At 70.9% G+C, this 113,951-nt stretch carries 101 protein-coding genes and 2 pseudogenes (2 of these 103 cut by a window edge); 60 read left to right on the forward strand and 43 right to left on the reverse strand.

Annotated features, from left to right (window positions below; all coding sequences use genetic code 11):
• Nucleotides 1–1,215, reverse strand: partial view of an RNA polymerase recycling motor ATPase HelR gene (helR, locus tag J2Y46_RS06550; RefSeq protein WP_310241174.1) — the 5' portion only. 960 nt of this gene lie to the left of the window's left edge; 1,215 of the gene's 2,175 nt are visible here — the first part of the coding sequence; it begins with the start codon at nt 1,213–1,215; its stop codon lies beyond the left edge, outside the window.
• A 335-nt stretch (nt 1,216–1,550) separates the two neighbouring features.
• Between helR and J2Y46_RS06555 the strand changes: the two genes are divergently transcribed.
• The 4 genes from J2Y46_RS06555 (at nt 1,551) to panB (ending at nt 6,635) form a co-directional block, all read left to right on the forward strand.
• Nucleotides 1,551–3,905, forward strand: a complete 2,355-nt coding sequence (locus J2Y46_RS06555) for an arylsulfatase (protein ID WP_310241175.1) — start codon at nt 1,551–1,553, stop codon at nt 3,903–3,905.
• 269 nt (nt 3,906–4,174) lie between these two features.
• A complete protein-coding gene (locus J2Y46_RS06560) occupies nt 4,175–4,912 on the forward strand; it encodes a DUF2520 domain-containing protein (protein ID WP_310241177.1) in 738 nt (245 codons plus the stop codon).
• Nucleotides 4,909–5,775: a pantoate--beta-alanine ligase gene (panC, locus tag J2Y46_RS06565; RefSeq protein WP_045301244.1), complete on the forward strand. Its 867-nt coding sequence runs from the start codon at nt 4,909–4,911 to the stop codon at nt 5,773–5,775. Before J2Y46_RS06560 ends, panC begins: the two co-directional genes overlap by 4 nt.
• Nucleotides 5,775–6,635, forward strand: coding sequence for a 3-methyl-2-oxobutanoate hydroxymethyltransferase (panB, locus tag J2Y46_RS06570; RefSeq protein WP_045301246.1), 861 nt, complete (start codon nt 5,775–5,777; stop codon nt 6,633–6,635). The genes panC and panB overlap by 1 nt, the downstream gene beginning before the upstream one ends.
• Before the next feature lie 32 nt (nt 6,636–6,667).
• Here panB and J2Y46_RS06575 read toward each other — a convergent pair whose 3' ends face one another.
• Nucleotides 6,668–7,675 (reverse strand): LacI family DNA-binding transcriptional regulator, encoded by a 1,008-nt coding sequence (locus J2Y46_RS06575; RefSeq protein WP_211255952.1) that lies wholly within the window; start codon nt 7,673–7,675, stop codon nt 6,668–6,670.
• A gap of 136 nt (nt 7,676–7,811) precedes the next feature.
• Between J2Y46_RS06575 and J2Y46_RS06580 the strand changes: the two genes are divergently transcribed.
• The 4 genes from J2Y46_RS06580 (at nt 7,812) to J2Y46_RS06595 (ending at nt 12,004) form a co-directional block, all read left to right on the forward strand.
• Entirely contained in the window at nt 7,812–9,122 is a 1,311-nt protein-coding gene (locus tag J2Y46_RS06580) for an extracellular solute-binding protein (RefSeq protein ID WP_310241182.1), read from the forward strand.
• A gap of 91 nt (nt 9,123–9,213) precedes the next feature.
• Entirely contained in the window at nt 9,214–10,329 is a 1,116-nt protein-coding gene (locus J2Y46_RS06585) for a Gfo/Idh/MocA family protein (protein ID WP_045301250.1), read from the forward strand.
• The gene (locus tag J2Y46_RS06590; RefSeq protein WP_310241184.1) at nt 10,326–11,240 is read left to right on the forward strand and encodes a PmoA family protein; all 915 of its coding nucleotides are present in this window, start codon (nt 10,326–10,328) and stop codon (nt 11,238–11,240) included. The genes J2Y46_RS06585 and J2Y46_RS06590 overlap by 4 nt, the downstream gene beginning before the upstream one ends.
• A gap of 23 nt (nt 11,241–11,263) precedes the next feature.
• Nucleotides 11,264–12,004, forward strand: a complete 741-nt coding sequence (locus J2Y46_RS06595; protein WP_045301255.1) for a cupin domain-containing protein — start codon at nt 11,264–11,266, stop codon at nt 12,002–12,004.
• A 16-nt stretch (nt 12,005–12,020) separates the two neighbouring features.
• Here the strand turns inward: J2Y46_RS06595 and J2Y46_RS06600 are convergent, their stop codons facing one another.
• Nucleotides 12,021–12,779 (reverse strand): GntR family transcriptional regulator, encoded by a 759-nt coding sequence (locus J2Y46_RS06600; protein ID WP_045301257.1) that lies wholly within the window; start codon nt 12,777–12,779, stop codon nt 12,021–12,023.
• A 174-nt stretch (nt 12,780–12,953) separates the two neighbouring features.
• On the opposite strand from J2Y46_RS06600, the gene iolC reads away from it, so the two are divergent.
• From iolC to J2Y46_RS06645, 9 genes and pseudogenes are all read left to right on the forward strand, one after another.
• A complete protein-coding gene (iolC, locus tag J2Y46_RS06605; protein ID WP_045301259.1) occupies nt 12,954–13,913 on the forward strand; it encodes a 5-dehydro-2-deoxygluconokinase in 960 nt (319 codons plus the stop codon).
• The gene (locus tag J2Y46_RS06610; RefSeq protein WP_045301261.1) at nt 13,910–14,806 is read left to right on the forward strand and encodes a class I fructose-bisphosphate aldolase; all 897 of its coding nucleotides are present in this window, start codon (nt 13,910–13,912) and stop codon (nt 14,804–14,806) included. Before iolC ends, J2Y46_RS06610 begins: the two co-directional genes overlap by 4 nt.
• A 19-nt stretch (nt 14,807–14,825) precedes the next feature.
• Complete coding sequence (locus tag J2Y46_RS06615; RefSeq protein ID WP_310241188.1) at nt 14,826–16,394, forward strand: CoA-acylating methylmalonate-semialdehyde dehydrogenase; 1,569 nt, start codon at nt 14,826–14,828, stop codon at nt 16,392–16,394.
• A gap of 81 nt (nt 16,395–16,475) precedes the next feature.
• Nucleotides 16,476–17,390, forward strand: coding sequence for a 5-deoxy-glucuronate isomerase (iolB, locus tag J2Y46_RS06620; RefSeq protein WP_045301265.1), 915 nt, complete (start codon nt 16,476–16,478; stop codon nt 17,388–17,390).
• Complete coding sequence (gene iolD / locus J2Y46_RS06625; protein ID WP_310241191.1) at nt 17,390–19,303, forward strand: 3D-(3,5/4)-trihydroxycyclohexane-1,2-dione acylhydrolase (decyclizing); 1,914 nt, start codon at nt 17,390–17,392, stop codon at nt 19,301–19,303. The genes iolB and iolD overlap by 1 nt, the downstream gene beginning before the upstream one ends.
• A gap of 43 nt (nt 19,304–19,346) precedes the next feature.
• Complete coding sequence (locus J2Y46_RS06630) at nt 19,347–20,297, forward strand: sugar phosphate isomerase/epimerase (protein ID WP_045301269.1); 951 nt, start codon at nt 19,347–19,349, stop codon at nt 20,295–20,297.
• Between the two features lie 21 nt (nt 20,298–20,318).
• A complete protein-coding gene (locus tag J2Y46_RS06635) occupies nt 20,319–21,332 on the forward strand; it encodes a Gfo/Idh/MocA family oxidoreductase (protein ID WP_310241192.1) in 1,014 nt (337 codons plus the stop codon).
• A gap of 26 nt (nt 21,333–21,358) precedes the next feature.
• A complete protein-coding gene (locus tag J2Y46_RS06640; RefSeq protein ID WP_045301273.1) occupies nt 21,359–22,225 on the forward strand; it encodes a sugar phosphate isomerase/epimerase in 867 nt (288 codons plus the stop codon).
• A 92-nt stretch (nt 22,226–22,317) separates the two neighbouring features.
• Nucleotides 22,318–22,905, forward strand: a pseudogene (locus J2Y46_RS06645) (sugar phosphate isomerase/epimerase family protein); the annotation flags it as partial.
• Nucleotides 22,906–23,020: 115 nt separating this feature from the next.
• On the opposite strand, the gene J2Y46_RS06650 reads toward J2Y46_RS06645, so the two are convergent.
• Nucleotides 23,021–24,463 carry a sugar porter family MFS transporter gene (locus J2Y46_RS06650; protein ID WP_045301275.1) on the reverse strand — a complete coding sequence of 481 codons (1,443 nt, stop codon included), beginning with the start codon at nt 24,461–24,463 and terminating at the stop codon, nt 23,021–23,023.
• Between the two features lie 172 nt (nt 24,464–24,635).
• On the opposite strand from J2Y46_RS06650, the gene J2Y46_RS06655 reads away from it, so the two are divergent.
• From J2Y46_RS06655 to J2Y46_RS06670, 4 genes are all read left to right on the forward strand, one after another.
• Nucleotides 24,636–25,052, forward strand: coding sequence for a tautomerase family protein (locus J2Y46_RS06655; RefSeq protein ID WP_045301277.1), 417 nt, complete (start codon nt 24,636–24,638; stop codon nt 25,050–25,052).
• An 11-nt stretch (nt 25,053–25,063) separates the two neighbouring features.
• The gene (locus J2Y46_RS06660; RefSeq protein ID WP_045301279.1) at nt 25,064–26,146 is read left to right on the forward strand and encodes a transaldolase family protein; all 1,083 of its coding nucleotides are present in this window, start codon (nt 25,064–25,066) and stop codon (nt 26,144–26,146) included.
• Between the two features lie 117 nt (nt 26,147–26,263).
• The gene (locus J2Y46_RS06665; protein WP_045301281.1) at nt 26,264–27,541 is read left to right on the forward strand and encodes an ATP-binding protein; all 1,278 of its coding nucleotides are present in this window, start codon (nt 26,264–26,266) and stop codon (nt 27,539–27,541) included.
• 220 nt (nt 27,542–27,761) lie between these two features.
• Nucleotides 27,762–28,622, forward strand: a complete 861-nt coding sequence (locus J2Y46_RS06670) for a cation-transporting ATPase (protein WP_310241196.1) — start codon at nt 27,762–27,764, stop codon at nt 28,620–28,622.
• Between the two features lie 96 nt (nt 28,623–28,718).
• On the opposite strand, the gene J2Y46_RS06675 is transcribed toward J2Y46_RS06670, so the two are convergent.
• On the reverse strand, nt 28,719–29,849 hold the full coding sequence (locus tag J2Y46_RS06675) for a Gfo/Idh/MocA family oxidoreductase (protein WP_310241198.1): 1,131 nt from the start codon (nt 29,847–29,849) through the stop codon (nt 28,719–28,721).
• A gap of 59 nt (nt 29,850–29,908) precedes the next feature.
• Between J2Y46_RS06675 and J2Y46_RS06680 the strand changes: the two genes are divergently transcribed.
• Both J2Y46_RS06680 and J2Y46_RS06685 read left to right on the forward strand, forming a co-directional pair.
• Nucleotides 29,909–30,535 carry a TetR/AcrR family transcriptional regulator gene (locus J2Y46_RS06680; RefSeq protein WP_310241199.1) on the forward strand — a complete coding sequence of 209 codons (627 nt, stop codon included), beginning with the start codon at nt 29,909–29,911 and terminating at the stop codon, nt 30,533–30,535.
• 13 nt (nt 30,536–30,548) lie between these two features.
• Nucleotides 30,549–31,604: an FUSC family protein gene (locus J2Y46_RS06685; RefSeq protein WP_310241201.1), complete on the forward strand. Its 1,056-nt coding sequence runs from the start codon at nt 30,549–30,551 to the stop codon at nt 31,602–31,604.
• Nucleotides 31,605–31,634: 30 nt separating this feature from the next.
• On the opposite strand, the gene J2Y46_RS06690 is transcribed toward J2Y46_RS06685, so the two are convergent.
• Together J2Y46_RS06690 and J2Y46_RS06695 are read right to left on the reverse strand one after the other, a co-directional pair.
• Entirely contained in the window at nt 31,635–32,387 is a 753-nt protein-coding gene (locus tag J2Y46_RS06690) for a membrane protein insertase YidC (protein ID WP_310241204.1), read from the reverse strand.
• Between the two features lie 85 nt (nt 32,388–32,472).
• Nucleotides 32,473–32,841, reverse strand: coding sequence for a DUF6412 domain-containing protein (locus J2Y46_RS06695; RefSeq protein ID WP_310241205.1), 369 nt, complete (start codon nt 32,839–32,841; stop codon nt 32,473–32,475).
• A 53-nt stretch (nt 32,842–32,894) separates the two neighbouring features.
• Between J2Y46_RS06695 and J2Y46_RS06700 the strand changes: the two genes are divergently transcribed.
• Nucleotides 32,895–35,036: a DEAD/DEAH box helicase gene (locus tag J2Y46_RS06700; RefSeq protein ID WP_310241207.1), complete on the forward strand. Its 2,142-nt coding sequence runs from the start codon at nt 32,895–32,897 to the stop codon at nt 35,034–35,036.
• Nucleotides 35,037–35,044: 8 nt separating this feature from the next.
• Here the strand turns inward: J2Y46_RS06700 and J2Y46_RS06705 are convergent, their stop codons facing one another.
• The gene (locus tag J2Y46_RS06705) at nt 35,045–35,629 is read right to left on the reverse strand and encodes a hypothetical protein (RefSeq protein WP_310241209.1); all 585 of its coding nucleotides are present in this window, start codon (nt 35,627–35,629) and stop codon (nt 35,045–35,047) included.
• A gap of 192 nt (nt 35,630–35,821) precedes the next feature.
• Between J2Y46_RS06705 and J2Y46_RS06710 the strand changes: the two genes are divergently transcribed.
• From J2Y46_RS06710 to J2Y46_RS06735, 6 genes are all read left to right on the forward strand, one after another.
• Nucleotides 35,822–36,682 (forward strand): sulfurtransferase, encoded by an 861-nt coding sequence (locus J2Y46_RS06710; protein WP_045301294.1) that lies wholly within the window; start codon nt 35,822–35,824, stop codon nt 36,680–36,682.
• Nucleotides 36,679–37,296 (forward strand): FMN reductase, encoded by a 618-nt coding sequence (msuE, locus tag J2Y46_RS06715; RefSeq protein ID WP_045301296.1) that lies wholly within the window; start codon nt 36,679–36,681, stop codon nt 37,294–37,296. The genes J2Y46_RS06710 and msuE overlap by 4 nt, the downstream gene beginning before the upstream one ends.
• A 159-nt stretch (nt 37,297–37,455) precedes the next feature.
• On the forward strand, nt 37,456–38,460 hold the full coding sequence (locus tag J2Y46_RS06720; protein ID WP_310241211.1) for a pyridoxal-phosphate dependent enzyme: 1,005 nt from the start codon (nt 37,456–37,458) through the stop codon (nt 38,458–38,460).
• The gene (locus J2Y46_RS06725; protein WP_045301299.1) at nt 38,457–39,617 is read left to right on the forward strand and encodes a cystathionine gamma-synthase; all 1,161 of its coding nucleotides are present in this window, start codon (nt 38,457–38,459) and stop codon (nt 39,615–39,617) included. Before J2Y46_RS06720 ends, J2Y46_RS06725 begins: the two co-directional genes overlap by 4 nt.
• Before the next feature lie 25 nt (nt 39,618–39,642).
• A complete protein-coding gene (locus J2Y46_RS06730; protein WP_310241214.1) occupies nt 39,643–41,688 on the forward strand; it encodes an NAD(P)-binding protein in 2,046 nt (681 codons plus the stop codon).
• 182 nt (nt 41,689–41,870) lie between these two features.
• Complete coding sequence (locus J2Y46_RS06735) at nt 41,871–43,436, forward strand: SLC13 family permease (protein ID WP_310241216.1); 1,566 nt, start codon at nt 41,871–41,873, stop codon at nt 43,434–43,436.
• A gap of 178 nt (nt 43,437–43,614) precedes the next feature.
• On the opposite strand, the gene J2Y46_RS06740 is transcribed toward J2Y46_RS06735, so the two are convergent.
• Nucleotides 43,615–44,646, reverse strand: a complete 1,032-nt coding sequence (locus tag J2Y46_RS06740) for an SDR family NAD(P)-dependent oxidoreductase (RefSeq protein ID WP_045301649.1) — start codon at nt 44,644–44,646, stop codon at nt 43,615–43,617.
• Between the two features lie 105 nt (nt 44,647–44,751).
• Here J2Y46_RS06740 and J2Y46_RS06745 point away from each other — a divergent pair, with 105 nt between their 5' ends.
• Together J2Y46_RS06745 and J2Y46_RS06750 are read left to right on the forward strand one after the other, a co-directional pair.
• Nucleotides 44,752–45,327 (forward strand): helix-turn-helix domain-containing protein, encoded by a 576-nt coding sequence (locus tag J2Y46_RS06745; protein WP_310241219.1) that lies wholly within the window; start codon nt 44,752–44,754, stop codon nt 45,325–45,327.
• A 41-nt stretch (nt 45,328–45,368) separates the two neighbouring features.
• Nucleotides 45,369–45,689 carry a hypothetical protein gene (locus tag J2Y46_RS06750; RefSeq protein ID WP_045301304.1) on the forward strand — a complete coding sequence of 107 codons (321 nt, stop codon included), beginning with the start codon at nt 45,369–45,371 and terminating at the stop codon, nt 45,687–45,689.
• A gap of 147 nt (nt 45,690–45,836) precedes the next feature.
• Here J2Y46_RS06750 and J2Y46_RS06755 read toward each other — a convergent pair.
• From J2Y46_RS06755 to J2Y46_RS06765, 3 genes and pseudogenes are all read right to left on the reverse strand, one after another.
• Nucleotides 45,837–46,145: pseudogene (locus J2Y46_RS06755) on the reverse strand (hypothetical protein); the annotation flags it as partial.
• A gap of 22 nt (nt 46,146–46,167) precedes the next feature.
• The gene (locus J2Y46_RS06760; RefSeq protein WP_045301306.1) at nt 46,168–47,589 is read right to left on the reverse strand and encodes an aspartate aminotransferase family protein; all 1,422 of its coding nucleotides are present in this window, start codon (nt 47,587–47,589) and stop codon (nt 46,168–46,170) included.
• A 106-nt stretch (nt 47,590–47,695) separates the two neighbouring features.
• The gene (locus J2Y46_RS06765) at nt 47,696–48,694 is read right to left on the reverse strand and encodes a LacI family DNA-binding transcriptional regulator (RefSeq protein WP_310241221.1); all 999 of its coding nucleotides are present in this window, start codon (nt 48,692–48,694) and stop codon (nt 47,696–47,698) included.
• A gap of 75 nt (nt 48,695–48,769) precedes the next feature.
• On the opposite strand from J2Y46_RS06765, the gene J2Y46_RS06770 reads away from it, so the two are divergent.
• From J2Y46_RS06770 to J2Y46_RS06780, 3 genes are read left to right on the forward strand one after another with little or no spacing between them, the layout of a single operon-like run.
• Complete coding sequence (locus J2Y46_RS06770; protein ID WP_045301311.1) at nt 48,770–49,984, forward strand: Gfo/Idh/MocA family protein; 1,215 nt, start codon at nt 48,770–48,772, stop codon at nt 49,982–49,984.
• Nucleotides 49,981–50,673, forward strand: coding sequence for a ThuA domain-containing protein (locus tag J2Y46_RS06775; protein WP_045301313.1), 693 nt, complete (start codon nt 49,981–49,983; stop codon nt 50,671–50,673). The genes J2Y46_RS06770 and J2Y46_RS06775 overlap by 4 nt, the downstream gene beginning before the upstream one ends.
• On the forward strand, nt 50,670–51,749 hold the full coding sequence (locus tag J2Y46_RS06780; RefSeq protein WP_310241222.1) for a Gfo/Idh/MocA family oxidoreductase: 1,080 nt from the start codon (nt 50,670–50,672) through the stop codon (nt 51,747–51,749). Before J2Y46_RS06775 ends, J2Y46_RS06780 begins: the two co-directional genes overlap by 4 nt.
• 194 nt (nt 51,750–51,943) lie before the next feature.
• On the opposite strand, the gene J2Y46_RS06785 is transcribed toward J2Y46_RS06780, so the two are convergent.
• Genes J2Y46_RS06785 through J2Y46_RS06800 form a run of 4 tightly spaced genes read right to left on the reverse strand, consistent with a single transcriptional unit; the run spans nt 51,944 to nt 57,430 of the window.
• Nucleotides 51,944–54,241: a glycoside hydrolase family 3 N-terminal domain-containing protein gene (locus J2Y46_RS06785; RefSeq protein ID WP_310241224.1), complete on the reverse strand. Its 2,298-nt coding sequence runs from the start codon at nt 54,239–54,241 to the stop codon at nt 51,944–51,946.
• Nucleotides 54,238–55,053, reverse strand: a complete 816-nt coding sequence (locus J2Y46_RS06790; RefSeq protein ID WP_310242321.1) for a carbohydrate ABC transporter permease — start codon at nt 55,051–55,053, stop codon at nt 54,238–54,240. Before J2Y46_RS06790 ends, J2Y46_RS06785 begins: the two co-directional genes overlap by 4 nt.
• A gap of 53 nt (nt 55,054–55,106) precedes the next feature.
• Nucleotides 55,107–56,132: a sugar ABC transporter permease gene (locus J2Y46_RS06795; protein ID WP_310241226.1), complete on the reverse strand. Its 1,026-nt coding sequence runs from the start codon at nt 56,130–56,132 to the stop codon at nt 55,107–55,109.
• 11 nt (nt 56,133–56,143) lie between these two features.
• Entirely contained in the window at nt 56,144–57,430 is a 1,287-nt protein-coding gene (locus J2Y46_RS06800; protein WP_045301321.1) for an ABC transporter substrate-binding protein, read from the reverse strand.
• A 172-nt stretch (nt 57,431–57,602) separates the two neighbouring features.
• On the opposite strand from J2Y46_RS06800, the gene J2Y46_RS06805 reads away from it, so the two are divergent.
• Entirely contained in the window at nt 57,603–58,598 is a 996-nt protein-coding gene (locus tag J2Y46_RS06805) for a LacI family DNA-binding transcriptional regulator (protein WP_045301322.1), read from the forward strand.
• 4 nt (nt 58,599–58,602) lie between these two features.
• On the opposite strand, the gene J2Y46_RS06810 is transcribed toward J2Y46_RS06805, so the two are convergent.
• Together J2Y46_RS06810 and J2Y46_RS06815 are read right to left on the reverse strand one after the other, a co-directional pair.
• Entirely contained in the window at nt 58,603–59,772 is a 1,170-nt protein-coding gene (locus tag J2Y46_RS06810) for an ROK family transcriptional regulator (RefSeq protein WP_045301324.1), read from the reverse strand.
• An 84-nt stretch (nt 59,773–59,856) separates the two neighbouring features.
• Nucleotides 59,857–60,180, reverse strand: a complete 324-nt coding sequence (locus tag J2Y46_RS06815; RefSeq protein WP_157005643.1) for a hypothetical protein — start codon at nt 60,178–60,180, stop codon at nt 59,857–59,859.
• Nucleotides 60,181–60,514: 334 nt separating this feature from the next.
• On the opposite strand from J2Y46_RS06815, the gene xylA reads away from it, so the two are divergent.
• The 7 genes from xylA (at nt 60,515) to J2Y46_RS06850 (ending at nt 68,519) form a co-directional block, all read left to right on the forward strand.
• Nucleotides 60,515–61,705, forward strand: a complete 1,191-nt coding sequence (xylA, locus tag J2Y46_RS06820) for a xylose isomerase (protein ID WP_045301326.1) — start codon at nt 60,515–60,517, stop codon at nt 61,703–61,705.
• A gap of 122 nt (nt 61,706–61,827) precedes the next feature.
• Nucleotides 61,828–63,132, forward strand: coding sequence for a xylulokinase (xylB, locus tag J2Y46_RS06825; protein ID WP_310241231.1), 1,305 nt, complete (start codon nt 61,828–61,830; stop codon nt 63,130–63,132).
• A 330-nt stretch (nt 63,133–63,462) separates the two neighbouring features.
• Nucleotides 63,463–63,834: a hypothetical protein gene (locus tag J2Y46_RS06830; protein WP_310241233.1), complete on the forward strand. Its 372-nt coding sequence runs from the start codon at nt 63,463–63,465 to the stop codon at nt 63,832–63,834.
• A complete protein-coding gene (locus J2Y46_RS06835) occupies nt 63,779–65,401 on the forward strand; it encodes a response regulator transcription factor (protein WP_310241236.1) in 1,623 nt (540 codons plus the stop codon). The genes J2Y46_RS06830 and J2Y46_RS06835 overlap by 56 nt, the downstream gene beginning before the upstream one ends.
• A 127-nt stretch (nt 65,402–65,528) precedes the next feature.
• On the forward strand, nt 65,529–66,623 hold the full coding sequence (locus tag J2Y46_RS06840; protein WP_310241238.1) for a class I SAM-dependent methyltransferase: 1,095 nt from the start codon (nt 65,529–65,531) through the stop codon (nt 66,621–66,623).
• 184 nt (nt 66,624–66,807) lie between these two features.
• Nucleotides 66,808–67,647, forward strand: a complete 840-nt coding sequence (locus J2Y46_RS06845; RefSeq protein ID WP_310241240.1) for a transposase — start codon at nt 66,808–66,810, stop codon at nt 67,645–67,647.
• 74 nt (nt 67,648–67,721) lie between these two features.
• A complete protein-coding gene (locus tag J2Y46_RS06850; protein ID WP_045301335.1) occupies nt 67,722–68,519 on the forward strand; it encodes a GTP pyrophosphokinase family protein in 798 nt (265 codons plus the stop codon).
• Nucleotides 68,520–68,571: 52 nt separating this feature from the next.
• On the opposite strand, the gene J2Y46_RS06855 is transcribed toward J2Y46_RS06850, so the two are convergent.
• The gene (locus J2Y46_RS06855) at nt 68,572–69,162 is read right to left on the reverse strand and encodes a TetR/AcrR family transcriptional regulator (RefSeq protein ID WP_045301336.1); all 591 of its coding nucleotides are present in this window, start codon (nt 69,160–69,162) and stop codon (nt 68,572–68,574) included.
• 64 nt (nt 69,163–69,226) lie between these two features.
• Here J2Y46_RS06855 and J2Y46_RS06860 point away from each other — a divergent pair, with 64 nt between their 5' ends.
• From J2Y46_RS06860 to J2Y46_RS06875, 4 genes are all read left to right on the forward strand, one after another.
• Complete coding sequence (locus J2Y46_RS06860; protein ID WP_310241242.1) at nt 69,227–70,357, forward strand: hypothetical protein; 1,131 nt, start codon at nt 69,227–69,229, stop codon at nt 70,355–70,357.
• Nucleotides 70,358–70,653: 296 nt separating this feature from the next.
• Nucleotides 70,654–71,856 carry a cation:proton antiporter gene (locus J2Y46_RS06865; protein ID WP_045301337.1) on the forward strand — a complete coding sequence of 401 codons (1,203 nt, stop codon included), beginning with the start codon at nt 70,654–70,656 and terminating at the stop codon, nt 71,854–71,856.
• Nucleotides 71,853–72,338: a hypothetical protein gene (locus J2Y46_RS06870; RefSeq protein WP_045301339.1), complete on the forward strand. Its 486-nt coding sequence runs from the start codon at nt 71,853–71,855 to the stop codon at nt 72,336–72,338. Before J2Y46_RS06865 ends, J2Y46_RS06870 begins: the two co-directional genes overlap by 4 nt.
• A 76-nt stretch (nt 72,339–72,414) precedes the next feature.
• The gene (locus J2Y46_RS06875) at nt 72,415–73,215 is read left to right on the forward strand and encodes a tryptophan-rich sensory protein (protein ID WP_045301341.1); all 801 of its coding nucleotides are present in this window, start codon (nt 72,415–72,417) and stop codon (nt 73,213–73,215) included.
• Here the strand turns inward: J2Y46_RS06875 and J2Y46_RS06880 are convergent, their stop codons facing one another.
• Nucleotides 73,216–73,959 carry a glutamine amidotransferase-related protein gene (locus J2Y46_RS06880; RefSeq protein WP_045301343.1) on the reverse strand — a complete coding sequence of 248 codons (744 nt, stop codon included), beginning with the start codon at nt 73,957–73,959 and terminating at the stop codon, nt 73,216–73,218. It abuts the gene before it with no gap.
• Between the two features lie 124 nt (nt 73,960–74,083).
• On the opposite strand from J2Y46_RS06880, the gene J2Y46_RS06885 reads away from it, so the two are divergent.
• The 4 genes from J2Y46_RS06885 (at nt 74,084) to J2Y46_RS06900 (ending at nt 79,555) form a co-directional block, all read left to right on the forward strand.
• The gene (locus tag J2Y46_RS06885) at nt 74,084–74,701 is read left to right on the forward strand and encodes an RNA polymerase sigma factor (protein ID WP_045301345.1); all 618 of its coding nucleotides are present in this window, start codon (nt 74,084–74,086) and stop codon (nt 74,699–74,701) included.
• On the forward strand, nt 74,691–75,158 hold the full coding sequence (locus J2Y46_RS06890) for a hypothetical protein (RefSeq protein WP_045301662.1): 468 nt from the start codon (nt 74,691–74,693) through the stop codon (nt 75,156–75,158). The genes J2Y46_RS06885 and J2Y46_RS06890 overlap by 11 nt, the downstream gene beginning before the upstream one ends.
• A 74-nt stretch (nt 75,159–75,232) precedes the next feature.
• On the forward strand, nt 75,233–77,005 hold the full coding sequence (locus J2Y46_RS06895) for a S8 family serine peptidase (RefSeq protein WP_310241248.1): 1,773 nt from the start codon (nt 75,233–75,235) through the stop codon (nt 77,003–77,005).
• A gap of 60 nt (nt 77,006–77,065) precedes the next feature.
• Entirely contained in the window at nt 77,066–79,555 is a 2,490-nt protein-coding gene (locus tag J2Y46_RS06900; protein WP_045301349.1) for a CHAT domain-containing protein, read from the forward strand.
• Between the two features lie 219 nt (nt 79,556–79,774).
• Here J2Y46_RS06900 and J2Y46_RS06905 read toward each other — a convergent pair whose 3' ends face one another.
• Nucleotides 79,775–80,533 (reverse strand): LysR substrate-binding domain-containing protein, encoded by a 759-nt coding sequence (locus J2Y46_RS06905; RefSeq protein WP_310241251.1) that lies wholly within the window; start codon nt 80,531–80,533, stop codon nt 79,775–79,777.
• Between the two features lie 35 nt (nt 80,534–80,568).
• Here J2Y46_RS06905 and J2Y46_RS06910 point away from each other — a divergent pair, with 35 nt between their 5' ends.
• Nucleotides 80,569–80,967 carry a DUF1304 domain-containing protein gene (locus J2Y46_RS06910; protein ID WP_211255954.1) on the forward strand — a complete coding sequence of 133 codons (399 nt, stop codon included), beginning with the start codon at nt 80,569–80,571 and terminating at the stop codon, nt 80,965–80,967.
• Nucleotides 80,968–80,988: 21 nt separating this feature from the next.
• Here J2Y46_RS06910 and J2Y46_RS06915 read toward each other — a convergent pair whose 3' ends face one another.
• From J2Y46_RS06915 to J2Y46_RS06930, 4 genes are all read right to left on the reverse strand, one after another.
• Entirely contained in the window at nt 80,989–81,555 is a 567-nt protein-coding gene (locus J2Y46_RS06915; RefSeq protein ID WP_052676888.1) for a thermonuclease family protein, read from the reverse strand.
• A 42-nt stretch (nt 81,556–81,597) separates the two neighbouring features.
• Nucleotides 81,598–82,005, reverse strand: a complete 408-nt coding sequence (locus J2Y46_RS06920) for a transferase (protein WP_045301351.1) — start codon at nt 82,003–82,005, stop codon at nt 81,598–81,600.
• A 145-nt stretch (nt 82,006–82,150) separates the two neighbouring features.
• Complete coding sequence (locus J2Y46_RS06925) at nt 82,151–83,560, reverse strand: aspartate aminotransferase family protein (RefSeq protein ID WP_310241255.1); 1,410 nt, start codon at nt 83,558–83,560, stop codon at nt 82,151–82,153.
• A gap of 28 nt (nt 83,561–83,588) precedes the next feature.
• Nucleotides 83,589–85,142, reverse strand: coding sequence for a CoA-acylating methylmalonate-semialdehyde dehydrogenase (locus J2Y46_RS06930; RefSeq protein WP_310241257.1), 1,554 nt, complete (start codon nt 85,140–85,142; stop codon nt 83,589–83,591).
• A 168-nt stretch (nt 85,143–85,310) separates the two neighbouring features.
• Between J2Y46_RS06930 and J2Y46_RS06935 the strand changes: the two genes are divergently transcribed.
• Nucleotides 85,311–86,894: a PucR family transcriptional regulator gene (locus J2Y46_RS06935; protein WP_045301670.1), complete on the forward strand. Its 1,584-nt coding sequence runs from the start codon at nt 85,311–85,313 to the stop codon at nt 86,892–86,894.
• Nucleotides 86,895–86,899: 5 nt separating this feature from the next.
• Here the strand turns inward: J2Y46_RS06935 and J2Y46_RS06940 are convergent, their stop codons facing one another.
• Together J2Y46_RS06940 and J2Y46_RS06945 are read right to left on the reverse strand one after the other, a co-directional pair.
• Entirely contained in the window at nt 86,900–87,313 is a 414-nt protein-coding gene (locus tag J2Y46_RS06940) for a type II toxin-antitoxin system VapC family toxin (protein WP_045301356.1), read from the reverse strand.
• Nucleotides 87,310–87,534, reverse strand: coding sequence for a FitA-like ribbon-helix-helix domain-containing protein (locus J2Y46_RS06945; RefSeq protein WP_045301358.1), 225 nt, complete (start codon nt 87,532–87,534; stop codon nt 87,310–87,312). The genes J2Y46_RS06940 and J2Y46_RS06945 overlap by 4 nt, the downstream gene beginning before the upstream one ends.
• Before the next feature lie 67 nt (nt 87,535–87,601).
• Between J2Y46_RS06945 and J2Y46_RS06950 the strand changes: the two genes are divergently transcribed.
• Nucleotides 87,602–87,952 (forward strand): DUF2695 domain-containing protein, encoded by a 351-nt coding sequence (locus J2Y46_RS06950; RefSeq protein WP_045301360.1) that lies wholly within the window; start codon nt 87,602–87,604, stop codon nt 87,950–87,952.
• Nucleotides 87,953–87,960: 8 nt separating this feature from the next.
• Here the strand turns inward: J2Y46_RS06950 and J2Y46_RS06955 are convergent, their stop codons facing one another.
• The 9 genes from J2Y46_RS06955 to J2Y46_RS06995 all read right to left on the reverse strand — a co-directional run bounded on the left by J2Y46_RS06955 (nt 87,961) and on the right by J2Y46_RS06995 (nt 100,670).
• The gene (locus J2Y46_RS06955) at nt 87,961–88,302 is read right to left on the reverse strand and encodes a cupin domain-containing protein (RefSeq protein WP_045301362.1); all 342 of its coding nucleotides are present in this window, start codon (nt 88,300–88,302) and stop codon (nt 87,961–87,963) included.
• Nucleotides 88,299–89,729: an FAD-dependent oxidoreductase gene (locus J2Y46_RS06960; RefSeq protein ID WP_310241263.1), complete on the reverse strand. Its 1,431-nt coding sequence runs from the start codon at nt 89,727–89,729 to the stop codon at nt 88,299–88,301. The genes J2Y46_RS06955 and J2Y46_RS06960 overlap by 4 nt, the downstream gene beginning before the upstream one ends.
• 112 nt (nt 89,730–89,841) lie before the next feature.
• Nucleotides 89,842–90,399: a cysteine hydrolase family protein gene (locus J2Y46_RS06965; RefSeq protein WP_045301366.1), complete on the reverse strand. Its 558-nt coding sequence runs from the start codon at nt 90,397–90,399 to the stop codon at nt 89,842–89,844.
• Between the two features lie 28 nt (nt 90,400–90,427).
• Nucleotides 90,428–91,348 carry an ABC transporter permease gene (locus J2Y46_RS06970; protein ID WP_310241265.1) on the reverse strand — a complete coding sequence of 307 codons (921 nt, stop codon included), beginning with the start codon at nt 91,346–91,348 and terminating at the stop codon, nt 90,428–90,430.
• Nucleotides 91,345–92,295, reverse strand: coding sequence for an ABC transporter permease (locus tag J2Y46_RS06975; protein WP_310241267.1), 951 nt, complete (start codon nt 92,293–92,295; stop codon nt 91,345–91,347). Before J2Y46_RS06975 ends, J2Y46_RS06970 begins: the two co-directional genes overlap by 4 nt.
• Nucleotides 92,288–93,472, reverse strand: a complete 1,185-nt coding sequence (locus J2Y46_RS06980) for a PotD/PotF family extracellular solute-binding protein (protein WP_045301370.1) — start codon at nt 93,470–93,472, stop codon at nt 92,288–92,290. Before J2Y46_RS06980 ends, J2Y46_RS06975 begins: the two co-directional genes overlap by 8 nt.
• A 110-nt stretch (nt 93,473–93,582) precedes the next feature.
• Entirely contained in the window at nt 93,583–94,788 is a 1,206-nt protein-coding gene (locus J2Y46_RS06985) for an ABC transporter ATP-binding protein (protein WP_310242322.1), read from the reverse strand.
• A gap of 307 nt (nt 94,789–95,095) precedes the next feature.
• Nucleotides 95,096–95,884 carry a DNA-formamidopyrimidine glycosylase family protein gene (locus J2Y46_RS06990; protein WP_045301674.1) on the reverse strand — a complete coding sequence of 263 codons (789 nt, stop codon included), beginning with the start codon at nt 95,882–95,884 and terminating at the stop codon, nt 95,096–95,098.
• Nucleotides 95,877–100,670, reverse strand: coding sequence for an ATP-dependent helicase (locus J2Y46_RS06995; protein WP_310241270.1), 4,794 nt, complete (start codon nt 100,668–100,670; stop codon nt 95,877–95,879). Before J2Y46_RS06995 ends, J2Y46_RS06990 begins: the two co-directional genes overlap by 8 nt.
• A gap of 111 nt (nt 100,671–100,781) precedes the next feature.
• Between J2Y46_RS06995 and J2Y46_RS07000 the strand changes: the two genes are divergently transcribed.
• The gene (locus J2Y46_RS07000; protein WP_310241272.1) at nt 100,782–101,246 is read left to right on the forward strand and encodes a hypothetical protein; all 465 of its coding nucleotides are present in this window, start codon (nt 100,782–100,784) and stop codon (nt 101,244–101,246) included.
• A 9-nt stretch (nt 101,247–101,255) separates the two neighbouring features.
• On the opposite strand, the gene J2Y46_RS07005 is transcribed toward J2Y46_RS07000, so the two are convergent.
• The 4 genes from J2Y46_RS07005 to J2Y46_RS07020 all read right to left on the reverse strand — a co-directional run bounded on the left by J2Y46_RS07005 (nt 101,256) and on the right by J2Y46_RS07020 (nt 104,458).
• Entirely contained in the window at nt 101,256–101,438 is a 183-nt protein-coding gene (locus tag J2Y46_RS07005) for a PspC domain-containing protein (RefSeq protein WP_045301378.1), read from the reverse strand.
• Nucleotides 101,439–101,477: 39 nt separating this feature from the next.
• Nucleotides 101,478–101,660, reverse strand: coding sequence for a PspC domain-containing protein (locus J2Y46_RS07010; protein WP_310241274.1), 183 nt, complete (start codon nt 101,658–101,660; stop codon nt 101,478–101,480).
• Nucleotides 101,661–101,839: 179 nt separating this feature from the next.
• A complete protein-coding gene (locus J2Y46_RS07015; protein WP_045301382.1) occupies nt 101,840–103,525 on the reverse strand; it encodes an ABC-F family ATP-binding cassette domain-containing protein in 1,686 nt (561 codons plus the stop codon).
• A 261-nt stretch (nt 103,526–103,786) separates the two neighbouring features.
• Nucleotides 103,787–104,458 (reverse strand): alpha/beta hydrolase-fold protein, encoded by a 672-nt coding sequence (locus tag J2Y46_RS07020; RefSeq protein ID WP_310241276.1) that lies wholly within the window; start codon nt 104,456–104,458, stop codon nt 103,787–103,789.
• Between the two features lie 88 nt (nt 104,459–104,546).
• Between J2Y46_RS07020 and J2Y46_RS07025 the strand changes: the two genes are divergently transcribed.
• The 3 genes from J2Y46_RS07025 (at nt 104,547) to J2Y46_RS07035 (ending at nt 108,968) form a co-directional block, all read left to right on the forward strand.
• Nucleotides 104,547–105,134 carry an NUDIX hydrolase family protein gene (locus J2Y46_RS07025; RefSeq protein WP_045301386.1) on the forward strand — a complete coding sequence of 196 codons (588 nt, stop codon included), beginning with the start codon at nt 104,547–104,549 and terminating at the stop codon, nt 105,132–105,134.
• Between the two features lie 64 nt (nt 105,135–105,198).
• Nucleotides 105,199–107,112, forward strand: coding sequence for a M3 family metallopeptidase (locus J2Y46_RS07030; protein ID WP_310241277.1), 1,914 nt, complete (start codon nt 105,199–105,201; stop codon nt 107,110–107,112).
• A 206-nt stretch (nt 107,113–107,318) separates the two neighbouring features.
• Nucleotides 107,319–108,968: a DivIVA domain-containing protein gene (locus J2Y46_RS07035; RefSeq protein WP_310241279.1), complete on the forward strand. Its 1,650-nt coding sequence runs from the start codon at nt 107,319–107,321 to the stop codon at nt 108,966–108,968.
• A 263-nt stretch (nt 108,969–109,231) separates the two neighbouring features.
• Here J2Y46_RS07035 and J2Y46_RS07040 read toward each other — a convergent pair whose 3' ends face one another.
• The 3 genes from J2Y46_RS07040 to J2Y46_RS07050 form a co-directional block, all read right to left on the reverse strand.
• A complete protein-coding gene (locus tag J2Y46_RS07040) occupies nt 109,232–110,302 on the reverse strand; it encodes a low specificity L-threonine aldolase (RefSeq protein ID WP_045301390.1) in 1,071 nt (356 codons plus the stop codon).
• 40 nt (nt 110,303–110,342) lie between these two features.
• Complete coding sequence (locus tag J2Y46_RS07045; RefSeq protein ID WP_310241282.1) at nt 110,343–111,056, reverse strand: SDR family oxidoreductase; 714 nt, start codon at nt 111,054–111,056, stop codon at nt 110,343–110,345.
• A gap of 74 nt (nt 111,057–111,130) precedes the next feature.
• Entirely contained in the window at nt 111,131–112,564 is a 1,434-nt protein-coding gene (locus J2Y46_RS07050; RefSeq protein ID WP_310241284.1) for a DUF6421 family protein, read from the reverse strand.
• A 108-nt stretch (nt 112,565–112,672) separates the two neighbouring features.
• Here J2Y46_RS07050 and J2Y46_RS07055 point away from each other — a divergent pair, with 108 nt between their 5' ends.
• Both J2Y46_RS07055 and J2Y46_RS07060 read left to right on the forward strand, forming a co-directional pair.
• Nucleotides 112,673–113,128, forward strand: coding sequence for an Lrp/AsnC family transcriptional regulator (locus J2Y46_RS07055; protein WP_084695713.1), 456 nt, complete (start codon nt 112,673–112,675; stop codon nt 113,126–113,128).
• Nucleotides 113,129–113,199: 71 nt separating this feature from the next.
• A protein-coding gene (locus J2Y46_RS07060) for a diacylglycerol kinase family protein (RefSeq protein WP_310241286.1) crosses the window boundary here: on the forward strand, nt 113,200–113,951 show its 5' portion. Its footprint extends 211 nt past the window's final position; 752 of the gene's 963 nt are visible here — the first part of the coding sequence; it begins with the start codon at nt 113,200–113,202; its stop codon lies off the right edge, out of view.

The following is a 113,951-nucleotide window of genomic DNA, read 5'->3' on the forward strand; positions in this document are numbered from 1 at the left end:
GCGGGTGAGCTGCTCGTTGCGGGCCAGCGCCCGCCGCATCTGGTGCAGCGGCACCTCTTCGCCGTCGACCTGGTCGGTGAGGATGTCGAGGACCGTCTCCCACACCTGATCGCGCGCCTCGTTGTGCGGCAGACCCTTCTCGGCTGACCCGAACGCCTCGGCCCAGTCCTGGGGACCGAGCCACAGCTCGGCCCACGGCGTCTCGACGACGAGGCTCTCGGTGGGAGGCTCCTCGTAGAGCCGCACGGCGGGCTCGATCGCGTCGATCATGCGGGCGTCGGCCTTCAGACGGGCGACCCGGGCGTCGGGCTCCGGACCGGCGCCTCCGCCCTCGGCCACGAGGTCACGCAGGGTGCACGTCTGCACGCTGTCCTCGCCGAGGCTCGGAAGCACGTCTTCGACGTAGGAGAGGTACGCAGGGCTCGGACCGACGAACAGCACGCCGCCGCGCCCCTCGCCGAGGTGGGGGTCGGAGTAGACGAGGTAGGCGGCGCGGTGCAGGGCCACGACGGTCTTGCCCGTTCCCGGGCCGCCGTCGACGACGAGCGCGCCGCGCGAGCCGGCGCGGATGATGGCGTCCTGGTCGGCCTGGATCGTGCCGAGCACATCGCGCATGCGGGGCGAACGGCTCGCTCCGAGGCTCGCGATGAAGGCGGACTGGTCGTCGAGCGCCGCATGGCGGGCGAGCCCTTCGGCGGTGAACACCTCGTCCCAGTAGTCCGTGATGCGGCCGCCCGTCCAGCGGTAGCGACGGCGGCTCACGAGGCCCGAGGGATGCGCGTGCGTGGCGGCGAAGAACGGCTCGGCGGCGGGTGTGCGCCAATCGACGAGGAGGCGTCGGCCCGCGGCATCCGTGAGCCCGAAGCGGCCGATGTAGACGGGCTCGGAGCCGTCGGCGGGGACCATGCGGCCGAGGCACGCGTCGACTCCGAAGCGGAGGAGCGCCCGCAGGCGGGCGGAGACCCGGTGGATCTCGATGTCGCGCTCTACCCCGGCCTGGCCGTGCCCGCCGGGGCGGCGGCGCAGCTCGTCGAGGCGCTCTTCCAGTCCCGAGATCGAGCGCTCGAGGGTGTCGGCGATCGCGGCGAAGTGGTGTTCGTCGCCGCCGATGAGCGCCGGGTCGGACTTGGCGGCGAGGCGCTCGGGAAGGTGGAAGGCGGTGGTGCCGGCGGACCGAGGGGACGTGGGGGAATCGCTGATCGGACGGGTGTTCACGGCATGGGCTCCTGGCGGCTTCGCGACGCGGAATCGGACGGAGTGAGTCGGAAGAGGAGGGCGGGGGAGCGTCGCGACCGACCAGTATGCGCCCTCGAGGGGCCCTTGCCGCAAGGCCCCCACCCCCGGATATCCTGGTAGTGGCAGGAAGGTCGCGCCTCTGCGTGCGCAGACCCCGCCCGTTCCCCGGCCACCCGCACCGCGTCACCCACTGTTCACCTCGCGGCGCGGTCTCACGCGATCCGAATGATGCGGCGCGTGCATCCCCGTCGATACTGTGACATCACCGGGGGGTGGCGCTCTCGCCCGCCCACTTCCGGGGACAGGAGACACGCATGACCGCTGATGACCGCCACTCCGTCGTGGGGACACCGCTCCCGCCCGCGCGAACGCTGCCGTTCCCGCCGAAGCCTTCAGGCAGCTACGCGGGGCGCACGCTCGCCGAATCGACCTACTCGCCGCTGCCGCCCGAGCGGCACCTGAACGACGACGCTCCCAACGTGCTCGTCATCCTCATCGACGACGCCGGGCCCGCGTTGCCGGCACCGCTGGGTGGCAGGGTGAACACCCCCACGCTCGAGCGGATCCGCGAAGGCGGCATCGGCTACAACCGCTTCCACACCACCGCCATGTGCTCGCCGACCCGTGCCGCGCTGCTCACGGGGCGCAACCACCACCGCGTCGGGGCCGGCCAGATCGCCGAGCTCGCAGCCGACTGGGACGGCTACTCCGGTCACATCCCGAAGAGCAGCGGGACCATGGCCGAGGTGCTGCGCAACTACGGCTATTCCACGGCGGCGTGGGGCAAGTGGCACAACACCCCCGCCGAGGAGACGACCAAGGCCGGCCCGTTCGAGAACTGGCCCACCGGCAACGGCTTCGAGTACTTCTACGGCTTCCTCGCCGGCGAGGCATCGCAGTACGAGCCCAACCTGGTGCGCAACACCACGTCGGTGCTCCCCCCGAAGTCGCCCGAGGAGGGCTACCACCTCAGCGAGGACATCGCCGACGACGCGATCTCGTGGCTCCGCGACCACAAGGCGCTCTCGCCCGACAAGCCGTTCTTCATGTACTGGGCCACCGGCGCCATCCATGGCCCGCACCACGTCCACAAGGAGTGGGCCGACAAGTACAAGGGCGTGTTCGATGACGGGTGGGATGCCTACCGCGAGGAAGCCCTCGCCGGCGCGAAGGCCGCGGGGTGGGTCCCGCAGGACGCCGCGCTGACGCCGCGCCCCGAGTCGCTGCAGGGCTGGGACGACATCCCCGACCACCAGAAGCCGTTCCAGGCGCGCCTCATGGAGGTGTGCGCCGGGTTCGGCGAGCACGCCGACGTGCAGGCGGGCCGCCTCGTCGACGAGCTCGAGCGCCTCGGGTACATCGAGAACACGATCGTCGTCTACATCTGGGGCGACAACGGCTCGTCGGGGGAGGGGCAGAACGGAACGATCAGCGAGCTGCTCGCGCAGAACATGATCCCGACGACGATCGACCAGCACATCGCTGCTCTCGAGGAGCTCGGAGGCCTCGACGCGCTCGGAACGCCGGCGACCGACAACCAGTATCACGCGGCGTGGGCGTGGGCCGGGTCGTCGCCGTACCAGGGCATGAAGCTGATGGCCTCGCACCTGGGCGGCACCCGCAATCCGATGTTCCTCCAGTGGCCGGCGCGCATCGCACACGACCCCGTACCGCGCACGCAGTTCCACCACGTGATCGACCTGGCTCCCACGATCTACGAGATCCTGGGGATCTCCCATCCCGACACCGTCAACGGCATCCCGCAGGACCCGATCGACGGCACGAGCTTCGCCTACTCGATCGACGACAAGACGGCAGACGGTCGCCACCGCGTGCAGTACTTCGAGATCATGGCCAGCCGGTCGATCTACGAGGACGGGTGGCTCGCATCGACGACCGGTCCGCGCCTGCCCTGGGTGCCCGGCATGCCTGCGGGCATCCAGACCTGGACGCCCGACGACGACCGGTGGGAGCTGTACAACCTCGACGAGGACTGGAGCCAGTCGCAGGACCTCGCCGGCCAGCATCCCGAGAAGCTCGCCGCATTGCGGGAGCTGTTCGCCATCGAGGCGGCCAAGAACAAGGTGCTCCCCATCGGCGGTGGACTGTGGATCGCACCGCTGCACCCCGAACTGCGCATCGCCCCGCCCTACACCGAGTGGGACTTCACGGGCGACACGTTCCGGGTGCCCGAGTTCTGCGCCCCCGCCCTCGGCAACAAGCCGAACGTCGTCACCATCGAGGTGACGGCCGGCGACCGGGCCAACGGCGTTCTCTACAAGCTCGGCGGCGCGGGCGGCGGCCTCACGGCGTACGTGATCGACGGCGTCCTGACGTACGAGTACAACCTCTTCCTCGTGCAGCGGACGACGATCGCGGCGGCCGAGCCGCTCGCCGCCGGCGACCACACGATCGAGATCGAGACGTCGTATGTCGTGCCGAAGCCCGGCGGGCCGCTCGGCGTCGTGCTGCGGGTCGACGGCACGGAGGTCGCCTCGGGCACGGTGCCGGTCAGCGCGCCGCTGCTGTTCTCGGCCAATGACTGCCTCGACGTCGGCCGCGCCTACGGCGGCGCGGTGTCGCGGGCGTACGCCGACAGGATGCCGTTCGCCTTCGACGGCGAGATCGGCCGCGTCCACGTCGCCTACAAGGTGCCTGCGCAGGCGTAGCGAGCGACCCGAGCGGCCCCGGACCCGCCGTGGTCTCGGGGCCGCTCTGTCGTGGCGAGACGGATGCCGCCGGGCCACTGCGGCGGGCCGGTTCGCGCTGTCCGAATCGGCATTCGCGCCCGTCGGGAGCAGCAGCGTCCGCCGGATTCGACCGCGCGAGCGCGGCGTGACAGGACGCGCGGTCGCCGCCCCGCGTTGCGCCGGGTATTTTTGAACCTGGTTCAGCCGTCCTGGACCGGATCCATGCGCCGTGACGGGAGACGACGACGATGCCGGACTCGCACCCCGTGCACGCGCTTGCCCGCGTCACGATCGTCGGCGACGGCCGGGTCGGTCGTGCGATCGCGTCGGCCCTCCGGGACCTGGGAGTCGATGTGCGGGGCCCGCTCGGCCGCGGTGCGACCGCCGACGACGCCGACCTCGTGCTGCTGGCCGTGCCCGATGCCGAGATCGCCGCCGCGGCGGCGCTCGTCGCACCGGGCCGCCTGGTCGGGCACTTCTCGGGCGCGACGACGCTCGAGCCGCTCGCGCCGCACGAGGCGCTCAGCATCCATCCCCTCACCACCGTCACCGGCGACACCTCGTTCGCGGGCGTCCCCGCGGCCCTCGCCGGCTCGACCTCGCAGGCCCTCGCCACCGCTCATGCGCTCGCCGACGCGCTCGGCATGGCACCGTTCGACGTGGCCGATGACGACCGCCCCGCATACCACGCGGCGGCGTCCATCGCGTCGAACTTCCTCGTGACGCTCGAGTCCTTCGCCGAGGACCTCGCCGCCACCGCGGGGGTCCCGCGGGAGGCGCTCGCCCCGCTCGTGCGCGCGACCGTCGTGAACTGGGAGGCCCACGGCGCCGCCGCCCTCACCGGTCCGATCGCCCGCGGCGATGAGGGGACCATCGCCCGTCAGCGCGCCGCGGTGGCCGACCGGCTTCCGGAGCGCGTCGACCTCTTCGACGCACTGGTCGCGGCGACGCGCGACCTCCGCACGCGACGGGAGGTGGGATCGTGATCGTCGTCCGCACCGTCTCCGACCTCCGCGCAGCTCTGCGTGGGCGTCGTGGAGGCAGCATCGGCCTCGTGCCCACCATGGGCGCCCTGCACGAGGGTCACGCGACCCTGCTGCGTGCCGCCCGCAGCGCCGACGACACCGTCGTCATGACGATCTTCGTGAACCCCGCGCAGTTCAACGAGCAGTCCGACCTCGCGGCCTATCCCCGCACCGAGGACGCCGACCTCGCTCTCGCCGAAGCCGAGGGGGTCGACGTCGTGTTCGCCCCCGATGCGTCCGAGGTGTACCCGGACGGCTTCGCGACCACGGTGAGCGTGTCGGGGCCGATCGCCGAGACCCTCGAGGGCGCGGAGCGCGGCCGCGCGCACTTCGACGGCGTCGCCACCGTCGTGACGAAGCTGCTGCTGGCCGCGCTCCCCGACCACGCGTACTTCGGCGCGAAGGATGCCCAGCAGGTCGCCGTCATCCGCCGCTTCGTCGCCGATCTCGGCATCCCGGTGACCCTCGTCGTCTGCCCCACGTCGCGCGACGCCGACGGCCTGGCCCGCTCCAGCCGCAACACCCGCCTCTCGCCCGACGAGCGCGCGCGGGCCCTCGCGATCCCCAGAGCGCTCACGGCGGTGACGGATGCTGCGGCCGCCGGTGTCCGTCGGTCCGACGCGCTGCGCGAGCGCGCGCTGGATGTCCTCGCCGAGGCCCTCATCCAGCTCGAGTACGTCGCGTTCGTCGATCCGGAGACCTTCGCCCCGGTCTCATCCGTGGATCGCCCGACGCTCGTCGCGATCGCCGCGCGCGTCGGCGCGACGCGCCTGATCGACAACGCGGTGATCCCGCCCGTTCCCCCCACCACCGGAGGTGCCTGATGCGCGCACAGGTGACACTGCAGCGGCTCGCCGAGATGAAGGCCCGCCGTGAGCCGATCGTCATGGTCACGGCCTACGACTACCCGAGCGCGAGGACGGCCGAGCAGGCCGAGGTCGACATGGTGCTCGTCGGCGACTCGGGCGCGCAGGTCGTGCTCGGGCACGACTCCACGGTCGCGGTCACGGTGGACGAGATGCTCGTGCTCGCCGGAGCCGTGCGCCGAGGAGTGCAGTCGGCGTTCGTCGTGGCAGATCTGCCGTTCGGTTCGACCGAGGTGTCGGACGAGCAGGCGGTCGCGACCGCGATCCGCTTCGTCAAGGAGGCCGGCGCCGACGCCGTCAAGCTCGAGGGCGGAGGCGAGGCTCGGCTCAGCCGCATCCGCGCGATCGCCGAGGCCGGCATCCCCGTCGTCGCGCACGTGGGCCTCACCCCGCAGACCGCCGTGGCGCTGGGAGGCCTGCGCGCCCAGGGCCGCACCGCCGAGTCCGCCGCGCGCCTGGTGCGCGAGGCCCTCGCCGTGCAGGACGCCGGTGCGAGCGTGCTCGTCATCGAGGCGGTGCCGGCCGACGTCGCCGCCGTCGTGCTGCCCGCGCTCGAGATCCCCGTCATCGGCATCGGCGCGGGACCCGCCGACGGCCAGGTGCTCGTGCTGCACGACCTGCTGGGCATCACCGAGGGCAAGACCGCGGCCTTCGTCAAGCGCTACGGCGCCATCGGCCCCGACATGGTCGCCGGCGTCGCGGCGTATGCGCGCGAGGTGCGCGGCGGCGTCTTCCCCGGGCCCGAGCACGGGTACTCCGCCACCGACGACGCGATCGCCGCGGCGCGCGCCGAGCTCGAATCCCGCAGCGCGGGCTGAACGGATGCCGCGGGCCGCGGCATCCGTCCGGGTCAGTCGGGTGCGGGCCCGGTGGACTCGCGCCAGATGACGCGATGGATCTGCTGGGCCTCGGTCGGCGCGCGCTCGCCGCGGAGGGCCGCGATGAGCCGGGTCATCGCGCGTGAGCCCAGCCCCTCGAGGTCGACCTCCACGCTCGTCAGCGCGGGACTCATCAGGCGACCGAGCTGCTGGTCGTCCCATCCGGTGACGCTGAGGTCGTCCGGCACGCGCCACCCGCGATCCATCGCCGCGCGGATCGCACCGGCGGCGACGAGGTCGTTCGCCGCCATCACGGCGGTCGCCCGGTCGCGTTCGGGAAGTCCGCGGACCGCGGCCATTCCCGATTCGGCCGACCAATCGCCCTCGATCACGCCGGTCGACTCGAGCCCGAGCGCTGCGATCGCCTCCAGATAGGTGTCGCGCCGGGCGCGCGCCGAGGCGAACTGGAGGTCGCCGGTGATGTGGAGGAACCGGCGGTGGCCGCGTTCGGCCAGGCCGCGGATCAGATCGACGAGGGCTGAGGCATCCGCCAGCTCGCCGATGCCGCGCATCTCGTCGTCGAAGTCGGCCGATGCGACGATCGGCGTCCCGCTGGAGGCCTGCAGTTCAAGCGAGGCGAGCACGGGGGCGAACGAGACGATGCCGTCGACCTGACCGGAATCGGCCAGCTCGGCCACGCGCTCCGTCCGCTCCCCGGCGCCCCCCTCGAGGGCCAGCACCTCGACCGCGTAGCCGGCGGCGTGCGCGGCCGCGCTCGCTCCGGCGAGCATGCGCGCCGGACTGTAGGCGAGGGTCGGCACGACCACGGCGAGCCGGCCGGTGCGGCGCGTGCGCATCGAGCGGGCGACGAGGTTCGGCCGGTAGTTCAACTGGTCGACGGCGGCCTGCACGCGCGCTTTGGTGGCGGGCTTCAGTCCATCGGGAGCGCGGAAGAAGCGCGAGACGGTCTGGTGCGAGACATCGGCGAGGCGGGCGACCTCCATGATCGTCGGCCGGCGGTGCGGTGCGGTGTCGGTCACGAGCGCCTCCTTCGACCTCTATGTTGACACAGATTGTGAACCTTCACTATTCTCACTTCTCAACCGAGTGATCGATCACTAAGTGAAGGTTCACCCGCAGCCTCCCTCACGCGACCAGCGTTTCGAAAGGACAAAGATGTTCACACGCACAAAGGCGAGCGCCGTCGGCGCCGCGGCGATCGTCGCCTTCGCCGCAGCACTGGCCGGCTGTGCCGGCTCCGCCCCCGGCGACGCGGCGGCCACCTACGATCCGGACGAGGAGGTGACCCTTGACTTCGCGTTCTGGGGGAACGACGTTCGGGCCGAGATGTACAACGAGGCCATCGCCGCGTTCAACGAGGAGTACCCGAACATCACGGTGAACTCCACCTTCCTCTCCTGGGACGAGTACTGGGAGAAGCGCCAGACCGAGGCCGCCGGCAAGAACCTCCCTGACGTGTTCCAGATGGACATGACCTACGTCCGCCAGTACTCCGACAACGGCCTGCTGCTGGATCTCACGCCCTACCTCGACGACATCATCGCCACCGACGGCTTCGACGAGAGCGTGCTCGACATCGCCACGATCAACGACACGATCGCGGGCATGCCGGTCTCGACGAACGCGATCGGGATGTTCGAGAACGTGGTTCTGACCGAGGAGGTCGGCGTCGAGCCGTTCGAGGGCGGCGACTGGGAGGCGTACGACGAGTGGCTGCACGAGGCCCGGGATGCCGCCGAGACCGCCGGCCTCGAGGTCTGGGGCGGTGCGGACCCGACCGGCTTCATCCAGCCGTTCGAGCTCGTCCTTCGGTCCGAGGGCAAGTCGGTCTTCACCGAGGAGGGGGAGGTCGGCTTCACCAAGGAGGACCTCGCCGACTTCTGGAGCCGTGGCGGCGAGTTGCGGGAAGACGCCGTCGTCACCCCGCAGCAGCGGATCCAGGAGGTCTCGCCCAAGGGCGCCTTCGACTCCGCCCAGGCGCTCACCGAGATCGTGTGGGACAACTTCGGCGCGCCCTACAAGGCGAACCTCGGCGACGCGTATCCCGACCTGAACCTCGTCGCGCCTCCGGTCACCGAAGAGGGCGCCAAGGACCTGTACAAGAAGGCCGGCATGCTGATCTCCGCTGCGGCGAGCACGGACCACCCCGAGGCTGCCGCCCTGTTCACCGACTTCCTGGTGAACAGCCCCGAGGTCGGCGCCATCTTCGGGACGAACCGTGGGATGCCGGCATCCCAGACCCAGCTCGAGGGCGTGGAGCTCGACGAGACCGCCCAGCAGATCATCGACTACGAGGAGTCGATCGCCGACCGCATCGGCGACGCCCCGCCGGTTCCGATCGTGGGCTACGGCTCGGTCGAAGCGAAGTTCAAGGCCCTCGGCCAGGAGCTCGGCTTCGGCACGATCACGGTGGACGAGGCGGTCGATCAGCTCTTCGCCGAGATCGACGTCATCGTCAATCAGTAGCGCACATGTCGTCGGGCGCGGTCCGAGATGTCCCGCGCCGCGCCCGCCGACACGCACCACCCCACCTACCCCCGAGAAGGAACCACAGGTCATGTCCTCACCCCGCCCACCCTTCCGCGTCGGCATCATCGGCACGGGCGGTATCGCCCACGCTCACGCCGACGCCCTGAACGCACTCTCACCGCGCGTCGAGATCGCCGGCGTGGTCGACCTCGACCGTGCGCGCGCCGAGGCGTTCGCCGATCGGTTCGGAGTCGACCGGGTCTTCGCCGACGCGGGCGACCTCTTCGCGAACGAGGAGCTCGATCTCGTGCACGTGTGCACGCCGCCGCAGACGCACGCGTCACTCGCGATCCAGGCGATGCGTGCGGGTGTCCCGTCGCTCGTCGAGAAGCCCACCGCGCTCACGCTCGGGGAGGTCGACGAGCTCGAGGCGGTGCATGCCGAGACCGGGGTGCCGGTGCTCACCGTGTTCCAGCACCGGTTCGGTGCCGCCGCTCGCCATCTCGGCGCCCTCGTCGACGGTGGCGAGCTCGGCCGGCCCCTCGTGGCCACGTGCGAGACGCTGTGGTACCGCGCGGACGAGTACTTCGACGTGCCGTGGCGCGGGCGGTGGGATGTCGAGGGCGGCGGTCCGACCATGGGCCACGGCATCCATCAATTCGATCTGCTGTTCGCGATCTTCGGCCGCTGGTCGCAGGTGAGCGCCTTCGCGGCACGGCAGCTGCGCCCGACCGACACCGAGGACGTGTCGATGGCACTGGTGCGCTTCGAGAACGACGCTCTTGCGACCGTCGTCAATTCGCTGGTCTCGCCGCATGAGACGTCGCGGCTGCGGTTCGACTTCGAGTTCGCGTCCGTCGAGGTGCGCCACCTGTACGGGTACACCAGCGAGGACTGGACCTTCACGCCGGCCCCGGGGCATGAGCACCTCGCGACCCGCTGGGCGGAGGGCCTGGACTCCGGCGGGATCAGCGGTCACCGCGATCAGATCGCCGCGATCCTCGACGCCTTCGAGGCGGGCGAGGCTCCGGGGGTCGGCCTCGCCGAGGCGCGGCGCACGCTCGAGTTCGCCGCGGCCACCTACGCGTCGGCATTCCGGGGCGTCGCGATCGCTGCCGGAGAGCTCTCCGGCGCAGACCCCTTCGTCCGATCGATGAGCGGCGGGATCGTGCCCTGGGCGCCCGTGAAGGAGGTGCTCGCATGAGCGCTCTGCGCATCACGCACGCCGTCGGCTCGTCCGTCACGGTCCGCGACGGCGATGTCGACCTGTTCACCTACGTCTACCAGCCCGACACGGTGGCGCTCGAGTCCCCGAAGCCGTACGTGCATCCGATCCGCACTCGCCGCGGCGATGTCGTGAGCCTGTTCCGCCCGCATGACCACGTGTGGCACAAGGGCATCGCCTGGGCGCTGCCGGTCGTGGGCGACGAGAACTTCTGGGGCGGACCGACGTACGTCCACGGGCAGTTCTACGTGCAGCTGCCGAACAACGGTGTGCAGCAGCACGAGGGGGAACTCGAGCTCGAGGCGGGCGACCGCGCAACGATCGCGCACGACCTGCGGTGGATCACCGAGGCCGGTGGCGTACTGTTCGCCGAGCAGCGCACGCTCACCGCCCTGATCGTGTCGGACGATGCCTGGGCGCTCACCTTCGACACGCGGCTGCGCAACGTGTCGGGCGCGCCGATCGCGATCGGATCTCCGACCACGCGTGGGCGAGAGAACGCCGGTTACGGCGGGCTGTTCTGGCGCGGACCCCGCTCGTTCACCGACGGGACCCTCGTGGCGCCCGGGATGTCCGGCTCGGGGGACGACGTCCGCGGTGCGCGTTTCGAGTGGATGGGCTTCGTCGGCCGCCACGACGACGTCGACGCCACGTCTCTCGTGCTCATGCTCGATGACAGTGCCAACCCGCATCATCCGCCGCAGTGGTTCGCGCGCTCCGAGGAGTTCGCGGCGCTGAACCCGGCGCCCTTCTTCAGCGAGGAGGTCGTCGTCGCTCCCGCCGAGACGGTACGGTTCCGGTACGCCGTCGGCATCGCCGATGGGGGAGCGGATGCTGCGGAGCCGCTCGCAGACGTGCTCCGAGGCATCCTCCAGCCGGTCCTCGTCTGAGTCGACAGGGAGAGGAGCTTCTCGTGACAGCCACTGCGCCCACGTTCCCCGGCGCCACCTCCGTGACCCTGCTCGACGTCTACGACGACCTCGCACCCGACGGGCTGCGCGGCGGCAGCCCCCACATGCATCTCGCTTCGACCGAGTGCTACGTGGTGATCGGCGGCCACGGCGAGCTGCACACGCTCGATCCCGGCGGACTGCGCGAGACCGAACTGAGCAAGGGCTCGGTGGTGTGGTTCACTCCCGGCACGATCCACCGTGCGGTGAACCACGGTGGCCTCGAGGTGCTCGTGGTCATGGGCAACGCGGGGCTCCCGGAGGCGGGTGACGCCGTGATGACCTTCCCGGCCGACATCGTCGCCGACGCCGAGCGGTATGCCGCAGCCGCGGCGCTCCCGGCTGAGCCGCTGGAGGCACGTGCCGAGGCGGCGGCGCGACGGCGCGATCTCGCGGTCGAGGGTTTCCTCGTCCTCCGCGACGCCGCGCAGGTCGGCGACCTCCGGCCCCTGCAGGCGTTCCACGCCGCCGCCGCCCGGCTGGTGCAGGGACGGGCCGCGGACTGGACCGGCATCGTCGAGCGCGGTCCTGCCGCGCAAGCCGTGCACAGCCTCGACGTCACCCGTGCGCTCGCCGCCGGCGATGCGGGGCACCTCTCGGCGGCTGCGGTCTCGCAGGCGCCGTCGCTCGGGGGTGAACGGGGATTCGGGATGTGCGGCCGGCTGCGCGCCTACGACGTGAGCGGCGACCTGGTGCCCCGCTGACCCCGTCGCCTGCTGCCTACTTCGCCACGAGGGTCGTCTGAAAGCTGTACATGTCGGGGCGATAGCAGTGGTGGCCGAACTCGACAGCGCGGCCGGACGCGTCGAACGCGACGCGCTCCATCGTGAGGACCGGGCCGCCCTTGTCGATGTCGAGCAGTCCCGGCTCGTCGCCATGGGCGCGGCGGGCGCCGATCTTCTGGTTGGCGACGCGGATGGTGACGCCCCGCGCGCGCATGATCTCGTAGAGACCCTTCTGCTGCAGCTGCTCGGTGGTGATGTCGGCGAACTCGATGGGGAGATAGTTCGTGAGCACGGCGACCGGCACTCCGTCGGTGGAGCGCTGCCGGCGGAGGTAGACGATGTCGGAGCCGACTGGAACCCGCAGCGCTTCGGCGGTGGCGGGATCGGCCGGCCGGGTGTCGTGCTCGAGCACGAGGGTGCCCGGCTCGTGCTGTGAGCTCTTGAGATCCTCGTAGAGGCTCGTGAGCTCGACCTGGCGGGTCACCTGTCCCTGCACGACCTGCGTGCCGATGCCGCGGCGGCGCACGAGGAGCCCCTTGTCGACGAGCTCCTCCATCGCGCGGCGGATCGTGGGCCGTGAAAGGCCTGCCCGCTGACCGATCGCGATCTCGTTCTCGAGCCGTGCGCCGGGGGGAATCTCACCGGATCGGATCGCCTGCTCGATGGCGGTGGACACCTGGAAATACAGCGGCACGGGGCCGGTGCGGTCCAATCCTGCGAGCAGATCGTCGATCCTGACCACGTCGTCTGCCATCAATCGCTCCAAGTCCCGACAGCATAATGTCCCGACAATGGTACATCGATCGAACTTTGTCAGCCGACGACACGCTTGGCGAGTGTTGCACAGACCCGAGCTTGTGCTATTGTCAGGACAAATGATCCACCGATGCGCAGCCCACGAGACGCGCAGAGAGTTGTACAGCGGAGTATGACCGAGAACACTTCTCCCCTCGATGTCCTGGCTTTCGGGCGTCTAGGCGTCGACATCTATCCGCTCCAGTCCGGAGTCGGGCTCGAAGAGGTGCAGACGTTCGGCAAGTTCCTCGGCGGTAGCGCAGCGAACGTCAGCGTCGCCGCCGCGCGGCACGGCCGCCGCGTCGCGCTGATCGCCGGCGTCGGCGACGACCCGTTCGGTCGCTACCTGCTCGCGGAGCTGGAGCGCCTGGGCGTAGACAACCGTTATGTGGGCGTGAACCCGACGCTGAAGACTCCCGTGACGTTCTGCGAGATCTTTCCGCCCGACGACTTCCCGCTGTACTTCTACCGCGAGCCGAAGGCGCCCGATCTCGACGTGGCGCCCGGCGACCTCGACCTGGCGGCCGTACGTTCGGCGCGCATCTTCTGGTTCACGGCGACCGGTCTCAGCCAGGAGCCCAGCCGGGCGGCCCATCACGCCGCGCTGCAGGCCCGCGCGGCGGGTCACACGATCTTCGATCTCGATTACCGTCCGATGTTCTGGGCGGACCCGGCCGAGGCGGGTGTTCAGGTGGCGCGCGCGCTCGAACACGCCACGGTCGCCGTCGGCAATCGCGAGGAGTGCGAGGTCGCCGTGGGCGAGACCGAGCCCTATCGCGCCGCAGACGCGCTCCTCGAACGCGGTGTCGAGCTCGCGATCGTGAAGCAGGGGCCGAAGGGCGTGCTCGCCAAAACCCGTGACGAGTCGGTCGTCGTGCCGCCGTACTGGGTCGACGTGGTGAACGGACTCGGCGCGGGTGACGCCTTCGGCGGCGCCCTGTGCCACGGGCTCCTCGCCGGGTGGGACCTCGAGCGCATCCTCCGCTTCGCGAACGTCGCCGGTGCGATCGTCGCGTCGCGCCTGGAGTGCTCGACCGCGATGCCCACCGAAGCCGAGGTTGCCGCGATCCTCGAGACGGGAGTCTCCCGATGACGCAGTTCCTCACCGCGGACGACTTCGCGCGCCTCCGCGACATCCGTGCCACTCAGCCGGCCATCATCGGCGCGGCGCTCGCGGACCGCCGCCGACGCGAGGTGCTCCGCGGCGACGGGCGCCTCTTCATTGTGGCCGCCGACCACCCCGCCCGCGGCGCTCTCGGGGTCGGGACCAACCCGATCGCGATGGCCGACCGGTACGAGCTGCTCGACCGCCTGGCGACGGCCCTCAGCCGTCCGGGGGTCGACGGGGTGCTCGGAACGCCCGACATCATCGACGACCTCGCCGCGCTCGGCCTGCTCGACGACAAGATCATCGTCGGGTCCATGAATCGCGGCGGTCTCCGCGGCGCGTGCTTCGAGATGGACGACCGCATGACCGCCTACGACGTGCCCACCATGCTCGCGTCCGGCATCGACTTCGCGAAGACCCTCGTGCGGGTCGACCTCGACGACCCCGGCACCGTCGCGACCCTGACCGCGATGACCGATGCGGTCACCCAGGCCTCCGCCGCGGGACTGCCGATCATGCTCGAGCCGTTCCTCAGCAACCGCGTCGACGGCCGCATCGTCAACGACCTGTCGACGGATGCCGTCATCCTGTCGATCGCGATCGCCTCCGGTCTCGGCGCCTCGAGCGCCTACACCTGGATGAAGCTGCCCGTCGTCGACGACATGGAACGGGTGATGGCCGCCACCACAATGCCGACGCTGCTGCTCGGCGGCGATGCCGGCGTCGACCCCGACGAGACCTTCGCCGCGTGGGAGGACGCGCTGTCGCTTCCCGGGGTCCGCGGGCTCACCGTGGGTCGCACTCTCCTCTACCCGCCCGACGACGATGTCGCTGCTGCCGTGGACATCGCGGCGGGCCTCGTCCACACCGACCTCTGACACTCACGAAGGAACTGCCATGAGCATCACTGACACCATTTCTGCGCAGACCGGCGTCGACGCCGACGTCCGCGTGATCTCGCACTGGATCGACGGTGCCGCGCGCCCGTCGCAGAGCGGGCGGACCGCCCCTGTCTACAACCCGGCCACCGGCGCCGTGCAGGCCGAGGTCGCCCTCGCCGACCAGACCGAGATCGACGAGGCGATCGCGTCCGCCAAAGCGGGCTACCAGGTGTGGAAGGGGTACTCGATCGCGAGGCGGCAGAGCGTGCTGTTCGCGTTCCGGGAGTTGCTGAACGCCCGGAAGCGGGAGTTGGCGGAGATCATCACCGCGGAGCACGGCAAGGTGCTCTCGGACGCGATGGGGGAGATCCTGCGCGGCCAGGAGGTCGTGGAGCTCGCGACCGGGTTCCCGCACCTGATCAAGGGCGCGTTCAGTGAGAACGCGTCGACCGGGATCGACGTGTACTCGTTGAAGCAGCCGCTGGGGGTGGTCGGGATCATCTCGCCGTTCAACTTCCCGGCGATGGTGCCGATGTGGTTCTTCCCGATCGCGATCGCCGCGGGCAACGCCGTGGTCCTCAAGCCCAGTGAGAAGGACCCGTCCGCGGCACTGTGGCTTGCCGAGCTGTGGAAGGAGGCCGGCCTCCCGGACGGGGTGTTCACGGTGCTGCAGGGCGACAAGCTCGCCGTGGACGGCCTGCTCACCTCCCCGGAGGTGGCCTCGATCAGCTTCGTCGGGTCCACCCCGATCGCGCAGTACATCTACGAGACCGCCAGCAGACACGGCAAGCGGGTGCAGGCGCTCGGCGGCGCGAAGAACCACATGCTCGTCCTTCCCGACGCGGACCTGGACCTGGTCGCCGACCAGGCTGTCAACGCCGGGTACGGTGCCGCCGGGGAACGCTGCATGGCCATCAGTGTGGTCCTCGCCGTCGAACCCGTCGCCGACGACCTGATCGCGAAGATCCAAGACCGCATCGCCAAGCTCCGCATCGGCAACGGTGCCGGGGTGGACGGGGTCGAGCCCGACATGGGCCCGCTGATCACCGGCATCCACCGCGACAAGGTCTCCTCCTATGTCGACATCGCCGAGGCGGACGGCGCGAAGATCGTGGTCGACGGCCGTGGCTTCCAGGTGGCCGGGCTTGAGGACGGGTTCTTCTTCGGCCCCACCCTGATCGACGACATCCCCACCACCAGCCGCGCGTATCAGGAGGAGATCTTCGGACCCGTCCTCTCCATCGTCCGGGTGAGCAGCTACGAGGAGGGACTGGAGCTGATCAACTCCGGCGAGTTCGGCAACGGCACCGCGATCTTCACCAACGACGGCGGCGCCGCCCGCCGGTTCCAGAACGAGGTCGAGGTCGGCATGATCGGCATCAACGTGCCCATCCCCGTCCCCGTCGCCTACCACTCCTTCGGCGGCTGGAAGAAGTCGCTGTTCGGCGACGCCAAGGCGTACGGCGTCCACGGGTTCGACTTCTTCACCCGCGAGAAGGCCATCACCAGCCGCTGGCTCGACCCCGCCACGCGCAGCCTTTCAGAAGCCCGCGGCATCAACCTCGGCTTCCCCCAGAACAACTGACCTCAGACCTGTCGGCCGCGAATCCGGGGGGACTCGCGGCCGCGGCATCCTTCCTCCACAATCGACCTACGAGAGCGCGACATGAGCACTTCGGACCAGCGCTGGTTCCGCCGCCGAGGCGAACTCGCCCGTGACGGGTGGGAGAGCGTCGTGGACGCCACCACCCCTGGGTGGGCCCACACCGGCATCCGCGTGGCGGATCTCACCGACGCCGACCACCTGACCCTCGACGACCGTGGTGTGGAGCGCATCCTCGTTCCGCTGGCGGGTTCGTTCCACGTCGTGCACCGGCACTTTCCCGGCGAGTGGGAGACCCGCCTGCACGGCCGTGCGTCGGTGTTCGACGGACCGACCGACGTGCTGTACCTCCCGGCGGGTTCGACGGCCGAGATCCGCGGCCGTGGCCGCGTCGCGGTCACCGAGGCGCCGACGACCGAGGCGCGCGAGTGGCAGTACATCCCCGCAGCGGACACCCCGATCGAGTTGCGAGGAGCGGGCCGCTCCAGCCGTCAGGTGCACAACTTCGGCACCCCGCAGACGCTCGACGCCGCCCGCCTGATCGTGTGCGAGGTCATCACGCCGGCCGAGAACTGGTCGTCATACCCGCCGCACAAGCACGACGAGCACGTTCCCGGCCACGAGTCGCGTCTCGAGGAGATCTACTACTTCGAGACCGCGCCGATCGTGGGATCGGATGCCGCGGCCGAGACCTCGTTCGGCATGTTCAGCACGTACTCGTCTCCGGCGGGCGAGATCGACATCAACGCGATGGTGCACTCGGGCGACATCGCGCTCGTGCCCTTCGGCTATCACGGTCCGGCCGTGGCCGCGCCCGGGTACGACCTGTACTACCTCAACGTCATGGCCGGCCCCGACCCCGAGCGGGAGTGGCTGATCAGCGACGACCCTGCGCACGCCTGGGTGCGCGACACCTGGACCGGGCAGAGCTTCGACGAGCGCCTGCCGTACACGAACGACAAGGAAGGCGACCGCTGATGGGTGCGACGAGACGGATGACGGTCAGCCAGGCGCTCGTGGAGTTCCTGGCGCACCAGTGGACCGTGGACGGCGACATCCGCGAGCGGACGGTCCCCGGCATGTTCGGCATCTTCGGTCATGGGAACGTGGCCGGGATCGGGCAGGCGCTGAAGCAGTTCAACGTCGAGAATCCCGACCTGATGCCGTACTACCAGGCGCGCAACGAGCAGGCGATGGTGCACCAGGCCGTCGGCTACGCGCGCATGCACCGCCGCCGTGGCACCTACGCGTCGGCCGCGTCGGTCGGCCCCGGCGCCGCGAATATGCTCACCGCCGCGGCCCTCGCCACGACCAATCGCCTGCCGGCGCTGCTGCTGCCGAGCGACACGTTCGCGACGCGCGTCGCCGACCCGGTGCTGCAGCAGCTCGAGCAGCCCTGGGACATCGGCCTCACCGTCAACGACGCGTTCCGCCCGCTGTCGAAGTTCTTCGACCGGGTGCAGCGCCCCGAGCAGCTGTACTCGATCGCGCTGGCCGCGATGCGCGTGCTCACCGACCCCGCCGAGACCGGCGCAGTCACCATCGCGCTCCCCGAAGACGTGCAGGCCGAGGCGCTCGACGTCCCCGTCGAGTTCCTGCAGGACCGCGAGTGGCACATCCGCCGCCCGCTGCCCGAGCGCGGCCCGCTGGCTCGGGCCGTCGCCGCCATCCGCGGCGCGAAGAACCCGGTCATCGTCGCGGGCGGCGGAGTCATCTACTCCGGCGCCGAGGACCAGCTCCGCGCGCTCGTCGAGGCGACCGGCATCCCGGTCGGCACGTCGCAGGCCGGCGGCGGCGCGTTGACCTGGGACCATCCGCAGAACCTGGGCGGCGTCGGTGCGACCGGCACGCTGGCAGCCAACCGCCTCGCGGCCGAAGCCGATGTGATCATCGGCATCGGCACCCGCTACAGCGACTTCACGACGGCCTCGCGGACGGCGTTCCAGAACCCGGACGTGGTGTTCGTCAACATCAACATCTCCTCCTTCGACGCGTACAAGCACGGCTCGCAGCTGCCCGTCGTCGCCGACGCGCGCGAGGCGCTCACGGAGCTCTCGATCGAGCTCGAGGGCTTCGAGATCAGCCGCGAATACACCGAGCGCATCGCCCGTGAGAAGGCCGAATGGGATGCCGCGGTCGACGCCGCGTTCGTCCCCTCCGGTCTCGCGCTCCCGGGTCAGCCGGAGATCATCGGCGCCGTGCAGTCCACCAGCGCCCCGGAGGACGTCATCGTCCAGGCGGCGGGGTCGCTTCCGGGTGACCTCCACAAGCTGTGGCGCGTGCGCGACCCGCTCGGCTATCACGTCGAGTACGCGTTCTCCTGCATGGGCTACGAGATCGCCGGGGGCCTCGGCGCCAAGCGCGGGTTGCTCGCCGACGGCGACGACCGCGACGTCATCGTGATGGTCGGCGACGGCTCGTACCTGATGCTCAACACCGAGCTCGTCACGGCGGTCGCCGAGGGCATCAAGCTGATCGTCGTGCTCATCCAGAACCACGGCTACGCGTCCATCGGGCACCTGTCGGAGACGGTCGGCTCGGAGCGCTTCGGCACCTGGTACCGCGAGTACGACGGCGAGGCACGCAACTTCCAGGGAGAGAAGATCCTCCCCGTCGACCTCGCGATGAACGCGCGCAGCTACGGCCTCGACGTCATCGAGATCGAGCCCGGCGCCTCGGCCATCGACGACCTCAAGGCGGCCGTTGCACAGGCCAAGGCATCCGAGAAGTCCACGTTCATCCACATCAACAGCGACCCGCTCATCTACGCGCCCGACGGCGCCGGCTGGTGGGACGTGCCCGTGCCCGAGGTATCGACCCTCGAATCCACGCAGCAGGCGCGCGAGGACTACCTCGAGCAGCAGGCCAACCAGAAGCCCCTCCTCGGCTGAGCCTGCCGAAGCCTGATCGAACCCCTCTCTCACGGAGACTGACATGACTGACACCATCCCCGCCGACTCCGACGTCGTCGTCCACCAGGGCGCTGGCCTGCGCATCGGCACCGCACCCGACTCGTGGGGCGTCTGGTTCCCGGACGACCCGAAGCAGGTGCCGTGGCAGCGCTTCCTCGACGAGGTCGTCGCCGCCGGCTACACCTGGATCGAGCTGGGCCCGTACGGCTACCTGCCGACTGATCCGCATCAGCTCGAGGACGAGCTCGGCTCGCGCGGCCTCAAGCTCTCGGCCGGCACAGTGTTCACGGGCTTCCACAAGGGCGACGACCAGTGGCAGCGCGCGTGGGACCAGGCTCTCGCCGTCGCCGGTCTCGCGTCGAAGCTCGGTGCCGAGCACCTCGTCGTGATCCCGGACCTGTGGCGCAGCGACGCCACGAGCGAGGTGCTCGAGTCGCGCACCCTGACCGACGAGCAGTGGAAGAAGCTCGCCGCTGGTCACGACCGCCTCGGCAAGGCGCTGCTCGAGGAGTTCGGCGTCAAGCAGCAGTTCCACTCGCACGCCGACAGCCACGTGGGCACCACGCGTGAGGTTGTCCGCTTCCTCGACGAGACCGACGAGCGCTACACGAACCTGTGCCTGGACACCGGCCACTTCGCGTACTACGGCGGCGACAACGTCAAGCTCATCCAGGAGCGCCCCGACCGCATCGGCTACCTGCACCTCAAGCAGGTCGACACGTCACTGCTGTTCGACGTGCTGAAGAACGACGTGCCGTTCGCGGATGCCGTCACCCAGGGCATCATGATCGAGCCGCCGCACGGCGTGCCCGACCTCGCCCCGATCATCGAGGCCGTCGCTGCGATCGACCCCGACATCTTCGCAATCGTCGAGCAGGACATGTACGGCTGCGACGTCGACTACCCGTTCCCCATCGCCAAGCGCACGCGCGAGCACATCTTCAGCTGCACGCACTTCGCCCGCACCCACTGATCGACCCTGGAGACGACAGACATGAGCAACGACCTCCGCATCGGCGTCGTCGGCGCCGGCCTCATGGGCGCCGACCACATCGCCCGTATCACGAACCGCATCGCCGGCGCCGTCGTCTCGGCCGTCGTCGAGCCCGACCAGGGCCGGGCCACCGCTGCCGCTGCGAACGCCCCCGGCGCACAGACGTTCGCCCGCATCGAGGACGCGATCGCGGCCGACGCCGTCGACGCCGTGCTCATCGCCGTCCCGGGGCAGTTCCACGCCCCGGTGCTGGTGCCGGCGCTCAAGGCGCGCCTGCCGATCCTCTGCGAGAAGCCGCTCACGCCCGACTCGACGAGCTCGTGGGAGATCCTCGAGCTCGAGCAGAAGCTCGACAAGCCGCACATCCAGGTCGGCTTCATGCGGCGCTTCGACCCCGAGTACGCGGCGCTGCGCGAGCTCATCACCTCCGGCGACAACGGCCACCTCGTCATGCTCCGCGCCGTGCACCGCAACCCGTCGGTCCCCGACTCGTACACACAGACGATGCTCATCACCGACTCCGTCGTGCACGAGTTCGACGTCGTGCCCTGGCTCGCCGGCTCCACGGTGAAGAGCGTCGAGGTGAAGTACCCGCGCCGCAACTCGCTGAGCCCCGAGCACCTGCGCGAGCCGATCCTCGTGCTCATGGAGCTCGAGAACGGCGTGCTGGTCGACGTCGAGATGAACGTCAGCGTGCAGTTCGGCTACCAGGTCGCCACCGAGGCGGTATTCGAGCGGGGCATCGCCCGCATCGGACAGCCCTCTGGCCTGGAGCAGTGGCGCGACGGCCGCCTCACCATCGCGGACCACGTGAGCTTCACCACGCGCTTCGCGACGGCGTACGACGAGCAGATCCAGCGCTGGGTGAACGCTGTCCGTGGCGGCTCGCTCGTCGACGGCCCCAACGCGTGGGACGGCTACCTCGTCGCCCTCGCGTGCGAGGCCGGTGTCAGGGCGCTCGACGGCGGGATCATCCCGGTCGAGTCGCCGGAACGTCCCGCCTTCTACGCCTGACCCCTCGCCACGCCTCAGGAGACACCATGGTTCGCATCGCGATCGACCCCACGCCGTTCCATCACGACTACGCGCTGCTCGACTTCCCCGACGTGGCCGCGCGTCTGGGCTACGAGTACCTGTCACTCACACCCCACGCCGACTTCGGGCCGTTCTTCCGGTACCCGAAGGCGGATGACGCGCTCGTTGCCGCGCTGAAGAAGCGCGCCGCCGACGCCGGCGTCACGATCCCGTCGCTGCTGCCGGTGCAGCGGATCTCGTGGCCTGAGGAGCAGCTGCGCCTCGCCGCGGTCCGCAACTTCCGCCGCATCATCGAACTCGCGGTGGAACTGGGCGTGCCGGTCATCAACACCGAGTTCTCGGGCCGTCCAGAGCGTGCGGAGGAGTCGGAGGACGCGTTCTACCGGTCGATGGAGGAACTCCTCCCGATCATCGAGCGCGAGGGCATCACGCTGAACATCGACCCGCACCCCGACGACTTCGTCGAGGACGGGCTCGAGGCATGGCGCGTGCTGCGCGGGCTCAACTCGAAGGCCGTCGGCTTCGTGTACGTCGCCTCGCACACGTTCCACATGGGCGACCGCGCGGCCACGCTGCTTCCCGAGCTCGGCGGTCGCCTCGGCACCGTGTACACGGCCGACACGTTCGATCACCGCCGCTCGCACGGACTGCGGTACATCTCGAACCCGCCCGGCAACGAGGCCCGCATCCACCAGCACCTGCGCATCGGCGACGGCGACGTCGACTGGGCGGAACTGTTCGGCACGCTCAAGCAGATCGGCTACCTCGACCGTGACGACGCCCTCATCGTCTCGAACGTGTTCGCCGAGGACGAGGCCGCCGACGAGGTCTCTCGCTTCCAGCTGCAGCGCCTGCGCGAACTCATCGGCTGAACCTCCGACGCGACGAACACCGACGACGCCTTCGCGCCGTCGGTGTTCGTCGTCTCTCCCTGAAAGGACCCTGCCCCGTGCTCAAGCTCTCGATGAACGTCGCGACGACGTTCCACGGCAACATCGTGAACGACATCCGCATCGCGAAGGAGGCCGGGTTCTCCGGCATCGAACTGCAGACTCCGAAGCCCTCTCGTTACCTCGACGCCGGGTTCACGCCCGAGTCGCTGCTGCCGCACCTCGAGGGACTCACGGTCACCGGTGTCGGCGCGGTGCTCGACGCCGAGCGCGACGGATCGGGGCGCGATGACTTCCTGGCCGAGATCGAGCGGCTCTCACACGTCGCCGCCGTGCTCGGCGCCCCGATCGTGCAGGTGTGCACCGGCCCGGTGAGCTGGGACGTCGTAAAGGACTTCCGCGCCGGCCGTCTCGCCGACGACGACCCGCGCTATCGCGGCACTCTCGGCAGCACGGATGCCGAAGCCCTCTCCGCCGTCGCTCGCAACGTGCGCGCCGCGGCCGACATCGCTGCCGACCACGGTGTCGGGCTCTTCCTCGAGCCCCTGGCGTGGTCGAACGTCAACCGGCTGTCGCAGGGTCTGCGGATCATCGAAGAGGCCGGCCGCGACAACGTCACGATGTGCGTCGACTTCTGGCACTTCTGGACGACGGGCGACACCCTCGAGGAGGTCGCCGCGCTGCCGCGGGAGGTCATCGGCATGGTGCACGTGTGTGACGGGCTGGACCTGGCGACGGCGCCCGCGGTGTCGCGAGGCGCCGTCGTCGTGGAGCGGGTCAGGCGCCGAGTCGCTCGCGCCGGGGGACGGTGCGGATCGCCTGGGTGCGGAAGTCCTCCTCGAGGCGCTCGAGCGAACGGCCCTTGGTCTCGGGGACGGCGCGCCACACGAAGAAGAACGAGAGGGCGTTGATCGCGGCGAAGACCAGGAAGGTCGGGGTGGAGCCGATCGCCTCGACGATCTGCGGGAAGACGAACGAGATGAAGGCGTTCACGGTCCACAGCACGAACACGGCCAGGCCCATCGCGAGGCCGCGGATCGCGAGTGGGAAGATCTCGCTGAGCATCAGCCACACGCCGGTGCCGATGAACGCCTGCACGAAGGCGACGAAGAGCATCATTCCCGCGAGGATCGTGTAGCTCGTGGCATCCGACTCGGGAAGCGTGAAAAGGAACGCGAGGAGCAGTTGCGAACCGACCACGCCGCCGAAGCCGATCATCAGCATGACGCGGCGGGGAACGAACCCGAGGAGCCAGATGCCGACGATCGTCATGACGACGCTCGTGACGCCCACGCCGATCGTCGCGATGAGCGCGGCCTGCTCGCCGAGACCGGAGGCGGTCAGGATGCTGGGCGCGTAGTAGTTGACCGTGTTGATGCCGGTGGCCTGCTGAACGGCCGCGAGGCCGAAGCCGATGTAGAGGAGGCGGCGCATCCAGCGGTTGTCGCGCAGCGCGTGCCACGCGTGCTTGCGGCTGTCGCCCTCGGCCTTGGCCGTCGCGACGATGTCGGCGACCTCGACCTCGACCTGTTCGGGGCTGCGGCTGAGGGTCAGCACCTGACGCGCCTCGTCGACGCGGCCGCGGGCACCGAACCATCGCGGTGACTCGGGCAGCAGGAACATGCCGATGAGCAGGACGACGGCCGGGATCGCCGCGACGCCGAGCATGATGCGCCAGACGTGCGCGTCCTCGATCGTGACGGCCAGCAGGGCGTTGATCGCGAAGGCCAGCATCTGGCCGGTCACGATCATGAGCTCGTTGATGGTGACCATGCGGCCGCGCCGCTCAGCGGGCGCCATCTCGGCGAGGTAGAGCGGGCACGCGACGGCCGCCGCCCCCACCCCGAAGCCGAGGATGATGCGCGCGGCGACCATCAGTGCGACGTTGGGCGCCAGGGCGCAGCCCAGAGCGCCGACGAGGAAGATGACGGCGCAGACGATGAGGCTGTTCTTGCGGCCGAGCCAGTCTGCGATCCGGCCGCCGAGCAGTGCACCGAACGCGGCGCCCGGGAACAGCAGCGAGCTGACGACCCAGGCCTCCTGCGCCGTCGTCATGGCGAGGTCGTCGCGCATGTAGAGCAATGCGCCGGAGATGACGCCGGTGTCGTAGCCGAAGAGCAGGCCGCCGAGGGTCGAGATGACCGTCAGCCGGATGAGGAAGCCCTTGCCGGCGGTACCGCCGACTCGGGCGGTGCGGGAGGGGGAGCTGGTATGCGACACGGGGACGCTCCTTTGCGTGAGTCGATCGTAGGCGGACACTGCCTGGCTGACTATTTGTCAGGACATACTGTCATAAGGATGAGGGATGTACAAGGCCGTGATCGAGATTGACGAGCGGGTCAAGAATATTGTAAGAATGTCAGGACAAAGTTATTCCTTTCAAGGAGACCTCATGCCTCTCGTTCGCATCGACCACAGCGACGCCCGCACCAACTCGGCCGAGATCGCCGGCGCCATCCACGACGCGATCGTCGCGGTCTACGGCATCCCGGTCCGCGACCGCTTCCAGGTGATCACCGCCCGCCCGGGCGCCACGATCGTCGCCGAGGACGCCGGCCTCGGCTTCGACCGGACCGACCCCGTGATCATCCAGATCTTCACGCAGCGCGGTCGCACCGACGAGACGAAGCAGGAACTGTACGCCGAGATCGCCACGCGCTTGGCCGCGGTGGGTGTCGACGGTGAGGACGTCTTCATCGGCTACGTCGAGAACGGCCCGCAGGACTGGTCGTTCGGCTTCGGCCGTGCCCAGTACATGACGGGCGAACTCGCCGTGCCGGCAGCCAAGCCCGCGGCCGTCCGGGTCTGAGGAGCGCGACGATGACTCTGGTGACGGATGCCCCGGCCCGCCCCTTCGCGCAGGCTGCCGAGCGGTTCCCGACCGTGCTGTGGAACGACTCGGCCGACCCCGAGGAGCTCCGCCGCTCGATCGCGCTCGGCGCGGTCGGAGCCACATGCAACCCGGTGATCGCGCTGACGGCGATCCGCAATCACCCCGACGTCTGGACGCCGCGCCTCCAGGAGCTCGCGGCCGAGCACCCGACCTGGGGCGAGTCCGAGCTCGGCTGGCAAGCCGTCAGGGAGCTCTCGATCGAGGCCGCACGCCAGCTCGAGCCGGCGTTCGCCGCGAGCGGCGGTCGTGACGGCCGCCTGTCGATCCAGACCGATCCCCGCCTGCACCGCGACGTCGACGCGCTCGTCGCGCAGGCCGTCGAGTTCTCGCAGCTGGCCGAGAACATCATCGTCAAGATCCCGGCGACCGCGACAGGCATCGCTGCGATGGAGGAGGCCGCATTCCGGGGCGTCAGCATCAACGCGACGCTGAGCTTCACCGTGCCGCAGGCTGTCGCCGTCGGCGAGGCGCTCGAGCGTGCACTGGACCGCCGCGGGGAGGCCGGGCTGCCCGAGCGGGAGTTCGGCCACGTCGTGACGATCATGGGCGGGCGCCTCGACGACTGGCTCAAGGCGTGGACGGCGAAGAACCGCATCCTCACGACGCCGGGCTCGCTCGACTGGGCCGGCGTCGCTGCGCTCAAGAAGGCGCACGCGGTGTTCCGGGAGCGCGGCTTCCGCAGCCGCATCCTGTCGGCGGCGTTCCGCAACCATCTGCAGTGGTCGGAGCTCGTCGGGGGAGACCTCGTGGTCTCGCCCCCCTTCGACTGGCAGCATCGCATCGACGCGAACGGCATCCCCGCCGAGGATCGCATCTCCGAACCCGTGCCGGCGGAGATCCTCGACGAGCTCACCTCTCTCAGCGAGTTCCGCCGCGCCCACGACGTCGACGGCATGCGTCCCGACGAGTTCGCCGACTTCGGCGCCGCCCGCAACACGCTGCGCCAGTTCCTCGACGCCGATGCGCAGCTCGACGCGCTGGTGCGCGACATCCTCGTCCCCGCGGCCTGAGATCCGTCCGGCCGGCGCCCGACAGTCCGTCCGGCCGGGCGCACTTAATACGACTGTCCGAGCCTTCCCCCGTGGGTAGCCTGAGGCGACCCACCTCGCACCGAAGGGAGTCCGGGCATGGCAGGCTGGCGCATCCGCGACTATCACGCCGACGACGTCGACGGCATCCTGCGGCTCTGGGAGCAGGTCACCGCGGAGGGTGTCGAGCCGGTCTACAGCCTCTCCGAAGTGCTGGCGTCGTGCGCGAAGGACCACGCGGTGGTCGCCGTCGTCGGCGAGCAGATCGTCGGTGCCGCGATCGGCCGTGCCGCGCACGCGCAGGGCTGGGTCGTCTTCCTCGCCACCGCGTCGCATGTGCGCGGCATGGGCATCGGCTCGTCGCTCCTCGCCGCGCTCGAGGCGCGCATGGCGCCGCAGGGCATCTCCAAGCTCTCCGCACTCATGCCGGCAGCTGAGACCAAGATGGGCGCATTCCTGCACCAGGGGTTCGCGCTCAAGCAGGACCTCCACTACTTCGAGCGGCACATCCCGGTGCAGCGGGAGGAGCTCAAGCGTCTCGCCGAGCTCGGCGGACGCGTACTGCCGCGCGGACTCTGGGACGCCGTGGGCGGGATGAACACCGAGAAGGAGCTGCTCGAGCGGCGAGTCGTCCTTCCGCTGGCGCAGTCCGAGCTCGCCGAGCGCTTCGGGGTCGTGCCACCGCGGGCGATCGTGCTGTTCGGTCCGCCCGGCACCGGCAAGACGACGTTCGCCAAGGCGATCGCCTCGCGCCTGGAGTGGTCGTTCGTCGAGGTGTTCCCGTCCCGCCTGGCCTCGCACCCGGGTGGACTCGCCGGCGCACTGCGCGAGACCTTCGCCACCATCGCCGAACTCGAGCACGCGGTGGTCTTCATCGACGAGGTCGAGGAGATCGCCTCGCACCGCCAGGGTGAGCCGCCGTCGCCCACACAGGGCGTCACGAACGAGCTGCTCAAGATCATCCCCGCCTTCCGCGAGCAGCCCGGACGCCTCCTGATCTGCGCGACGAATTTCATCAGGTCATTGGATGCCGCGTTCCTCCGCCACGGCCGCTTCGACTACGTGATCCCGATCGGCCTTCCCGACGAGCAGGCGCGCGATGCGATCTGGCGCCGGTACATCCCGGAGGCCGCCGTCGGGATCGACGTGCCGGAGCTGGTCGCCATGACCGACGGCTTCTCGCCTGCCGACATCGAGTTCGCCGCTCGCAAGGCATCGCAGTCCGCGCTCGAGAACGCCGTGGACTCGGGCGCCGACGAACCCGCGGGTCCGTTCATGGACGACTACACGGCCGCGATCGCCGGAACGCGTGCCACAGTGTCGGCGCGGGTCGCCGCCGACTTCCTGGAGGACATCGAGACGGTCGGCCGGCTGTAGGCGAATCGATCAATCAGCTGGGAGTGCCGGCGGCGGGATCGCTGACGGCCGGTAAGGCCGCGAGCTGACCTTAGGCTGGTTCGCACAAGGGGAGTACTCCCGCCAGCGGCACGCTCGTCACTACGGATCCAGCGCCGGATCCCGGGCTGCCGGCCTTTCGGGGCGGAGGAGACCTTGGCGTTCTTCATCACGCCACGTCTCCCATCCGGAAGGAAACCCCATGAGCTCGCTCAACCGTCTGTTCGGCCTCGCCGCCAAGGCCCTCGACTCCTCCGGCTCCGCGGGCGCCAAGCCCGGCGCCGGCGCGGACTGGCGCGCGATCGTGCGCGATGTCGCCGGAGCCGTCACCGGTGATCAGCGACCCGTTGCGACACCGCCCGCGAGCGCCGCGTCGCCGGTTCCGGCCGCCTCCGCGCCGACGACGCCGATCGGTCTCACCCCGCCTCCGGCGTCGCCCGCCGCCGGTGCGCCGCACGCGCCCGCGACCGCCGCCGACCGGGCGGCGATCGCCCGCTACGAGTACCTGCTGCAGACATCCGACCCTCACCAGGTCGAGGCCATCCACCGGGAGGCCTTCGCGCGGCTGACGCCCGAGCAGCGGGCGCAGGTGCAGGCCGGGATGCGCGCCGAGCTGCATTCGGCCGAGCAGCCGCGCTCCGCAGAGGCCCCCGACCTCGCGCGCGCCGCGGCGCGCACCGAGGCGGTGCGGCCCGGGGCGATGGCGGGCCTGCTCGCGCGGGTCGGCCGCGGCGGGCGCGGTGCCTCCGCCGCCGGCGGCATGGCGAGCGGCGCGGCACTTGCGGGTGCAGGAGGGGTGCTCGGCGCCGTCGCCGGAGCAGCTGTGGTGAGCACCGTCGCGGCCCCGCTCCTGGCGCAGGCGGCGACGCTGGGCGTCGACTTCGACACGATCGCCGGCGGTGTCGACCTCGACGCGATCGCAAGCGGTGTCGACTTCGGCGGCGCGGGCGACCTCGTCGCCGGAGCGTCCGACCAGCTCGCGGGCGCCGGCGAGGCGGTCACCGGCATCGGCGAGCAGATCTCGAACTTCGAGCTCCCGGGTCTCCGCGACCTGTTCGGCTGACACCCCGGGGATCGCGGATGCCGCGGCCCGCGGCATCCCTCATCCCCTGCACGAGCCCCCTGCCGAGCGGCAGGGGGTCATGTGAAGCGGGGCGCGTCAGAGCGTGGCGGCCAGCGGGTCGAAGTCCGCGGGGAGCGAGCCGACCTCGCCGAGGGTGCTCTCGACGGTCACGAAGCTGTGGGTCGCGGCCGCCTCCTCGATCGACAGCAGGGTGTCGAGCACGTGGTACCCGAACTCGCCGGTGGCGATGTGCGGGCGGCCGTCGCGGATCGAGCGGGCCATGTCGAGCAGGCCCAGACCGCGGCCGGTGAGCACGCCCTCCTGCGGCACCTGGATGATCTCCTGCTCCCTCACCGATACGTCGGTGAGTGGGCGCGTGATCGTGATGCTGCCGCCGAAGTAGTTCGGGTCGGGAATCACGATCGTGCCCTCGGTGCCGTTGACCTCGACGATGCCGTGGCGCTTCAGCGGCGAGTCGGTGCTGTACAGGCTCTGCGCCTGGCCGCCCCGCTCGAACTCCGTCAGCACCGACAGGGTCGACGGGATCTCGACCGGGAACTCCTGACCGGCGAGCTCGCCGACCTGCACCTTGCGGGTGGGAGAGCCCTGCAGGCCGAGGGCCGCGACCGACGCGACGGGGCCGAACACGTGCACGAGCGCCGACACGTAGTACGGGCCCATGTCGAGGAGCGGTCCGCCGCCCTTGGCGTACAGGAACGCGGGATTCGGGTGGAAGATCTCGGGGCCCTGCCACTGGAACGAGGTCGATGCGAACAGCGGACGGCCGATGTCGCCGCGCGCGATCGCACGCTTGGCCGTCTGCACGCCCGGGCCGAGCACGGTGTCGGGTGCGACCCCGACTCGCAGACCGGCAGCATCCGCCGCCGTGAGAAGCCGCTGGGACTCCTCGCGGTCGATGCCGATCGGCTTCTCCGTCCAGACGTGCTTGCCGGCCGCGATGATCGCCAGCGAGACCTCGACGTGCACCGCCGGGATCGTGAGATTCACGATGATGTCGACATCGGGGTCGTTCAGCACGAGCTCGATGCCGCCTGCGTGGGGCACGCCGTACTTCTCGGCCTGCGCCTTCGCGCGGTCCTCGAGGAGGTCGCCGATCGCGATGACGCGCACGTCGGGGAAGCGCGACAGGTGCGTCAGGTACTGGTCGCTGATGTTGCCGGCGCCGATGATGCCGACGCCGACGGCTCCGGAGGAAGACGTGGTCATCGGGAAAAGGTACCACGAAAACCTCCATGTGGAGGTTTTTCTTCGGTAGCATGGTCCGCATGGCCGAAGCGGAGCACCAGCCGACCCCGCGGGGGTCGTACGCGAAGGGCGTCGCACGTCGCCAGGAGATCCTCGACCGCGCGATCGAGGTGTTCGCCAAGCGCGGGTCCGACCGCACCAGCCTCCGCGCGATCGCGGAAGAGGTCGGTGTCACGCACGCCGCGCTCACGCACTACTTCGGGTCGCTCGAAGAGCTCCTGATCGCCGTGTACCGCGAGTCGGAGGCCCGGGACGAAGACTGGGAGCCGACTCCCCTCGATGTGACGCCCACCGAGCTCCTGCGTCGCTGGAGCGACGCGAACCACGAGGTGCAGGGCCTCGTCCAGCTCTACTCGTCGCTCGTCGCCTCCGCGCTGGAGGAGGGACACCCCGCCGCGCGTGAGTTCGCGACCGAGCGCTTCGCGCGCGTCCGCGCCGAGATCGCCGACCGCGTGCGGCACAACCAGGCGACGGGACGCATCCGCGCCGACGTGGACCCGATGGCGGTCGCCGCCCTTGTGATCGCGGCATCCGATGGTCTGCAGACCCAGTGGCTGCTCGACCCCGACGCCCCGCAGGAGGCGGCCCTCGCGCTCCTCGACCAGCTGCTGTCGGAGCCGGCGTCGGCCGGGCGCCCGACGGTCTGAGAGGGGAGGACGGGTGCCGCAGCACAACGCCGGGCGGCGTTTCGCGGCCGACCTGGGCCACGCGGTGGCGAGTCTGTTCCGCCTCGCGCCCGCACCGGCGCCGCGGTGGGCGATCGGTCTGCGCGCGGCGATCGCCATGGCGGTGCCGATCGCGCTGATGACGCTGCTCGGACGCGCCGACCTGGGGTTCCAGGCGGCCACGGGCGCGTTCGTCGCGCTGTACGGCACGCACCTCCAGGTCCGCGAGCGGGCGCGCGTCGTGCCTTTCGTCGCCGGCGGGCTGGGCGTGGCCGCGGTGCTCGGCGCCCTCGCGGGACCGTCGCCGGTCTGGACGCTGATCGGGCTCGCGGTCGTCGCGCTCGTCGCGGCCGTGGCGATGTTCGGCTTCGCCGTCGGTCCGCCCGGCCCGCTGTTCGTCGTGCTCGTCTACGGCCTGTCGGCGCACATCGTAGCGTCGGGAGCGGATGCCGCCACCTACGTCGTGGCGGTGGCCTGCGGCATCCTGTTCGCCTCGATCGTGTCACTCGCTCCGCTGGTCCTGGCGAGCCGCCGCCGCGTCGCCACGCGACCGCTGCGCGAGGTGCTGCCGGGACCGGCATGGCCGCCCGGGGAACGGATGCTCGTGATCCGCGTCGCACTCGTGACGGTGGTCGGGATCGCGGTGGGACTGTTCGTCGACCCCGATCGCGCCTACTGGATCGTCGGCGCAGCCATCGCGGTCGTGGGCGTCGCCGCCGACCGGCGGGCTGCTTTCAGCCGCGGGCTGCACCGCATGATCGGCACGATCCTCGGCGCCGGCGTCTACCTCCTGCTGGCGCCGCTGCCGATTCCGGCGCTGTGGCTCGCGCTGCTGCTCGGCGTGCTCCAGTTCACGATCGAGCTGTTCGTCGTGCGCAACTACGCCCTGGCCCTCGTCTTCATCACACCGCTGGTGCTGCTGCTCACGGGTGCCGCGACGGGGGCCGTCGACACCGTGGCGGTCGCGACCGAGCGCGTGATCGACACCCTCGCCGGCGCGGTGCTGGGCGCGGCGAGCGGCGTGCTGCACGCGCGCGACGAGCCCGCCTGATCGGGCGGCTGGCGAGCGGATGCCGGAGGCTCACGCCGTCGCGAGGGGATAGACCCTGCGCAGCACGAGCCGCTGCGCCAGCGTCCACGCGACGGTCGTCGCGAGGTAGAGCGCGGCGGCGAGCGGCACGAACAGGGCGAAGACCGCGGTCGTGAACTGCAGCGCTCCGGCGAGCCTCGCCATGCCGGCACCGGCCAGGGGCGCGGCATCCGGAGCCGTGTCGACCTGCGGACGGAACGCGCGCCGCGTGATCTCGGCGACCACGACGATGACGGCGAGGACGCCCGCGAACACGCCGACGGTCGCGGCGGAGGCCGTGCCCGCGGCGATCGCGCTCACGAGGCTCGTGCCGAGAGGCACGGTCAACAGCTCGTGGGCGAGCAGCGCGTTCGCGTGTCCGGCGATTGCGGTGTGGAGGAAGAGGGCGTAGACGATCGCCACGACCGGTGCCTGCGCAAGCATCGGCAGACAGCCCGCGAAGGGCGACGCCTTCTCGTCGGAGTACAGCTTCATCGTCTCGCGCTGGAGTCGCTCGGGGTTCTTCTTGTGACGGCGCTGCAGGTCTCGCAGCTTCGGCGCGAGGCGGCTGCGGGTCTGCTCGGCCTTCGCCTGCGCGATCCCCGCGGGCACGAGCGCTGCCCGCACCAGCACCGTGAGCACCACAACGGATGCCGCGGCCGCTGCGGAGCCGGCGAGAGGTTCGAGCAGCGCCGCGAGGCCCATGAGCAGGGAGTAGGCCGCGTCCAGGATCGCGGCGACAGGCGGGAAGGCGTAGAGGTCCATGGAGGTGTCCGTTCGTCGGGTGTCGATTCGTGGCGTGCGGCCACGAAGGCACCGGCGAGCGGTCCTCGGGGGAACGTGCGTCGGGCTACGCGGCCAGGGCCGCGGAACCCGGGGCGCGCGGACGGGAGTGTCCTGGAGCGTCGGGGTGGGACGCGGTGAGCCTGGTCGAATCGGCGATCGCGCGGTGCGGACCGGCCGCGGTCGCGATCATGCGCGCCGGGACGAGGAGGACGGCGATCGCGACGGCGAGGAGGGCCAGCGTCGCGATGACGGCGGCGGCGATCACCAGGGCTCCGGCCTCCGGCTGCGGCGCGGGAGCGAGCTCGAACAGCGAGCGGGCGGCTTCGCCGAGCAGCTCCGTGGCGGGGCGCAGGGTGGTCGCGAGGACCTCGACGACGAGGCGCAGCACGACGGCGATCGTCTCGAGCACGCGCACCTCCTCCGTCGCGGCCACGCTAGCACGGGGCCGGGAGGCCAGGTCGGGACGGTGGCACGGGTGTCAGGACCATGGGGCAGGGTGGGAGGGTGACAGCGACCACGACGACCCGCACCGAAGCCCTCGAGGTGCTGCGCACCCTCGTCGGACGCGACGACGCCGAATTCCACGACGGGCAGTTCGAGGCGATCGAGGCGCTCGTCGATGAACGCCGACGCGCGCTCGTCGTCCAGCGCACGGGGTGGGGGAAGTCGGCCGTGTACTTCGTCGCGACGCTGCTCCTGCGCCGTCGCGGCGCAGGACCCACCGTGCTCGTGTCGCCTCTGCTGGCCCTCATGCGGGATCAGATCGCCGCGGCCGCGCGCGCCGGGGTGCGGGCCGTGAAGATCGACTCGACGAATGCGCACGAGTGGGCCGACGTGCTCGCACGGCTCGACCGCGACGAGGTCGACGTGCTGCTCGTGTCGCCCGAACGCCTCAACAATCCTTCGTTCCGCGACGAGCAGCTGCCGCAGCTCGTCGCCCGCATCGGCCTGCTGGTCGTCGACGAGGCGCACTGCATCAGCGACTGGGGCCACGACTTCCGCCCGGACTACCGGCGCCTCCGGGACCTCATCGCACGCATGCCCGCGGGCGTGCCGGTGCTTGCGACCACCGCGACCGCCAACAGCCGCGTGGTGGCCGACGTCGCGGAGCAGCTCGATGCCGGTATGGCGGAATCGGATGCCTCGGCGCACGGCGTTCTCACGATCCGGGGTCCGCTCGCGCGGGCGTCGCTGCGGCTCGGCGTGCTGCGGCTGCCCAACTCGCCGAGCCGGCTCGCCTGGCTGATCAGCCACCTCGGCGACCTGCCAGGATCCGGCATCATCTACACCCTCACGGTGGCGGCGGCGAACGACACGGCACGGCTGCTGCGCGAGCACGGGTACGACGTGCGCGCCTACACCGGGCAGACCGACACCGACGAGCGCGAGGAGTCCGAGGCACTCCTGAAAGACAACCGGGTCAAGGCGCTCATGGCGACGAGTGCGCTCGGCATGGGGTTCGACAAGCCCGACCTCGGCTTCGTCGTGCACCTGGGGGCGCCGTCGTCGCCGGTGTCGTACTACCAGCAGGTCGGCCGTGCCGGCCGGGCCACCGACTCCGCGGACGTGCTGCTGCTGCCTGGAGTCGAGGACCGCGAGATCTGGCACTACTTCGCGACGGCATCCATGCCCGATCGCGAGCGCGCCGAACGCGTGCTCGCCGCGCTCGCCGGCGCGACGGGGCCGATGTCGACGCCCGCGCTCGAGGCCGTCGTCGATATCCGCCGCACGCCGCTCGAACTGCTGCTGAAGGTGCTCGACGTCGATGGCGCGGTCGGCCGCGTGCGCGGGGGCTGGATCGCGACCGGTCAACCCTGGACGTACGACGAGGAACGCTACCGCCGCATCGCGGCCGAGCGCGTGGCCGAGCAGCAGCACATGATCGAGTACGAAGAGACCTCCGGCTGTCGCATGGAGTTCCTGCAGCGCTCCCTCGACGACGACTCCGCGGCGCCCTGCGGGCGCTGCGACAACTGCGCCGGTGCGTGGTTCCCGACGGCGATCGCCTCTGCTGCGACGGATGCCGCCGCCACCGCCCTCGACCGCGTCGGCGTGCCGATCGAGCCGAGGCGGCAATGGCCGACGGGCGCCGACCGGCTCGGCGTGCCGGTGAAGGGTCGCATCGCCGCGGACGAGCAGGCCACGGAAGGGCGCGCGCTCGCGCGACTCACCGACCTCGGCTGGGGCGGCGCGCTGCGCGACCTGTTCGCGGCCGGAGCCGCGGATGCGCCCGTGCCCCAGAACGTGCTCGGCGCGTGCGTGCGCGTGCTCGCGGAATGGGGGTGGGAGACCCGCCCTGTCGCGGTGGTCGCGATGCCGTCCCGCACGAAGCCGCAGCTCGTCGACTCGCTCGCGCGCGGGATCGCCGAGATCGGCAGGCTGCCGTTCCTCGGGGCGCTCGACCTCGTCGACGGCGGGCCGACCGGACAGTCCGGCGGCAACAGCGCCTTCCGCGTCGCAGGGGTCTGGGGCCGGTTCTCCGCAGCCGGGCTCGGCGTCCCGCCCGGACCGGTGCTCCTCGTCGACGACCGCGTCGACAGCGGATGGACCCTCACCGTCGCGGCGCGCGAGCTCCGCCGCGCCGGCGCGACCGGCGTGCTTCCCCTCGCCCTCGCCCTGCGCGGCTGAGCCGGGGCCTACGTCCCGGTCGGCGGCTTCGGACGCGGTCGCCGCACGATGAGGTAGATCACAGCCGCCGCGACGAGCAGCACCACCAGCACGACCCACGGCACCCAGTTGATCGGCGCGGCGGCGTCGTCGCCCGCCTCGGCAGTGGGCGAAGGCGTCGCGGACGGGGTCGCCGTCGGGGTCGGGGTCGGCGTCGGAGTTGCCGTCGGCGTCGGCTCGGGGGTCGGCGTCGCCGTCGGCTCCGGCACCACGGTGGGCACCGGCACGGGCGTCGTGGGTTCGGCCGTGGGCCCCGGCACCACGGTGGGTTCGAGGGTGGGCTCGGGCGTCGGCTCCGGGGTGGGTGCGGGGGAACGCGTCGGGAGGACGCGCGTCGGCTCGGGTGTCGGCTCGACCGTCGGCTCCGGCGATGCCGTCCGGGTCGGCAGGTTCGTCGGCAGCCCGGTCGGCAGCGCGGTCGGAACGGGGATCCCGCCGTTGCCGCACCCGGCGAGGAGCGTGAGCCCCGCCGCGATGGCGAGTCCGGCCAGCAGCCGGGCCGCGCGCGACCGCCGCGGAGCCCGGGATCCACGTGTCGCGCGAGGGTGCGGCATCCGTTCCTCCATCGGTTCTGGCGGAATCGTACGGCCGCACGCGCGAGCCGACCCGGATTCGGCGCGAGACACACCGCGCCGCCGGCGCGATCGGCCCCGACACATGACTGCGTGTGACGCCCCGTGTCGTCGTGTCGCGGCGTGTGTCGTCACAACATCCCGCGCGGTCTGCGGCCGGGCGAGCATGACCTCATGCCTTCCCCGATCATCTCGCCGACAGAGCTCGCTGATCTCATCCGCAACGGAACCCCGCCGCGGATCCTCGACGTGCGCTGGCGGCTCGACCAGCCCGAGGGTCGGCCGGCGTACCTCGACGGGCACCTGCCCGGTGCGGTCTACGTCGACCTCGACCACGAACTGGCTCGCCGCGGCGATCCGCGCGAGGGACGCCACCCGCTGCCGCCGCGCGCGCAGCTCGAGGCCGCTGCTCGGCGGTGGGGCATCCGGGGCGGCGACACCGTCGTCGCGTACGACGACGTGCACTCGGTCGCCGCGGCACGCGCGTGGTGGGTGCTGACGCGATCCGGGCTCGCCGACGTGCGCGTGCTCGACGGCGGCCTGCGCGGCTGGCTCGCCGAGCGGCTTCCGCTCGAGACGGGCGACGTGCTGCCTCGACCGCCCGGGGACGTCGTGCTCGACGAGATCACCGAGGGCGTCGCCGACATCGACGGCGTGGAGGAATGGCCCGACCACGGCCTGCTCCTCGACGTGCGCGCACCCGAGCGGTACCGCGGCGACGCCGAGCCCCTCGATCCGGTCGGCGGGCACATCCCGGGCGCGGTCAACCTTCCGACGACGGTGCACCTCACCGCGGGCAAGTTCCGTTCGCCCGACGAGATCCGTGCCGAGTTCGCGGCCGCGGGCGTCGTCGACGGCGTCTCGGTCGCGGCGTACTGCGGCTCCGGCATCGCGGCGACCCACACGGCCCTCGCCGGCGCCCTCGCCGGCATCGACGTCGTGGTCTACCCCGGCTCGTGGAGCCAGTGGTCGCGTTCGCGCGGCAGGCTCGCGGCCGTCGGCCCCGCGCCGTCGCTGGACGTGGTGCCGGTATGACCGAGGTGCTGCGGGAAGCACCCGCCATCCAGACCATCGCCGACCGCCCGCTGCGGGTGGTCGGGGTGTCGGGCTCGCTCCACGAGCCGAGCCGCACCACCGCGCTCGTGCGCACGATCCTCGCGTCGGTCGCGCAGCGCATCCCGGCGCAGACGGAGCTCGTCGAGGTCGCCGCGCTGGGCGCGGGCTTCGCCGGTGCGCTGAAGCGCGAGGACGTCGCCCCCGAGGTCGAGACCGCGCTGCGGGCGATCGAGTCCGCCGACCTGCTCGTCGTGGCGAGCCCCGTGTACCGGGCCTCCTTCACGGGGCTGTTCAAGCACCTGTTCGACTTCGTCGGCCAATACGACCTCGTCGGGACGCCGGTGCTTCTGGCAGCCACCGGAGGCGGCGAGCGGCACGCGCTCATCATCGAGCATCAGCTGCGGCCGCTGTTCGGCTTCTTCCAGGCGCTGACCCTGCCGATCGGCGTCTACGCGTCGAACAGCGACTTCGTCGACTATGAGCTGACATCGCCCGAGGTGGCGCGCCGCGTCGTGCAGGCCGTCGACCGTTCCCTGCCTCTCGTCGAGCAGGCCGCGCTCGTGCGGCGATCGGAGTATGTCGCGACCTGGTGATCTGCTTGTTCTCGACGTGATGCCGCCCAGCGCATAGACTGGCGCCCGTGTTGACCTGTCGGTGTTGTCGCCCCTGCTGTTGAAGCTCCCGCTTCACGCAGACCTCAGCGACCCCGACAACTCTCCGTGCACCCGCGCGGCAACACTCCAGGACACAACGTGCGTTACGCCCAGAGCGTGGCCGACCTCGTCGGCGACACCCCCCTCGTCCAGCTGACCCGTGTCACCGACGGCATCGCCGCGACGGTGCTCGCGAAGGTCGAGTACTTCAACCCCGGCGGCTCCGCCAAGGACCGCATCGCCCGCCGCATCATCGACGCCGCCGAGCGTGACGGCCTGCTGGGGCCCGGCGGCACGATCGTCGAGCCCACGAGCGGCAACACCGGTGTCGGTCTCGCACTGGTCGCCGTGCAGCGCGGCTATCGGATGGTCTTCGTTGTCCCCGACAAGTTCGCCGGCGCCAAGGTCGACGTGCTCAAGGCCTATGGCGCCGAGGTCGTCGTGACCGAGACGAGCGTGCCGCCGGAGGACCCGCGCTCGTACTACAGCGTGGCCGACCGTCTCGTGCGCGAGATCCCCGGGGCGTTCAAGCCGAACCAGTTCGCGAATTCGAACGGGCCGCTCAGCCACTACGAGACCACCGGGCCCGAGATCTGGCGCGACACCGACGGACGCGTGACCCACTTCGTCGCGGGCATCGGCACCGGCGGCACGATCACGGGTACCGGCCGCTTTCTGCACGAGGTGTCGAACTCGGCGGTGCGGGTCGTCGGCGCCGACCCCGAGGGTTCGATCTACTCCGGGGGGCCGCTGCACGGCTATCTCGTCGAGGGCGTCGGCGAGGACTTCTGGCCCGAGAGCTACGACCCGTCGGTGCCCGACGAGATCCACCGCATCCCCGACGCCGAGTCCTTCGAGATGACGCGCCGGCTCGCCCGCGAGGAAGGCCTCCTCGTCGGGGGATCGAGCGGCATGGCGGTCGTCGCCGCCCTGCGCACCGCCCGGGATCTGCCGGCGGACGCCGTCGTCGTGGTGCTGCTGCCCGACCACGGCCGCGGCTATCTCAACCGGTTCTACGACGACGACTGGATGCGCGACCACGGCTTCGACGTCGGCCCGGGCCCCGCAGCATCCGTCACCCCCACCGAAGGAGCACCCGAATGACCGAGCCCACGAGCGACCGCGGCTTCGAGACCCGGGCGGTGCACGCCGGGCAGGCCTTCGACCCGACGACGGGTGCGGTGATCCCGCCGGTGCACTTCTCGACGACGTACGCGCAGGACGGCATCGGCGGCCTCCGCGAGGGGTACGAGTACGGACGCAGCGGCAACCCGACGCGCACGGCGCTCGAGACGCAACTCGCGGCCCTCGAAGGCGGTGCGCACGCGCTGTCGTTCGCCTCGGGCCTCGCCGCGGAGGACGCGCTGCTGCGCGCCGCGCTGAAGCCCGGCGACGAGGTGCTGCTCGGCAGCGACGTGTACGGCGGCACCTACCGCCTCATCGCGCGTGTGCTGGGCGGGTGGGGGATCGGGATCCGGGTCGTCGACATGAGCGACCTCGACGCCGTGCGGGCGGCGCTCGAGGAGCGGCCTGCCCGCATCGTGTGGGTCGAGACCCCCAGCAACCCGCTGCTGCGCATCACCGACATCGCAGGGCTCGCGAAGCTCGGGCACGACGCCGGTGCGCTCGTCGTCGTCGACAACACGTTCGCGTCGCCTGCGCTGCAGCAGCCGCTCGCGCTCGGCGCCGACGTCGTCGTGCACTCGACGACCAAGTACCTCGGCGGGCACTCCGACGTCGTCGGCGGCGCCCTCGTGCTGGGCGACGACGCGCTGTACGGCGAGGTGAAGTTCCTGCAGTTCGCGGTCGGCGCGGTCTCGGGCCCGCTCGATGCGTGGCTCACGACCCGCGGGATCAAGACGCTGGCCCTGCGCATGCAGCGGCACAGCGAGAACGCGCAGGAGATCGCCGAGTTCCTGTCCGGCCACGGAGCGATCGCGCGCGTCTACTACCCCGGTCTCGCGTCGCACCCGGGGCACGAGCTCGCCGCACGGCAGATGAGCCGGTTCGGCGGCATCGTCTCGGTGGCGCTCGCGGATGCCGCGGCCGCACGCCGCTTCGCCGAGTCGACCCGCCTCTTCCAGCTGGCCGAGTCGCTGGGCGGTGTCGAGTCGCTCATGAACTACCCCGACGAGATGACGCACGCGTCGGTGCGCGGCACCGAGCTCGCCGTCCCGCCGGAGGTCGTGCGCCTGTCGGTCGGCATCGAATCGGCACCGGATCTCCTCGCCGACCTCGACCAGGCCCTCTCGGCGCTCTGACGAAGGCGCACGTAGGCTCGGGGACATGACCGCGAGCCCCGGCATCCGTTCGTCCGTCCTCGGGGAACCGCTGCGGATCGGCAGTGTCACGGCGGCGAACCGGATCATGCAGACGGCGCATTCGAAGCAGTACTCCGACCGCGTCGAGTCCGACCGCGAGACCGCCTACTACGTGCGCCGCGCGCGGGGCGGGTGCGGGCTGTTCGTCGCCGGCAACCACTTCGTGCACCCCACCGGATCGATTCGCGGGTTCGAGGACGCGTACCGGCCCGAGGGCGTCGCGGCGTCGAGGAGCATGACGGATGCCGTGCACGAAGCCGGCGCGAAGATCTTCGTGCAGCTGAACCACCATGGGGCGCAGGCGCAGCCCGACGGGCCCGACGGCCCGCGGACCGTCTATGCGCCGTCGCGGCTCATCTCTCCGTCGACGGGCCACGCGACCCGGGCGATGGACCACGCCGACATCGCCTCGTTCGTCGAGAGCTGGGCACTGTCGGCCGAGCACGCGCGCGACGGCGGGTTCGACGGCGTCGAGATCCACATGGCCCACGGCTACCTGCTGCACCAGTTCCTCTCGCCGCTGTACAACGCCAGGCAGGACGAATACGGCGGCGACCTCGACGGCCGGACTCGATTCCCGCGCGAGGTGCTGCGAGCCGTGCGCGCGCGGGTGGGCGACGACTTCACCGTGGGCATCCGCATCGTCGCGAACGAGTTCCACGCTGACGGGATCGACGGGGCAGGCATGCGCGAAGTCATCGCGCGCCTCCGGCAGGAGGCCCGCATCGACTTCCTCGACCTCGCCGCCGGCGGCTACCACAACGTGCACTACGTCTTCCCGTCCTCACCCATGCCGTACGCCTGGCTGCGCGACGACGTCGCCGCCGTCAAGGCCGCGAACCCCGACGTGCCCGTCTTCGGCGTCGGCGCCGCCCGCTCGGTCGAGGAGGCCGAAGACGTCGTCGCCTCCGGCATCGCCGACATGGTCGCCCTCACGCGCGCGCAGATCGCCGACCCCGATCTCGGTCGCAAGCTCCTCGGACTCGCACCCGTCGACACGGGGGAGCGCGGCATCCGTCATTGCATCCGTCTGAATCAGGGCTGCCTCGGCCGCGGCAGCCGCGGACTCGCCATGTCGTGCACCGTGAATCCGCTCGCCGGTCGCGAACTCGAGCGCGGCGAACGGCCGCGCACGGCGTCGCCGCAGCGGTGGGTCGTCGTGGGCGGGGGCCCTTCGGGCATGCGCGCCGCCGTCGAGCTCGCGACCGATGGGCACGCGGTCACTCTGCTGGAGCGGACGCATCAGCTCGGCGGACAGCTGCGCCTCGCCCGGCGGGTTCCGGGGCGGGAGAGCGTGGGTCTGCTGGTCGACGATCTCGAGCGCGACCTCGGGGCCGCCGGCGTCGACGTGCGGCTCGGCGTCGAGGCGACGACCCAGACGCTGCGCGGACTCGGGGCCGCCGACGGCATCGTCGTCGCCACGGGCGCTGTCGCCCCGGCCACGACCTCGCTCTCGCTCGGCGGGGCGTACACCGGCGGATTCCCCGCCGAGGGCACGATCGACGCATTCGCCGCCGTGTCGGGGGCGCGCCTCGGCCGGCGGATCGCGGTGGTGGATGCCGACGGCACGGCGTACGCCGCCGGCATCGTGCTGACCCTGCTCGAACGGGTCGACGAGCTCGAGCTGATCACACCCTTCGAGACCGTGTTCCCGCACATCGGCGCCGGGTACGACCGGCCGCTGCTGCTCGAGCGCCTCGGCGCGCACGGCGGGTTCCGCCGGGTCGTCGCGCACCGCGTCGAGCGCCTCGAGCCGGGCGCCGTGACCGTGCGCGACACGCTCACCGGGGTCGCGGACGTGATCTCCGGCGTCGACGCCGTCGTCGCGGTCGAGCCGCGCGCGTCGGTCGGGGTCACCGGCCTCGCGACGGACACCGCGGCCGCAGCATCCGGATCCACTCGTGTCGTGGTGATCGGTGACGCGTTCGCGCCCCGCAGCATCGACGCCGGGATCTTCGAGGCCGTCGAGCTCGCCTACGACGTCGCCGGGCTCGCAACCCTCCGCGGCTGAGGTCCGCGCGCCCGGGGAGCAGCATCCGTCCCTTCCCGTTCGACAGGTCAACCGGGGTTCCGCAGGAGCCCTCCCTCGCAGACGCCCCTGTCGAGGCCCGGTTGACCTGTCGAAGCCGCCTTGGACACGGGCCCAGAGGCCCAACCCCAAACCGCCGGAGAAGCGGTGGCTACGCTGGGCGGGTGGACCCCGTCACCGCAACGCTCGTCATCCTCGTGCTCGCGGTGATCGCGTTCGTGAGCAACCGCGTGCCGATCGGCATCGTCGCGATCGGCGTCGCGCTGGCGCTCTTCTTCACCGGCGTGCTGACGCTCCCGCAGGCGCTCGCGGGCTTCGGCGACCCGACGGTGCTCTTCATCGCGGCGCTCTTCGTCGTGAGCGAGGCGCTCGACGCGACGGGCGTCACCGCGTGGGCGGGCCAGAAGGTCATCGGCCGCGCCGGCACGAAGCGGACGACCCTGCTGGTCGTGATCGCGCTGCTCGTGGCCGGACTCACCGCCCTCATCAGCATCAACGGGGCGGTCGCCGCACTGCTGCCGCTCGTGGTGGTCGTCGCCGCCCGCTCGGGCATCGCCTCGTCGAAGCTCCTCATGCCGCTCGCGTTCGCGGCATCCGCCGGGTCGCTGCTGCTGCTCACCGGCACGCCGGTCAACATCATCGTGTCGGAGTTCGCCGCGTCGGCGGGCGGACGCGAGTTCGGGTACTTCGAGTTCGCGCTGGTCGGCATCCCGGTCCTCCTCGGAACCGTCGCGATCCTCCTCGTCGGCGGCGGTCTCGTGCCAGATCGCAAGGGCGCCCTCATGCCGCTCGATCTCGTGCGGCATGCGCGTCTGCTCCGTCAGCAGTACTCGCTCACCCTCGACACCGGTATGCTGCTCGGCCCTGAAACCGGCATCACGGAGGTGGTCGTGGCCCCGCGGTCGCCGCTCATCGGCAAGCGCGTGTGCGCGGGCATGACCACTCCCGACGGCGACCTGGTGGTGCTCGCGGCGCGTCGCGGCGACGAGCACCTCAAGGGCACCGAGTTCGTCGTGCAGGCCGGGGATTCGCTGCTGCTGCAGGGTGCGTGGGACGATCTGTCGCGAAAGACGAGCCAGCCGGGCGTGCTCGCCGTTGACGACCCCGCGCAGCTGCGCCGGTCGGTCCCGCTCGGCAAGGGCGCGAAGCGCGCGATCGGCATCCTGCTGGCGATGATCCTGCTGCTCGCGACGGGCCTGGTCCCGCCCGCGGTGGCGGCGCTGCTGGCCGCGTGCGCTCTGGTCCTCACCCGCACGGTCACCGTGAAGCAGGCGTACCACTCGATCTCGTGGACCACCGTCGTGCTCATCGCCGGCATGATCCCGCTGTCGACGGCGTTCATCAGCACCGGCACGGCGGACCTCGTGGCGGACTGGATGCTGTCGTTCCTCGGCGACGCCGGGCCACACGTCGCCCTGCTCGCCCTGTGCGGGCTGACGGTGGTGCTGGGCCAGCTCATCAGCAACACCGCGACGGTGCTCATCGTCGCCCCCATCGCGATCTCGGTCGCGCAGTCGCTCGACCTCTCGGTTCAGCCGTTCATGATGGCGCTCACCGTCGCCGGTGCGGCCGCGTTCCTGACCCCGATCGCGACGCCCGCGAACCTCATGGTGATGGAGCCGGCCGGCTACCGCTTCGGCGACTACTGGAGGCTCGGCCTGCCGCTGGCGCTGTTCTTCCTCGTGGTGGCGGTCTGGTACGTGCCACTCGTCTGGCCGTTCCAGCCGTAGCGCCGCCCGCTCTGGCGCTTCGCTGCGGATCGTGGCGTCGGTGGCACCGCTCCGGCGACTCGCCAGAGAACACGGGCCGTCGGGTACGGGTGTCGGCGACTCGAAGGAGTGCCTGGGGCGACGCAGCGACGCCCTGGCGGACCGGAGGGTCGTGTCCGCCAGGGCGTCGCGGGTCGGGTCAGGCGGCCGACCAGCCGCCGTCGCTCGCGAGGTTCTGGCCGTTGACGTTGACGCCGTCATCGCTCAGCAGGAACGTGATCGATGCGGCGAGGCGGTCGGCGGCGACGGGCGGCGTCATGACCGCCATGCCGGCGCGCACGCGGTCGGCGCCGAGCGGCGAGTTGAACTTCGCCTCGATGTTGGTGATCACCGCACCGGGCGCGACCGCGTTCACGCGGATGCCGCTCGGGCCGTACATGAATGCGCTCGACTTGGTGAGGCCCACGACCGCGTGCTTCGACGCGGTGTAGGCGGCACCGGCGGAGGAACCGCGAAGGGATGCCTCGGACGAGGTGTTCACGATCGAGCCGCCGCCCTGCGCGAGCATGGCCGGGATGACTGCGCGCATCAGCTTCATCGTGCCCGTGACGTTCACGCGGAAGACGCGATCCCAGACCGCGTCGGTGACGTCGCCGACCGGGGTCATGTCGTCCATGATGCCGGCGATGTTCGCGAGGGCGTCGATCCGGTCGCCGGCCGCCTCGATGATGCGGGCCACGCCCTCGTCGTCGGTGATGTCGGCCGTGAGGGCCACGACGTCGGCACCGGTGTGCGCCGCGACGAACTCGTCGAGACGATCCTGGCTGACGTCGACGGCGATCACGCGACCGCCCTCGCGCGCGACGCGCGATGCGGTGGCGCGGCCGATGCCGGAGCCGGCGCCGGTGACGATGACCGTCTGGCCGGTGAAGCGGCCGGCGGTGACCTTCTCGGCCCACTCGGACTTCGGGGTCTCGGCGGCGGCGTCGGATTCCGCGGGGACGCCGTCGGGGTTGACCTGCGCGACGAGCGCGTCGAGGGCGGCCTGCGGGAAGGCACCGCCGCTCATCGCGACGAGGTTGCTGATCGGGAGGCCGGCGATGGGTGCGAGAGCCTCCGCGGTCTGGCCGCCCTGGGCGAGCAGGCCCCGCAGTGCGGCGCCGCCGGCGGGGTCGTCGAGCCAGGTCTGGATGGTGGATGCTCCGGTCAGGGGAGCGGTGATGGTGCTCATGTTCTGTCCCTTCTTCATGCAGTTCAGCGGGGCTGCGGGTCCGGGGATGAGGATCCTTCGGGGCGGCTCCTACCGGACAACTGTGTCCGGTACTAGGCTACACCCGTGCCGAGCACCGCATCCCCCCGTGCGCTCCCTCGCCAGAACCGAGGCCCCGCCGCAGCCGCCGACAACCGCAAGGCGTTGATCGCTGCTGCCCGCGAGGTCTACGCCGAAGGAGGGCTTCAAGCCCCCTTCAGTGCCGTCGCCAAGCGCGCCGGAGTCGGGCAAGGAAGCCTGTACCGTCATTTCCCCGACCGCACCGCCCTCGCCGTCGCCGTCTTCGAGGACAACGTGCGCGACCTCGAGGAGTACACCGCGCCGCCCGATCGAACGATCGACGATCTGCTCGATCGCGTGGTCGATCAGGCGGTCGTGTCGACGGCGTTCATCGAGCTGATCACCGCAGATCTCTCCGACCGCCGGGTCGCGTCGCTGGGTGCGCGATTCCAGGCGCTCGTGGAGCGTCTCGTCGCGCGTGACCGGGCCACCGGGCGCATCGGATCGCATATCGAGACCGAGGACGTGACCCTTGCGACCGGGATGCTGGCGACCGAGCTCGCCCGCGCCGATCCCGCGCTGCGGCCGGCTGTCGCGCGCCGGGCGCGAGGGCTGTTCGCGGCGGCATTCGCGCCGCGCTGATCGGGCATCGCGCCGCGGTGATCCGGCACTAGGCTCCTGGCATGGGCCGGTTCATCTACGACACCAACGCCAACTCGGTCGACATCGACGACCGAACGCTGGCGCATCTTCGCATCGTGATGATGAACAAGCTGCGCCGCTCCGAGCCGTTCATGTTCGACGTCGAGATCGGTGACGGCAGCGGCCGGAGAAGCTTCTGGATCCACCCTTCGGTGCCGATCCAGTTCCACTTCTTCGGCAGCCGTCAGCCGCGCATCAACCGCACCTGGATCGAGCAGCTGATGCTTGCGGCGAGTGGGCCGTCAGGCCTCACGATCCTGCCAGAGCCCGCGGAGGACGAGACACCGCCGGCGGAGGGCTGAGCCCTACCCGTCCCCGTCTGGGTCGTCGGCGTCGTCGGGGGTCACTTCCGTGCCGCCGACGGTGAGGCGCTCGACGTCGAGGTGATCGACGTCCACGTTGCCGAGCGTCACGTCGGGGGCGCCTTCCGCACCCTGCAGCACGTCGACCGGGCCGGTGTCGAAGTGCTCGGCGACGAGCATGATGCCACCGGTCGAGCTGGCCGAGTTCGCGAGCTCCTCGATCCAGGCTCGACTGAGCTCGGTGGGCTCGGGGTCGTCGAAGACGAATCGCAGCGGGATCGACGGGTGGATCCAGATCGTGCTGCGACCGCGCGGCTGGTCGTCGGGATGCCTCCACGACACCGTGAAGCTCTCATCGCGCCGGAGCTTTGTCGCGATCACGACCTTCAGGTGCGCGAGTGCGCGGTCCTCGATGTGGATCGGCATCGCGCCGCCGCCGTAGTAGATCGTGCCCACGCGCCTACCATAGCCCCCGTCGTCAGAGTCGCGTCCACGCCTCTGTGAGGACGCTGCGGAGGATCTGCTCGATCTCGTCGAACTCCTTCGGCCCGATCGTCAGGGGCGGGGCGAGCTGGATGACCGGGTCGCCGCGGTCGTCGGCGCGGCAGTAGAGCCCGGCGTCGAACAGCGCCTTCGACAGGAACCCGCGCAGCAGCCGCTCGGACTCGTCGTCGTCGAAGGTCTCCTTCGTCGCCTTGTCCTTCACCAGCTCGATGCCGAAGAAGTACCCGTCGCCGCGCACATCGCCGACGATCGGCAGATCGGTGAGCTTCTCGAGGGTCGAGCGGAACAGCGGCGAGTTCTCGCGCACGTGCTCGTTGAGGCCCTCCTCCTCGAAGATGTCGAGGTTCTCGAGCGCGACGGCGGCCGAGACCGGGTGACCTCCGAAGGTGTAGCCGTGGTAGAACGCGCGGTCGCCGTGGGCGAACGGCTCGTAGATCCTGTCGCTCACGATGGTGGCGCCGATCGGCGAGTAGCCGCTGGTCATGGCCTTGGCGCACGTGATCATGTCGGGGACGTAGCCGTAGGCGTCGCACGCGAACATGTGGCCGATGCGGCCGAAGGCGCAGATCACCTCGTCCGACACGAGCAGCACGTCGTACTTGTCGCAGATCTGGCGCACCCGCTGGAAGTATCCGGGAGGCGGCGGGAAGCAGCCGCCGGAGTTCTGCACGGGCTCGAGGAAGACGGCGGCGACGGTGTCGGGCCCTTCGAAGAGGATCATCTCCTCGATGCGGTCGGCGGCCCAGACGCCGAACTCCTCGAGGCTGCCGGACGGCGCACCCATGTCGTCGGCTCGGTAGAAGTTGGTGTTGGGCACGCGGAAGCCGCCCGGGGTCACCGGCTCGAACATCGACTTCATGGCCGGGATGCCGGTGATCGCGAGCGCACCCTGGGGCGTGCCGTGATAGGCCACCGAGCGCGAGATCACCTTGTGCTTGGTCGGCTGACCCTGGATCTTCCAGTAGTACTTGGCGAGCTTGAACGCGGTCTCGACGGCCTCGCCGCCGCCGGTGGAGAAGAACACCTTGTTGAGGTCGCCGGGCGCGTAGTCGGCGAGGCGGTCGGCGAGCTCGATCGCGGCGGGGTGCGCGTACGACCAGATCGGGAAGAAGGCGAGCTGCTCGGCCTGCTTCGCTGCGACCTCGGCGAGGCGCTTGCGGCCGTGGCCCGCGGCGACGACGAACAGGCCGGCGAGGCCGTCGATGTACTGCTTGCCCCGCGAGTCCCAGATGTGGTGGCCTTCGCCCTTGACGATGATCGGGACCCCCGGTCCGTCGGTCATCACCGACTGGCGGGCGAAGTGCATCCACAGGTGGTCCTTGGCCATCTGCTGCAGCTCCGCTTCACTCCTCGCGGGGCGGTTGGTGCGGGCCTGGGATTCGGTCGTGATCGACATGTGGAGCCTTCCGTCAGACTGGTCCCACGCTACTCGCGTGCCCCGTGCGCCGACATGCGACGTTTCGTCCGGTTCGGATGCCGCGGCCACCGGTCCGTCCGGATCGTCAGGTCGAGCCGCGCTCGATGAGCTGCGTGGGCAGGACGATCGGCGACGGCGGCAGGGGAGCGCCGGCCGCAGCCTGGGCGAGGGCGGTCACGGCGGCCGCGGCCATCTCGCGGATCGGCTGACGCACCGTCGTGAGGGGCGGTGTCAGCCACCGCGCCCCGCGCAGGTCGTCGAAACCCACGACGAGGACGTCGTCGGGGATGCGGCGCCCGGTCGCCGCGGCCGCGGCGTACACGCCGGCCGCCATTTCGTCGGTGCAGGCGAAGACGCCCAGCCGTTCGCCGGCATGCAGGCCGTGCAACAGGGGGAGTGCCGCCTCGCGCGCCGCCGCGCCGCCCCAGTCCGCCTGCACCGCGACGAGGTCGGCGTCGGGGGCGGCCAGGCGCAGCCCCTCGCGGAAGCCCGCGTTCCGCGCGCGGCCGTACCGGTACGGCGGCGAGCCGAGCACGATCGCGAACCTCGTCGCGCCGCGCTCGGCGAGGTGGGTCGCCGCCGCGAACGCGCCGTCGCGGTCCGTCGTGCGCACGCTGGTGAGCCCGCGGGAGGTCTCGGCCTGCGGATCCATCAGCACGACCGGGATCTCCGCATCGGTGATCGCGGCCAGTTGCGATGCCGTCGGCGAGATGAGCCCGAGCACGACACCCGCCGAGCCGCGTCGGCGGATGCGCATCGGCCAGTCATCGTCGGGGGTGTCGCGTTCCTCGGTGAGCACGAGGTCATAGCCCGCGGCGGCGGCGGCGCTGCGCGCGCCGGCGGTCACCTCGTCGGAGTAGGCGTTGTGATACGAGCCCAGCACGAGGTCGAGGAGGCGCGCGGCGCCGGCGGGGCGCCCACCGGCCGCGGGATCGCGGGTGTACCCCAGCACACGCGCCGCGGCCAGCACACGGCGCCGCGTGGCGGGCGCGAGGTCGCCGCGGCCCGACAACGCCCTCGACGCCGTGCCGACGCTCACCCCGGCCTCGGCCGCGACATCGTCGAGAGTCACTCGGGCAGGCACCCGACCAGTTTTGCGCAAGATCCTCGACCGATGCCAGCGCCGATGGCATCGTCGGTTCCGGAAAGGGCCACAACGATGACGACGACGACATCTCCGCTGCGGATCGCGCTGATCGGCACCGGCTTCATGGGCCGGATGCACACGCAGGCCTGGCGCACCGCGCCGCACTTCTTCGACCTTCCGCTCGCGCCGCGGCCGGCGCTGCTCGTCGGCCATCGCGCCGACGCCACGGCCGAGGCCGCCGCGCGCTGGGAGTGGCCCGAACACGGCGTCGACTGGCGCGAAGCCGTCGAGAGCGACGACATCGACGCGATCGACATCTGCACCCCCGGCGACACCCACGCCGAGATCGCGCTCGCCGCCCTCGCCGCCGGCAAGCACGTCCTGTGCGAGAAGCCCCTCGCGAACTCGGTCGCCGAAGCGCAGGAGATGACGGATGCCGCGGCCGCGGCATCTGCTCAGTCCGGCACGGTCGCGATGTGCGGCTTCAGCTACCGCCGCACACCGGCGCTCGCGCTCGCCCGCCGGCTCATCGAGGAGGGGCGCATCGGCGAGATCCGGCACGTGCGCGCGCAGTATCTGCAGGACTGGCTGAGCGACCCCGACTCGCCCCACACCTGGCGGCTCGACCGGGATCGCGCGGGCTCCGGCGCCCTCGGCGACATCGGCGCGCACAGCATCGACACCGCGCAATGGCTCGCCGGTCAGCACATCGAGGCGGTGTCGGCCACGATGCGCACGTTCGTCACGTCTCGGCCCCGGCGCTCGGCGGTCGAGGGGCTCGGCGGTGTCGCGGCCGACACGTCCGACCGGCTGCCGGTGACCGTCGACGACGCCGCGGCGTTCACCGCGCGCTTCGACGGCGGTGCGCTCGGCGTCTTCGAGGCCACGAGGATGGCGACCGGCCGCCGCAACGCCAACCGCGTCGAGATCAACGGCGACCGCGGCGCGATCGCGTTCGACTTCGAGCGCATGAACGAGCTCGAGGTGTACGACGCCGCTGCCGATGCCGCGCAGGGCTTCCGGCGCGTGCAGGTGACCGAGGCGCAGCATCCGTATGCCGGAGCGTGGTGGCCCGCCGGGCACGGACTCGGCTACGAGCACCTGTTCGCGCACCAGGTCGTCGACTTCGTGCGCGCGGTCGCCGGCGAGATCCCCGTGTCGCCGAGCTTCGCCGACGCCACCCAGGTCCAGCGGGTGCTCGCCGCCGTCGAGCAGAGCGCCGCGCGCGACAGCATCCTCACGCCGGTGGCATCCGCCGGCGTCGACCCCGAAGGGACTACCGCATGACCCGCACCGCCCTCGTCGTCCGCGGCGGATGGGAAGGCCACCATCCGATCGAGGCGACCGACCTCTTCCTGCCGTTCCTCCGCTCCAGCGGCTTCGACGTGACCGTCGAAGACGACCCCCAGGTCTACGCCGACGCCGACCGCATGGCCGCCACCGACCTCGTGCTGCAGTCCATGACGATGTCGCAGGCGTCGCACGAGGCGATCCGGGGCCTCCGCGACGCCGTCGCCGCGGGCACCGGCCTCGCCGGCTGGCACGGCGGCATCGCCGACTCGTTCCGTGCGAGCTCCGACTACCTGCAGCTCGTGGGCGGCCAGTTCGCGACGCACCCGTCGAAGCGCCCCGACGAGGTGCACGGCGACCAGACCGACAACTACCTCGACCACACCGTCGAGATCACCGACCTCGGCCGCACGCATGACATCACGGCCGGCATCGACGACTTCGCGCTCACCACCGAGCAGTACTGGGTGCTGCACGACGACCTCATCGATGTGCTGGCGACGACGACGCACCCGGTGCAGCCGTACCACCCGTGGCACCGCCCGATCACCTCGCCCGCGGTGTGGACGCGGGACTGGGGGCAGGGCCGGGTCTTCGTCTCGACGCCGGGGCACAGCCTCGACGTGCTGCAGGACGCGAACGTCCGCACCATCATCGAACGGGGGATGCTGTGGGCCGCGCGGTGACCGACATCGGGGTCGTCGGGCTCGGCGTCATCTCCCGCCAGTACCTCGACACCCTGCTTCCGGCATCGAGCGTGCGCATCGCTGCCGTGGCCGACCTCGACACGGCACGGGCCGCGGCCGTGGCGGAGGGGATCCCCGGCTGCCGCGCGCTCACGACCGCCGAGCTGCTCGAGGATCGCAGCATCCGTGCCGTCCTCAACCTCACGATCCCCGCCGCGCACGCCGAGGTCGCGCTCGCCGCCATCGCGCACGGCAAGGACGTGTACGGCGAGAAGCCGCTCGCGGCGACCTTCGCGGACGCTGCGCGGATCACGGATGCCGCGGCCGCCGCGGGCGTCCGCGTCGGAGGCGCGCCCGACACGGTGCTCGGCACCGGCGTGCAGACCGCGCGGGCCGCGATCGACGGCGGGCGCATCGGCCGGCCCGTGTCGGCGTCGGCGATGTGGGTCTCGGCGGGCCACGAGTCGTGGCATCCGCAGCCCGACTTCTACTATCGCGAAGGCGGCGGGCCGCTGCTGGACATGGGGCCGTACTACGTGACGTCGCTCGTGCAGCTGCTCGGACCGGTGACCGCGGTGTCGGGTGCCGCCTCGCGCTCGCGGGACGAGCGCGTGATCGGCTCGGGCCCGCGTGCGGGGGAGAGCATTCCGGTCGAGGTCGACACGCATCTCACCGGCATCCTCCATCACGCCTCGGGTGCGATCTCGACCGTCACGATGAGCTTCGACGGCGTCCGCTCGACGGCGGCGCCCATCGAGGTGCACGGCGTCGACGGGTCGCTCCTCGTGCCCGACCCGAACAACTTCGCCGGCGACGTGCAGCTGCACCCGCGCGGCGGTTCGTGGGAGACGCTCGAGCCGTCCGCCGGGTACGCCGACTCCGGGCGCGGCATCGGGCTGCTGGACCTGGTCGCGGGCGAGGGCCGTGCGAGCGGGGCGATGGCCCTTCACGTGCTCGAGATCATGACGGCGCTCGCCGCGTCCGCGGCCTCGGGTGTGCGCGAGTCCCTGCGCTCCACGGTCGAGCGTCCTGCGCTCGTGCCGTTGACACCCGCCGAGGCATGGCGGAGCCTCTGAGGCCGAACCTGCGCGGCGGGTCGCGGCATCCGTCCTCCTCCCTGCGTGCTTCAACAGGTCAACCGGGGTTCTGCAGGAGCGAAGTGCGAGGTTTCGTCCTGTGGAGGGCCGGTTGACCTGTCGAGCGGGGGCGGATTGCGGACGTCAACCCAGACGAAGTGCCCCGAGTGCTGCACGCACTCGGGGCACTTCTTTCAACGGGGGTCGGGGACCAGGGCCGCGACCGCAGCCGTCGCCATTCGAGGCGCATCGGCCGTCATCGCGTGCACGGGTCCGACGAGCTCGATCCGGGTCTCGGTGTCGCGTTCGGCGCACGATCCTCCGACCCACAGGTCGACGGCACCGGGCTCGACGATCCGGCGGCCGTCCCGTCCGGTGAACGCCAGCCGCGAGGTCGGCACCGAGAACGTGACGGTCGCCGACTCGCCGGGGGCCAGGGAGACCCGCTGGTAGGCCAGCAGCTGTGCGACGGGGCGGGTGACCGAGCCGACGATGTCCCGGGCGTAGAGCTGCACGACATCGGTGCCTGCGCGATCGCCCACGTTCGACAGCCGCACCTGCGCGGTGATCGTGCCGTCGGTGGCGGCATCCGAAGCCGTGAGGTCCTCTCGGGTGAACGAGGTGTATGTCAGCCCGAAGCCGAACGGCCTCGCCGGGGTGTTGTCGGCGCTCGTGATGTCGGTCGGACCCCCCAGCCTGGGGTGCAGATACGTGTACGGCTGCGCTCCTGCGGACCGGGGCAGCGAGACAGGCAGCCGGCCGGACGGCTCGGCGGCGCCGGAGACGATCCGCGCGATCGCGGGACCGCCCTCCTCTCCGGGGAAGAACGCCTGCAGCACCGCTGCGGCAGCGGTGCGGCCGTCGAGCATCCATCCGATCGCGTACGGGCGTCCCGAGACGATCACCACGACGGTCGGGGTGCCCGTGGCGACCACGGCCTCGACGAGCCGGCGCTGCACACCGGGAAGCTCCAGATCGTCCACGTCGTTGCCCTCGCCGACCGTGCCCCGTCCGAACAGACCGGCGCGATCGCCCACGACCACGACCGCGACCTCGGCGTCAGCCGCCGCGCGGGCGGCGGCCTCGATGCCGCGCTCATCATCGCCTTCGACGTCGCAGCCCCGCTCGAGCACGATGTCCGCGTCACGGAACTCCGCGCGCAGCGACTCCGCGACCGTCGGGATCTCGAAGCCCAAGGGCGTGCCGGGGTGGTGCGCCAGCACATGGTTGGCGAACGAGTAGCAGCCCATGAGCGACTCCGCGGCGTCGGCGTTGGGGCCGATCAGTGCGATGCGGCGCGGCGCCGCCAGCGGAAGCACGCCGTCGTTGCCGAGGAGGACGACCGACTCCTCGGCCGTCCTGCGCGCGAGGTCGCGAAGCTCCAGGCCGTCGAGCTCCACCTGCGTCGGCGGCGACGAGAAGTCCTCGTCGAGCAGGCCCAGCTCCTCCTTCTGCGAGAGCACGCGGAGCACCGCGCGGTCCACATCGGCCCGTCCCTGAGCGCTCGAGTCGAGCAGCGACCGCAGGGGCTCGACGAACGCGTCGCCCGTCGGCAGCTCGATGTCGATCCCCGCCCGCAGCGCCAGCAGCGCCGCCTCGCCGAGATCGGCCGCGACTCCGTGCAGCGCGTGGAGGAAAGCGACCGAGAAGTAGTCGGCCACGACGGTGCCGTCGAATCCCCACTCGTCGCGCAGGAGCGCGGTGAGAAGCTCGGGGCTCGAGGCGACGGGAACGCCGTCGATCTCGGCGTACGAGTTCATGACAGACCGCACCCCGCCGTCGCGGACCGCCATCTCGAACGGCGGGAGCATGACGTCCTGCAGCCGGCGGCGCCCCATGTGCACGGGGGCGTGGTTGCGGCCGGCCTGCGACGCGGAGTAGCCGGCGAAATGCTTCAGCGTGGCGTGGACACCGGCCGATTGCAGTCCCTTGACGTACGCGGTGCCGATCGTGCCGACGACGTACGGGTCCTCCGAGATGCATTCGTCGACACGACCCCATCGCGGGTCCATGATCACGTCGAGCACCGGCGCGAGGCCCTGATGGATTCCGAGCTCGGCCATCGAGCGGCCGATCGCCGCCCCGAGCTGCTCGGTGAGCTCGGGGTCGAAGGCGGCGCCCCAGGCGAGCGGCGTCGGGAAGGTGGCCGCCTTCCACGCGGCGAGCCCCGTGAGGCACTCCTCGTGCACGATCGCGGGGATCCCGAGGCGGGTCTGCTCGCGCAGTCGACGCTGCTCCCCCCAGAGCCACTCGGCGCGGGCGACCGGGTCCACCGGCCGCGTGCCGTAGACGCGGGTGAGGTGCCCGATGCCGTTCGCGGTGGCATCCTCGTACCGCGTCGATGTGATCATCTCGCCGGCCATCGGCGCGACGACCTCGTCCCCCTGGTCGACCCAGTACCCGACGAGCTGTGCGAGCTTCTCGTCGAGGGTCATCTGCGCGTGCAGCGCGAGCACGCGCTCCGAGACGGCGCGAAGTCCGTTGTCGCTCATCCCTTGACCGCTCCTGTCAGGCCGCCGACGATCCGCCGCTCGAAGAGGCTGAAGAACGCCAGCGCGGGGATCATCGACAGCGAGGTGAACGCCAGCACCTTGGCGGTGTCGACGGAGTACTGCGAAGAGAACGCCTGCACGCCGAGAGGGAGCGTGAAGTTCGCGTTGTCATTGAGAAGGAAGAGCGGCAGGAGATAGCTGTTCCAGCTGCCGATGAACGCGAGGATGCCCACCGTGATGACTCCCGGGACGGCCAGTGGAAGCACCATCCGCCAGAAGAAGCCCAGACGACTGCAGCCGTCGATGAATGCTGCCTCCTCGATCTCATCGGGGATCGCACGCAGGAACGGCACGAGGATGATGATCGTCGTCGGCAGTGCGAACGCGATCTGGGGCAGGATGACGCCGCCGAGGGAATTGATGAGCCCCATGTCGCGCACGACGATGTAGAGGGGCGTGATGGCGACGGTGATCGGGAACATGAGTCCCGCCGCGAACAGTGCGTACATCGCACCCCGGCCCCGGAACCGGTATCGTGCGAGCACGTAGCTCGCCATGAGGCCCAGCGCGATGACGCCCGCCGTCGTGGCGATGGCGACGACAGCGGAGTTGAGCACCTGCTGCCAGAACACGCCGCCGGTCAGCACGTCGATGTAGTTCTTCCACACCCACGGGTCGGGGAGGCCGCCGGGGTCCGTCGTGATCTGGGAGTTCGTGCGGAATCCGCCGAGGATGATGTAAACGACGGGCCCGAGCATCAAAGCGATGACCACGAGCGCGACGAACCACACGGCCGGCGTCGCACGTCGCATGCGCTGGCGCCGTGGCGGAGGCAACTCCAGGGTCGCCAGTGCGGCGGCGGAGGTCATTCGGGGTTCCTTTCGGTGAGCGCGCCGGCGGTGTCGCGGCGCAGCACGAAGCGCTGGTAGACGAGGGCGACGACGAGGGAGATGAGGAACATGACGACCGCGACCGCATTGCCGTAGCCGAAGTTCCCGGCGTTGCGGCCGTTGGCCACCATGTATGTCGCCATCGTGGAGGTGCCCGCGACGGGAGCGACGTACTGGCCCCAGATGATGTAGACCAGGTCGAAGAGCTGCAGTGCGCCGATGATCGACAGGAACGCCCAGATGCGCAGGGTCGGCCCGAGCAGCGGGATCGTGATGCGCCGCTGGATCTGCCAGTAGGTCGCGCCGTCGATGGCGGCCGCCTCGTACAGCTCGTCGGGGATGCCCTGGAGCCCCGCGAGGAACAGGATGACGGCGAAGCCGACGTACTTCCAGGTGAGGATCGCGACGAGGGTCCAGATCGCGATGTTCGGATCGGAGAGCCAGTCGTGGGCCAAGCCCGAGAGCCCCCACTTCTCCAGCACACCGTTCAGGCCGCCGTTGGTCGCCAGCAGCAGGCTGAAGCCGGTGCCCACGACGACCTCCGCGATCACGTAGGGCACGAAGATGAGCACGCGTATGACGGACTGCCCGCGCATCTTTCGGTTCAGCAGGAGCGCCAGGAGCAGGGCGATCGGTCCTTGGATGAGGATCGACGTGACGACGATGAACGCGTTGTGACCGAGTGCTTCCTGGAAGTCCGGGTCGGTGAGGATCGTGACGTAGTTCTTCAGTCCGATGAAGTCGGTCGCCGGCCCGTAGCCGTGCCAGTTGAAGAAGCCGTAGTAGGCCGCCATGATCACGGGGAAGATGACGAACCCGATGAAGACGAGCATCGCCGGCCCGGCCAGAATTGCGACCTCCAGACGGCCCGACCAGCCGAGTCCTCGGGATCGGCGGCGCTGCGACGCCGAGGGCGGCGGTGTGACGCCGCCGCCCCCGGAACGCTGCGCGAGATCCGTCTCCGGGCGATCGTCCGTCTTCGGGGTCTCGCTTGTCTGCATGGGAGTTCTTCCTAGCCCTTCGCCCCGGCCTTGTTGGCCTCGTCGATCATCTGCTGCGGGGTGCTCTGTCCGGCGAGCATCGAGACGACGGCGACGTTGAGCGCGTTGCCGACGTTCTGCCCGAGCACCGTGTCGAGCCACTGCGAGACGAACGGGGCCGCGTTGTAGGCCTCGAGGATCTGCTTCAGGTAGGGCTCGGTGACCTCGGCCTGTGCGGCCTGGTTCACGGGGGGCGAGTTGAACGCCTTGTAGTACGCGGTCTGCTGGTCGTTCGACGCGACGAAGTTGAGGAAGTCGACGCACTCCTTGGGTGCCTTCGCGGAGCACGAGTAGCCGTCGACGCCGCCCATCATCGATCCGGGCTCGCCCTTGCCGCCGGAAACCTCCGGGAAGGGGTACCACGCCAGATCTGCAAGCGGCTTCTCGTCCGGCGTCAGCGAGGCGATCACGCCCGGGTCCCACGCGCCCATCAGCTCGCCGCCCGCCTGGTGGTTGGCGACGAGGCCGGCCGAGCTCCCGGCGCCCTGCTGTGCGGACGTGGTGAGGAAGCCGTCGTTGAACGGCTCCGTGGCAGCGAAGTCGGCGAGGTCCTCCGCGGCCTTCAGCCAGCACGGGTCGCTGAAGTCCTTCGAGTCGCCGGTCTCCTCGACCGTCTTCGGGGCGCACTCCCGGAGCGCGAACCAGTAGAACCAGTGCGCAGCCGGCCAGGCATCCTTGGCGCCGAGGGCGAGCGGCGCCACCCCGGTCGCCTTCAGCTTGTCGTTGGCCGCGACGAGCTCGTCGATCGTGGTCGGGTTCTCGGTGACGCCCGCTGCGGTGTACAGGTCCTGGCTGTAGAAGATGCCGCCCGGCAGCACCGACAGGGGCATCGCCCACACCTTGTCCTGGTAGGTCTCGGCCTTGAACGAGCCCTCCGAGATGTTCTCCTTCGCCTCGCCCTCGATCTTCCCGGTCAGGTCCATCAGCTGGCCTGCCTGGACCATCGCGGCCATCTTGCCGCCGCCACGCTGCAGGAAGATGTCCGGCGGGTCGCCCGCATTGAGCGAGGTCTGCAGCTTGCCGTCCATGTCCTCGTTCTGGATCGACTGCATCTTGATCGTGACGCCGGGGTTCTCCTTCTCGAACGCGGCGATGGCGTCCTTCCAGAACTGCTGGCCCGGGCCTGTCGTCGAGTTCTGCCACAGCGTCATCTCGACGCTGCCATCGCTGCTGTCGCCGCCGCCGGCACTGCAGCCGGCGAGCGCGAGTGCGCCGATGATGAGTGCTGCGGAACCCGCGAGGATTCTCTTGCGCATCATGTGATTCCCGTCTCTTCTTCGAGGGGCACCTCTGCTGCGAGGTGCTGGTGGTCGACGCGATCGGGTCGCGTACCGCCCGGCGTGCAGACCGGGCGAGAAAAGTGTGCGTTGGCAACAAATATCTTGTCAAACGTTTTCAATAACGGTTTCGAGGCCGTTATGATTTCGAGACATGACCCGTCGTCCCACGATCACCGACGTCGCCGCCGCCGCCGGCGTCTCGGTCGCAACCGTCTCGAAGGCGGTGAACGGGCGCTACGGAGTGGCAAGCGAGACGGTGGACAAGGTTCTCGCCGTCGTGGCCGAGCTCGGGTACGAGTCGAGCCTCATCGCCAGCAGCATGCGATCGCGCAAGACGGGTGTGATCGGCGTGCTCGTCGCGGACTTCGAGCCCTTCAGCGCCGAGATCCTCAAGGGCGTCGGCGAGGCGCTGCGTGACTCGCGGTACGACCTGCTCGCCTACTCGGGCTCGCACGGCGCCGCGGAGGGGTGGGAGCGACGGTCGCTCTCACGACTGAGCGGGACCCTCATCGACGGTGCGATCATGGTCACCCCGACCGTGGTGAACGTCGGCGCGGAAGTGCCGGTCGTCGCCATCGACCCTCACACGGGTCCCGCCGACCTGCCGACCGTCGAATGCGACAGCTTCGGTGGTGCGCTCCTGGCCACGCGATACCTCATCGAACTCGGACACACGCGCATCGGCTTCATCGCGGGTCGCCGCGACCTGCGCTCGTCGATCGCCCGCGATGCCGGCTATCGACGCGCATTGGCCGACGCCGGCATCCCGCTGGATCCGGCCCTCGTGGGCTCCGGAAGCTACCAGCAGGACGCCGTGCGCCTCGCCGCGCTGGAGATGCTCCGCCGCCCTGATCGGCCGACCGCGGTCTTCGCCGCGAACGACATCTCGGGCCTAGAGATCGTCAGGGTCGCCTCGGAGCTCGGCCTCGACGTCCCGCGCGACCTCTCGGTGATCGGATTCGACGACGTCCCCGAGGCGTCCAAGGCGACGCCCGCCCTGTCGACGGTGCGCCAGCCCATGCAGGTGCTCGGTGCCGAGGCGGCCCGAATGCTCCTCGAACTCATGGATGGGAAGACGCCGCCCGTCACGCACGTGAAACTGCCGACTCGTCTGGTGCCGCGAGACACGACCGCGCCGCCCGCGTGAGGCCTCAGTCCCGCGCGACACCGCCGGGGTCCCGGAGCAGGTCGCCGAAGGCGGCCTCGGCGGCGCCGATCAGCAGCCGATCCTCGGCGAGGGATGCCACGCGGATGCTGAGGTCCTCGGCGTTCGCCGACATGGTCTGCTCCCGCACGAGCGCCCCCAGCCCGGGCACGTCGACGGCGGCGATCGTCGCGAGGAAGCCGCCGAGCACCACCACCGCGGGATTGAGCGCGTTGACGGCGTTGGCCAGCGCCGTCGAGAGGATGCGGCGCTGCCGCGCGACCTCCTCGGCTGCGCCGGCACCCGCGGCGGTCAGCGCCGCCGCGAGCGACGGTTCATCCGCCGCGTGAAGGCCGACAGCTGCGAGAAGCCGCGCTCTGCTGACCTCGTCCTCGAGCACGCCGTCGTCGGCGCGACGGTCGGCGGCCGAGGCGATGCCGGGGCGGTTCTGCCCGAACTCGCCGGTGTAGCCGCCGGCGCCGAGCAGCGGCATCCCGTGCACGATGAGTCCGCCACCGATGCCGCTGGCGCCGCCGTTGAGGTACACGACGTCATCGAAGCCGGCCGCGGCGCCGAAGAGGTGCTCGGCGATCGCGCCGAGTGCCGCGTCGTTGCCGACCACCGTCGGCAGGCCGGTGGCGTCGGCGACGAGATCGCGAAGGGGCGCATCCGTCCAGCGCAGGTGCGGCGCGTTGCGGACGAGTCCGTCGGCTGCCCGTACCAGCCCTGGCACGGCGAGTCCGACGCCGACGATGTGCGCGTCGGCGAGCTCGCCCGCCCGCCACGCCTCGACACGTTCGGCGATGAGCCGTGCCGTCTCGTCCGGAGACAGCAAGTGGTCGAGCTCGATGCGTTCACGGACCGGGATGCCGCGGTCCAGTCCCACGGCGGCGATCGTGAGGGCGTCGACCTCCGGGTTCGCTGTGATCGCCATCACGCGTGCATCGGCGGCGACGACCGGCGATGGGCGGCCGACGCGCCGGGACGGGTCGGGCGCCCGCTCGACGACGAGTCCCTCGCGCACGAGCTCGGCGACGAGGTCGGCGATCGTCGACCGGTTGAGGCCCGTGGACTCGGTGAGTCGGGCCCGGGAGAGCGGGCCCTCGAGGTGCACCAGGCGCAGCAGCCGTGCCAGATTGCGCTGGCGCACGCCCTCGGCGGCCGTTGGATCGCTCACCGTCTCACTGTAGGGGGCGTCGAAGCGGCGCTTCGAGATTTGTTGCGTGCGGCTTCAAACCGGTGGTACGGCGGGGCCGAAGGATCAGTCGGACGGGCGTTCGGCGCCGGCCGGGGAGATCGCGTCGACCGCCAGGGCGAAGTCGAGCGTCTGGAGCACTTCTACGGCCCGGTCGTAGCGAGCGCCGGCGAGGACGACGAAAACGGCCCCGACGACGTCGATGAAGCCGACGGTCGCCGCGGTGGTGCTGACCTCGTAGCGATCGATGTCGATGCGCTCCCACCGGACGGCGGAGTCGTCGGGTGCCGGCGACTCCGGTCGTCGCGTCGGCAGTTCGTTCCGCGACGGCATCGCGCGCGACCGCAGCGCGCCGCGTCTCACCGGTGAGGACGGCCTCTCGAGCACCATGGGGAGGCTCCTCTCGTCGTGCCCCGATCCTCTGCCTCGCCTGCGCTTTTCGCGCAGGGGGTTGACGCGTTGGGATGGGCCGACCAGGGCTGACGCCGGCGTCCGCGCGACCGGATCGCGCTCCCGAGATCATTCTCCGCGCTTCGACGGGGACCGCGTGTTAAGGCCTGATGAACTTCCGGTCACAACCGGACACGCTGTGACCCGCGCAGTCGTCTGATCATCGCCTCGCGACCCTTGAGGCGCGGTTCGTGCGGGAAGCGCCGTTCGTGGTGGACTCGGCATCCGTTCTGGTATAGGTTGTCGGCAGCAACATTTACCGCGAAGGAGCGTCATGCCCACCCCCACCCGCGCCGACAAGTTCTCTTTCGGTCTCTGGACCATCGGCTACAACGGCACCGACCCCTTCGGCGGGCCGACCCGCAACCACCTCGACGTCGTGCACGCCGTCGAGAAGCTCGCCGAGCTCGGCGCGTACGGCCTCACCTTCCACGACGACGACCTGTTCGCCTTCGGCTCGACGGATGCCGAGCGCCAGACCCAGATCGACCGCCTCAAGGGCGCACTGGCCGACACCGGCCTGATCGTCCCGATGGTCACCACCAACCTCTTCTCGGCGCCGGTCTTCAAGGACGGCGGCTTCACGTCGAACGACCGCGACGTGCGTCGCTTCGCCCTTCGCAAGGTGTTCCGCCAGCTCGACCTCGGCGCCGAGCTCGGCGCCAAGACGTTCGTCATGTGGGGTGGCCGCGAGGGCGCCGAGTACGACTCCGCCAAGGACATCCGCGCCGCGCTCGAGCGCTACCGCGAGGCCGTCAACCTCCTCGGCGACTACGTCACCGACAAGGGCTACGACATCCGCTTCGCCATCGAGCCCAAGCCCAACGAGCCCCGCGGCGACATCCTGCTGCCGACGCTCGGGCACGCGATCGCGTTCATCGACTCGCTCGAGCGCCCCGAGCTCGTCGGCCTCAACCCCGAGGTCGGCCACGAGCAGATGGCGGGCCTCAACTTCGCCGCGGGCATCGCGCAGGCGCTGTTCCACGGCAAGCTCTTCCACATCGACCTCAACGGGCAACGCGGCATCAAGTACGACCAGGACCTGGTCTTCGGACACGGCGATCTGCACAACGCATTCGCGCTCGTCGACCTGCTCGAGAACGGCGGCCCCGGCGGCGTGCCCGCTTACGACGGCCCGCGCCACTTCGACTACAAGCCCTCGCGCACCGAGGACGAGACCGGCGTCTGGGACTCGGCCGCCGCGAACATGCGCACCTACCTGCTGCTCAAGGAGCGCGCCGCGGCCTTCCGCGCCGACCCCGAGGTGCAGGAGGCGCTGGCCGCGGCGAAGGTCGACGAGCTGTCGGTGCCGACGCTCAACCCGGGCGAATCGTACGAGGACTTCCTCGCCGACCGCTCCGCCTACGAGGACTTCGACCCGTCGGTGTACCTGGGCGGCAAGGGCTTCGGCTTCGTCCGCCTGCAGCAGCTCGCGACCGAGCACCTGCTCGGCGCCCGCGGCTGACGCACCGGGTCCGCAGAACCGACTCGCCAAGACACGCCGGGAAGCGCTCGCGCCTTCCGGCGTGTCTTGGCAACTCGTGGGGAGTTCCCCGCGACGACAGCACTCGAAGTGGAGGAGGGCGCATGGCGCTCGTGATGGGGGTCGATTCGTCGACGCAATCGTGCAAGGTCGTGATCACGGATGCCGCGACCCAGACGGTCGTCAGGCAGGGGCGTGCGTCGCACCCCGACGGCACCTCGGTCGATCCCGGGGCCTGGTGGCGCGCGCTGCAGGAGGCGATCGCCGACGCCGGAGGGATCGACGATGTCGAGGCCTGGGCGATCGGCGGGCAGCAGCACGGCATGGTGGCGCTCGACGCCGAGGGGCGCGTCGTCCGCGACGCGCTGCTGTGGAACGACACCCGGTCGGCGCAGGCCGCGTCCGACCTCACGGCCGAGTTCGGCGCCGAGGAGCTCGCCCGGCGCACGGGCCTCGTGCCCGTGGCATCATTCACGATCACGAAGCTCCGCTGGCTGCGCGACCACGAGCCCGAGAACGCGGCGCGGGTCGCCGCCGTCGCCCTGCCGCACGACTGGCTGACCTGGCGGCTGCGCGGGTTCGGCCCCGACATCGAGTCGCCACGCGGCCCCGTGCTCGACGAACTCGTCACCGATCGCTCCGACGCGTCGGGCACCGGCTACTGGGACCCCGCCACCGGCGGCTACGACCGCGAGCTGCTCATCGCCGCGCTCGGTCACGACGCGGTGATCCCGCGCGTGCTCGGACCGGACGAATGGGTGACGGATGCCGCGGGCCGGCGCGTCGGCGGCGGTGCCGGCGACAACGCGGGCGCGGCCCTCGGCCTCGGCGCCGGTCCCGGGGACGTGGTCGTGTCGATCGGCACCAGTGGAACCGTGTTCGCGGTGAGCGAGGAGCGCACGATCGATCCCACCGGCACGGTCGCGGGTTTCGCGGACTGCACGGGCCGGTTCCTGCCGCTGGTCGCGACGCTCAACGCCGCGCGCGTGCTCGACGCGATCGGGCGCGTGCTCGGCGTCGACCACGCCGAGCTGTCGCGCTTGGCGCTGGGCGCCGAACCCGGTGCCGCGGGCCTGACTCTGGTGCCTTACTTCGAGGGCGAGCGCACGCCGAACCTCCCCGACGCCACCGCCTCGCTCACGGGCATGACGCTCGCCTCGACGACGCGGGAGAACCTCGCGCGCGCCGCGGTCGAGGGCATGCTCTCGGGGCTCGCGGCCGGGCTCGAAGCTCTCCGCCTCCTCGGCGTGTCGCTCGAGCGCGCACTGCTCGTCGGCGGCGGCGCGCAGTCCGAGGCGGTGCGCGATATCGCGCCCCTCGTGCTCGGGCTGCCGGTCGAGGTGCCCGAGCCGGGGGAGTACGTGGCTCTCGGCGCCGCGCGGCAGGCAGCATCCGTCCTCTCTTCCTGAGCTCTCTCGCTCTCGTGGGCGCGTCCGTGCTCTCACGCCCCGGCCACGTCCGGACTTCGCAGGTTCGGCGGCCCGCAGCAAGGGGAATCCCGGACTCCGGCTCGCGGAGAGTCTTTGCGGATCGGGCCAGATTCTCCACGAAGTCCGGACTTCGCAGATTCGCGGGCCTGAGACTCTGCGATTCCCGGACCTCGCGGCCACTGGAGCAGCGGGCGGAGAAGACGTCCCGGCGGGACCGGACCCGTGCGGGCTGAATCGTGCAGTTCGCCCCGGCGGAAATGGGTAGAACTGCCGATGTATCGCCGGGGGCGGAATCCGTATCTTCCCTATATGGATGCTGCGACGCTCGCCGGTACGGTCTCGACCGTGCTGTTCGCCGCGGCCAATCTACCGATGGTGGTGAAGGCCGTGCGGTCCGGCGATCTGCGCTCGTACAGCCTCAGCGCGCTCGTGATGGGAAACGTCGGCAACGCCGTCTACACGGTCTACGTGCTGAGCCTGCCGTTCGGGCCGATCTGGATCCTCCACGGCTTCTACCTCACGACCATGGCGATCATGCTCGCGCTCTACGCGGTCTCGGCGGACGCGCATCGGGGTCGCAGAGCGACCACCGGACACGGCGCGATGACGGCGGTAGCATTCGGGCATGGCGGACACGGTCGCCGTGCTCGAACAGGCTCGGGCGGCATACCGGTCCGGTGACTGGGAGACGGCGCGGGAGGCGTTCGAGGGGGCTCGCCGCGACGCCGCGGCCACCGGTGCCGACCTGCGCGCGCTCGCGTCGTGCGAGTGGTGGCTCGGGCGGCAGGACGCCTGCCTCGGGGGCCTGGAGTCGGCCTTCCGTGTGCTCTCCGAGGAGGGCGACGCGATGGGCGCGGCCGAAGCGGCGCTCGTCGTCGCGCTCGTACGCCTGATCCGCGCCGATATCACCGTCGGAACCGCGTGGGTGCGGCGCGCGCGGCGGATCCTCGCCGATCTTCCCGACGGTCGCGGGCACGCCTACGAGGTGTACCTCACGGCGAGCATGGACCTCGACGGAACCGGCGCGCTGTGGCCGGCCGAGAGCGTGTCGCGCATGCGCGAGCTGGCCGACGCGCTGCGCCAGCCCGCGGTGTCCGCCCTGAGCGCGGTCGCGGCCGGGATGCACGCGATCCGGGCGGGGCGCACGGCCGAGGGATTCGCGCAGCTCGACGAGGCGATGCTCTGCGTCGTGTCGGACGAACTCGAGCCGGAGTGGGCGGGCGACGTGCTGTGCACCACCATCCACGTGTGCCATGAGCTCGCCGATTTCCGCCGCATGGCCGACTGGACCCGCGCGACCGAGGCCTGGTGCGCCGCTCGCGGCGCGCACGTCCTCTACGCCGGCGTGTGCCGCGTGCACCGACTTGAGCTCCAGTCCGCGAGCGGGGAATGGGATGCTGCGGAAGCGGCGCTCGAGCGCGCGTGCGAGGATCTCGGATCCGATCACCCCTGGATCGCCGGTGAGGGATGGAACCAGCTCGGCGAGATCCGGCGGCTCCGGGGGGACGCCGCCGGAGCACGCGAGGCTTACCGCCGTGCGAGCGAGGCGGGCATCGACCCGGTCCCGGGAGAGGCGCTGCTGGTGCTCGCGGACGGCGACACCGAACGGGCCGCGGCGATGATCGCCGCCGCGCTCGAGCAGCGGGACCGCATGGGTCGCGCGCGGCTGCTGCGTCCGGGGATCGAGATCGCTCTCGCGGACAGGCGGCCTCGGGAGGCCGAGCACCTGCTCGACGAGCTCGAGGACGACGCGCGAGCCTTCGGCAGCGACGGGTTCCACGCGTGGGCGGCCCACGGGCGCGGGATGATCCTGATCCAGGCGGGCGATGCTGCGGGCGCGGTCGGCCGGCTGCACGCCGCCCTCGACCTCTTCCGGCGCTTGGGGCAGCCCTGGGAGCAGGCGAACGTGCTCTGCTGGCTCGCCACCGCGCAGGAGCTCCGCGGAGAGCCGGCGCTGGCCGCGCAGCTGCGGGAGCAGGCGGGCGCGATCTTCGAGCGCCTCGGCGCGCCACCGGTTGTCGTGCGATCCGCGGCGGCCGACGACGGCGGGCCGCTGACCGCCAGGGAGCGCGAGATCGTCGAGCTCGTCGCGCAGGGCAGGGCCAACAGGCAGATCGCCGACGAGCTCTTCATCAGCGAGAAGACCGTGAGCCGGCACCTCGCGAACATCTACGTGAAGCTCGACGTCGGCTCGCGCACAGCCGCCGCCGCATGGTGGCGCGAGCATGCGGGCAAGCGCGTTCGGTGATGGGCCCTGCATCGAATGGTGCAGACGCGCCGGGCGGATCTGCGAGATTCTGCCGACGTGGCGGCTCCCTCACGCTCCGTAGCGTCGGGGCCAGACATCAGACGGAGCACTCGTGAAGGAGGACAAGATGTCAACGACCACCGAGTCCGAGGTGAAGACCGAGACCGGGGCCACGGCGGCCTTCGCCGACCGGATCATGGAAGCCACGCTCGGCTGGATGGACCTCATGGCCGTCCACCTCGGCTCGCAGCTCGGCTGGTACGCCGAGCTGTCGCGGGCCGACGGGCTCACCGCCGACGAACTCGCCGGGCGCACGCACACCGACCCGCGGTACGCGCGCGAGTGGCTCGAGCAGCAGTCCGCGACCGGCATCCTGCGCGCGGATGAGAGCACTGATCCCACCGCCCGGCGGTTCCGCCTCGGGCCGGGTGTCGCCGAGGTGCTGCTCGACCGGCGGAGTCTGTCCTACCTCGAACCGCTCGCTCGGATGGCGGCGGCCTCGGGGACCCAGATCGACGCCCTCCTCGACGCCTACTGCACCGGCGGCGGCGTCAGCTGGGAGCAGCTCGGCCGGCACGCCCGCGAGGCGCAGGCCGACATGAACCGGCCGTGGTTCGATGATCTGCCCGACCTCTTCGCGGGGATCGGCCGGCTCGATGCCGTGCTCCGGCGCCCTGATGCCCGCATCGCGGACCTGGGCTTCGGCGGCGGCTGGTCCTCGATCGCCCTGGCGAGGGCGTACCCGCAGCTGCGCGTGGTCGGTCTCGACATCGACGAGGCCTCCGTCGAGGCGGCCCGGCAGAACGCCGCTGAAGCCGGGGTCGCCGACCGCGTCGAGTTCCTGTTGTGCGACGCGGCGCTCGTCGCCGAGTACGGCCCGTTCGACGCCGTCTTCGCGTTCGAGTGCCTGCATGACATGCCGCATCCTGTGGAGGTGCTTTCGGCGGCGCGCGCCGCGGTGAGCGACGACGGCATGGTCGTCATCATGGATGAGGCCACCGAGGAACGCTTCGCCGCGAACGCGAGCGAGCTCGAACGACTGCTCTACGGATTCAGCCTCTTCGTCTGCCTGCCCGACGGTCGCTCGCACGCACCGAGCGCCGCCACCGGGACGGTGATGCGCCCCTCGACCCTCCGCGGCTACGCGCGTTCGGCGGGGTGGTCCGACGTCCAGGTGCTGGTCCCCGAGTTCGGCCTCTGGCGCTTCTACGAGATCGTCTGACCCGTGGCGGCCCTGCCGCGAGTTCATCGCGGCCGGGCTTGCGGGATCGCGATCCTGCCGCATTCGCCACCGTTTGCAGGACTGTTCCGGATGCCGCGCGACGGCCATCGCGGTACAACGGCGTTGGTCGCGCTCGCCGCGATCGGTCCTGAGGACGGTCGGGGCCATGGGACACAATGGGCGCATGGCCGACGCCGACGAACAGCTCGACGCGATCGCCGCCGAGCTCTACGCCCTCCCGCCGGCGGAGTTCACGGCCGCCCGCAACGCGCGTGCCGGGCTCGCGGGGCCGGCGCTCGCCAAGCGGCTCAAGGCGCTGCGCAAGCCCACCGTCTCGGCGTGGGCGGTCAACCTGCTCGCCCGCGACGGACAGCTCGCCGATGCGGTGGAACTGTCGGCCGCCCTCCGCGAAGCGCAGGACGACCTCGACGCCGCCGAGCTGTCACGCCTCGGCCGCCAACGACGTCAGCTGGTGGCCGCCCTCGCGAAGCAGGCGGTCGGGCTCGCCGAAGAGGCGGGCGGCACCCTCAGCACGGCGGCGCGCGACGACGTCGAGAAGACGATCAACGCGGCAGTGATGGATGCCTCGGCCGCGGCCGCCGTCCTGACCGGCCGGCTCGTCAAGCCGCTGGAGGCGGGCGACATCGAGCCGGCGGCGCTCGCCGACGCCGTGGGCGGGTCGCTCCCCGGAGCGGTGGCCGCGTCCCCGCGCGACGACCTCGCCGAGCGCCGGGCGCGCAAGGCGGCGGAGAAGGCCGCGCGCGAGGCGGAGCGCCTCGCGAACGAGGCGGAGCGTGAGCTCGCCCGCGTCGACGCGCGTCGCGCGAAGGCGCAGGAGCGGGTCGACCACGTGCGGGAGCGCATCGACGACCTCCGCCGCGACCTCGCCGCCCTCGAAGCCGACGAGCGGGCGGCCGTGGAGAAGCTCGACGCGGTCGAGGTCGAACGGTCCGCGGCGGCAGTGAAGGCCCGCGACGCCGCCGAGGCGTCGGAGCGCGCGCAACGGGTCCTCGACGACGCGTGAACCGCCGCGCTCGCTGGGCCGCCGCGTCCGCCTCTCACAGGACTCTCGTAGAACCGCCGCCTAGCCTGAACGGCATGGCGACTCCCGCACCTCTGGTGCCCGCGACGGCGTCCGACGAGGGTGAGATCACGGTCTCACCGAGCGAGCTCCGGGAGCTCCGGGACGAGCTGCAGCGCTTCATGATGGAGTACCGGTTCGGCCTGCAGGAGGTCGAGACGAAGATCGGCATCCTGCGCGACGAGTTCCTGCTGACGCACGACTACAACCCGATCGAGCACGTCTCGAGCCGTGTGAAGTCGCCCGACAGCCTGGTCGAGAAGGTGCAGCGCAAGGGCATCGACGGGGACTTCGCATCGATCCGCCGGAGCATCACCGACATCGCCGGCATCCGCATCACGTGCAGCTTCACCGCCGACGTGTACCGCCTCTTCGACCTGCTGACCGCACAGGACGATGTGCGCGTCCTCCAGGTCAAGGACTACATCGCGTCGCCGAAGTCCAACGGGTACAAGAGCCTGCACGCGATCCTCGAGGTGCCGGTGTTCCTGTCGACCGGGCGCATCGAGGTGCCCGTCGAGGTGCAGTTCCGCACTATCGCGATGGACTTCTGGGCGAGCCTCGAGCACAAGATCTACTACAAGTACGCGACGCGCGTGCCCGACGAGCTGCTCGAGAGCCTCAAGGACGCGGCCGAGACCGCCGCCGAACTCGACGCCCGCATGGAGCGTCTGCACCGGCAGATCCGAGGGGGCGGCGCGGGCCAGGTCGCTCCCGTCGCCGTCCGCGAGATCGCCGCCGTGCCGGCTTCCGCCGAGACGGATCCGGATGCTGCGGCCCCGCGCCGCGACGACTCCGACATCCGCCCGGTCTGAGGTCCACGTCCCGGACGGACGAACCAGGAGGCTGCGTTCTGCGGCGCGGTGGTCAGCTCGCCAGGACGGCAGCGGTGCTCTCGAGGTAGTCGTCGACCGTGCGCGGCCCGAAGACCGCGCTGTTGGCGATATAGCCCTGCGCGAGGGCGGCGATCGAACGTGCGGTCGCTGCGGCGAGGGCCGCGGCATCCGTCTCGTCGGTCGTCCGTGAGCGCGCCCACGGTCCGATGGCAAGGGCGAGCGAGGCGCGCAGGCGTCCGGCGGTGCGCAGCATCTCGTCGTGGACGCCGGGCTCGACCATCGCCTCCCCCCAGAACTGCAGGATGAGCGAGGGCGACAGCCCCACTTCCGCGAACATCGAGAGCATGCCCTGAAGCGCCTGCCGCGGCGTCACCATCTGGCCGCGCTGCCCGGCGTCCTCGAGGGCGTCGATGCGGGGGAGCAGGTAGCGACCCACGACGTAGCGGGCGAGTTCGGCCTTGTTCGTGAAGTGCGAGTAGATCGCGCCGGTCGACAGGCCCGACTCGGCGACGATGTCGGCGATGGACGTGTCGCGCACTCCGTTGCGCTCCAGCACGCGCAGCGCGGCCCGCGCGATCTCCTCGCGGCGGGCCTCACGGTATTCCTCCGACACCTTGGGCATGGAAACAGAATACCGATTCTGTTATTCTCGCAAAAAGAACCGTCATTCTTTTTAGGAGGCCGCGATGAACGCTCATCGTGACGCAGCATCGGTGGATGCCGCACCCGCACGCCCCACGAAGTGGGGTGTCGCCGCGTTGTTCGGACTGCTCGGCTCCGTGATCGTCGCCGTCATCGTGATGGCGTTCGTCTGGCCCGCGGCGACCTCGCAACCGCAGAACCTGCCCGTCGGCATCTCGGGACCCGCCGGGGCCGTGACCGCCGTCGAGGACAAGCTCGCTGAACAGGACCCCGCGCCGTTCGACCTCCACGAGGTCGATACGCGCGACGACGCGGTGTCGCAGATCGAGTCCCGCGAGCTGTATGGCGCGATCCTGCTGGGCGACGAGCCCGAGGTGCTCATCGCGACGGCGGCGAGCCCCGTCGCGGCGCAGGCGCTGCGCGGAGTCGCCACCCAGCTGCAGTCGCAGATCGACACGGCCGCCAAGACCGCGCTGACCGACCGGCTCAGCGCGATCGTCGGAGCGCTGAAGTCGGGGCAGATGCCGCAGCTGCCCGACGGCGCCTCGGGTGCCGCGCCGGTGATCCCCACGGTCACCGTCACCGACGTCGTGCCGCTGGCAGACGGCGACAGCGCGGGCGCCGGACTCGCGGCATCCGTCTTCCCGATGGTGCTGGGCGGCATGCTCGGCGGCATCCTGCTGACGCTGCTCGTGCAGGGGGTCGTGCGCCGACTGGTGGGGCTGGTCGTCTTCGGCATCGCCGCGGGCGCCCTGATCGCGCTGGTGATGCAGACCTGGTTCGGCATCCTCGCCGGGGACTGGCTGCTCAACGCCGCCGTGCTGGGCCTGGGCGTGACGGCGACCTCGGCGCTCATCGTCGGGCTCGCCGCGCTGATGGGTCCTCCCGGTATCGCCGTCGGCGCGGTCATCACGATGTTCATCGCCAACCCGATCGCCGGCGCCGCACTGCCGCCGCAGTTCCTTCCCGAGCCATGGGGCGCCGTGGGCCAGTTCTTCGTCCCGGGTGCATCGGCGAACCTGCTGCGATCGGTGATGTACTTCCCGGATGCCTCGACCTGGGCGCAATGGACGATCCTGGTCGCCTGGCTCGTCGGCGGCGTGATCCTCGCGCTCATCGGCCACCAGCGGAACCGGGCCGAGTTCACGCCGCCCGAGCGGCAGCTGGAGCACTGAGCCCTCTGCGATCCCACGAAGACCGAGCCGTGGGCGTGCCCGCTCGAGGCGAACTCGGCGGGGGCGACCGCCTTCTACGCCCCGCTGCTCCTGGCGCAGGGACCTCGAGGACGAGCTCGTCGTGGCGTCCGACAGGACGGAGTTCGCACAGCACGAGGCCGACCTCGGTAGGGACGTGACGCACCACGAGATCCGGTGCGCGAACCATGGGACCGTGGCCCATCCGGCATGCCGGCGATGCTCCGCTGACTCGACAGGGTCTCGGCGGGGCGACCCCGCGTGGCTAGTCTGTTCGCGTGGACGGTCTCACACCCTCGACGCTCCTGCTGATTCCGCTGCTGGGGTTGCTCGCCCCGATCCTGGCCCGAGGCCTCGGGCGCTGGGTGCGCGTGCCGGTGGTGGTGTTCGAGCTCGTGCTCGGCATCCTGATCGGGCCGGCGGTCCTCGGATGGGCGGGGCCGAGCGCCTTCGTCGACACGCTGGCCAACTTCGGACTCGCGATGCTGTTCTTCGTCGCCGGCACCGAGATCGAGTTCGGATCCTTCCGCGGGCGCCTCGGGCGTCGCGCCTCGCTCGGATGGATCATCAGCCTCGCCGCGGGCATCGCCGCCGGCTGGCTGCTCGCGCCCGGGGAGGCGGCGATCGTGATCGGCGTCGCGCTGTGCTCGACGGCGCTGGGCACCCTCCTGCCGATCCTGCGGGACGCCGGCGAGCTGCGGACCCCGTTCGGCCGCGCCGTCGGCGCGATCGGCGCCGTCGGCGAGTTCGGGCCGCTCATCGCGATCTCGATCTTCCTCGGCGGCCGCGAGCCGGGTCTGTCCACCATCGTCCTCGCGCTCTTCGCCGCGTTCGCCGGGCTCGCGATCTGGCTCGCGTTCCGGGTGCCGCGCGGCGCGATGCACTCGTTCGTGAATTCGACGCTGCACACGTCCGGGCAGTTCGCGATCCGCGTCGTGTTCGTGATCCTCGCCGCCCTCGTCGCGCTCAGCGTCGTGCTCGACCTGGACATGCTGCTCGGGGCCTTCACCGCCGGCATCATCTGGCGTCTGCTCATGCGCGATGCCTCCGAGCACGACCGTCACGCCGTCGAGAGCAAGATCGAGGGCGTCGCGTTCGGCTTCCTCGTGCCGATCTTCTTCATCTACACCGGCATCACGTTCGACCTGCAGGGCCTGCTCGAGGACCCGGTGCTGTTCTGGCTGGTGCCCGTGGTTCTCGTCGGGCTGTTCGTCGTCCGCGGGCTGCCGTCGACCCTTGCCGCGCCCGAGGGGTCTTCCCGCCGCGAGCGCCTCTCGATCGCGCTCCTCGGGGCGACCGGACTGCCGATCATCGTCGCGGTGACCCAGATCGGCGTGGACGAGAAGATCCTCGACACGACGCAGCAGACCGTGCTCGTCGCCGGCGGCATGCTGTCGGTGCTGCTGTTCCCGCTCGTCGGCATGGCGCTGCGCGGCGAGAAGCTGAAGGCCACGCCATCCTTGATGGACGACATGGCGTGAGCACCCTCGAGCTCCTCGATGCCGCACGCTCGCGGCTCGCCGACGCGCCGCGCGAGGCCCTCGGCGAGATCGTCGTGCCCAGGCGCTTCCTGGGGGTGGCGCGTGCGCCCCGCATCGAGCGCCGCGGCGCGGCATGGCACCTCGGCGTGCTGCTGCTCACCGACGACGCCGTCTTCGCCACCGGCGACGTCCTCCGCGCCCGCCAGGAGGCCCGACGCGGCTACACCGCGGAGTCGCAGCGGCAGCGCGCCGAGCTCGCCGCCGCCGCACGCCGGGGCGGCTTCGCGGAGGGCGAGACCGTGCACATCGGATGGCGGATGCTGCAGCCGGGCGCCGTGGACAGGGGCGAGGCATCCGCCCCGCTGTTCTGCTCCGATGGCGTGCCCAGCGTGAGATGGAGCGCCGCCGGCGGACTCATGCCGCTCGAGGCGTACCTCTTGGAGCGGGTCGCGCTGCTGCTCGACCCGTCGCGCGGCGCGTGAGGCAGACCGATATCGGCCGCTGGTCCCGATGTCAATACCACTCGCCGAGGTGTGGCACCCGTCCTACCGTGTGAGCATGACCGCCAAGGACCTCGCCCGGCAGATCATCGTCATCAGCGCGTTCTGCTTCATGATCGTGGCCGCGATGGTCGGCACCGGCCTGTTCGGCGGAACGCCGGTCCAGGCGTTGCAGGACGGCGCGCTCGACCAGGACGGCTCGTACCTCGCGCCGGCGCGGCCGGCGTTCTCGATCTGGACCGTGATCTACGTCGGGCTGCTCGCCTACACGGTGTGGCAGGCGCTGCCGCGTCAGCGTGGCAGCGAGCGGCAGCGGGCGCTCGGGTACCTCATCGCGGGAACGATGGTACTGAACGGGCTGTGGCTCGTGACGGCCCAGTTCGGGTCGCTCGCCCTCACGGTGCTCGCGATCATCGTGCTGCTCGCGCTCCTGGGCGTCACGTTCAGCCGCACCGTCATCGAGCCCGCCGACGGCTGGGCCGACCGGCTGCTCGTCGACGGAGTCACGGGCCTGCACCTCGGCTGGGTGACGCTCGCCACCGTCGCGAACGTCACGGCCTGGCTGACCTCGATCGGCCCGCCCGAGTGGGAGGCGTCGGCGGATCTGTGGGGTGTCGTCGTGCTCATCGCCGTCGCCGTCATCGGACTCGGGATCGAGATCGCGAGCCGCTGGCGGCTCGGGCCGGCGCTCGCGCTCGCGTGGGGGCTGGTCTGGCTCGCGGTCGGCCGGCTGGAGGGTGAGCCGCACAGCACCGCGATCGGGGTGACGGCGATCGTCGTCGCCGCCGTGATCCTCGGTACGGCGCTGATAGGCACCGCGGCGCGGGAGCTGACCTCGGTCCGAAACGCCGAGGTGTGATCAGGCGGCCGCGAAGCGGTCGGCGAACGCCCGCAGCAGACGCGTGGGCTCCGTCACGGATGCCGAGAGCACGCGTCCGGCGATCGTGTCGTAGTCCGCGGAGTCGAAGTAGCCGTCGTCGCGGTACACCGCCATGCGCTCGGTGAACGCCTTCGTGGTCGGCTCGGGGTGGAACTGGGTCGCGTAGAGGCGGTCGCCCACACGGTACGCCTGGACGGGGCATCCGTCGTTGCTCGCGAGCAGGACCGCTCCCGGCGGCAGGCTCTCGGTCCCCTCCTTGTGGGCGGTGAGTGCGGTGAATCGATTCGCGAGGGCGCCGAACAGCGGGTCGGCCGATGCCTGCCCCGTGAGCTCGACCGCCACAGGGCCGGTGTCCTCGGGGAACGCACGGCTCACGGTGCCGCCGAGAGTGCGGGTGGCGATGCCGATGCCGTAGCAGGTGAAGAGGGCGGCCGGACCGTCGCCGGTCGCGGTGCGCTCGGCGATGCGCGCGAGGGCCGCCTCGAGGCGCCTTTGCGCGTCGGTCTTGGTCGCCTCGGGGTCGGTGACGTTGAACGGACTGCCGCCCACGAGGAAGCCGGCGTAGCGCTCGAAGACGTCGTCGGGAAGCGGTTCGCGCACCAGGTCGTGGCGGGCGAGGCGGCTCTCATCGAGGTGCATCGCGGTGCGGAAGGACTCGTATTCGGCGGCCGCCGCACCCAGCTGCGGCCGCACGCAGACATAGAGCAACGGCGCGGTCGTCATGCACGAAGTCTAGGTCTCCGCTCACGGACGCTGCGAGACGGCTGAAATCCTCTGTCTTCACCGGGTATTCGTGTATCAAATCGCCACTATCGCGCTCGGGCATGGTGTGGACAGAATGGGCGCTATGACGCAGGCTGGCGCCGAACCATCCGTCGACTCCGTGGAGCCGGCCCGATGGGAGCGCGCCGCCGCACTCTTCGTGCGGTGGCGAGAAGGCGACAGTCGTGCGATGGACGAACTCGTCCGCCTGATGACGCCGCCGCTATGGCACGTCGTGAGGGCGTACGGGCTCGACCATTCGTTGGCGCAGGACGTCGTGCAGACGACCTGGCTGACGCTCGTGCGCCGTCACGAGACCATCAACGACCCGCTCGCGGTGTCGGGGTGGCTCACGATGTGCGCGCGCCGCGAGGCGTGGCGGGTCGGCAAACAGCATCGGCGTGCCGATGCGACCGAGGCCGAGTCGCTCGAACCGCACCTTCCGGTCCACGAATCCGCCGAGCAGACCGCCGCGCAGGACGACGAGACCCGTCGCCTCTGGACAGCGGTCGGAACGCTCAACGAACGATGCCAGCGTCTGCTGCGGATCGTCGCGTTCGAAGACCGCCCCGACTATGCCCGCATCGCCGAAGACCTCGCGATGCCCATCGGATCGATCGGACCGACCCGCCAGCGCTGCCTCGCAAAGCTACGCGCCGTACTTGAGGGCGACGGATGGAGAGGTGACGACGATGGAAATTGAGGACTTCGCGGCCGACGCCGCGCTCTTCGCACGAATGCGGCGCATGTGGGAGGACGTCGACCCCGTGCCGGCGGACCTGGTCGACCAGATGGTGGCCGCGGTCGCCGTCGAGGACCTGTCACGGGAGTACGCCCTCCTGACACTTGTCGAAGGCACGTTCGCGGCCGTGCGCGGCGAGAGCGACACAGCGACGCTCCAGTTCAGCGACGGCACGACCAGCGTGCTGCTGCATGTGACCGCCACCGAGGGCGGCGACCGGCGCGTGGACGGATGGGTGGACGCCACCGCCCTCGCCATTCGTCTCATCCAGGGCGACCGGGAATGGTCGGCCGAACCGGGCGAGCACGGACGCTTCGCCTTCGACGAGGTCACGCCCGGGGTGGCGCGGCTTCGCCTGGTGGTGCGCGACGCCGACGGTGCGATGCGCGACTTCCAGACCCCGCAGTTCGAAGTCTGACAAGCAGTTCGAGATACGGAGAACGGATGCCGCGGCCTGGGGGCCGCGGCTCCCATGTGTGTGAGGAGAACGATATGGCCAGCGCAAGCGGATCCTGGCGGGACCGGGTCAAAGCCGGAGCGCCTCGCGGAGTGGTCCTCGACCCGACGCGGAACGTGGTGCCGGGCTACGAGGCGTTCCCGAGCGCCTACGCGCCGGGGCATCTGCTGATCTTCGGCGACAGGACGGACTCCGAGAGCACGCTGCTCGCCGCAGCGCAGGAGCTCGGCTGGGACTTGGAGGTGGACCGCATCCGCCCCGAGGATTCGTCGCAGGACGACATCTGGAAGGCGACGATCATCCAGCTGCCGAGTCCGACGCGCGACGACGAGCCGGTGCCGCCCGTCGACGCCTGGCGCCTCCTCCAGCACGCGCGGCGACTCGAGATCGAGCAGGCGGAGATCGCTCAGCGGTCCGCGGGGACCACCCGTGAGCGGGCGCTCACCGACGCGGCGGAAGAGAGCCGCGTCCGGGCGGAGGTGCGGCGAAAGGTCGCGGTGGAGGCGGCGAACCAGCGTGAGGAATTCACCTCCCGGCGTTCTCCGGTCCAATCGCGCGGTCCGGGGGAGCGCACGGCGCGCGAGACGCGGCTGCGCAACGTCAGCCTGGACCACGTCCTGACCGTCGATCCGATCGGACTGAATCCCCACTCGATCACGAACCCGCACTCGATCACGAACCCGCACAGCATCACCAACCCGCACTCGATCACGAACCCCTCGGGCACGGACGGCTACGCGTACCCCGGAAACGGCGGCCTCGAGATCGTGTCGTACATCGGCCCCGACCCGGTGCGCTCGACCGCGAAGTTCTCCGGCAGGAGGCCGGTCGTCGCGGTCGTCGACACGGGGTGCGGCAAGCATCCGTGGCTCCCGCCCTACGAGAAGGGGGATCTGGGCGAAGGCGTGGCGGCGGACCCGACAGTCATCGTCCGGCGCGGCGCGCTGCCAGACGGACAGCTCATCGGCATGCAGGGTGCCTCGACCGACCCCGAGGTGAACGGCGACCAGTCCGGCCCCCTGGACGGGTACCTGGACGCGGCCGCAGGACACGGCACCTTCGTCTGCGGCATCGTCCGTCAGGTGGCCCCCGAGGCGGAGATCATCGCGATCCGGGTGGCCGACAGCAACGGAACCGCGCTCGAGAACGAGCTGATCATCGCGCTGGAGGAACTGGCTGCGTGGGTCGAGGCCGACCCGAAGAACAAGGTCGATGTCGTGAACCTCTCGCTGGGCTACTACCACGAGACCCCCGAAGACGGGCAGTACAGCGATCGGCTGTACAAGGCGCTCGTCCGGCTGCGGGCGAAGGGCTGTGCGATCGTCTGCTCGGCGGGCAACGACGCGACGGCGCGACCGGCGTTCCCCGCGGCGCTCTGGGAAGGGGGCGACCCCGACCTCGGCCTCGACGACGCCGAGGGCCTCGCGCGCCACCTCGCTGTCGGCGCGCTCAACCCGCAGGGCACCTCCGCGGCGCTGTTCAGCAACGTCGGGCCGTGGGTCACGCACTTCGCGCCCGGCACCTCGATCGTCAGCACCTTCCCGAGGTTCCAGGGCGGCGTGCAGGCGGGCTCCCGTGCCGACTCCATAGACCGCTTCCGCGAGAGCCTGGACCCGGACGACCACTCGGGCGGGTTCGCCATCTGGAGCGGGACCTCGTTCGCCGCGCCGTATGTCTCCGGCGTCATCGCCCGGGCACTGAGCTCTTCGCTGATGAACCCGAGCGCCGTGCCCGAGTCGGCAGATGCGGTGATCGAGCGGGCGCTGAAGAAGGTCGTCGACGCGGACCGCTCCAAGAAGACCAACTAACGCTCCGGCGGACCCGCCTGCCGCTCGCCATCCGGCGGCGGGCGGGTCCATCATTGCTCTGTGGGGGAGAGCGCAGACCAGCTGTACCAACGGGGACGCCATCTGGCGACCCGTGGCAGCTACCTCGATGCGAAGCGCTCCCTCGCAGCGGCCGCCGAAGCGGCGGATGCCGACGGTGACACCGAGCTCAGCGCGCGCATCGCCGGCACCACGGCCTACGTCCTGGCGCGGCTGGGCGACGTCGACGCGGGCGAGCGCATCTGCCTCGAGGCCCTCGACCGGCCGGGCCTCTCGGCCGGGGCCGTCGCGCAGCTGCAAGGGCAGCTCGGGATGCTCGCGACCGAGCGCGGCCGGATCGACGAGGCGATCGGGTGGTTCGGCAAGAGCATCCACGGCCTGTCCGACGAGCCTGTGCGCCAGGCCAACACGCGCGTGAACCGCAGCATCGCCCTGATGCAGACGGGGAAGCTCGCCGCAGCGATCGAGGATCTCGAAGCGGCGGAGGAGGTCTACCGGACAGCCGGCCTCGAGCAGGAGGCGAATCTCGCGGTCCACAACCGCGGCTATGCGCTCATGCTCGGCGGCGATCTCGTCGCCGCCCTGCGGACGATGCAGTCGGTGAGGGAACCCCTCGACAGCGAGTCCGCACTGTGGGCGGCGATCAACGAGCTCGACCGTGCCGAGGTGCTGCGCGATGCTGGGCTGACCACGGAAGCCGAACGCAGCCTCGTCGCGGTCGCCGCGTCGCTCGGTCGTCACCATGCTCCGAGCGAACGGGCTGCCGCCGAGTATCAGCTCGCGCGTTCGCTCCTGAACCACGACCCCGAGCGCGCCGCCACCGTCGCCGGCAACGCCGCCCGCCGATTCCGGCGCGTGGGAAGCCCGGGCGGGGCCGCGCGCGCTGAGGCCGTGCGCCTGCGCGCGAGGTTGTCGACGAGGAACCATGACCGCTCCGGCGATCCGCTCTCGCCCCCGGGGCGACTGCCGTCGAAGGGCGCCGTGGACGGCGTCGCCGGGCGGCTCGCAGACCTGGGCTTCTCCGCCGACGCGGAGGTTCTCGTGATCGCCGATGCACTGGCGCGGGTGAGGCGCGGGAGCGCCACGGCGGCACCCGCCTTCCGCGTCGCGAAGAACACCCGGCTCGAATCGGCCCTGCTGGTGCAGGAGCTGCGCGCTGCCGATGCCATGCGGCGGCACAGGAATGGGGAGGCCCGACGTCACGCACAACGGGGCCTCGATCTGCTCGACGCGTCGTTCACCGACGGCGCCAGCCTCGACCTTCACGGCTCCGTGATGATGCGTGGGCTCGGCCTGCTCACCGTCGGCCTCGGGGCGGCGCTGCGCTCGGGGCGGCCCGACACGGTGTTCGACTGGTCGGAGCGAGCCCGACTGGGCAGCGAGCGGGTCGTTCCGGTGCGCCCTTCACCTGATCCCGGGCTCGCGGCCGATCTGGCGGAGCTCCGGGTCCTCCGCATGAACCACCCCGACGGCGGGTGGCTGGCGGATCCCCGGGCGCGCGCCCTGCAGGATCGAGCGCGCGAGCACCAGTGGTCCGGAACCGGCGCAGCGGGGCTTCAACGCCGAGTGACCCTCACCGAGGTCCAGACCGGGATCGCGCCGGGCGAGGCTCTCGCGAACTTCGTCTTCGATGGCGAGCGGCTGGTGGTGCTCGTCGTCGACTGCGACGACGCGGTGATGACCGAGCTCGATTGGGCGGCGTGCCGCCGTGCGATGCGTGGTCTTCGCGCCGATCTCGACGTGCATGCCGCGGTCTCCACGGGCCCGATGGCCGAGATCGTGCGGACGTCGCTGACCGATCGTCTTGCTGCCCTGTCGGCGGCCCTGCTCGAGCCGTGGCTGGCCCGCGTCGGTGCGTCTCGCGTCGCCCTCACGATCCCGGGCGTACTGGCGGGGGTGCCCTGGGCGATGCTGCCGGCATTCCGCGGCGTCGCCATCTCGGTGGCGGGTTCCGCGAGCGGCTGGCTCCGGCGGCGCGAGCAGCCGTATCGGACCCCGGCGAGCGCAGGGTTCGCGGTGGGTCCGCGGGTTCCGCGCGGCGAAGAGGAGGTCCTCTTGGCAGCCGACTCGTGGCGCGATCCCGCCGTGCTCACCGGCGGTGCGGCCGAGGTGCGGGCCGTCACTGCTCTGGCGGGCGACGTCGATGTGCTGCACGTCGCCGCGCACGGCAGGCACGCACTGGACAACCCCATGTTCTCGGGGTTCGAGCTCGCGGACGGGACGCTGTTCGGCTACGACATCGACCTCATTCCCGAGGTGCCCGACACCGTCATCCTCTCGGCGTGCGAGGTGGGACGTTCGTCCGTGCGCTGGGGCGAGGAAGCGGTCGGGATGACGCGCATCTGGCTGCACGCAGGTGCGCGGGCGGTCATCGCCGCTCCCGTCGTGGTCGCCGACGACGACGCGTGCGAGCTGCTGGGCGCGGTTCACGAGGGCCTCGCGGCGGGTATCGCGCCGTCTGAAGCGCTGGCCGCGGCATCCGTCCGCACCGGCATCGTCGCCCCGTTCCAGGTGCACGGCGCCGGCTTCTGAGATTTCTTCGCGTTCTGGGTATCAGGACGGATGCCGCGTGCTCCTGGTCATCGGAACGGCTTTCGCTTCGCCGACGGGGGGGGTTGGGGAGCGGCTGACAGAAGACCCTCCTGGGGACGCAGAATCGGCTGTGGGTCTTCGCCGCCGATCCTCGAGGGGTGCTGCATGGGACTGGGGCGGCACCCCTCATCCTCACGCTTGCGTGGCGCGGCGCGGTGCTCAGCCTCGCGAGGAGTTCGCGGTGCGGCCGCGCACGATCCCGACGAACGCGTCGACGGCCGGGGTGGTCCTCTCGGCGGACCACGCGAGCGCCACCGTCGAGATCGGGCCTCCGCGCAGCGCGCGGTAGTCGACGTCCTTGCGATGATGCAGTCGTGCGATCGACATCGGCACCACCACGATCCCGACACCGGCCGCGACGGTGGCGATCGCCTCGCCGGTGTCGGCCGGCGGCGCGAACCGCGGCGCGATGGTGCCGGGAAGCCGGATGGCGAGCACGTCGTCCTGCGGCACGATGAGCACCTCGCCCACGAGGTCCGCCGCGTCGAGCTCGTCGTCGGCGGCGGTCAGATGGGAGTCCTTCGCGCACACGACCACCGTGACCTCGTCGTACAGCGGGATGACGTGGAGGCCGTCCTTGTCGAGCGGCAGCCGCACGAGCGCCGCGTCGACCTCGCCGCCGAGGAGCGCATGCCGCTGATCGGCGACCTCCAGGGGCACGAGCTCGAGGCTGGTCTGCGGCATCCGTTCCTTCCAGGTGTCGATCCACCTGCCGGGGGTCGCGCCCGGGATCGCACCCAGTGTGAAGGTCGCGGGCATTGCGGCTTCGATGGGCGGTGCCGGCGACGGCCCGGGCGACGGCTGCGGCCGCCGTGCCTTGGCGGGCTTCGCCTTCGAGGACGACGCGGATGCCGCGCCCGGACGCTTGCCCGATCCGCCGCGTCCTCGTCCGCCTGTGCGCGACCCGCCCTTCGCCATGCTGTTCAGCGTAGCCGGGGCGATATGGTTCGCTCATGGTGGCGATTCTGGCAACGGTCTTCGCGGCGCTCGCGGCGCTCCTGCACGTCTACATCTTCGTGATGGAGAGCGTCCAGTGGACGCAGCCCAAGATCTGGAAACGATTCGGTGTGGCCGACCAGGCGGCTGCAGAGACGACGAAGTCGATGGCGTACAACCAGGGCTTCTACAACCTGTTCCTCGCCATCGGCGTCGTGGTCGGGCTCGTGCTTCTCTTCGCGGGAAGCGACACCGCGCCGGTCCACGCGGCGGGGCTCGCGCTGGTGCTGTTCGCGCTGGGGTCGATGGTGGCCGCGGCGCTGGTGCTGCTCACGACCGGGCTGCGGTACCTGCGGGCGGCTCTCATCCAGGGCACGCTGCCCCTCATCGGGTTCGTGCTGTTCCTCTTCGCCTGACCGCTCAACCCGCGTGACCCCTCAGCCGCACGCGCCCCACTGCCCGGCAGCCGCGGCGACCGCTGCGGACTCGAGTGAGCGCAGCAGGGTCTCCTGGCTGCGATTGGGTGAATAGACCTCGACCCGCGCATCGCCCTGCGCGACGAGTTCGCCGTTCACGAAGCGGCCGTCGGGCGTCCAGACGTAGAGCAGGGTTCTGCCGTACTTGTCGTGCACCTCGACGTCGGCGGCGACCCAGATCGTCGATCCCACGGGGACGAGCGATGTCAGCTTCGTCGTCGCCTCCGCACCCCAGCAGTCGAGTCGGGGCGAGATCTCGGGAGTGTCGATACCCAGGAGTCGCACCCGAGTCGACTCGAGATCGCTGACGACCGCATTCGGGGCTGCGACACGAGCGCGCAGCGTGTCGCCGTCGTGGACGCTCTCGACGGTCATCTCGAACGCGTCCGCCGGGATCGCCGGCATCGTGGCGGACGTGCCCGTCGCCGGCTGTGCGAGGTCGGCGCCCGCGTCGCGCCCGATGAACCACCAGTAAGCCGTGCCCGCGATCACGAGCAACAGGATTCCGATGAGGACGCGTCTGAACACGACGCGAGCCTATGCGGTGGCGCCGACGCGCCACCGCGACGATCAGGCTGCCAGGCGCAGTCCGCGCTTGTCGGTGGCGACGCGCTCGCCGTCGGCGATCGTCTCGTCGTCGCCGATGAGCGAGCCTCCGGCGACACGGGCGTCGTGCCCGACCTGGGTGCGCACGCCGATCTTCACACGCGGGCCGATGGCTGCGCGCGGCCCGATGTGGGCGTGCGGTGCGATCTCGGCGTCGGGTCCGATGACGGCATCCGTCTCGACCCACACGCCACGGCCGACGTGCGCGCCTGCGGCGATCTGCACGCCCGGTTCGACATACGCCCCCGCTTCGACGATGGCGCTCGGGTGCACCTTCGCTCCATGCGCGATCAGGCCCCGACCGTTGACGTGCTTGCGGTAGCGCAGCATCTCGCCCTGGTCGTTCTCGATGTCGATGTAGTTCTTGCCCACGTTCCCCTCCTGGAGCAGCACATGGTGCTGAGTACAGGAATAACGGTGGGCGGGGGTGATTCATTCCCGCGCATCGGAACGATTCGCCTGGCGGGCGCGAAGCGGCCCCGCGTCCTGCGTTGACGCGGGCCGGAAGGGTCGGTGATCAGGGGTTCACGTACTCGTCGGCGGTCGAGAGGGCCCGGTCGATGACGTCGAGGCCGCGCACCAGCTCGTCCTCGGTGATCACCAGCGGAGGCGCCACGTGCACGCGGTTGAAGTGCGTGAAGGGCCATACCCCTTCCCGCCTGCACGCCGCGGCGACCGCGGCGATGGGTGCAGCATCCGTCCCGCTCGCGTTGAAGGGCACGAGCTGCTCGCGGGTCTCGCGATCCTTGACGAGCTCGATCGCCCAGAAGAGGCCCATTCCCCGCACATCGCCGACGGACGGATGCCGCGACGCGAGGTCGCGCAGGCGTGGCTCCACCACACGCGATCCGAGGTCGCGCACGCGCTCGAGGATGCCGTCGCGCTCGAACACCTCGAACGTGGCGACGCCCGCCGCGCACGCCAGCGGGTGGCCCGAGTAGGTGAGCCCGCCGGGGAAGGACACGGTGTCGAAGTGCGAGGCGATCCGGTCGGAGATCACGACGCCGCCGAGAGGCACATAGCCTGAGTTCACGCCCTTCGCGAACGTGATGAGGTCGGGCTTCACGTCGAACGCCTGGAAGGCGAACCATTCGCCCACGCGGCCGAAGCCCACCATGACCTCGTCGGCGATGTAGACGATGCCGTAGCGGTCGCACAGCTCGCGCACGCCGGCGAGATAGCCCGGCGGCGGCACGAGCACGCCGTTCGTGCCGACGACCGTCTCGATGATGATCGCGGCGATCGTCGTGGCGCCCTCGAGCACGATGGTCTGCTCGAGGTGCTCGAGCGCACGCTGCGCCTCCTCCTCGGCGCTCGACGAGTGGAACGCCGAGCGGTACGGGTACGGGCCGAAGAACTTCGCGGTCGAGCCGTCGGCCGGCTCGTTCGGCCACCGGCGGGGGTCGCCGGTCAGCGAGATCGCGGTGGTGGTGTTGCCGTGATAGCTGCGGTACATCGACAGCACCTTGCGGCGGCCGGTCACGAGGCGCGCCATGCGCACGGCGTTCTCGTTCGCATCCGCGCCGCCGTTCGTGAAGAAGACCTTCTCGAAGCCGTCGCCCGCCACCTCTGCGATGCGCCGGGCGAGCTCGCCTCGCACGTCGTTGGCCATCGACGGCTGGATCGTCGCGAGACGGCCCGCCTGACTCTGGATCGCCTGGACGAGATCCGGATGCTGGTGCCCGAGGTTCAGGTTCACCAGCTGGGAGCTGAAGTCGAGGTAGGCGTTGCCGTTGTAGTCCCAGAAGGTCGACCCCTCACCCGCGGCGATGGGGAGCGGGTCGATGAGCGCCTGCGCACTCCACGAGTGGAACACGTGGCCGCGATCGTCGGCGCGGACGCGGGCGTCGGCCTCGGGGTCGGGCAGCGGGCGGGAGACGCCGGTCGGGTCCGTGTAGACGGCGGCGTCTGCGAGCGTGTCGGTCATGGGAGTCCTTGGGATCCGAGTCTGGGGGTCAGTTGTTCTGGGGGAAGCCGAGGTTGATGCCGCCGTGGCTGGCGGGGTCGAGCCAGCGGCTGGTGATGGCCTTTTCGCGGGTGAAGAAGTCGAACCCGTGGACGCCGTAGGCTTTCGCGTCGCCGAACAGGGATTGCTTCCAGCCGCCGAAGGAGTGGTAGGCGACGGGGACGGGGATGGGCACGTTGATGCCGATCATGCCGACTTCGACTTCGTTCTGGAAGCGTCGGGCGGCGCCGCCGTCGTTGGTGAAGATCGCGGTGCCGTTGCCGAACTCGCCGGAGTTGATGAGCTCCAGCCCCTCGTCGTAGGACTGCACGCGGACGATGGAGAGGACGGGTCCGAAGATCTCCTCCTGGTACGCGCGGCTGGTGGTGGGGATGTCGTCGATGAGGGTGGGGCCGAAGAAGAACCCGTCCTCGTGCCCGGCCACCTGGAAGCGACGGCCGTCGACGACGATCTTCGCGCCGTCCGCCTCGGCGATGTCGACATAGGAGGAGACCTTGTCGCGGTGGATGCCGGTGATGAGGGGGCCCATGTCGGGCTCGACACCGTCCACCCCGGCACCGTTGCCGATGCGGAGCTTGGCGATGCGGTCTTGGATCTTCGCGATGAGGTCGTCGGCGACGGGTTCGACGGCGAGGACCACGGAGATGGCCATGCAGCGTTCGCCGGCGGCACCGTAGCCGGCGTTGACGGCCTGGTCGGCGACGAGGTCCAGGTCCGCGTCCGGGAGCACGAGCATGTGGTTCTTCGCGCCACCGAGCGCCTGCACCCGCTTGCCGTGGCGCGAGGCGGTCTCGTAGATGTACTGCGCGATCGGGGTGGACCCGACGAACGAGATCGAGGCGACCTCCGGGGAGGTGAGCAGGCCGTCCACGGCCAGCTTGTCGCCCTGCAGCACCGTGAACACCCCGTCCGGCAGCCCCGCCTCCTTCCACAGCTCGGCCAGCCAGAGCGCGGCGGACGGGTCCTTCTCACTGGGCTTGAGGACCACGGCGTTGCCCGCGGCGATCGCGATCGGGAAGAACCACATCGGCACCATCGCCGGGAAGTTGAACGGCGAGATGATGCCGACCACGCCCAGCGGCTGCTTGAGCGAGTACACGTCGATGCCGGTCGACGCGTTCTCACTGAACGCGCCCTTGATCAGGTGGGGGAACCCGGTCGCGAGCTCGACGACCTCCTGGCCGCGCAGGATCTCCCCCATCGCGTCGGAGAGCACCTTGCCGTGCTCTGCCGTGATGATCTCCGCCAACTCCCGCTTACGCGCGTTCAGCAGCTCCCGGAACGCGAACAGCACGCTCTGCCGCCTGGCGATCGAATAGCCCTTCCAGACCTGGAACCCGGCTACCGCCGACGCGATCGCCGCGTCGATCTCGGCCTGATCCGCCAACGCCACCCGCGCCGACACACGGCCGGTCGCCGGATTGAACACCGGCGCCGTCCGACCCGACGACGACGCCCGCTCCGCCCCGTCGATCCAATGCGAGATCACCCGGACGTCGGCGTCGGTGGTCGCGGGCGCGACGGCGCTCTCAGCAATGCTCATGGGAGGCTCCTTCTCGGTGTCGGACAGATCGTGTGGTGATCCCCTAGGCTTGACGGGTCCCAGCCTGTCATAGAAGAAGAGGCGGCCACGGTGCCCGACCGTCGCGAAGATCGGACGATCCACACGGATCGTCCGGCAGATCGATCCGCAGATGAGATCCTCCCGACCGTGCGCGAAGTGATCGCGCTCGAAGCGGTCGCGCAGGGCGTTCCCGAAGTGCTCGTCGGCGACGACGCGCTCGATGCGCGCGTGCGATGGCTGCACGTCTCCGACAGTGCAGGCGTAGCGCGCCTGCTGGACGGCGGAGAGATGCTGCTGTCGACCGGTTCATCGTGGCCGTCGGAGCCGGGAGATCTCCGCCGGTTCATCGGCGAGCTCGCCGACGCAGGGCTCTCCGGCCTCGTGCTCGAGCTCGGCACGCACTACCGGTACGTCCCCGCGGTGGTCGTCGAGGCCGCCCGCGAACGCGGCCTCGCCCTGGTCGTGCTCCACCGGGAGCTGAAGTTCGTCACGGTCACCGAGGCCGTCCACAGTCGCATCATCACCGGACAGACCGACGCGCTGCGTGCGCGCGACGAGGTGCGAGAGCGCTTCACCGCTCTGGTGCTGCGCGGATCGCCCGCAGACTTCATCGTCCACCAGCTGGCCCAGACGCTCGGCGCGCCCATCGTGCTCGAGAACCTCGGCTACGAGGTGGTCGCGGCGGAGGTGCCGCTCGCGATGGAGGAGGAGCTCTTCACCGAGTGGGAGCTGCGATCGCGCTCCGCGCACCGGCGCTCCGAGCAACGCCGAGAGCGCGGCATCTCGGCCGGAGCAGACGATTGGCTGATCGTCCCGGTCGAGGCACGAGGCATCCGCTGGGGGAATCTCATCGCGCTGCCCGGACCCGAGCACGCGGCCGGGCGCACGGCGGTGCTCGAGCAGGGCGCGATCGCCCTCGCCGTCGGCCGTCTCGCCGACGGCGACGCCGACGAATGGGCGCGCATCGGCCGGCGTCGCCTGGTCGACGGGCTGCTCGCCGGACGCTTCGCCGGTGTCGGCGGTGCCGCCGCGCGCCTCGAGGCGGCCGGTCTGCCCCTGCGGGGCGCCAAGCTCTACGGTCTGGTCGTGTCGGGCGCGCCGATCGCGGTGGAGCGGGCGGATGCTGCGGCGCGCGCCCTGCGCGGGCGCGCGCTGGCAGGTTCCGCGCCGGCGGGCGTGGTGGCGCCGGCGACCACGCTGCTGATGTCGCTGCCGTCGGACGCCGTTTTCGACGATGCGGCCGTGGTCGCGTTCGTGCGCGCGCTCGTCGATGCCGCCGACGTCGAGCGCGTCACCGTCTCGGTCGGGCGCGGTGCCGAGGGCATCGACGCCGCGCTCGCCTCGGTGCACGAGGCGGTCGACCTCGCGGGCGGCCGGCGACGGCGCTCCGGGCGAGGTCCGCACCTGCGGCGCGCCGAGAATCGTCCGCTCGTGCAGCTGGTCACCGCGCTGCGTGATGACCATCGCGTGCTCGAGCACGGCGAGCGGATGCTGGCCCCGCTCATCGCCTACGACCTCTCGCGGTCGGGCGACCTGCTCGACGTCCTCGAGGCGATGCTCGCTCACCCGGGCAACCGCACCGCGGCGGCAGGGGCATCCCATCTGTCCCGGTCGGTGTTCTATCAGCGCATTGCGCTCATCGAGGAGCTGCTGGGGGCGGATCTCGACGATGGCGAGACCCAGACCGCGCTGCATTTGGCGCTGCTCGTGCGGCGGTCGGCAGGGCGCTGACGCGTCTACGCGTCCCTGGGCTCCCAGGGGTCGACGAGGTCGATGCCGAGATCCTCGAAGTCCTTCGTGTTGCGCGTCGCAAGAGTCGCGCCGTGCACGGCCGCGGTCGCGGCGATCATCCCGTCCTCCACGCACAGCGGACGTCCGATGAGCCGGCGAGCCTCCTGCAGGCGTGCGTAGCTCCGGGCGGCTCGCTCGTCGAATGGCAGCACGCGACTCCCCGAGAGGATCGAGTCGATGGCCGCGATCAGTCGCTCGCGGCGCGCACCCTCCGGAAGCCGCCTGGCTCCGACAAGGAGCTCCGCGACGGAGATCGCGGTGATCGCGGCATCGGTCCGCGACTTCATCCAGGCCACGACAGCGGTGTCAGGCGTCGAGCGCAGCGGTTCGGACAGCACATTCGTGTCGAGGATGATCACGACAGATCGAGCTCGCGGGGGAGGCTGCGCGCGGGTGGTTCGAGGTCGATGGCGAGACTGCTCGCCGCGTCGATCCAATCGACGATCATGCTGCTGGGCGACACCGCGCTCGTCAGGATCGCTCGCGCTTCCGCCTCCATCGACCGGCCGTGCGCGGCGGCTCGCTCCTTCAGGCGCTGCTGAACCTCGTCATCGAGGTTGCGGACGGTGATGGCACCCACGGCTGCTCCCTTCGACTGCTGGCAATGCTAGCACTTCGATGTCGGAGGCCGGAGCCATGCTCGCGCCATGGAATCAGCCATCGACATCCAAGCCGAATCGTTCGTCCGTGAGCTCGCCGCCGCTATCATCGCTGCGCGGGACGGCGAATGCCTGGCGTGCTATCTCGACCGCGTCCTGCGCGACGCCGCCTGCGACGGCTCGCTGCGCCTGGCGCGCACCTACCGCGACGCACTGGCGCCGCGTGCCGTTGCGCTCGAGGGGCGCCTCGAGAGCGGCGGCGGCTTCTGCGATTGCGAGGTGCTGATGAACGTCTACTGGTCGAAGACCGACGAGGTGAGACCATGCCGCGGCGCGAGGCGCGGGTCCACGAAGCCGTGCGACCTCTGGCTGCGCCGCAGACGCGGGGATCGGTGGTGAGCCCGGAGTCAGCCCGCGATGTAGACCTTGCGGAGCGTCTCGCGCACCGTCCACACCGTGCGCATGCCTGCTGTCAGACGCGCGATCGACCCCGGTCGGAGCTCGATCGGCTCGAGGGTCGGGTCGTCGAACGCCACGGTGGCCGAGCCGGACAGCACGACGAAGACCTCGTCGGCCTCGACGTCGGTCGACGCGCCCGGCGTGTGCTCCCACACGCCGAGCTCGGTCCCCCCGAACCCGCCGAGTTCGGCGAACCCCGTGGCAGGGGAGCCCTGCACCACCTGGTCGGCGGGCAGGGGCGCGAGGTCGAGCTCGAGGGAGGCGGCATCCGTCACGACCGCGGGGTTCATGAGTCGAACCCCAGGCCGAGCGCGTCGAGCGTCTTCAGCAGCAGGTTGCGCTTGCCCTTGTTGTGGTCGGCACGATCCAGTGACCAGCGGGTGGCGTTGATGCCCATCGACGCGGCGGGCTCGGGCGGGAACGGGAGCGGGCGCTTTCGCACCATCTCGAGCTGGGTGCGTTCGTTCTTCACGCCGTCGAGCAGGTCGAGCATGACGTCGCCGGCGAAGCGGGTCGATCCGACGCCGAGCCCCGTGAAGCCGGCGGCATACGCCACGCGGCGGTCGCGGGCGGTGCCGAAGAACGCCGTGAACTGGGTCGAGGTGTCGATCGCGCCGGCCCACTGGTGCGTGAAGCGCAGCCCCTCGAGCTGCGGGAACGTGGTGAAGAAGTGGCTTGCGAGCTTGGCCCAGGTCTCGGGCCGGTTCTCGTGCTCGGGATTCATCTTGCGGCCGTACCGGTAGATCGCGTCGTAGCCGCCGAACAGGATCCGGTTGTCCTTGGTGATCCGGTAGTAGTGGAACTGGTTCGCCATGTCGCCGATGCCCTGGCGGTCCTGCCAGCCGATCGATGTGAGCTGGGCGTCGGTCAGGGGCTCCGTCATGAGCACGTAGTCGTACACGGGGACCGTCATGAGCCGGTTGCGCTTGATGAGCGACGGGAACACATTGGTGCCGAGCGCGGCACGGGATGCCTCGACCCGGCCCTCGGGGGTCGTCACGACCACGCCCGGTCCGGTGGTGTCGAGGCCGCTGACGTGGGAGCGCTCGAAGATCACGACGCCGCGTTCTTCGCAGACCCGAGCGAGCTCGGCGGCCATGCGTGCGGGATGGACCATGCCGCACGCGTTCTTCTCCCAGACCGCGGCAAGGTACGTGGGGGAGTGGACCGATGCCTGGGCCTCGGCCCGGTCGAGATAGACCACGCCCTCTTCGCCCTCGGCGGCCCACTCCTTCAGCCACTCCACCTGGTGCGGCTCGATCGCCGGGGCGAGCTGCCCGGTGCGCTCGAACTGGAAGTCCATGCCGAAGCGGGCCTCGGACGCCTCGATCGCATCGAGGTTCTCGTGCCCGAGCCGGTCGAGCGTCGGCATCTCCTTCGGCCAGCGGGCCATGCCGTTCTCGTGGCCGTGGGTGAGGCTGGCCTCGCAGAAGCCGCCGTTGCGGCCCGACGCCGCCCAGCCGACACGCTGCGCCTCGACGATCACGACCTTCGCGTCGGGGTCGCGCTCGGTGGCGAGGAGCGCTGTCCACAGGCCCGTGTATCCGCCGCCCACGACGACGAGGTCGGCGCGGTGCGTGCCGACGAGCGCCGGCCGGTCGGGAAGGAGGCTCGCCGGAAGGTCGTCGCGCCAGAACACCGAGTGCTTCGTGTCGGCGAGGGAGTGCTGGACGACGGATGCTGCCGGCCGCTGTCGTTCGAAGACGGTCGTGCCCACGGTTATCAACTCCGATGCGGTGTGTGGTGCTCCCATCCTCGCCCGTCGGCCGGGTCGATGCGGGCCTGGCGTGTCGGAAGTTGTCGGGAGGCTCGGACAGGTTGTCGCGGCCTCAGCCGGCGACGAGCTCCCCGACGAGCGCGTCGACGTCGGCGACCCGGGCGTACGTGCCGTCGAGCGCCGCCATGAAGGCGAGGTGCACCTGGGCCCCTGGCACCGTGCGGCCGTCGTAGGCGAGGTCGGGCGCGGCGCACGCGTCCTGTGCGACGGCGACGTTGAAACCGAAGTCGGACGCCGCGCGCACGGTGGCGTCCACGCACATGCTCGACATCATGCCCGCGACGACGATCTCGTCGGCGTCCGCTGCGCGCAGCAGCGACTCGAGCCCCGTGCCGAGGAACGCGTTCGGCTGGTGCTTGACGATGACGTGCTCCTCGCCGTCGGGTGCGACCCGCGGATCGAACTCCACGCCGGGGGTCGCGGGGGCGAAGAACGCGGCATCCGGTGCGTCCCACACGTGCTGCACGTGCACGACCCGCTCACCCGACGTGCGGAATCCGGCGAGGAGTCGCGCGGCGGCATCGGCGGCGGAGTCCGGGTCGACGAGCGGGTGCCGCCCGCCGGGGAAGTAGTCGCGCTGGATGTCGATGAGGAGCAGGAGTCGGGTCACCGCAACAGCATAGGGTCGCACATCCGCATCAGCCGCCCGTCATCGTTCGCGCGATCTGCGTCGCGGAGTCGCCCGCGCGCTTGAGCACGAGCGCCACCAGGCCCAGCGCGACGAGGGTCAGCAGCAGCATGATCGTCGACACTGCCGCGATCTCGGGACGCAGGCCGGTCCGCAGTGCGCTGAGCACGTACACGGGCCACGGCGTCGTGCCCGACACCTGCACGAACGCCGCCACGATCGTGTTGTCGAGACTCAGCGTGAAAGCCAGCAGGAACCCGGCGAGCACCGCGGGCATCGCCAGCGCGAGGGTGATCCGGCGGAACGTCGTGAAGGGCGTGGCGTAGAGATCGGCGGATGCCTCCTCCAGCTGCGCGTCCTGCCCTACCAGCCGGGCGCGCACGATGTACGACACGACCGCGGTCGCGAACAGCGACGAACCGACCGACAGGCGCACGATCCCGTCGTTGAACATCGAGAGGCCGAGGTCCTGGCCGAGGAAGACCATGAAGGGCAGCAGCGCCACGGCGTCGACGATCTCCGGCGTGACCGACACCAGCAGGAGGAGCCCCAGGAACCACCACACCCACCTGCCCGGGTGCCGCGCCATCGCGATCCCGGCCAGGGTGCCCAGGACGGTCGCGATGATCGCCGCGATCAGCGCCGTGACGAGCGATACGCGCACGGCGCTCTGGATCGCCGGCTTCACCAGGATCGACGTGAAGGCGTCGAAGCCGAACCCGTCCCACACCGCCAGCAGGCGGCCGGTGTTGAACGAGTGGACGACGATCACGATGATCGGCAGGAACAGGAACAGCATCACGAGAAGGCCCCAGACGCCGAAGGCGGCGTCCGACCACGACCTGCGGCGGCGCCGGCGCGGCGCGGCGCCGCCGCGCGCCGCCCGGGCCTCCGCCTGGAGGATCGTCTCGGTCTCGGTCTGCGTGGTCACGTCGTGGCCTCCAGGATCGCGGCGGGGGCAGCATCCGTCCTCGCGGTCTCGGGAACCGGCCCGAGAACCAGCCGGCTGCGGGAGCGGAACGGCAATGCGACGAGCCAGATGATCACGGCGCACACCCCGATCGCCACCAGGACCAGAAGCATGAGCAGCACCGCCATCGCCGATCCCAGAGCCCAGTTCTGAGCGGTCTGGAACTGTCCGGCGACGAGCTGACCCACCATGTTGCCCTTCGCGCCGCCCAGCACCGTGGCGGTGATGTAATCGCCCATCAGCGGGATGAAGACGAGCAGCACGCCCGCGATGATGCCCGGCTGCGACAGCGGCAGGGTGACGCGGAAGAACGTCACGATCTTGCCGGCGCCGAGGTCCTTCGAGGCCTCGCGCAGCGCCGGCCCCACGCGGTCGAACGCCACGAACAGCGGCAGGATCATCAGCGGCAGGTAGTTGTAGACCACGCCGATGATCACGGCCGCGCGCGTGTAGAGGATCTCGAGCGGTCCGTCGAGCACGCCGATGGCCTGAAGGGCAGTCGACAGCCACCCCTCCGGAGCGAGGATCACCTGCCAGCCGATCGTCCGGACGAGGAAGTTCGTCCAGAACGGGACGAGGACGAGGGCGATCAGGATGCCGCGACGCTGCGGCTTGACCTTGAAAGCCATCCAGTACGCCACCGGCGCCCCGATCGCGAAGCAGAGCACCGTGCCGATGATCCCCACCCACAGCGTGTTCTGGAAGGTCGCGAAGAACGTCGGCGAGATGGCCTCGACGTACCGGTCGAACGACAGGACGTCATTGGCGTGGGTGCCGAAGACGCCGGGCTTGTAGCCGAAGCTGAACCACACGACCATGGCGACCGGCGCCACGAAGAAGAGGAGCAGCCACGCCCAGGCGGGGACCGCGAGGGCGGGCCCCACCGCACCGGTCGCGCGATTACGCACCGGCGGCAGCCTTCACCTCGTTGTAGATCTCCACGCGAGTGCTCAGCGAGTCGTTGAGCACCTGCTCGTGCATGCTCTCGAGCTGCTCGGGGGTGAAGAAGATCATGTCGAGACGCTCGACCTCGGCCTCCTCGGCCGCCCCCTGCATGTCCTTGCCGCCGACGTTGTAGCCGACCCACTCGAGGTTCAGCATCTGGTTCTCGGGGGCCATCGCGAAGTTGATGAAGGCGTGGGCCGCCTCGGGGTGGGCTGCTCCGGTCGCGATCGCCCAGTTGTCCATCCACAGCTCCGTCTGCGGGCCGGGCAGCACCCACTGCCAGCGGTCGGGCTCGGACGACTCCTGGATGCCGAGCCGCGCGTCGCCGTTCCACGCCATGAGCAGGGCGTGAGTGCCCTGGGGGATCGTGTTGGCGCCGGCCGAGGAGTCGAACGCCGCGACGTGGGGGGCGATCTTGTCGACCAGGAAGGCGCGCGCCGCCTCGAGCTCGTCGGGGTCCTCGGTGTTCCAGTCCACGTCGTTGGCCCAGAAGTAGGATCCGACGACGCCGGCAGGATCGTCCGACATCGCGGTCTTCCCGCTGGCCTCGTTCTGCGCGGCGTCGAAGTAGTCGGCCCACGTCGTCAGTTCGCGGGTGATCACGGTCTTGTCGTAGACGTAGCCCGTCGTTCCCCACGCCTTGCAGATCGAGTAGTCGTTGCCCGGATCCCACGCGCGGCCGAGGAAGGCGGGGTCCATGTTCGAGATGTTGGGAAGCAGGTCCTTGTTGAGCTTCTGCAGCAGTCCCTGCTCGATCATCTGCGGGATGAAGACGCCCGTGGGCACCACGATGTCGTACCCCGATGTGCCCTTCGCCGCGACGAGCTTGGCGATCAGCTCCTCATTGGATCCGTACGAGTCGAGCGTGACCTTCGGCCCGAGCTCGGCGCTGAACGCCTCGACGACCTCGGGTGCGTCGTACTCGGCCCAGGTGTACACCGACAGGCTGTCCTCGAGTGCTCCGCCGGTCGCCTGGGGGGCCGGCGCTCCGCTGCCGCCGGGGGAGCAGGCCGCCAGCACCGTGGCACCGCCGGCGAGTGCGGCGAGGCTCAGGAAGCGCCGGCGCGACAGCTCGCGCGCGATGAGAGGCGCCGCGCCCTCGGGGGCGAGGATGCGCAGCGGCGTACGAGGCTGGGTCATCGGGTACTCCTGGATTCGGGTCGGGAGCCGAGACGGATGCTGCGGCTACAGGCGTGCGACGGGCGTGCAGGTCGAGCGGTGGTGTGTCGGGAACGGTCGAGTCGTGCGGGTCAGGCGGTCGGCGGTGCGATGTAGCCGCCCTGCTGCGCCGCGTCGTCGTCGGCGGCGGGGAACAGCAGCACGTGATGCGCCGCCCACGTGCAGACGACGGGGTCGCCGATCGCGAGGGCCGGGGCATCCGGGGTCGGCCGCCGGACGATGAGGCTCTGATCGGCGCCGAGCTGCACCAGGTACTGCATCGTGTCGCCGAGGTGCGACAGGCCGATCAGCTCGCCTCGCGCGGTGTTGGCGTCCGCAGAGCCCGGGCCTGCGGTCGCCGAGCCCGCCGAGGGCGCCTTCTCGATGCGGATGAACTCGGGCCGCACCGCGGCCTCGCCGAGGTTCGTGGTCGTGAGCACCGGTGACGCGGCGCGCACGAGCGCGTGCGGCGAGGCGATCGCCGCCCCTGCCTCCGCGGCCGGTCCGCGGAAGAAGTTCTGCTGCCCGACGAACGCGGCGACGTACGCCGAGGCCGGTCGCGCGTACACGGTGTCGGCGTCGGCGAGCTGCTCGATGCGGCCGGCGCGCATGATCGCGATGCGGTCGCTCATCGAAAGGGCCTCGCCCTGGTCATGCGTGACGAAGACGAAGGTGATCCCCAGGCGGGACTGCAGCAGCTTCAGCTCGAGCTGCATCTCCTCACGCAGCTGACGGTCCAGCGCTCCGAGCGGCTCGTCGAGCAGAAGCACCGCGGGCCGGTTCACCAGTGCACGGGCCAGCGCGATCCGCTGCTGCTGCCCGCCCGACAGCTGCGTCGGCTTGCGGTCGCCGAACCGCCGCATCTGCACCATGTCGAGCGCCTGGGTGACGCGCTCGCGCACCTCGCTCTTCGGAGTGCGTCGCTGCTGCAGCCCGTACGCGACGTTCTCCGCGACCGACAGGTGCGGGAAAAGGGCGTAGGCCTGGAAGACCGTGTTGACGTCGCGCTTGTACGGGGGCGCGGCGAGCACCGAGCGCCCGGAGACGCGGATGTCACCGGCATCGGGGTGTTCGAATCCCGCGATCATCCGCAGCGTGGTCGTCTTGCCGCAGCCCGACGGCCCGAGCAGTGAGATGAACTCGCCCGGTTGGATCTCGAGCGACAGGTCGTCGACCGCGAGCTGCTCGCCGTAGTACTTGGTGATCCCCGCCAGAGTGACGGCCCCGCGTGCGCCGTCGCCGTCGGGGGGAACCTGCTCCGCCGAAGCCTGTGCTGCGGTCGCCGTGCCTGTGGACATCGTCACCTCGTGAGGGTCCTTCTGGTGCGGGCCACGCGACGATGCACGGCCTATCGGGTGTGGGGGTATTCAATATGGCGACGTAGACGCCCGCAACGGAACCGCGGCCGAACCGGACGATCCGGGCCGGTGCTGAGGTCCGGTGGGACAGATCGTCCGGGCTTGTGTAACGGTCAGGAAACCGCGGCGTTTCCGAGGTCGTACGACGCCGAGGGGCGCGTGCCTCGCTCCCGCGCGACACTTCGTCCGCCGGGCATCGTGATCAAAGCGTGCTGGAACCGCGGTTCAGCAGGGCCGGCACCCAGGCTCAGCGCTGGCAGGTCGGACACCAGAACACGATGCGCTCGCGCGTCGGATCGGCGCCCAGGCTGCCACCCCGGATCAGCGTGCCGCAGCGGCGACATGGTCGGCCCTCGCGGCGGTAGACCCAGGTCGTCCGGCCGGGGCGTGCGTCGCCGGTGAATGTGCGATCGCTGCGGTCGCGGTTGGCGCGTATCATGCGGGATCCGAGGTCCACGAGGGACGCGGCATCCGTCTCGCTCGCCGGCGTCGTCGGGAGGACGCCGCGGACGAACAGGATCTCGTTGACGTACTCGTTCCCGAAGCCGGCGACGTTGCGCTGGTCCTGCAGCGCGACGTGCACGGCACGGCTGTCGGCGGCGAGGTTCTGCGCCGCCGCCGCCGGGTCCCACGCGTCGGAGAGGGGATCCGGGCCCAGATAGCCGACGAGCTCGTCCTCGGCGGTCGTCGGCACGACCCTGATGTCGGCGAGGTCGAACCCCACAGTCTCCCACTCGGTGCCGTCAGGGGCGTGGGCGCCGATGACCGCCCGAGCCCGGAACCCCGGCGCCCGCCAGCGCTCGCCGCGGCGGTACACGTGCCACTCGCCCTCCATCTTGAGGTGCGTGTGGAGCGTCCACGGCCCGATGCGGTGCAGGAGGTGCTTGCCGCGCGCGACGACGTCATGGACGACATCGCCGGTGAGGTCGACCGTCGCCGCCTGCGGGACACGGAGCTCGAACCGCGTCACGGTCGCGCCGGCCAGCGCGGTGTTCAGTCGGCGGGCTGCCCGGAAGACGCTGTCGCCCTCAGGCACGGGCGCCTGCCCTGCCATCCGGCCCCTGAGCGCCTCCTGGTCCCTGAGCCTGTCGCAGGGCGTCGCCCGCAGTGAGACGGCGCAGCGTCAGTCCGCGCGGCGACTCGACGAATCCGGCATCGCGAAGCGTCTTGCCCACATACGTGCCGTACACGAACGCGCCGTTCACCTGCTCGATCGTGAGGGTGTCGAGGCGCCGCGCACGAGCCGTCGCCGCGAGGTCGCGGGTGGCGGCGGCCAGGGCCGCTTCGTCGCCCGTGAAGGCGAGGGCGGATTTCCCCCCACGCTCGAGGTACAGCGTGAGCGCGCCGTCGACTAACACGACGAGGGCACCCGCCTTGCGACCGGGGCGATGCGAGACGCCCTCCAGCGCCGGCCACGCGAGGGCGGCGCCGTAGGGGTTCGCGGGGTCTGTGGCCGCCAGCGTGACCCCCCGCAGCGGCGGCGGGTCGGAGAGCCCTGCGAACTCGCGGAGCCGGTCGACGGTGGCCGAGGCCGCGAACTGCGCGGCGCCCAGTTTCTCGATCACGTAGCCGCGACGGCAGTGGCCCGCTTCCTCGAACCCCGCGAGCACGCGATAGGTCTGGGCGAACCCGCCTGGCACGCCCTCCGACTGCACCGCGCCGCGCGTCACGACGCCGTACCGGTCGAGCAGCAGGCTCGCCGTCGCGGTAGCTCGCAGCGCGGCGTCGGGCTCGGCGGCGGGCAGTACCGACCATCGTCCGCCGATCGCCGGAGGACGCGCGGGGACGGATGCTGCCACCGCCCGCACCGCGGCACCCCGATAGAGCCGTGCCCGGGGTGTGCGGCGGCTCACGCGATGGGCCTGCGAACCGCCCGATACGAGTGCCCTGACCGGCGCGAAGGTGTCGTTGGTCACAAGACCCGCCCACGTCAGTCGCCACAGCGCGTCGACGACGGACTGCTCGTTCTCGGCGCCGGTGGCCTGCCGCAGCTGCGCGGCGAAGTACGCCCCGCCGCCGCCGAGCGCCGCGAGCAGCTGCGCGTCGAGCGAGCCGGGTGCGGTCTCGACGAGCGCGTCGGCAGCGCCGAGCGTCAGCGGGGCAGAATCAGCGAGGTGCAGGGCGATCCAGCCGTCGCGGCCGGGGAGACTGCCGTGCCCGGACCACACCACCTCGCCGGTGGCGGTGAGCTCGTCGAGCATGCCCGGCGTGTAGTCCGCGACGCGGGCGGGTAGGACGAGCGACTCCCACGCGCTCGCGGGGATCGGCACGCCCGCGAGCTGCTCGACGACCGCGGCGACGCCGTCGATCCCCTCGAGCGGTCGCGTCACGTGCTGCCACACCGGGAGGAACCGCGCGTACGCCTGCTGCGGCACGGGCTCTACGCTGCCGCGGATCGCCGCGAGCGAGCGCATGCGAAGGCGGCGGAGCACCTCGGTGTCGCACCACTCGGCCTCGTCTGCGCGCGCGGTCGTCGACGACTCCGGAAGGAAGAATCCGCTCGTCACGCGTCCCTGTGACTCGAGTCGCTGAAGCGTGAGTCGCGCGACCGCCACACCGATGCCCAGGCGGTCGGCCGCGGCATCCGCCGTGAAAGGTCCGTGCGTGCGTGCGTAGCGGGCCAGGAGGTCGCCGAGCGGGTCGGCCACCGGCTCGAGGAACGCGGTGGGGATGCCGACCGGCAGGGGGGCGCCGAGGGCATCGCGCAACCGGCCCGCGTCTTCGATCGCGGCGACGCGCGTGATGCCCGCGATGGTCACCGGGATCGCACGCCGCGCCGAGATGAGGGCGTCGAGGAGATCGGACGCCTCGACCTCAGGGCTCGGGTCGAGGCGGGCGGCGACGTCGGCCGCGTCGAGCGGACCGAGCAGACGCAGGAGGTCGGCGACGCCCTCGAGCCCCCGGGCGCGGCGCTCGGGGTCGAGGCGCTGGGCCTCGCGCTCGAACTGTGCGATCACGTCGGGGTCGAGCAGCTCCCGCATCTCGACCTTGCCGAGCAGCTCGGACAGGAGGGCGGGGTCGACGGAGAGCGCCGCCGCGCGGCGCTCGGCGAGCGGCGAGTCGCCCTCGTACATGAACGCGCCGACGTAGCCGAAGAGGAGGTCGCGCGCGAACGGCGAGGGCTGGGCGGGCTCGGTCTCGATGAGCCGGATGCGCCGCTCGCCGATCCCGCGCATGAGGCGCAGGAGGGACGGCACGTCGTAGACGTCCTGCAGAACCTCGCGGAGGGTCTCGAGGATGATCGGGAAAGTCGGGTAGCGGCGCGCGACCTCGAGCAGCTGCGCCGATCGCTGCCGTTGCTGCCACAGCGGCGTGCGCTTGCCGGGGTTGCGGCGCGGCATCAGCAGCGCGCGGGCTGCGCACTCGCGGAACCGGGAGGCGAACAGCGCCGAGCCGCCGACCTCCTCGGTCACGATGTGGTCGAGTTCGTCGGGATCGAAGACGAAGAGATCCGCGCCCGGTGGCTCGGCGGTGGCATCCGGAATCCGCGCGATGATCCCGTCGTCGCTCGCGACCGCCGATCCGTCGACGCCCAGCCGCTCACGGATGCGGGCATTGACCGCGAGCGCCCACGGCGCGTGCACCTGCATGCCATACGGCGAGTGCAGGATCACGCGCCAGTCGCCGACCTCGTCCCGCCCCCGTTCGACGGTGAGCTGACGATCGGTAGGGAGCGTGCCCGTGGCTTCGCGCTGCTCGGCCAGATACGCCAGCAGGTTGTCTTGTGCGAACTCGTCGAGGCCGGCCTCGCGCAGCCGCGACTCGGCCTTGTCGGGCTTCGCCGCCGACACCTCCCGCGAGAACTTGCCGAGCGCCTCGCCGAGCTCGGCCGGACGGCCGATTCCGTCGCCGTGCCAGAAGGGCACCTTGCCGGGCTGTCCGAACGCGGGCAGCACGTTGACGCGGTCATGGGTGATCTCGACGATGCGCCAGCTCGTGGTGCCCAGGGTGAAGACGTCGTTGACGCGCGACTCGTAGACCATCTCCTCATCGAGCTCGCCCACCCGCGCGTTCTGGGATTCGCCCGCGATGAAGACGCCGAAGAGGCCGCGGTCGGGGATCGTCCCGCCGCTCGTCACGGCGATGTGCTGGGCGCCCGGACGCCCTGTGAGCACTCCGAGGTCGCGATCCCAGATGACGCGGGGGCGCAGCTCGGCGAACTCGTCGGACGGGAACCTGCCGGCGATGAGATCGAGCGTCGCCTCGTAGGCCGACCTGGGAAGCGAGCGGAACGGCGCGCTGCGCTTGAGCGTCTCGTACCAGCCCTCGACGTCGACGGGGCCGATCGCGGCGGCGGCGACCGTCTGCTGGGCGAGGATGTCGAGCGGGTTCTGCGGGATCGCGATCGCCTCGATCTGACCCGCGAGCATGCGCTCGGTCACGATCGCGGTGTGCAGCACGTCGCCGCGGTGCTTCGGGAAGAGGGCGGCCCGGCTCACCTCGCCGACCTGGTGGCCGGCGCGGCCGATGCGCTGGAGGCCCGAAGCCGCGCTCGGCGGGGCCTCGACCTGGATCACGAGGTCGACCGCCCCCATGTCGATGCCGAGCTCGAGGCTCGATGTCGCGACCACGCAGCGCAGGACGCCGGACTTCAGCTCCTCTTCGACCTGCGCCCGCTGCTCCTTCGACACGGAGCCGTGGTGCGCCTTCGCCAGCACCGGTTCTGCGCCTGCGGTCGCGCCGGCCTGCGCCATCATCGCGGCGGGAACGGTCTGATCGGGGAGGTCGAGGCCGAGGCGCTCGGAGTAGATCTCGTTCAGCCGGCCGGTGAGCCGCTCGGCGAGACGCCGCGAATTGCAGAACACGATCGTCGAGCGGTGCAGCAGGATGCGATCGACGATCGCCTCTTCGACGTGGGGCCAGACCGACCCCGTCATCTCCGTCTCGCCGGCCCCGGAGGCCTGCGGTCTCGATCCCGAGGACTGTCCGTCGGCGAACCAGTCCTCGTCGATCTGCTCTTCGGCCGTGGCGCCCGGCTCTTCCCATGCGCCGTCGCCGTCGGAGCCGAACGGGCTCGGCGGCGGAGGCGGGTTCAGCATGTCTCCGATGGGCACGACGACCTTCATGTCGAAGGCCTTGCTGGCGCGCGGTGCCACGATCTCGACGGGCTCTGCACCGCCGAGGAACCGCGCCACTTCATCGATCGGGCGCACGGTCGCCGACAGGCCGATGCGCTGCGCGGGTGGAGCATCGGGTGCGAACGAGCGTCGCAGCGCGTCGAGACGCTCCATGCTCACAGCCAGGTGAGCTCCGCGCTTGGTGGCCGCGACGGCGTGCACCTCGTCGACGATCACGGTGTGGACGTCGCGCAGCGTCTCGCCCGCGCGGCTCGTGAGCATGAGGTACAGCGACTCGGGGGTCGTGATGAGGATGTCGGGCGGCGTCTGCACGAGCTTGCGCCGGTCGCCCGCGGGGGTGTCGCCCGACCGCACGCCGACGGTGACGTCGGGAACGCTGAGGCCGAGGCGCCGCGCGGACTGCCCGATCCCGACGAGCGGCGACCGGAGGTTGCGCTCCACGTCGACGCCGAGGGCCTTGAGAGGGGAGATGTAGAGGATCCGGGTGGCGGGGGCCGTAGCATCCCGTCGCTTCTTCTTGCCCTCGGGTGCCGGCGACGCCGGGCCCTTGTCGTGGAAGACGCGGTCGATCGCCCAGAGGAATGCCGACAGCGTCTTGCCCGAACCGGTCGGCGCGACGACGAGCGCATGCTTGCCGGCGGAGATCGCCTCCCACGCGCCCTTCTGCGCGTCGGTCGGGGCATGGAAGGCGCCGCGGAACCAGTCCTGCGTGGCAGGACCGAACCGCTCGAGGACGTCGCCCATCCCTCCATCTTCGTCGTGATCGCCGACATCGGGCCAGGTTCCGTCCAGGACCGTCGCGTAGGCTCCCTGCGTGCGTGCACCCCCGGCACGCGCTCACCGCCGAGGACCGTGATGGAATCGATGCCCTCGAGCGAGCCCACGGCCCCGGCTCCGCTCACCCGCCGCACCAGCCCGGCGCTCGCCGACCGGTCGTGGATGCGTTCTCGACGCGTGCAGACCTTCGGGCTCGGCGCCCTCTGCGGCGCCTTGGGGCTCTCGCTCGTGGTCGTCGTCACCACCATCCTCGGAGCGTCGCAGAATCAGGCACCCCTGCTGCCGGCCGGCCCTGCGCCCGTCTCGGAGCCCGGACCCCCGGCATCCGTCCCCGCCACGCCGTCGCCGTCCTCGACACCGACGGACGAGCCGGTCCAGGACGCGGATGCCGAGCCCGAGGCCCCTGTCGAGCAGCCGGTTGTCGCGGTCCCTGCGCCTGCGCCTGCGCCCGAGCCCACCCCGACCCAGCCTCCGGCCGAAGAGTCCACGGGCAATCCTGGCAACAGCGCGAATGCGCCGGGTCAGCTCAAGAAGAAGCCCTGAGCGTCTGAGTCAGCGCTCGTCAGGCAGAAGGATCCAGAGCAGCAGGTACATCAGGATCGAGACGCCGAAGAACACGGTCGAGCCGATCCAGAGGACACGCACCGGCACCACGCTGCAGCCGAAGCGGTCGGCGATGCCCTGGCAGACTCCGGCGATCATGCGCCCTTTCAGCGGGCGGACCAGGCGATGCATGCGTTCATCATGGCCTGGCGCTCCCGACCGCACCAGGGGTCAGCGCTCGGAGGGCACCAGGATCCAGAGCAGGATGTAGATCCACAGCGACAGGCCGAAGAAGACGACCGCGATCAGGGTCAGGATGCGCACGAGGGTGACGTTCCACCCGAAGCGGCTGGCGATGGCGGCGCAGACGCCGGCGATCCATCGGCCTTGCTGAGGTCTCACGAGTGAATTCATGCGTCCATCCTGCTCGCCTCGACGCGCGACCGCACGGGTGCGAGCCCCCCGCTTCGCGCGGGGGCCAGGCCGCGCTCACCGTCCGCCGTGCCGGAGATGACGGTCCCCACGCCCTCTCCAGGCGCCGCCGGCGCGGCGCCTGGAGCCTCGGGGCGCGTGGGCCCGGCCGCGACCGGGTGTCAGCGCTCGGTGAGCGTGCCGTCTCTGTCGAGCTCGAGGACGAGGTTCACTCCGATGCGCTCGAGGAACGCGTCGTCATGGCTCACCACCAGCACCGCACCGCGGTAGGCCGCGATCGCGTCGACGAGCTGGTCGACCGTGTCGAGGTCGAGGTTGTTCGTCGGCTCGTCGAACACGAGCAGCTGCGGCGGCGGATCGGCGAGCATGAGCCGCGCGAGCGCGACCCGGAAGCGCTCGCCGCCCGACAGCGTCCCGACCGGGCGCTCGACCGCGGCCCCTCGGATGAGGAACCGTGCGAGCCGGTTGCGCAGCTCGACGATCGTCACACTCGGCGCCGACGGCGCGACGTTCTCGAGCACGGACGCCGCATCGTCGAGTCCGTCCACGCGCTGCGGCAGGTACCCGACCCGGTCGGTGTGCAGCTCACCACGTACCGAATTCAGGATCGGTTCGTCCGGCGCCTGCGGCCCCCGCGCAATTCCGGGGGTGTCCGCACCGGAGGCGTCCACCGATCCTGAATCGGGTACGACAGCAGCGACGGGAGCGACCAGCTTCTCGAGCAGCGTCGTCTTGCCCGCGCCGTTCGGCCCGATCAGCGCGACCCGCTCGGGGCCCTGGACGATCCACGAGCGCTCGCCGTCGCCGAGGGTGGCGATGCGGCGGCCCGCGGGCACGCCGGGGTCCGGCAGGTCGATCTTCACGATGTCGTCGTCGCGCACGCGGCGTTCCGCGGCATCGAGAGCTTCCCGGGCGGATGCCTCGCGGTCGGCCTTCTCGCCGCGCAGCTTGCCCGCCGACACCTGGGCGGCCATGCGGCGCCCGTTCGCGACGATCTTCGGCACGCGCTTCTCGTCGAACGCCTTCTGCCCCATCGCGGCGCGGCGCGAGATGGTCGTCTCGGCCTCGATGCGCTGGCGCTTCTCGCGCTTGACCGCCTGGCGCGCGGCGCGCTCGGCATCGCGGGCGGCGCCCTGCTCGGCATCCAGCCACGCCCGCCACTCGGAATACGGGCCGCCGAAGACCGACAGCGTGTTCGCGTAGAGCTCGGCGGTGTCGTCCATCAACTCCAGGAGCGACGTGTCGTGGCTGACCACGATCAGCGCACCACGCCACGAGCGCACCATGTCGTGCAGCCGCGCCCGGGCTTCCCGGTCGAGGTTGTTGGTGGGCTCGTCCAGCAGCGCGATGGACGCACCACGCAGCCGGATGCCGGCGATCGCGGTCAGAACCGCCTCGCCGCCCGACAGCTGCCCGACGCTGCGGTCGAGCATGTCGGGGGCGAGGCCGGCTTCGGCGAGCGCCGCGTGTGCGCGCGCCTCGATATCCCAGTCGGAGCCGACCGCGTCGAAGTGGCGCGGGTCGGCGTCGCCGGACTCGATGGCGCGCAGCGCCCGGAGCGTGTCGCCGACGCCGAGCAGGTCGGCGACGGGCCGGTCGACGTCGAGCGTCAGGCGCTGCGGAAGGTACGCAGCATCCGTCGCTCCTGCGATGTGACCGCCGGAGAGCGTGAGCTCGCCGGCGATGAGCCGCAGGAGCGTGGACTTGCCTGAGCCGTTCCGGCCGACGAGACCGGTGCGGCCCGTGCCGAACGATCCGGAGACATCTGAGAGCGCGGCGGTGCCGTCGGGCCACGCGAACGAGACGCGGTCGAGGACGATGGCAGGGGTGAGGGTGTGAGCGGGCATGAGGCCTCCTGTGTCAGACGTGCGCTGACACCGAGGGCCGCAGAGCGCCGCCCGGACGTGCCGGGGCGGGGCGAAGAAGCGGCGGATCGACGGCAGCGCGAAATGTTCCAGCGCTGGCGCGTCGAGAGTCGACGGAGCAGCGCGATTACAGCGCGGTCGCGTCGATCAGCTTCAAGGGAGTTCCTCACGGAGGGGACAAGGCCGTCAGCCACCATAGCCGACATCCCTGGGCAGGGCCAGGGTTGCGACTCGCAGGCCCGCTCAGCGACCGGGGGCGTCCGTGCGTTGTTCGAGCTGCTTGTCGAGGAAGATGCGCACGTCGTCGAGCTCCTGCTCCGAGACGCTGTGCGTGAGACCGGGGTAGACGCGGCCGCTGAGGTCGACGCGTTCGGGCAGCCATTGTGTCGTGTGCTCCACGAGGAAGCCCGGGATGACGTCGTCGTTCGTGCCCCTGCCCCAGAACACGGGCGGTCGCCGCTCGGCGAGCTCAGCGTCCTTCGGCAGGTCGCCGGGAGTCACGTAGCCCGACAGGTTCACGGCGAACGAGAACCGTTGGGGCGCGAGCCGCATCGCCTGCAGCGACACCGCTGCGCCTTGCGAGAAACCGAGAAGACCGACGGATGCTGCGTCCCCTGCGTGTGCATCGACCCAGGCGATCACGGCCTCGGCCGCGCGCGTGACGTGGGAGGGGTCGCGGCCGTCCAGGCCGTCGATCGGGTACCAGGAGCGACCGGGCGCCGGCCACGGCGGAACGAGCGGAGCGGCAAGGCTCGCGACCGCGAAGGCGTCGGGAAGATAGCCGCGCAGGGGATAGAGGTCGTGTTCGTCGGCCCCGTAGCCGTGCAGGAGAAGGAGGAGGTGGCGTCCTGCGAGCGCCGACCGCTCGGTCGACCACAGCACGGCGTCGGCGTCGAGGACGAGCGCTTCCGGCATGTCCTCATCCTGGCACGCGGGGCCGACACGGCCGAGGTGGGAACAGCGGTCCTCGTCGCGGGTGGGTCGCGCGGGGTATACAGGAGGCATGTCCGTGCGCACTCCCGACCCCGAGCCTGCGGGCGACGAGCCGTTCGGCCCGCCTGCCGGCAACATCTCGAACCCTGCGTGGCTGAGCGACATCGAGCTCGAGGAGGCTCGCCGCCGCCTGCCCATGCTCTACGTCGAGGGCGTTCCGGTGCGCACCGACGGCATGGGACAGGTCACGCAGGTCGGCATCCTGCTGCGGGCGACCCCCATCGGCGAGATCTCGCGCACCATCGTGTCGGGTCGTGTGCGGTACGGCGAGACCGTCCGCGACGCGCTGTTCCGGCACCTCGAGAACGACCTGGGGCCGATGGCGTTCCCGATGCTGCCGCCGCAGCCGACGCCCTTCACGGTCGCCGAGTACTTCCCGCTCCCGGGCGTGAGCGCCTACCACGACGACCGCCAGCACGCCGTGTCGCTCGCCTTCGTCGTCCCCGTCACCGGCACGTGCGAGCCGCGTCAGGACGCGCTCGAGGTGACCTGGCTGACGCCGGAGGAGGCGGCATCCGATGCCCTCTCCGCGGAGATGGAGGGCGGACGCGGAACCCTCGTGCGCATGGCGCTCGCAAGCGTCGGCGCGCTGCGCTGACTCTCCCGCATCCGCCGGGATCCCGCCCTCGCGCGGTGTCCCCGCCCGCGCATAGGCTCGCAGGGTGACTCTCGCACCCCTGCCGTTCCCGTCCGACTCCGCCGGCTGGGCGGCCTTCGCGAGCGAGCGCCCCGCCGATCGCATCGCCCGCGTGCACGAGATCGACGCACGCCTGACCTCTGAGGCAGAGCTGTCCACCGCGGCTCGCCTCGAGCTCTGGAACGACGCCGACATCGCGCTGGCAGAGGCCCTCAGCGAGGCCTACGTCGTGAGCGAGGCGCACCCTGACTCCGAGGTGCGCGAGATCGCGGAGTCGCAGGTGCAGGCGGTCGAGTCGCTGTCGGCGGCGCGCCTTCTGAATCGCGAGCTGTGGAGTTCGTTCGCGGATGCCTCGACCGACGGCCTCGACGAAGACCAGGCGCGTCTGCTCTCGCACCTGCTGCGCGACTTCCGCCGGGGAGGCGTCGAGCTCGACGAGGCTGACCGTGAGCGCGCCCGGCATCTGGCCGACCGCGACACCGCGCTGTCGCTGGCGTTCTCGCGCAACATCCGCGACGGGCGCCGCGAGATCAGCGTCCCGGCGGAGGGCCTCGCCGGGATGCCGCAGGACTTCATCGACGCCCACCCCGCCGATGCGCACGGACTCGTCACCCTGTCGACCGACTACCCCGACCTCATGCCGGTCCGCGACTACGCGCACGACCGTGCGACCCGAGTCGCGCTCGTGAGCGCCTACAACGACCTCGCGTGGCCCGAGAACGACGCGATCCTCGCCGAGCTGCTCGAGGTGCGCGCCGAGCGCGCCCGTCTGCTCGGCTACGCCGACTGGGCCGACTACGAGACCGAGACCCGCATGATCGGGTCCGGGGCCGAGATCCCGGCATTCCTCTCGCGGCTCGACGACGCATCCCGGCCGGCGACCGATGCCGAGTACCCGATCCTGCTCGAACGCCTGCGCCGTGACATCCCCGATGCCGACGTCGTGTCGATCGCCGACTTCTGGTACCTGCTCGGGGCGGTCAAGCGCGAGCAGTACGACGTGGACGCGCAGCTCGTCCGCTCGTACTTCCCGTTCGAGCGCGTCGTCGAGGGCGTGCTGGACGTCACCGGGCGCCTGCTCGATGTCGAGTACGTACCTGTCGACGTGCCCGCGTGGCACAGCGACGTGCAGTCCTTCGATGTCGTGCGGGGCGCCGATCGCCTCGGGCGCATCCACCTCGACCTGCACCCGCGCGAGGGCAAGTTCAGCCACGCGGCGTGCTTCCCGCTCGCTCCCGGGGTCGCCGGACGCGTGCTCCCGGAAGCGGCGCTGCTGTGCAACTTTTCGCGCGGACTGCTCGAGCACGACGAGGTCGTGACCTTCTTCCACGAGTTCGGGCACCTCGTGCACGACATCCTCGGGGGCCGACAGCGCTTCGCCCGCTTCAGCGGGGTCGCGACCGAGTGGGATTTCGTCGAGGCGCCCAGCCAACTCCTGGAGGAGTGGGCGTGGGACGCCGATGTCCTGGCGTCGTTCAGTGCGAACGCCGACGGCGAGCCGATCCCGGCCGACCTCGTGGCACGCATGCGCACCGCCGACGCATTCGGCCGCGCGCTCGAGGTGCGCCGCCAGCTGGGCCACGCCAGCGTGTCGTACCACCTGCACGTCGACCGGCCCGCAGACCTGCAGGCCGAGACGGAGCGGCTGTACGCGGCATCCAGCCCTGTCCAGCCGCTGGGCGGACTGCACTCGTATGCCGGATTCGGACACCTCACGGGCTACGGCGCCTGCTACTACACGTACCAGTGGAGCCTCGTGATCGCGCGCGATCTGCTGAGCGGTTTCGAGGCCGGATTGATGGACCCCGAGACCGCACGTCGCTACCGCACGGAGGTGCTGGAACGGGGCGGATCGCGGGACGCGCGAGACCTCGTCGAAGCGTTCCTGGGGCGTCCGTCGTCGTTCGACGCGTACCGCGAGTGGCTTGCGGGCGAATGACCGGCGGTTCCGCGTTTCGCGGGCATCCTTTCAGAGAGTAGGGTTCTGCTACCCGATCTGCAGATTCGGTGCGCCATGTCCCCCCCAAGGTGTCGTGTCTGTCAGGGTGCGTTCGCTTCTCTTCGTCGGTCTGGGGCCGAGCCGGAAAGGCGCGTGCACAGCCGCTCCTGCCCGACGACACCGCGCGATCTTGAACCGGAGCTTCGATGTCCGACCACCAGCCCGTCCCTGCCGTCAGCAACGGTCCGGAGGAATCCTCCTTCGAGAGCCTCCTCGGGGCGACCTCGTCACCGACCGTGGTCGCCGGCTTCACGACGTCCTTCCGCGGGTACGACCGTGATGAGGTCGACGCCGCCATCGCGCGACTGGACACCATGGCGCGCGCGGCCAAAGACGAGGCCGCGCAGCTCAAGCAGCACCAGCGTCGAGCCGGCGCCGCCGTGGCGCAGAGTCGCGCGAAGGCGGAGCGGCTCGAAGCGGAGCTGCAGGCGGTTGCCGAGGCGCGAGAGGCCGAGGTCGATGCCGCCATCGCTGCGCGTCTCTCGGAGATCGACGCCACTCTCGCCGCCCGCGACGCGGAGATCGAGCGCCTCGAGGCGGCTCTCGCCGAGGCTGAGCAGTCGCGCCGGGCCGACCTCGAGCGCGTCGTGGCCGAGGCATCCGCCGCCCGCGAAGAAGGGGGCGACGCCGTCCAGCGACTGCAGGGTGAGCTCGAGCTCGCGAACGCCAAGATCGCCGACGCCGAGCAGCGGGTGCAGACTCTCAGCGACGAGCTCGTCGGCGCGACCACGGAGTCGCCCAACCGTCAGCAGTTCGAAGAGGTGCTGCGCGTCGCCGAGGACCAGGCGAGCCTGCTCATCCGCAACGCGACGATCCAGGGCGACCGTCTGCTCGAGGCCGCTCGCGAAGAGATCGCGACCCGCCGCGCCTCCGCGCAGGCCGAGGCCGACGGCATCGTCTCGCAGGCCCAGCACGACGCCCAGCAGATCCGGCTGAAGATCGACACCGAGCTCACGGCGCACGAGGCGCGCCTCGAGCGCGAGGCGGCGCATGCGGCCGAGAAGGTGTCGCAGGCGGAGCGCGAGGCCGCCGCCATCCGCTCCGAGGCCGAGAAGGGCGCGGCAGTGCTGCGCTCGACGGTCGCCCGCGAGACCGCCCGCGACCGCGCCGAGGCCGAGGAGACGGTGCGCGAGCTGCGTCTGCGCGCCCTCGAGTTCGAGGCATCCCTCACCCGCCGCCAGGATGACGCGCACCAGGAGTTCCTCGTGCTGCACAATCAGGCCGTCGCCCATGCCGAGCGCATCACGCAGGACGCCAACGAGCAGGTGTCGGCGTCGCTCGAGCACGCGCAGCGAGTCTCGGTGAAGGCCGAGGACTTCGAGCGCCTCATGCGGGCCCAGTCGCAGCAGATCGAGGCCGACGCGCAGCTGCGCGCCCGCGAGCACCTCGACCGCGCCCACGTGAAGGCCGAGCGCATCATCGACCTCGTCACCACGCACTCGCAGTCCGTGCTGCGCGATGCCGAGGACCGCACCCGCCAGCTGCGCTGGCAGCAGCACCAGCTGATGAGCTTCATGGCCGAGGTCAAGGAGCTCATCCGCCCCGAGACCCCCCTCGCATCGGCCGAAGACTCTGCCCCGCGCGACGAGGCCGAGACGGACGGCACGGATGCTGCGGCCGTCGCGGACGTCGAGGCTGCGGTCGCCGAGACCGAGGTTGCGGACGGCGAGCGCGCTGAACCCGAGAGCGAGCACGGGGACGGTGAGCAGACCGAGAGCGAGCACGCCGAGGGCGAGCACGGGGACGATGAGCCAGCCGAGGGCGACCACCACGAAGGCGAGCACCACGACGGCTGACCCCGGTCCGTGAGCGCAATGCGCTCCGCGCCCGAATACGAACGCGCCTGACCTTGCGCAAGGTCAGGCGCGTTTCGTCTCTGCGTCTCGATGCGCAAGCTCGCTCGACCGCGTTCCTCGCTCGCTGAGGCGACCGAGGATGCTCGGGTGTGCGGCATCCATCCCACGGCTGCAACAGGTCAACCGGGGTTCTGCAGGAGCGGCTGCGGCGCATGCACCTGCAGAAGCCCGGTTGACCTGTTGAGCGGCGACGGCGCCCGGGGTCAGGCGGCCGAGGTCTCGCGGGCGATGGCCGCGAGGAAGGCGTCGATGTCGTTCTCGGAGGTGTCGAAGCTGCACATCCAGCGCACCTCGTTCTTCGCCGCATCCCAGTCGTAGAACTTGAAGGATGTGCGCAGGCGGTCGGCCACGCCGTCGGGCAGGGTGGCGAAGACGCCGTTCGCCTGCGTCGGCTGGGTGAAGGCGACGCCCGAGATCGACCCGTCGGCCAGGCCCGCCTCGATGCCGGCACGCAGGCGCTGCGCCATCGCGTTGGAGTGCGAGGCGTTGCGCAGCCACAGGTCGCCCTCGAGCAGGGCGAGCAGCTGCGCCGACACGAAGCGCATCTTCGACGCGAGCTGCATGTCGAGCTTGCGGAGGAACTTGAGCCCCGTCGACGCCTCGGGGTTGAGCACCACGACTGCTTCGCCGAGCATCGCACCGTTCTTGGTGCCGCCGAAGCTCAGCACGTCGACGCCGGCGTCCCGCGTGAACGCGCGGAACGGCACGTCGAGGGACGCCGCCGCGTTCGAGATGCGCGAGCCGTCCATGTGCAGGTGCATGCCGAGGCTGTGGGCATGGTCAGCGATCGCGGTGATCTCGTCGACCGTGTACAGCGTGCCGAGCTCGGTCGACTGGGTGATCGACACGGCGAGCGGCTGCGCACGGTGCTCGTCGCCCCAGCCCCACGCTTCGCGGTCGATGAGCTCCGGGGTGAGCTTGCCGTCGTCCGTCGGGACGGTCAGCAGTTTGATGCCGGCGACGCGCTCGGGCGCGCCGCCCTCGTCCACGTTGATGTGCGCCGTGCCGGCCGAGACCACCGCGCCCCAGCGGGGGAGCATCGACTGCAAGCCGACGACGTTCGCGCCGGTGCCGTTGAACACCGGGTACGCCTCGACGCCCTCGCCGAAGTGGCGGGCCATCACTTCCTGCAGACGCTCGGTGTAGACGTCGTCGCCGTACGCGACCTGGTGGCCGTCGTTGGCGGCGGCGATCGCCGCGAGCACTTCGGGGTGGATGCCGGAGTAGTTGTCGCTGGCGAAGCCGCGCAGGTTCGGGTCGTGGATCGTGGTCACGGGTGTCCAATCTAGTTCGCCGGCGGCGGGCAGGCCGCCGTCACCGCGAGGGGTCGCTGAGCTCGACGATGGTGTCGTTGATGTCGGCGGCATCGGCGAGCCAGAGGTCGGCGAACCGCTGCGCGAGCGCTCCTTCGAGTCCGTCGAGGCTCTTCACACGGAAGATCACGGATGCCGCGGCCGGCTGCTTCCCGGAGTCCCGGGCGTCCTTCGCGAAGCCCTGCGCGACGGCGCGGGCCCATGCCTCGGTCGCCGCCTTCACCGCGGCGTAGTTGGCGCCTCCGGCGAGCGGACGCGCCACGGCCGTGGACGACACCACGGCGAGCCTGCCCGCCTCGGAGGCCCGCAGATCGGCGTCGAACGCGCGGCTCACGTGGCGCAGCGCCGTGAGGGAGCCCTCGAGGAAGCGGAAGTCGGAGTCGGTCTGCCCCGCCAGGCCGCCTCCGCCGCGCCAGCCCCCCACCAGATGCAGCACCCCGTCGGCAGGTCCGTCCGTCGCGTGGACGCGCTCAGCCAGCGCCTCCACCTCGGTCTCGTCACCTAGCTCGCACACCTCGGTGCGCACCGTCCCCGGTGCGCCGCCGGCGAGGGACGCGCGATCCGTCTCCAGGGAATCGACCAGATCGCGCAGCTTGCCCGCGTCGCGCCCGACGGCCACCACGCGCGCGCCGGCGTCGCGAAGGACGCGTGCGGCGGTGAGGCCCGACGCGCTGGTCGCGCCGGCGATGATCACGAGTCTGTTCGAGACGCTCATGTCTCCACCCTTCCACGTCGCGAATGAGCGTTCTCGGCGAGCAGCGAAGCCCCGCCGAGAACGCTCCGTCGGTGTCAGGAATCCTGCCCGGTGATCCCGGCGGTCGACTCGATGACCGGCTTCATCTTCTTGTCGAGCGCCTCGAAGAACATCGACAGCGGGAACTCGTCGTCCATCACCGCGTCGGTATACCCCTTCGGGGCGCCGGCGAGGATCTCGTCGGAGAGACCCCGGGCCCACTGCGAGGCGGGGTTCGGCGTCAGGGTGCCGCGCACCAGATCGTAGGCGGCGAGCCAGTGCGCGGTCTTCGGCCGGTCGATGGAGCGCCAGTAGAGATCGTCGATCGCCTCGCCGAGCGCGATCACCGCGGCGGGCACGTCGTCCCAGTCGAAGGCGAGCGCGGTGTCGGTCCAGTGGAGCACGTCTCGCTGGTGCAACCACGCGAAGAGGAGCTGTCCGCCGAGTCCGTCGTAGTTGCGCACGCGCGAGCCCGTGATCGAGAACCGGAAGATGCGGTCGAAGATCACCGCGTACTGCACGAGCTTCGCGTGCTCGAGCATCTCGGCCTCGGCGGCATCGAGCGTGTCGCCCGCCTCGACCCGGGCCGCGAGGCGCTTCTCGATCGCGACGCATTCGCGGAACGCGGTGAGGTCGCAGCGCAGCTCTTCCAGCGAGTACAGGAAGTACGGCATCCGCTGCTTGATCATGAACGGGTCGAACGGCAGGTCGCCGCGCATGTGGGTGCGGTCGTGGATGATGTCCCACATCACGAACGTCTTCTCGGTGAGCTCCTGGTCGTCGAGCATGCGCGCGGCGTCGGCGGGGAGATCGAGCTTGGTGATGTCGGCGGCGGCACGCACGACGCGGCGGTAGCGTGCGGCCTCGCGGTCCTGGAAGATCGCGCCCCACGTGAAGGTCGGGATCTCGCGCATCGCGACGGTCTCGGGGAACAGCACCGCGGAGTTCGTGTCGTACCCGGGGGTGAAGTCGACGAACCGCAGCGACACGAACAGCTTGTTGCCGTAGTCGCCGGCCTCGAGCTGCGCGATGAACTCGGGCCAGATCACCTCGACGAGCACGGCCTCGACGTGGCGGTCGCGCGAGCCGTTCTGCGTGTACATCGGGAACACGACGAGATGACGGATGCCGTCGGCCCGCTGCTGCTGAGGCTGGAAGGCTGCGAGCGAATCGAGGAAATCCGGGACGCCGAAGCCCTGGTCCATCCAGCGTTCGAAGTCGCGCACCGACGCGGAGAGGTAGTCGGCATCGTGCGGGAAGGCGGGCGCGAGCGCGCGGATGCCGCCGGTGATCTCGGTCACCAGAGCGCGTGCCTCGGCGTGGGCGGCAGCATCCGGAATCGATCCGTCCTGCACCTGGAGGCTCTGGATCGCGGTCGCCGCGGCCTTGAGGCGCAACCAGGCGTCGCTGGTCTCTGCCGTGCGGGCGTCCTCGACGACCTCGGGTTCGCCGACGATCGCCTTCGACGTGTGAAGGGTGCTGCTGGACATGGTGAACCTCCGATCTTCGAGTGCGGTTTCCCTCCCGATTCTAGAGAAGTTCCCTTGGCTGCGTGATCAGGCAGGAAATTTTCCTGTCCACGCGGCTAGAGTCGAGCCATGCCCGCCCTGGATGACGCGATCGATGCCGCCATCGTGCGCGAGGTGTCGCAGGACGCCCGCGCCACTCTCGCCGACCTGTCAGCAGCCGTCGGACTGTCGGTGTCGGCCGTGCAGGCGCGGCTGCGCCGGCTCGAGAGCCGCGGCGTCATCACCGGCTACCGGACCCTCGTCGACGCCGAGGCCGTCGGAAAGCCGCTCGCGGCGTTCGTCGAGATCACGCCGCTCGACCCCGCCCAGCCCGACAATGCGCCCGAGCTCCTCGAGCACCTCAGCGAGATCGAGGCGTGCCACTCGATCGCGGGCGACGCGAGTTACATCCTGCTCGTGCGGGTCGCGACCCCGCGCCATCTGGAGTCGCTGATCCGCGACATCCGCGCCGCCGCGTCGGTCAACACCCGTACGACCGTCGTGCTCCAGACCTTCTACGAGAACCGCCCGATCCTCCCCGCCTGAGACCGGGCGACAGATCGCGGGCCTCGGCGCAAGCCCCGGTTCGGCCGATCCCGCTTCGGTACTCTCGCGACATGAACCTCAGGACACGCTCCGACGGCCGTGGTCTGCTCATCGTGCGGAACGCGCTGTCCGGCTCAGCGGTCATCCGGTCGGATCCCGCGGCGACCTTCGCCGAACGACTTCCGGCCGCAGAAATGCACGAGCTCGGCGAGGGCGAGGACCTCGCCGACGTCGTCGCGGCGGCGACGCGATCGGATCCCGCCCCCGACGTGCTCGGCGTCTACGGCGGCGACGGCTCGGTGTCGCGCATGGCGCACCTCGCACGGCAGCACGATCGCCCGCTGCTGGCGATGCCCGGCGGAACGTTCAACCATTTCGTCCGGGCGCTCGGTGTCGACAGCGTGGATATCGCGATCGATGCCTACGAGGCGGGTTCGACCGTCGACGTCGGCGTGGCCGAGGCGACCGCCGACTCCGATGACCCCATGACGGTTCTCAACGTGGTGTCGGTGGGCGCCTACCCGGAGCTCATCGAGGAGCGCGAGCGCCGCAGCAGCCTGGGCAAGTGGATCGGCGGCGCGGTCGCCACAGCGGTCGCGCTGCGGCGGGCCGAGCCGCTCACCATCGTGCGGGATGGCAGGCGAGCCCGGGTCTGGTCGGTCTTCGTGAGCGTCGGCCGCAACGATCCCGACCGTGTCGCCACGATGCAGCGGCAGGAGGCGGACGCCGGCGCGCTGGATGTGCGCATCCACCACGCGCGCGGATCCAAGGTCCGCGCCTTCGCGTCGCTCGCGTTCGGCAAGCGCTCCGCGGCCGTGATGCG

Origin of the sequence: Microbacterium sp. BE35 (assembly GCF_031457705.1) — a bacterium.
In the GTDB taxonomy this organism is placed as follows: Bacteria; Actinomycetota; Actinomycetes; order Actinomycetales; family Microbacteriaceae; genus Microbacterium; species Microbacterium trichothecenolyticum.

Excerpts from the sequence above, each read along its gene's own strand:
- J2Y46_RS06555 (WP_310241175.1), top strand. The coding sequence starts at position 1,551 with ATGACCGCTGATGACCGCCACTCCGTCGTGGGGACACCGCTCCCGCCC.
- J2Y46_RS06560 (WP_310241177.1), top strand. The coding sequence starts at position 4,175 with ATGCCGGACTCGCACCCCGTGCACGCGCTTGCCCGCGTCACGATCGTC.
- panB (WP_045301246.1), top strand. The coding sequence starts at position 5,775 with ATGCGCGCACAGGTGACACTGCAGCGGCTCGCCGAGATGAAGGCCCGC.
- J2Y46_RS06580 (WP_310241182.1), top strand. The coding sequence starts at position 7,812 with ATGTTCACACGCACAAAGGCGAGCGCCGTCGGCGCCGCGGCGATCGTC.
- J2Y46_RS06585 (WP_045301250.1), top strand. The coding sequence starts at position 9,214 with ATGTCCTCACCCCGCCCACCCTTCCGCGTCGGCATCATCGGCACGGGC.
- J2Y46_RS06590 (WP_310241184.1), top strand. The coding sequence starts at position 10,326 with ATGAGCGCTCTGCGCATCACGCACGCCGTCGGCTCGTCCGTCACGGTC.
- J2Y46_RS06600 (WP_045301257.1), bottom strand. The coding sequence starts at position 12,779 with ATGGCAGACGACGTGGTCAGGATCGACGATCTGCTCGCAGGATTGGAC.
- iolC (WP_045301259.1), top strand. The coding sequence starts at position 12,954 with ATGACCGAGAACACTTCTCCCCTCGATGTCCTGGCTTTCGGGCGTCTA.
- J2Y46_RS06610 (WP_045301261.1), top strand. The coding sequence starts at position 13,910 with ATGACGCAGTTCCTCACCGCGGACGACTTCGCGCGCCTCCGCGACATC.
- J2Y46_RS06615 (WP_310241188.1), top strand. The coding sequence starts at position 14,826 with ATGAGCATCACTGACACCATTTCTGCGCAGACCGGCGTCGACGCCGAC.
- iolB (WP_045301265.1), top strand. The coding sequence starts at position 16,476 with ATGAGCACTTCGGACCAGCGCTGGTTCCGCCGCCGAGGCGAACTCGCC.
- iolD (WP_310241191.1), top strand. The coding sequence starts at position 17,390 with ATGGGTGCGACGAGACGGATGACGGTCAGCCAGGCGCTCGTGGAGTTC.
- J2Y46_RS06630 (WP_045301269.1), top strand. The coding sequence starts at position 19,347 with ATGACTGACACCATCCCCGCCGACTCCGACGTCGTCGTCCACCAGGGC.
- J2Y46_RS06635 (WP_310241192.1), top strand. The coding sequence starts at position 20,319 with ATGAGCAACGACCTCCGCATCGGCGTCGTCGGCGCCGGCCTCATGGGC.
- J2Y46_RS06640 (WP_045301273.1), top strand. The coding sequence starts at position 21,359 with ATGGTTCGCATCGCGATCGACCCCACGCCGTTCCATCACGACTACGCG.
- J2Y46_RS06655 (WP_045301277.1), top strand. The coding sequence starts at position 24,636 with ATGCCTCTCGTTCGCATCGACCACAGCGACGCCCGCACCAACTCGGCC.
- J2Y46_RS06660 (WP_045301279.1), top strand. The coding sequence starts at position 25,064 with ATGACTCTGGTGACGGATGCCCCGGCCCGCCCCTTCGCGCAGGCTGCC.
- J2Y46_RS06665 (WP_045301281.1), top strand. The coding sequence starts at position 26,264 with ATGGCAGGCTGGCGCATCCGCGACTATCACGCCGACGACGTCGACGGC.
- J2Y46_RS06670 (WP_310241196.1), top strand. The coding sequence starts at position 27,762 with ATGAGCTCGCTCAACCGTCTGTTCGGCCTCGCCGCCAAGGCCCTCGAC.
- J2Y46_RS06675 (WP_310241198.1), bottom strand. The coding sequence starts at position 29,849 with ATGACCACGTCTTCCTCCGGAGCCGTCGGCGTCGGCATCATCGGCGCC.
- J2Y46_RS06680 (WP_310241199.1), top strand. The coding sequence starts at position 29,909 with ATGGCCGAAGCGGAGCACCAGCCGACCCCGCGGGGGTCGTACGCGAAG.
- J2Y46_RS06690 (WP_310241204.1), bottom strand. The coding sequence starts at position 32,387 with ATGGACCTCTACGCCTTCCCGCCTGTCGCCGCGATCCTGGACGCGGCC.
- J2Y46_RS06700 (WP_310241207.1), top strand. The coding sequence starts at position 32,895 with ATGGGGCAGGGTGGGAGGGTGACAGCGACCACGACGACCCGCACCGAA.
- J2Y46_RS06705 (WP_310241209.1), bottom strand. The coding sequence starts at position 35,629 with ATGCCGCACCCTCGCGCGACACGTGGATCCCGGGCTCCGCGGCGGTCG.
- J2Y46_RS06710 (WP_045301294.1), top strand. The coding sequence starts at position 35,822 with ATGCCTTCCCCGATCATCTCGCCGACAGAGCTCGCTGATCTCATCCGC.
- msuE (WP_045301296.1), top strand. The coding sequence starts at position 36,679 with ATGACCGAGGTGCTGCGGGAAGCACCCGCCATCCAGACCATCGCCGAC.
- J2Y46_RS06725 (WP_045301299.1), top strand. The coding sequence starts at position 38,457 with ATGACCGAGCCCACGAGCGACCGCGGCTTCGAGACCCGGGCGGTGCAC.
- J2Y46_RS06730 (WP_310241214.1), top strand. The coding sequence starts at position 39,643 with ATGACCGCGAGCCCCGGCATCCGTTCGTCCGTCCTCGGGGAACCGCTG.
- J2Y46_RS06740 (WP_045301649.1), bottom strand. The coding sequence starts at position 44,646 with ATGAGCACCATCACCGCTCCCCTGACCGGAGCATCCACCATCCAGACC.
- J2Y46_RS06750 (WP_045301304.1), top strand. The coding sequence starts at position 45,369 with ATGGGCCGGTTCATCTACGACACCAACGCCAACTCGGTCGACATCGAC.
- J2Y46_RS06760 (WP_045301306.1), bottom strand. The coding sequence starts at position 47,589 with ATGTCGATCACGACCGAATCCCAGGCCCGCACCAACCGCCCCGCGAGG.
- J2Y46_RS06770 (WP_045301311.1), top strand. The coding sequence starts at position 48,770 with ATGACGACGACGACATCTCCGCTGCGGATCGCGCTGATCGGCACCGGC.
- J2Y46_RS06775 (WP_045301313.1), top strand. The coding sequence starts at position 49,981 with ATGACCCGCACCGCCCTCGTCGTCCGCGGCGGATGGGAAGGCCACCAT.
- J2Y46_RS06785 (WP_310241224.1), bottom strand. The coding sequence starts at position 54,241 with ATGAGCGACAACGGACTTCGCGCCGTCTCGGAGCGCGTGCTCGCGCTG.
- J2Y46_RS06790 (WP_310242321.1), bottom strand. The coding sequence starts at position 55,053 with ATGCGACGTGCGACGCCGGCCGTGTGGTTCGTCGCGCTCGTGGTCATC.
- J2Y46_RS06795 (WP_310241226.1), bottom strand. The coding sequence starts at position 56,132 with ATGCAGACAAGCGAGACCCCGAAGACGGACGATCGCCCGGAGACGGAT.
- J2Y46_RS06800 (WP_045301321.1), bottom strand. The coding sequence starts at position 57,430 with ATGATGCGCAAGAGAATCCTCGCGGGTTCCGCAGCACTCATCATCGGC.
- J2Y46_RS06805 (WP_045301322.1), top strand. The coding sequence starts at position 57,603 with ATGACCCGTCGTCCCACGATCACCGACGTCGCCGCCGCCGCCGGCGTC.
- J2Y46_RS06815 (WP_157005643.1), bottom strand. The coding sequence starts at position 60,180 with ATGGTGCTCGAGAGGCCGTCCTCACCGGTGAGACGCGGCGCGCTGCGG.
- xylA (WP_045301326.1), top strand. The coding sequence starts at position 60,515 with ATGCCCACCCCCACCCGCGCCGACAAGTTCTCTTTCGGTCTCTGGACC.
- xylB (WP_310241231.1), top strand. The coding sequence starts at position 61,828 with ATGGCGCTCGTGATGGGGGTCGATTCGTCGACGCAATCGTGCAAGGTC.
- J2Y46_RS06830 (WP_310241233.1), top strand. The coding sequence starts at position 63,463 with ATGGATGCTGCGACGCTCGCCGGTACGGTCTCGACCGTGCTGTTCGCC.
- J2Y46_RS06835 (WP_310241236.1), top strand. The coding sequence starts at position 63,779 with ATGGCGGACACGGTCGCCGTGCTCGAACAGGCTCGGGCGGCATACCGG.
- J2Y46_RS06840 (WP_310241238.1), top strand. The coding sequence starts at position 65,529 with ATGTCAACGACCACCGAGTCCGAGGTGAAGACCGAGACCGGGGCCACG.
- J2Y46_RS06845 (WP_310241240.1), top strand. The coding sequence starts at position 66,808 with ATGGCCGACGCCGACGAACAGCTCGACGCGATCGCCGCCGAGCTCTAC.
- J2Y46_RS06850 (WP_045301335.1), top strand. The coding sequence starts at position 67,722 with ATGGCGACTCCCGCACCTCTGGTGCCCGCGACGGCGTCCGACGAGGGT.
- J2Y46_RS06855 (WP_045301336.1), bottom strand. The coding sequence starts at position 69,162 with ATGCCCAAGGTGTCGGAGGAATACCGTGAGGCCCGCCGCGAGGAGATC.
- J2Y46_RS06860 (WP_310241242.1), top strand. The coding sequence starts at position 69,227 with ATGAACGCTCATCGTGACGCAGCATCGGTGGATGCCGCACCCGCACGC.
- J2Y46_RS06875 (WP_045301341.1), top strand. The coding sequence starts at position 72,415 with ATGACCGCCAAGGACCTCGCCCGGCAGATCATCGTCATCAGCGCGTTC.
- J2Y46_RS06880 (WP_045301343.1), bottom strand. The coding sequence starts at position 73,959 with ATGACGACCGCGCCGTTGCTCTATGTCTGCGTGCGGCCGCAGCTGGGT.
- J2Y46_RS06885 (WP_045301345.1), top strand. The coding sequence starts at position 74,084 with ATGACGCAGGCTGGCGCCGAACCATCCGTCGACTCCGTGGAGCCGGCC.
- J2Y46_RS06890 (WP_045301662.1), top strand. The coding sequence starts at position 74,691 with ATGGAAATTGAGGACTTCGCGGCCGACGCCGCGCTCTTCGCACGAATG.
- J2Y46_RS06895 (WP_310241248.1), top strand. The coding sequence starts at position 75,233 with ATGGCCAGCGCAAGCGGATCCTGGCGGGACCGGGTCAAAGCCGGAGCG.
- J2Y46_RS06905 (WP_310241251.1), bottom strand. The coding sequence starts at position 80,533 with ATGGCGAAGGGCGGGTCGCGCACAGGCGGACGAGGACGCGGCGGATCG.
- J2Y46_RS06910 (WP_211255954.1), top strand. The coding sequence starts at position 80,569 with ATGGTGGCGATTCTGGCAACGGTCTTCGCGGCGCTCGCGGCGCTCCTG.
- J2Y46_RS06925 (WP_310241255.1), bottom strand. The coding sequence starts at position 83,560 with ATGACCGACACGCTCGCAGACGCCGCCGTCTACACGGACCCGACCGGC.
- J2Y46_RS06930 (WP_310241257.1), bottom strand. The coding sequence starts at position 85,142 with ATGAGCATTGCTGAGAGCGCCGTCGCGCCCGCGACCACCGACGCCGAC.
- J2Y46_RS06950 (WP_045301360.1), top strand. The coding sequence starts at position 87,602 with ATGGAATCAGCCATCGACATCCAAGCCGAATCGTTCGTCCGTGAGCTC.
- J2Y46_RS06955 (WP_045301362.1), bottom strand. The coding sequence starts at position 88,302 with ATGAACCCCGCGGTCGTGACGGATGCCGCCTCCCTCGAGCTCGACCTC.
- J2Y46_RS06980 (WP_045301370.1), bottom strand. The coding sequence starts at position 93,472 with ATGACCCAGCCTCGTACGCCGCTGCGCATCCTCGCCCCCGAGGGCGCG.
- J2Y46_RS06985 (WP_310242322.1), bottom strand. The coding sequence starts at position 94,788 with ATGTCCACAGGCACGGCGACCGCAGCACAGGCTTCGGCGGAGCAGGTT.
- J2Y46_RS06995 (WP_310241270.1), bottom strand. The coding sequence starts at position 100,670 with ATGGGCGACGTCCTCGAGCGGTTCGGTCCTGCCACGCAGGACTGGTTC.
- J2Y46_RS07000 (WP_310241272.1), top strand. The coding sequence starts at position 100,782 with ATGGAATCGATGCCCTCGAGCGAGCCCACGGCCCCGGCTCCGCTCACC.
- J2Y46_RS07005 (WP_045301378.1), bottom strand. The coding sequence starts at position 101,438 with ATGCATCGCCTGGTCCGCCCGCTGAAAGGGCGCATGATCGCCGGAGTC.
- J2Y46_RS07010 (WP_310241274.1), bottom strand. The coding sequence starts at position 101,660 with ATGAATTCACTCGTGAGACCTCAGCAAGGCCGATGGATCGCCGGCGTC.
- J2Y46_RS07015 (WP_045301382.1), bottom strand. The coding sequence starts at position 103,525 with ATGCCCGCTCACACCCTCACCCCTGCCATCGTCCTCGACCGCGTCTCG.
- J2Y46_RS07020 (WP_310241276.1), bottom strand. The coding sequence starts at position 104,458 with ATGCCGGAAGCGCTCGTCCTCGACGCCGACGCCGTGCTGTGGTCGACC.
- J2Y46_RS07025 (WP_045301386.1), top strand. The coding sequence starts at position 104,547 with ATGTCCGTGCGCACTCCCGACCCCGAGCCTGCGGGCGACGAGCCGTTC.
- J2Y46_RS07035 (WP_310241279.1), top strand. The coding sequence starts at position 107,319 with ATGTCCGACCACCAGCCCGTCCCTGCCGTCAGCAACGGTCCGGAGGAA.
- J2Y46_RS07045 (WP_310241282.1), bottom strand. The coding sequence starts at position 111,056 with ATGAGCGTCTCGAACAGACTCGTGATCATCGCCGGCGCGACCAGCGCG.
- J2Y46_RS07050 (WP_310241284.1), bottom strand. The coding sequence starts at position 112,564 with ATGTCCAGCAGCACCCTTCACACGTCGAAGGCGATCGTCGGCGAACCC.
- J2Y46_RS07055 (WP_084695713.1), top strand. The coding sequence starts at position 112,673 with ATGCCCGCCCTGGATGACGCGATCGATGCCGCCATCGTGCGCGAGGTG.